At 74.0% G+C, this 92,868-nt stretch carries 71 protein-coding genes, 1 tRNA gene and 3 pseudogenes; 40 read left to right on the top strand and 35 right to left on the bottom strand.

Annotation, left to right across the window (positions count from 1 at the left end):
- A pseudogene (locus tag ABZ719_RS24005) lies at positions 1–1,464 on the top strand (hypothetical protein); the annotation flags it as partial.
- Positions 1,461–2,312, top strand: coding sequence for a hypothetical protein (locus ABZ719_RS24000; RefSeq protein WP_366727233.1), 852 nt, complete (start codon positions 1,461–1,463; stop codon positions 2,310–2,312). The pseudogene ABZ719_RS24005 and the gene ABZ719_RS24000, both read left to right, overlap by 4 nt.
- Positions 2,313–2,379: 67 nt before the next feature.
- Here the strand turns inward: ABZ719_RS24000 and ABZ719_RS23995 are convergent, their stop codons facing one another.
- Positions 2,380–2,808 carry an ATP-binding protein gene (locus ABZ719_RS23995; RefSeq protein ID WP_366727232.1) on the bottom strand — a complete coding sequence of 143 codons (429 nt, stop codon included), beginning with the start codon at positions 2,806–2,808 and terminating at the stop codon, positions 2,380–2,382.
- 240 nt (positions 2,809–3,048) lie between these two features.
- On the opposite strand from ABZ719_RS23995, the gene ABZ719_RS23990 reads away from it, so the two are divergent.
- The 3 genes from ABZ719_RS23990 to ABZ719_RS23980 all read left to right on the top strand — a co-directional run bounded on the left by ABZ719_RS23990 (position 3,049) and on the right by ABZ719_RS23980 (position 4,779).
- Positions 3,049–3,900 carry a helix-turn-helix transcriptional regulator gene (locus ABZ719_RS23990; protein WP_366727231.1) on the top strand — a complete coding sequence of 284 codons (852 nt, stop codon included), beginning with the start codon at positions 3,049–3,051 and terminating at the stop codon, positions 3,898–3,900.
- An 8-nt stretch (positions 3,901–3,908) separates the two neighbouring features.
- Complete coding sequence (locus tag ABZ719_RS23985; protein WP_366727230.1) at positions 3,909–4,112, top strand: DUF397 domain-containing protein; 204 nt, start codon at positions 3,909–3,911, stop codon at positions 4,110–4,112.
- A 151-nt stretch (positions 4,113–4,263) separates the two neighbouring features.
- Positions 4,264–4,779 (top strand): GNAT family N-acetyltransferase, encoded by a 516-nt coding sequence (locus tag ABZ719_RS23980; RefSeq protein WP_366727229.1) that lies wholly within the window; start codon positions 4,264–4,266, stop codon positions 4,777–4,779.
- 276 nt (positions 4,780–5,055) lie between these two features.
- On the opposite strand, the gene fxsT is transcribed toward ABZ719_RS23980, so the two are convergent.
- Entirely contained in the window at positions 5,056–7,332 is a 2,277-nt protein-coding gene (fxsT, locus tag ABZ719_RS23975) for an FxSxx-COOH system tetratricopeptide repeat protein (protein WP_366727228.1), read from the bottom strand.
- A gap of 193 nt (positions 7,333–7,525) precedes the next feature.
- Between fxsT and ABZ719_RS23970 the strand changes: the two genes are divergently transcribed.
- The 3 genes from ABZ719_RS23970 to ABZ719_RS23960 all read left to right on the top strand — a co-directional run bounded on the left by ABZ719_RS23970 (position 7,526) and on the right by ABZ719_RS23960 (position 11,971).
- Complete coding sequence (locus ABZ719_RS23970; protein ID WP_366727227.1) at positions 7,526–7,996, top strand: ricin-type beta-trefoil lectin domain protein; 471 nt, start codon at positions 7,526–7,528, stop codon at positions 7,994–7,996.
- Between the two features lie 123 nt (positions 7,997–8,119).
- Positions 8,120–10,375: an ATP-dependent RecD-like DNA helicase gene (locus tag ABZ719_RS23965; RefSeq protein ID WP_366727226.1), complete on the top strand. Its 2,256-nt coding sequence runs from the start codon at positions 8,120–8,122 to the stop codon at positions 10,373–10,375.
- A 306-nt stretch (positions 10,376–10,681) separates the two neighbouring features.
- A complete protein-coding gene (locus tag ABZ719_RS23960) occupies positions 10,682–11,971 on the top strand; it encodes a citrate synthase (RefSeq protein ID WP_037864438.1) in 1,290 nt (429 codons plus the stop codon).
- Positions 11,972–12,894: 923 nt separating this feature from the next.
- On the opposite strand, the gene ABZ719_RS23955 is transcribed toward ABZ719_RS23960, so the two are convergent.
- Positions 12,895–15,213 (bottom strand): heavy metal translocating P-type ATPase, encoded by a 2,319-nt coding sequence (locus ABZ719_RS23955; RefSeq protein ID WP_366727225.1) that lies wholly within the window; start codon positions 15,211–15,213, stop codon positions 12,895–12,897.
- Between the two features lie 99 nt (positions 15,214–15,312).
- Entirely contained in the window at positions 15,313–15,552 is a 240-nt protein-coding gene (locus ABZ719_RS23950; RefSeq protein WP_366727224.1) for a heavy-metal-associated domain-containing protein, read from the bottom strand.
- A gap of 169 nt (positions 15,553–15,721) precedes the next feature.
- Between ABZ719_RS23950 and ABZ719_RS23945 the strand changes: the two genes are divergently transcribed.
- Positions 15,722–16,765 carry a zinc-dependent alcohol dehydrogenase family protein gene (locus ABZ719_RS23945; protein ID WP_366727223.1) on the top strand — a complete coding sequence of 348 codons (1,044 nt, stop codon included), beginning with the start codon at positions 15,722–15,724 and terminating at the stop codon, positions 16,763–16,765.
- A 30-nt stretch (positions 16,766–16,795) separates the two neighbouring features.
- On the opposite strand, the gene ABZ719_RS23940 is transcribed toward ABZ719_RS23945, so the two are convergent.
- Positions 16,796–16,999, bottom strand: a complete 204-nt coding sequence (locus tag ABZ719_RS23940) for a MerR family DNA-binding transcriptional regulator (RefSeq protein WP_037864446.1) — start codon at positions 16,997–16,999, stop codon at positions 16,796–16,798.
- 346 nt (positions 17,000–17,345) lie between these two features.
- On the opposite strand from ABZ719_RS23940, the gene iolC reads away from it, so the two are divergent.
- The 5 genes from iolC to ABZ719_RS23915 all read left to right on the top strand — a co-directional run bounded on the left by iolC (position 17,346) and on the right by ABZ719_RS23915 (position 25,903).
- On the top strand, positions 17,346–18,296 hold the full coding sequence (gene iolC, locus ABZ719_RS23935) for a 5-dehydro-2-deoxygluconokinase (protein ID WP_366727236.1): 951 nt from the start codon (positions 17,346–17,348) through the stop codon (positions 18,294–18,296).
- Between the two features lie 625 nt (positions 18,297–18,921).
- Positions 18,922–20,424, top strand: coding sequence for a CoA-acylating methylmalonate-semialdehyde dehydrogenase (mmsA, locus tag ABZ719_RS23930; protein WP_366727222.1), 1,503 nt, complete (start codon positions 18,922–18,924; stop codon positions 20,422–20,424).
- A 386-nt stretch (positions 20,425–20,810) separates the two neighbouring features.
- Complete coding sequence (locus ABZ719_RS23925; RefSeq protein ID WP_366727221.1) at positions 20,811–22,229, top strand: APC family permease; 1,419 nt, start codon at positions 20,811–20,813, stop codon at positions 22,227–22,229.
- 156 nt (positions 22,230–22,385) lie between these two features.
- Positions 22,386–25,043 (top strand): CocE/NonD family hydrolase, encoded by a 2,658-nt coding sequence (locus tag ABZ719_RS23920; RefSeq protein ID WP_366727220.1) that lies wholly within the window; start codon positions 22,386–22,388, stop codon positions 25,041–25,043.
- Positions 25,040–25,903, top strand: a complete 864-nt coding sequence (locus tag ABZ719_RS23915; protein ID WP_366727219.1) for an ABC transporter permease — start codon at positions 25,040–25,042, stop codon at positions 25,901–25,903. Before ABZ719_RS23920 ends, ABZ719_RS23915 begins: the two co-directional genes overlap by 4 nt.
- Positions 25,904–25,978: 75 nt before the next feature.
- On the opposite strand, the gene ABZ719_RS23910 is transcribed toward ABZ719_RS23915, so the two are convergent.
- Positions 25,979–26,371 (bottom strand): rodlin, encoded by a 393-nt coding sequence (locus ABZ719_RS23910; RefSeq protein WP_366727218.1) that lies wholly within the window; start codon positions 26,369–26,371, stop codon positions 25,979–25,981.
- A gap of 239 nt (positions 26,372–26,610) precedes the next feature.
- Here ABZ719_RS23910 and ABZ719_RS23905 point away from each other — a divergent pair, with 239 nt between their 5' ends.
- From ABZ719_RS23905 to ABZ719_RS23890, 4 genes are all read left to right on the top strand, one after another.
- Entirely contained in the window at positions 26,611–27,003 is a 393-nt protein-coding gene (locus tag ABZ719_RS23905; protein WP_037864459.1) for a rodlin, read from the top strand.
- A 250-nt stretch (positions 27,004–27,253) separates the two neighbouring features.
- Positions 27,254–27,481 carry a chaplin gene (locus tag ABZ719_RS23900; RefSeq protein WP_366727217.1) on the top strand — a complete coding sequence of 76 codons (228 nt, stop codon included), beginning with the start codon at positions 27,254–27,256 and terminating at the stop codon, positions 27,479–27,481.
- 136 nt (positions 27,482–27,617) lie between these two features.
- Positions 27,618–28,208 (top strand): chaplin, encoded by a 591-nt coding sequence (locus tag ABZ719_RS23895; protein WP_366727216.1) that lies wholly within the window; start codon positions 27,618–27,620, stop codon positions 28,206–28,208.
- A gap of 224 nt (positions 28,209–28,432) precedes the next feature.
- Positions 28,433–29,788: a glycosyl hydrolase gene (locus ABZ719_RS23890; protein ID WP_366727215.1), complete on the top strand. Its 1,356-nt coding sequence runs from the start codon at positions 28,433–28,435 to the stop codon at positions 29,786–29,788.
- Between the two features lie 21 nt (positions 29,789–29,809).
- On the opposite strand, the gene ABZ719_RS23885 is transcribed toward ABZ719_RS23890, so the two are convergent.
- The 8 genes from ABZ719_RS23885 to ABZ719_RS23850 form a co-directional block, all read right to left on the bottom strand.
- The gene (locus ABZ719_RS23885; protein ID WP_366727214.1) at positions 29,810–30,937 is read right to left on the bottom strand and encodes a GNAT family N-acetyltransferase; all 1,128 of its coding nucleotides are present in this window, start codon (positions 30,935–30,937) and stop codon (positions 29,810–29,812) included.
- On the bottom strand, positions 30,934–31,587 hold the full coding sequence (locus ABZ719_RS23880) for a lipopolysaccharide biosynthesis protein (protein WP_366727213.1): 654 nt from the start codon (positions 31,585–31,587) through the stop codon (positions 30,934–30,936). Before ABZ719_RS23880 ends, ABZ719_RS23885 begins: the two co-directional genes overlap by 4 nt.
- A complete protein-coding gene (locus tag ABZ719_RS23875) occupies positions 31,584–32,759 on the bottom strand; it encodes a glycosyltransferase (RefSeq protein WP_366727212.1) in 1,176 nt (391 codons plus the stop codon). Before ABZ719_RS23875 ends, ABZ719_RS23880 begins: the two co-directional genes overlap by 4 nt.
- Position 32,760: 1 nt before the next feature.
- Positions 32,761–33,522: a polysaccharide deacetylase family protein gene (locus ABZ719_RS23870; RefSeq protein ID WP_366727211.1), complete on the bottom strand. Its 762-nt coding sequence runs from the start codon at positions 33,520–33,522 to the stop codon at positions 32,761–32,763.
- Positions 33,506–35,182 (bottom strand): lipid II flippase MurJ, encoded by a 1,677-nt coding sequence (locus tag ABZ719_RS23865; RefSeq protein WP_366727210.1) that lies wholly within the window; start codon positions 35,180–35,182, stop codon positions 33,506–33,508. Before ABZ719_RS23865 ends, ABZ719_RS23870 begins: the two co-directional genes overlap by 17 nt.
- Positions 35,179–36,498: an O-antigen ligase family protein gene (locus tag ABZ719_RS23860; protein ID WP_366727235.1), complete on the bottom strand. Its 1,320-nt coding sequence runs from the start codon at positions 36,496–36,498 to the stop codon at positions 35,179–35,181. Before ABZ719_RS23860 ends, ABZ719_RS23865 begins: the two co-directional genes overlap by 4 nt.
- Before the next feature lie 91 nt (positions 36,499–36,589).
- Positions 36,590–38,038 carry an exopolysaccharide biosynthesis polyprenyl glycosylphosphotransferase gene (locus ABZ719_RS23855; protein WP_366727209.1) on the bottom strand — a complete coding sequence of 483 codons (1,449 nt, stop codon included), beginning with the start codon at positions 38,036–38,038 and terminating at the stop codon, positions 36,590–36,592.
- Positions 38,035–39,648, bottom strand: coding sequence for a glycosyltransferase (locus tag ABZ719_RS23850; protein WP_366727208.1), 1,614 nt, complete (start codon positions 39,646–39,648; stop codon positions 38,035–38,037). Before ABZ719_RS23850 ends, ABZ719_RS23855 begins: the two co-directional genes overlap by 4 nt.
- Before the next feature lie 234 nt (positions 39,649–39,882).
- Between ABZ719_RS23850 and ABZ719_RS23845 the strand changes: the two genes are divergently transcribed.
- The 6 genes from ABZ719_RS23845 (at position 39,883) to ABZ719_RS23820 (ending at position 44,448) form a co-directional block, all read left to right on the top strand.
- Positions 39,883–40,122: a chaplin gene (locus ABZ719_RS23845; protein ID WP_037859702.1), complete on the top strand. Its 240-nt coding sequence runs from the start codon at positions 39,883–39,885 to the stop codon at positions 40,120–40,122.
- A 264-nt stretch (positions 40,123–40,386) separates the two neighbouring features.
- Positions 40,387–41,214 carry a hypothetical protein gene (locus tag ABZ719_RS23840; protein ID WP_366727207.1) on the top strand — a complete coding sequence of 276 codons (828 nt, stop codon included), beginning with the start codon at positions 40,387–40,389 and terminating at the stop codon, positions 41,212–41,214.
- 411 nt (positions 41,215–41,625) lie between these two features.
- On the top strand, positions 41,626–41,907 hold the full coding sequence (locus ABZ719_RS23835; RefSeq protein WP_366727206.1) for a hypothetical protein: 282 nt from the start codon (positions 41,626–41,628) through the stop codon (positions 41,905–41,907).
- 460 nt (positions 41,908–42,367) lie between these two features.
- Positions 42,368–42,883 (top strand): hypothetical protein, encoded by a 516-nt coding sequence (locus tag ABZ719_RS23830; RefSeq protein ID WP_366727205.1) that lies wholly within the window; start codon positions 42,368–42,370, stop codon positions 42,881–42,883.
- A 133-nt stretch (positions 42,884–43,016) separates the two neighbouring features.
- Positions 43,017–43,598, top strand: coding sequence for a tyrosinase family oxidase copper chaperone (locus tag ABZ719_RS23825; RefSeq protein ID WP_366727204.1), 582 nt, complete (start codon positions 43,017–43,019; stop codon positions 43,596–43,598).
- On the top strand, positions 43,582–44,448 hold the full coding sequence (locus tag ABZ719_RS23820; protein WP_366727203.1) for a tyrosinase family protein: 867 nt from the start codon (positions 43,582–43,584) through the stop codon (positions 44,446–44,448). Before ABZ719_RS23825 ends, ABZ719_RS23820 begins: the two co-directional genes overlap by 17 nt.
- A gap of 205 nt (positions 44,449–44,653) precedes the next feature.
- On the opposite strand, the gene ABZ719_RS23815 is transcribed toward ABZ719_RS23820, so the two are convergent.
- Positions 44,654–44,938 carry a chaplin gene (locus tag ABZ719_RS23815; protein ID WP_037859711.1) on the bottom strand — a complete coding sequence of 95 codons (285 nt, stop codon included), beginning with the start codon at positions 44,936–44,938 and terminating at the stop codon, positions 44,654–44,656.
- A gap of 311 nt (positions 44,939–45,249) precedes the next feature.
- Here ABZ719_RS23815 and ABZ719_RS23810 point away from each other — a divergent pair, with 311 nt between their 5' ends.
- The 4 genes and pseudogenes from ABZ719_RS23810 to ABZ719_RS23795 all read left to right on the top strand — a co-directional run.
- Positions 45,250–46,773, top strand: a complete 1,524-nt coding sequence (locus ABZ719_RS23810; RefSeq protein WP_366727202.1) for a helix-turn-helix transcriptional regulator — start codon at positions 45,250–45,252, stop codon at positions 46,771–46,773.
- A gap of 255 nt (positions 46,774–47,028) precedes the next feature.
- Complete coding sequence (locus ABZ719_RS23805) at positions 47,029–50,232, top strand: M28 family peptidase (RefSeq protein WP_366727201.1); 3,204 nt, start codon at positions 47,029–47,031, stop codon at positions 50,230–50,232.
- Positions 50,233–50,518: 286 nt separating this feature from the next.
- Positions 50,519–51,283 carry an IclR family transcriptional regulator C-terminal domain-containing protein gene (locus ABZ719_RS23800; RefSeq protein WP_366727200.1) on the top strand — a complete coding sequence of 255 codons (765 nt, stop codon included), beginning with the start codon at positions 50,519–50,521 and terminating at the stop codon, positions 51,281–51,283.
- 308 nt (positions 51,284–51,591) lie between these two features.
- Positions 51,592–51,933, top strand: a pseudogene (locus ABZ719_RS23795) (STAS domain-containing protein); the annotation flags it as partial.
- Between the two features lie 209 nt (positions 51,934–52,142).
- Here ABZ719_RS23795 and ABZ719_RS23790 read toward each other — a convergent pair.
- A tRNA-Arg gene (locus ABZ719_RS23790) sits at positions 52,143–52,215 on the bottom strand.
- Positions 52,216–52,539: 324 nt separating this feature from the next.
- On the opposite strand from ABZ719_RS23790, the gene ABZ719_RS23785 reads away from it, so the two are divergent.
- The 4 genes from ABZ719_RS23785 (at position 52,540) to ABZ719_RS23770 (ending at position 59,110) form a co-directional block, all read left to right on the top strand.
- Positions 52,540–54,171, top strand: coding sequence for a dynamin family protein (locus ABZ719_RS23785; RefSeq protein ID WP_366727199.1), 1,632 nt, complete (start codon positions 52,540–52,542; stop codon positions 54,169–54,171).
- 3 nt (positions 54,172–54,174) lie between these two features.
- Positions 54,175–56,511, top strand: coding sequence for a YfjP family GTPase (locus ABZ719_RS23780; protein ID WP_366727198.1), 2,337 nt, complete (start codon positions 54,175–54,177; stop codon positions 56,509–56,511).
- 344 nt (positions 56,512–56,855) lie between these two features.
- Positions 56,856–57,359, top strand: a complete 504-nt coding sequence (locus ABZ719_RS23775; protein ID WP_366727197.1) for a single-stranded DNA-binding protein — start codon at positions 56,856–56,858, stop codon at positions 57,357–57,359.
- A gap of 278 nt (positions 57,360–57,637) precedes the next feature.
- Positions 57,638–59,110: a Cys-Gln thioester bond-forming surface protein gene (locus ABZ719_RS23770; RefSeq protein WP_366727234.1), complete on the top strand. Its 1,473-nt coding sequence runs from the start codon at positions 57,638–57,640 to the stop codon at positions 59,108–59,110.
- A 115-nt stretch (positions 59,111–59,225) separates the two neighbouring features.
- Here ABZ719_RS23770 and ABZ719_RS23765 read toward each other — a convergent pair whose 3' ends face one another.
- Entirely contained in the window at positions 59,226–59,510 is a 285-nt protein-coding gene (locus tag ABZ719_RS23765; RefSeq protein ID WP_366727196.1) for a hypothetical protein, read from the bottom strand.
- 223 nt (positions 59,511–59,733) lie between these two features.
- Here ABZ719_RS23765 and ABZ719_RS23760 point away from each other — a divergent pair, with 223 nt between their 5' ends.
- The 4 genes and pseudogenes from ABZ719_RS23760 to ABZ719_RS23745 form a co-directional block, all read left to right on the top strand.
- Entirely contained in the window at positions 59,734–59,922 is a 189-nt protein-coding gene (locus ABZ719_RS23760) for a hypothetical protein (protein ID WP_366727195.1), read from the top strand.
- 202 nt (positions 59,923–60,124) lie between these two features.
- A complete protein-coding gene (locus ABZ719_RS23755; RefSeq protein ID WP_366727194.1) occupies positions 60,125–60,601 on the top strand; it encodes a DUF5959 family protein in 477 nt (158 codons plus the stop codon).
- A gap of 14 nt (positions 60,602–60,615) precedes the next feature.
- Complete coding sequence (locus ABZ719_RS23750; protein ID WP_366727193.1) at positions 60,616–60,888, top strand: hypothetical protein; 273 nt, start codon at positions 60,616–60,618, stop codon at positions 60,886–60,888.
- 83 nt (positions 60,889–60,971) lie between these two features.
- Positions 60,972–61,142, top strand: a pseudogene (locus tag ABZ719_RS23745) (UTRA domain-containing protein); the annotation flags it as partial.
- Here the strand turns inward: ABZ719_RS23745 and ABZ719_RS23740 are convergent.
- Positions 61,132–61,632, bottom strand: coding sequence for an HAD domain-containing protein (locus ABZ719_RS23740; protein WP_366727192.1), 501 nt, complete (start codon positions 61,630–61,632; stop codon positions 61,132–61,134). The pseudogene ABZ719_RS23745 and the gene ABZ719_RS23740 sit on opposite strands and share 11 nt — an antisense overlap.
- A 241-nt stretch (positions 61,633–61,873) precedes the next feature.
- Here ABZ719_RS23740 and ettA point away from each other — a divergent pair, with 241 nt between their 5' ends.
- Genes ettA through ABZ719_RS23725 form a run of 3 tightly spaced genes read left to right on the top strand, consistent with a single transcriptional unit; the run spans position 61,874 to position 64,667 of the window.
- Positions 61,874–63,538, top strand: coding sequence for an energy-dependent translational throttle protein EttA (ettA, locus tag ABZ719_RS23735; protein WP_037859740.1), 1,665 nt, complete (start codon positions 61,874–61,876; stop codon positions 63,536–63,538).
- 8 nt (positions 63,539–63,546) lie between these two features.
- Positions 63,547–63,960: a thioesterase family protein gene (locus ABZ719_RS23730; RefSeq protein ID WP_037859742.1), complete on the top strand. Its 414-nt coding sequence runs from the start codon at positions 63,547–63,549 to the stop codon at positions 63,958–63,960.
- The gene (locus ABZ719_RS23725; RefSeq protein WP_366727191.1) at positions 63,957–64,667 is read left to right on the top strand and encodes a hypothetical protein; all 711 of its coding nucleotides are present in this window, start codon (positions 63,957–63,959) and stop codon (positions 64,665–64,667) included. Before ABZ719_RS23730 ends, ABZ719_RS23725 begins: the two co-directional genes overlap by 4 nt.
- Positions 64,668–64,799: 132 nt before the next feature.
- Here the strand turns inward: ABZ719_RS23725 and ABZ719_RS23720 are convergent, their stop codons facing one another.
- From ABZ719_RS23720 to ABZ719_RS23705, 4 genes are all read right to left on the bottom strand, one after another.
- On the bottom strand, positions 64,800–65,759 hold the full coding sequence (locus ABZ719_RS23720; protein ID WP_366727190.1) for an ABC transporter ATP-binding protein: 960 nt from the start codon (positions 65,757–65,759) through the stop codon (positions 64,800–64,802).
- A gap of 301 nt (positions 65,760–66,060) precedes the next feature.
- Complete coding sequence (locus ABZ719_RS23715; protein ID WP_366727189.1) at positions 66,061–68,796, bottom strand: FtsX-like permease family protein; 2,736 nt, start codon at positions 68,794–68,796, stop codon at positions 66,061–66,063.
- Position 68,797: 1 nt separating this feature from the next.
- Complete coding sequence (locus tag ABZ719_RS23710; protein WP_366727188.1) at positions 68,798–72,082, bottom strand: ABC transporter permease; 3,285 nt, start codon at positions 72,080–72,082, stop codon at positions 68,798–68,800.
- Positions 72,083–72,712: 630 nt separating this feature from the next.
- Positions 72,713–73,117, bottom strand: a complete 405-nt coding sequence (locus ABZ719_RS23705) for a globin (protein WP_366727187.1) — start codon at positions 73,115–73,117, stop codon at positions 72,713–72,715.
- Between the two features lie 159 nt (positions 73,118–73,276).
- Here ABZ719_RS23705 and ABZ719_RS23700 point away from each other — a divergent pair, with 159 nt between their 5' ends.
- Positions 73,277–74,275 carry a methyltransferase domain-containing protein gene (locus ABZ719_RS23700; RefSeq protein ID WP_366727186.1) on the top strand — a complete coding sequence of 333 codons (999 nt, stop codon included), beginning with the start codon at positions 73,277–73,279 and terminating at the stop codon, positions 74,273–74,275.
- Between the two features lie 16 nt (positions 74,276–74,291).
- Here the strand turns inward: ABZ719_RS23700 and ABZ719_RS23695 are convergent, their stop codons facing one another.
- The 13 genes from ABZ719_RS23695 to ABZ719_RS23635 all read right to left on the bottom strand — a co-directional run bounded on the left by ABZ719_RS23695 (position 74,292) and on the right by ABZ719_RS23635 (position 92,643).
- Positions 74,292–75,878 (bottom strand): FHA domain-containing protein, encoded by a 1,587-nt coding sequence (locus ABZ719_RS23695; protein ID WP_366727185.1) that lies wholly within the window; start codon positions 75,876–75,878, stop codon positions 74,292–74,294.
- Positions 75,879–75,960: 82 nt separating this feature from the next.
- Positions 75,961–77,307 carry a VWA domain-containing protein gene (locus tag ABZ719_RS23690; protein WP_366727184.1) on the bottom strand — a complete coding sequence of 449 codons (1,347 nt, stop codon included), beginning with the start codon at positions 77,305–77,307 and terminating at the stop codon, positions 75,961–75,963.
- 269 nt (positions 77,308–77,576) lie between these two features.
- Entirely contained in the window at positions 77,577–79,073 is a 1,497-nt protein-coding gene (locus ABZ719_RS23685) for a PP2C family serine/threonine-protein phosphatase (protein WP_366727183.1), read from the bottom strand.
- A gap of 3 nt (positions 79,074–79,076) precedes the next feature.
- Positions 79,077–81,701 (bottom strand): tetratricopeptide repeat protein, encoded by a 2,625-nt coding sequence (locus ABZ719_RS23680; protein ID WP_366727182.1) that lies wholly within the window; start codon positions 81,699–81,701, stop codon positions 79,077–79,079.
- Positions 81,698–83,029, bottom strand: coding sequence for a hypothetical protein (locus ABZ719_RS23675; RefSeq protein ID WP_366727181.1), 1,332 nt, complete (start codon positions 83,027–83,029; stop codon positions 81,698–81,700). Before ABZ719_RS23675 ends, ABZ719_RS23680 begins: the two co-directional genes overlap by 4 nt.
- A 90-nt stretch (positions 83,030–83,119) precedes the next feature.
- Positions 83,120–84,139 carry a glutamate ABC transporter substrate-binding protein gene (locus ABZ719_RS23670; protein ID WP_366727180.1) on the bottom strand — a complete coding sequence of 340 codons (1,020 nt, stop codon included), beginning with the start codon at positions 84,137–84,139 and terminating at the stop codon, positions 83,120–83,122.
- Between the two features lie 35 nt (positions 84,140–84,174).
- Positions 84,175–85,626 carry a hypothetical protein gene (locus tag ABZ719_RS23665; RefSeq protein ID WP_366727179.1) on the bottom strand — a complete coding sequence of 484 codons (1,452 nt, stop codon included), beginning with the start codon at positions 85,624–85,626 and terminating at the stop codon, positions 84,175–84,177.
- Positions 85,627–85,923: 297 nt separating this feature from the next.
- Complete coding sequence (locus ABZ719_RS23660) at positions 85,924–86,895, bottom strand: BadF/BadG/BcrA/BcrD ATPase family protein (protein WP_366727178.1); 972 nt, start codon at positions 86,893–86,895, stop codon at positions 85,924–85,926.
- Positions 86,886–88,151: a 6-phospho-beta-glucosidase gene (locus ABZ719_RS23655; RefSeq protein ID WP_366727177.1), complete on the bottom strand. Its 1,266-nt coding sequence runs from the start codon at positions 88,149–88,151 to the stop codon at positions 86,886–86,888. The genes ABZ719_RS23660 and ABZ719_RS23655 overlap by 10 nt, the downstream gene beginning before the upstream one ends.
- Positions 88,152–88,156: 5 nt before the next feature.
- Positions 88,157–89,053, bottom strand: coding sequence for a carbohydrate ABC transporter permease (locus tag ABZ719_RS23650; RefSeq protein WP_366727176.1), 897 nt, complete (start codon positions 89,051–89,053; stop codon positions 88,157–88,159).
- A gap of 2 nt (positions 89,054–89,055) precedes the next feature.
- Positions 89,056–89,997, bottom strand: coding sequence for a sugar ABC transporter permease (locus ABZ719_RS23645; RefSeq protein WP_366727175.1), 942 nt, complete (start codon positions 89,995–89,997; stop codon positions 89,056–89,058).
- A gap of 7 nt (positions 89,998–90,004) precedes the next feature.
- Positions 90,005–91,342, bottom strand: coding sequence for an ABC transporter substrate-binding protein (locus tag ABZ719_RS23640; protein WP_366727174.1), 1,338 nt, complete (start codon positions 91,340–91,342; stop codon positions 90,005–90,007).
- An 80-nt stretch (positions 91,343–91,422) separates the two neighbouring features.
- Positions 91,423–92,643, bottom strand: a complete 1,221-nt coding sequence (locus ABZ719_RS23635; RefSeq protein WP_366727173.1) for an ROK family transcriptional regulator — start codon at positions 92,641–92,643, stop codon at positions 91,423–91,425.
- Positions 92,644–92,868: the final 225 nt, after the last annotated feature.

Genomic DNA, 92,868 nt, shown 5'->3' with positions numbered 1-92,868 from the left:
GCGTTGTCGGTGGCGGGGAAGGCGGGCAAGGTCATCGATCCGATGACGTATGTCGCCAAGGGTGCCGGGGCGGGTCTGTCGAAGATCGGGGACATCTCCAAGGCCCTGAAGGGCATGGGCAAGATCGACATCCCTGAACTCCCCCAGAACGCGATCACCCTGCCCAAGGGCACCGTGAAACTCCCCGACGGCAGCTTCCACCTCCCCGAGGGCGCCCCCGTTCCCGAGGGAGCGACCAGGCTGCCCAGCGGCAGCTTCAAACTCCCCGACGACGTCCCGGTCGTCCACGACGGCGCGCACCCGCTGCACACCCCCGAGGGCACCGGGCAGGTCTACGGACACCCGGACGGCCACATCGTCGACGGCCACGGCAACATCCTCATCCACGCCGACGAACTCGACCCCCCGGCCACCGGCACAGGTCCGGCAGGCTCGGACCTCCCCCACACCCCCACGCCGGCCAGGGAACCGGCCCTGCTCGGCGCAGGCACCCACACCGCCGCCGACAGCGCAGCCCACGCCGGGGAACACCTCCACCTGCACAACACCGTCGACACCGACCTCGCCGAGACGGGCCACCTCGCCGACGACACCCACACCCCGCCCACGGTCCACGCGGGTGGCGAGCACATCCCCACGGTCCACGCGGGGGGCGAGCACATCCCCACGAGCCACGCGGGTGGCGAGCATCTGCCCGGCGGCCACGCCCCGCAGCACACCCCCAGCGGCCACGCCGACGACCACCTGCCCGGCGGCAACGCCCACGAACATGGGCCGGGCCCTTCCGCAAGCCATGAGTCGCCAAGCAGCCATGGCAGCGGCCACGGCAATGGTGGCCATGCCGGTGGTGGCGCCACGGAGGGCGGCGCTTCCGGAGCGCATGAGCCGGTGGCATCAGGGGGGCACGGAGAAACAACCACCGGTGGTGGCGAGGGGGGGTCTGTTGCCGGGGTCGGTGACGGCTCTGGCACCGCGGGCCGCGAGGGTGGAACTCCCCCCGGTCAGCAACCGCCTCCTGTGAATGAGTGGCCGGCCTCTGACGATGTGAAGGGGTCCGCTCGAGGGAAAACCCTGTTGTATCCGAACTCTCGGCACGACCTCAGCGGAATACGTGGCGGTGTCCCGAAGGAGGAGAACACCGTCATCCTTCCCGAAACGAAGGCGGAGGTCCGCCATGACATTTCAGAGATCGCGGCCGGACGCGCAGAGTTCGACCCGGAGTCCCAGCGCTACACAGTGAACGGTAGGCGATATGCCGTAGAGCCGAGCGGACGAATTTTCCCCGTCGACGGCCCCGGGTTCATCCAGATGGACCGGGTGGAGTATTCTGCCTTGAAGAGCATCATGCGGGCCGATGGTGACCTGAGCAAGGTCCAGACGATGTTCAGCAAGGCGCCCCAGTTCAGGGAAAACCCGCAGGCTGTAGAAAAAGCGATAGCGCTGTATAGGAAGTATTACGCATGATGTATGCATTCCTCACCGTGGGCGATGCGGTACCGGAAAAACTGCCGAAAGTTCTGGCTGAGGCGTTCGACGTGCAGATCGGCGATATTGACGTGTCTGACATCTCGGAGCTGGAGGACAGGAACTGGGACGCTTCGGTCTCATGCGAATACGAGGTCCTCGAAGGGGACCTGCAGTGGTCGCTGACGGTCTACGCGTCGGAAACCGTGCAACATCGACCGCCGGAAGACCAGCTGTCTCTGGCGCTTGCGCGCCGACTCGGAAGCCCAGTGTTCTCGGACTGGGGCGGGGGCGTCCCGTGGATTCGGAAGGTGGCACTCCCTGACGGGGGATTCACTCTCGCGCGAGTGGTCGAATCCGACCAAGGGGAAGCAGGAGTCTCCGTTGAAGCGGCCGAGGCTCCCATTGTTGAGTTGCCGAACGTACAGGTGACTCGCTTTCCGGAGGTTGTGCGCGCTTTCGAGATCGCGACTCCGGTGACTGACGAGGTGTTGCCCCCCGGTCTGACCGGAGCGGAGCGCAAGCTCCGCGGGCTGCTGGTCAACTGGGAACGCCTGTGTGTGCGCATGGGAAGTGACTGGCCACCTAGCGGCTGGTATTCGGCTGCCATGTACAAAGAAGACCTGGAATATCGCGACACACTCGGTGCATCCTTGGGTGATCTCTCGGATGGAGGTGCCGAAATCAAGGCGGCAGTGGAAAGGATCGATTCCGTTTTCCGTGCGTTGACAATCGATGACGACGGTCGATCGATTTCCGCCCCTGGTGGCACCGGAAGTTCCAGCGAGAGTGCCCGTCCCTGGTATTGGCGGCGCCGCCCGAAGACGGCACCGTGGGTGGCGGACTGATCCCTGCTGCTGCGGGGAGACGCCCATCGCGGCAGTTCGCTTCCGGGCACTCGGCCGTTGCCTGCGTCTAGGCGGCACCTAGTTCGCACCAGACGACCTTTCCCCTGTTTCCCTCCCGGGACAGCGGCTGCCACCCCCACAGGTCGGAGCAGGCCTTCACCAGCGCCAGGCCGCGCCCTTCCTTCAGTTCGGTGACCTGCTCCAGCGGTGCCGGCGGCTTGGGCGGGGCGGGGTCGGCGTCCCACGCGCCGATCCGCAACACGCCCGCCGACCACCGCACGCGCAACGCGGCCGGCCCCTTGGTGTGCCGTACGGCGTTGGACACCAGCTCGGCGGCGAGGAGTTCGGCGGCGTCGACGAGGCGGATCAGGCCGTGCATGGTGAGGATCAGGTGCAGGGTGCGGCGGCTGATGGTGACTGCCCGCAGGTCGTTGGGGATGGAGAGGCAGTACTCCCACGGGGCCGGGGCAGGGGTCTCGGTCGGGGTCTCGGGCATGCGTCAGCTCCGATCGGTAGAGGGGTAGCAGGAGGGCGAATTGACGCGCCGTCCAAGGGGTGGCCTGCCGCAGCCGCCAGGGCATGACGGAGAGGTGCGCTTCCGACACTCAGGCGTGCGCGTCGTGTTCGTCGCGCTACCGACGGTAGGGGCCAAGTTTGGTCCGGCGCAAGCCAGTGCCGTAATCTGCCGTCCGAACGAGGCCCTGCCCCTATGCGGTTGGCCCCTGAGAGGAATGCCATGCCACGTCGACAACAGGCGACTGCACGACAGGAACGCCTGGGCGCCGAACTGCGGAAGCTGCGTGAAGCCGCAGGTCTCAGAGGGCGCGAAGCCGCTGAATTGCTGGGAACCGACGCTGCCCGGATCAGCCAGATCGAGAGTGGTCTCGCCGGGGTCAGCGAGGCGCGAGTGCGCCGGATCGCCGCGCACTACGATTGCACGGATCAGGAGTTGATCGACGCGCTGGCCGACATGGCCGGCGACCGTACGCGTGGTTGGTGGGAGGAGTACCGAGGTCTGCTGCCCAGCTCCTTCCTCGATCTCTCCGAACTGGAGTACCACGCCACGTTCCTGCGCGTGGTCGAGTTTCTGTTCGTGCCGGGCCTGTTGCAGACGGAGAACTATGCGCGCGCCGCGTTTTCCTCAAGGATCCCAGAGCTGCCACCCGAGGAGGTGGAACGGCGAGTCCAGCACCGGATGCGCCGCAAGGCGACTCTCTCAGGGCCGGCTCATACCTCGTACGAAGCGGTTGTTCACGAAGCGGCGCTGCGCATCAGGGTCGGGGACCGTGTCACATCCCGAGCCCAGTTGGCCCGGCTCCTGGAAGTCACCGAGACGGAAAACGTCACAGTGCGCGTCATCCCGTTTGACATGGATGGCTTCGGTGGAACGTGGAGCGCGATGATGTTGGCGGGCGGCGCGGTGCCGAGGCTGGACACTGTCATCCGTGACGCGCCTCATGGGACAGGGTTTGCCGATTCGGAAGCCCAACTCGGCGTCTTTCGAGAGCTGTTCCATAGAGTGGAAGGCGCGTCACTCGATTCTGACCGGTCGCGTGACTTCATCCACAGACTGATAAAGGAAGAGTGAAGCGAACGATGACTACGCCCGTCACCTGGCACAGGTCCTCCTACTCCGGCGGTGGCGACGGCAACAACTGCGTCGAAGTCGCCAGCCTCCCCACCCGCATATCCCTACGGGACTCGAAGACCCCGTCCAGAGCAACCCTCTCCTTCTCGCCCGGCGTCTTCACCGTCTTCGTCGATTCCCTGAAGACCGCTGAGAATCCGTGCCCGTGCTGATGCGCGCCCCGAGTGAGTGCGCGCCCTGCGTCTGGGACCCGGAGGACCACGCACCGCGACCGACGGGCGTGGCCCCGACCTGACCAGCCAGCTGTGATCTGCCCAAACGGCACGTCGACGGGCCGCCGAGGTGCGGTGACATACTCCGCCCATGAGCACCGAGACGACCGCGCGGTCCACCGGCTGGGCCCTGCGTCCCGCGGTGACGGCCGACATCGAGCCGATCGCTGAGTTGCGGGCCGCGGTCATGCGCGCGGACCTGGAACGCCTCGGGCGTTACGACGAACACCGGGTGCGGCAGCGGCTGCGGGACGGCTTCTCCTCGCGGTACACGTCCGTCATCACGGTCGACGGCGAACTCGCGGGCTGCGTGACGTTCCGCCCGGTGGACGGCAGGCAGTGGCTGGAGCACTTCTACCTCGCCCCGCGGCACCAGGGCCGGGGCCTCGGCTCCGTCGTGCTGGGCACGCTGCTGGAACGGGCCGACGCGGAAGGCACGGCCGTCGCACTGCACGTCCTCCAGGGCAGCCCCGCCCGCCGGCTCTACGAACGCCACGGGTTCGTCCTGGAAGCGGAGGACCCGGTCGACGTCCTCATGGTCCGCCCGCCGGCAAAGCTTCCGCACAGGGCCGCGTTCCCCGCCTCGCGTCCCGGCCGGGCCGAATAATGCAGGGTCACTGCCGGTAGCCGGTAGCCGGCCAGCAGCCAGTGGTCCGAAGCCCCCCGGGTGGCCGGCAGCCGCGCGCGACCAGGCCCCGAGGGACCTCGCAGCCGCTCTGCCGCAGCGCGGAGCCGGCAATCGTCGCCCGCGACGGCTCACGTCACCGCCCCCCCGGGCGCGCGTGACCGCCCACGCCAGCTCACGTCACCGCCCCCTCCCCGCGTGACCGTCCGCGACGGCTCACGTCACCGCCCCCCTCCGCGCGTGACCGCCCGCGCCAGCTCACGTCACCGCCCCCGGCGCCCGTGACGGACGTGAGTCCGGGACCGGTGCGGCGGCCTCTGTCTCGTGGGCCTCGGCGGCTGCGGAGAGTTCCGCGTGTTCGCGGCAACCGCTGTCCTCCTGCAAGCGGTTGGCCAGAGCGAAGGCGTCCTCCGTCTTGGGGTGGGACGTGCCCAGCCGGGTTTTCAGGATCAGCGCGCCCCGGCGTGCGAGGGCCGCCGCGGCCGGGTCGCCCAGCGCATGCACGGCCCGGGCCTTGAGCAGCAGGGCGTACCCGATGTACAGGTGGTCCGGCGCGTAACTGGCCTCGCGGATCCGTAACGCCCGGGAGATCAGCGGCACGGCCACGGCGTGGTCGTCCAGGCTGAGGTGGACACTGGCCAGGGCGATCAGGTCGAAGCTCACGTACGGGTCGTCCGGCCCGTACGCCGCCTCGTCGATCCGCAGCGCCCGCTCGGCCAGGGGCACCGCCGCCTCGTGATCTCCGAGAAGGTGATGGATCCGGGCCAGCGTGGCCAGGTCCGTCGCGATGGCGGGACTGTCCGCGGGCAGACAGGACTCGTGCAGGTCCAGCGCACGTTCCGCCGGCGGACGCGCTCGCTCCGGAGCGCCGCGGTCCCGGTGGATCTGCGCCAGCGTGATCAGGTCGAAGCCGGTCTCCGCGTCCCGCTGTCCGAGCGATTCGTCGATCGCGAGAGCCCGCTCGCACAGGGGCAGTGCCACCGAGTGGTCCCCGATCGAGAGGAGGAACGCCGACGCCAGCCTCAGCAGCGTCGCCGTCTCCGCCGCGCACTCGGCCGGCGGCTCGTCCTTGGTCACCGCGAGCGCGTGCGGGAGCAGTTCCTGCCAGCGCGACCGCGCCCGCGGGTCACCGTGGACGTCGTGCGGCACGGCCGCGAGCAGCGCCCGGCACAGTCGTACGCGTGCGTCGGCGCGCACGTCGTCCGGCATCGCGGCGCGGATGGCGGCCTGCACCAGCCGGTGCAGCACCAGGGAGGAGGCGCCGCGCCGGGCGAGCCCCAGGCCGGCCAGGGCACCGACCGTCACGTCCCACGCCACCGGGTCGGCCGCCGCCGCGATCAGCGGTTCCTCGCCGCCGAACAGGTCCAGCGGGATCGGCTCCGGGGCCAGCAGCGCACACAGCTCCAGCAGCCGCATGGCCTGCGGCCGCTGGCTCCGCAGCTTGCGCACGCTGAGCTGCCACAGGGTCGCGACCACCACCGCGGGCCGGTCGGTCAGTTCACCCAGCGCGATCATGTCCTCCAGCCGCGACGCCAGCAGAGCCAGGTACTCCGCGGGCGCGGTGTGGTGGTAGTCCATGTACCCGGCCGCCTGCTCCAGCCCCAGCGGGAGGTCCCCCAGGTGCTCGGCGATCCGGTCCGCCACCTCAGCGGTCATGCCGCACACCCGCCGGGTCAGCAGTTGCACCGCCTCCCGCCGGGAGAAGACGTCCAGGTCGAGGACGCCGGCCCTGCCCGACCAGCCGCGCAGTCTGGTCGTGACGACGAGGTGGCCGCCGCTGCCCAGATCACCCGACGGCAGCGCGTCCCTGAGCGTGCCGGGTCTCTCGCCGTTGTCGAAGATGACCAGCCAGGGCCGGTGGTCCCGCAGTTCGCCGTACACCCGGTGGACGACCTGTTCGGAGTCCACCTCCGCCAGTCCCAGCTCCCGGGCCAGCGAAGCGAACTGCGAGGGGACGAGATCGGGGTCCTCCGCGTCGACGAACGCCACGAACCGGTACTCCGACCGGTAGAGGTAGGCGTACTCGACCGCGAGCTGCGTCTTGCCGACACCGCCCAGCCCGTGCACGACCTGCATCGCGCCCTCGCCGCCCGAGGTCAGGCGGCGCCGTAACTCACGCAACGTGGCGTCGCGGCCGGTGAAGTGGGTGTTGCGCGGCGGCAGCCGGTAGGCCGCCGGACGGTGCCGCGGGCCCGGAAGGCGGGCCGCCGGCGTGCGGACCGTTCCGGCAGTGGTCTCGAACAGGTCGGTGAGCGTGGCGTGGTCGCTTCGCAGCCGCGCGAGTTCCTCCTCGCAGGAGAGGTCGATCCGGCCGGCGTGCGCGGCCCGGACGCAGGCGGTCGCGTAGGCCGCGACCCGCTCCCACGGGGGCGGCTTGCTGAACTTGCCCGCCAGCAGGTCCGACAGCGACGACCGGGTGAGGACCTTGTGCTCGTCGTGGGCCAGCAACTGCGCCTGGGCCGGTGAGCCCGCGGCCGTGCGCAACCGCTGCAACCGGTTGACGAACCAGCTTTGTGGTGAGCCAGGTCCCTTCATGTACGCGGCTTTCCCCCGCTCCGCTCTCCGGAATCGTCCGGACTCCCCAGCCCGCGGACACGGCGCGTCCAGCGGGGGAGCCCGGCGGATCCGGACTCCTCCGGGACCGCCGCTCCCCAGCGGCGCCACCCGGCACCGTGGACGGCGGCACAGACGGCACGCCAACGACCTGAACTCGACGAGGGGATCAACCATGGAACTCAAGGCAAGCCTCACCCGACTCGCCGGCGCGGGCGCGGCGCTCGCATGCGGTTCGGCGCTGCTGGTCGGCGGCGCGACCTCGGCCCAGGCGGCGGCGGTGAACTACCAGGTGATCAACGGCAACAGCAGCAACTCCTGCCTCCAGGTGAACATCTCGGGAGGCAAGGGCAACCTGGTCCTCGGCACCTGCGACCGCAGCGCGAAGCAGGTGTGGCAGATCAGCGGCGGCGTCTTCAGGAACCCGGCGTCGGGCCACTGCCTCGACGGGAACGGCGCGGACGTCTACACGTTCCCCTGCAACGGCGGCGCGTACCAGAAGTGGACGACCACCTCCGGCAGCCCGAAGTCCATCCGGCACGACCAGAGCGGCAAGTACCTGGACGCGAACGGGAAGGTGGGGGCCACGGTCGTCTTCCAGCCCACCATCAGCACGGCGTCCCGCTGGGTGATCGACCCGGTGTGACCCGTCGGCCGGCCCCGTGAGCCGGGCGGGCCGCCCTCACCGGCGGCCCGCCCCTCCCTCCGGTAGCCCCCGCCCACCCCTGCCCGTCCACCCCTGTCACCCCCCACCGGTACCGTCGGCTCCATGGCGCAACAGGCGGGAACCCACACCGGGGAGCGGCGGCTTGCCGTGGTCGAAGGGGTGCTGGAGCGGATCACGTACGCGAACGAGGAGAACGGGTACACGGTCGCGCGGGTCGACACCGGCAGGGGCGCCGGGGACCTGCTGACCGTCGTCGGGGCGCTGCTCGGTGCGCAGGTGGGGGAGTCGCTGCGGATGGAGGGGCGGTGGGGGTCCCATCCGCAGTACGGGAAGCAGTTCCACGTCGAGAACTACACGACCGTCCTGCCGGCCACGGTCCAGGGCATCCGTCGCTATCTCGGCTCCGGACTGGTCAAGGGGATCGGGCCGGTCTTCGCCGACCGGATCACGCAGCACTTCGGGGTGGACACCCTCCGGGTCATCGAGGAGGAGCCCGAGCGGCTCGTCGAGGTGCCCGGGCTCGGGCCCAAGCGGACCAGGAAGATCGCCGACGCCTGGGAGGAGCAGAAGGCGATCAAGGAGGTCATGCTCTTCCTCCAGACGGTGGAGGTGTCGACCTCCATCGCCGTGCGGATCTACAAGAAGTACGGTGACGCCTCGATCTCCGTGGTGAAGAACCAGCCGTACCGGCTCGCCGCCGACGTCTGGGGCATCGGGTTCCTGACCGCCGACAAGATCGCCCGGTCCGTCGGCATCCCGCACGACAGTCCGGAGCGGGTCAAGGCGGGGCTCCAGCACGCGCTGTCGCAGTCCGCCGACCAGGGGCACTGCTACCTGCCCGAGGAGCGGCTGATCGCCGACGCCGTGAAGCTGCTCCAGGTCGACACCGGGCTCGTCATCGAGTGCCTGGCCGCCCTCGCGGAGTCGGACGAGGAGGGCGGTGACCCCGGGGTCGTACGGGAGAGGGTGCCCGCGGCCGCGGGGGACGCGCAGGAGTCCGTCAGCGCCGTCTACCTCGTGCCCTTCCACCGGGCCGAACTCTCCCTCTCCGCCCAGGTGCTGCGGCTGCTGCGGACCGGGCAGGACCGGATGCCGGGGTTCCGGGACGTGGCCTGGGACAAGGCGCTCGGATGGCTCAAGGGGCGCACGGGGGCCGACCTCGCGCCCGAGCAGGAGGCGGCCGTCAAGCTGGCGCTGACGGAGAAGGTGGCGGTGCTGACCGGCGGCCCCGGGTGCGGCAAGTCGTTCACCGTGCGGTCGGTCGTGGAGCTGGCCCGCGCGAAGAAGGCCAAGGTGGTGCTGGCCGCGCCGACCGGCCGGGCCGCCAAGCGGCTCGCCGAGCTGACCGGCGCCGAGGCCTCCACCGTCCACCGGCTGCTGGAGCTGAAGCCCGGCGGCGACGCGGCGTACGACCGGGACCGGCCGCTGGACGCCGACCTCGTCGTCGTCGACGAGGCGTCCATGCTGGACCTGCTGCTCGCCAACAAGCTGGTCAAGGCCGTGCCGCCGGGCGCGCACCTGCTGTTCGTGGGGGACGTGGACCAGTTGCCCAGCGTGGGCGCGGGCGAGGTGCTCCGGGACCTGCTGGCCGACGGCAGCCCGGTCCCGGCGGTGCGCCTCACCCGTGTCTTCCGCCAGGCCCAGCAGTCCGGCGTGGTGACCAACGCGCACCGGATCAACTCCGGGCAGCATCCGCTCACCGACGGCATGAAGGACTTCTTCCTCTTCGTCGAGGACGACACCGAGGAGGCGGGCCGGCTCACCGTGGACGTCGCCGCGCGCCGGATCCCGGCCCGCTTCGGGCTCGACCCGCGCCGGGACGTGCAGGTGCTCGCCCCCATGCACCGGGGGCCGGCGGGCGCGGGCGCGCTGAACGGGCTCCTCCAGCAGGCCGTCACCCCGGGCCGTCCCGACCTGCCGGAGAAGCGGCTGGGCGGCCGGGTCTTCCGGGTCGGCGACAAGGTCACCCAGGTCCGCAACAACTACGAGAAGGGGGCCAACGGCGTCTTCAACGGCACCGTGGGCGTGGTCACCTCGCTCGACCCGGTCGACCAGCGCCTGACGGTGCTGACGGACGAGGACGAGGAGGTGCCCTACGACTTCGACGAGCTGGACGAACTCGCGCACGCCTACGCGGTGACCATCCACCGCTCGCAGGGCAGCGAGTATCCGGCCGTCGTCATCCCGGTGACCACCGGTGCCTGGATGATGCTCCAGCGGAACCTGCTCTACACGGCGGTGACCCGGGCCAAGAAGCTGGTCGTCCTGGTCGGTTCGCGCAAGGCGATCGGCCAGGCGGTGCGTACGGTGTCGGCGGGACGCCGGTGCACGGCGCTGGATTTCCGGCTCAAGGGCTGACGAAGGCGTAAAAAAGTTCCAGAAGAGGCCCAGAGGCCGCAAAAATGCACGAACGGGCCGCCGCGGACCCCTGGCGCCCCGGCCGTCACCCCGGCATCACAAAAAATGATCGATCAAACGAGTCGCAAAGGTCACAGAGCACTTCCCGTCGCCCGGTCGAGGGGGCAGGATGAGCAGGTTGGCGGCACTGAGTGCCGCCCATAGGCCCAATGGTCGACCCCGAGTGCACTCTCCTGAGCCAAATGGGGGATGGTAGAGACAGTCAGGGCACCTCGAAGATGAGGCACTACGTCGGTGAGGGAAGACGTGAGCGACAACTCTGTAGTACTGCGGTACGACGGCGGCGAGTACACCTACCCGGTGGTCGACAGCACCGTCGGCGACAAGGGCTTCGACATCGGGAAGCTCCGCGCCCAGACCGGTCTGGTGACTCTGGACAGCGGCTACGGCAACACGGCAGCGTACAAATCCGCCGTCACCTACCTCGACGGCGAGCAGGGCATTCTGCGGTACCGCGGCTACCCCATCGAGCAGCTGGCGGAGCGCTCCACCTTCCTGGAGGTGGCCTACCTGCTCATCAACGGTGAGCTGCCGACCGTCGACGAGCTCTCCACCTTCAAGAACGAGATCACGCGGCACACCCTGCTGCACGAGGACGTCAAGAACTTCTACAAGGGCTTCCCGCGCGACGCCCACCCGATGGCGATGCTGTCCTCGGTCGTCTCGGCGCTGTCCACCTTCTACCAGGACAGCCACAACCCGTTCGACGAGAAGCAGCGCGACCTGTCCACGGTCCGCCTGCTCGCCAAGCTCCCGACGATCGCGGCGTACGCGTACAAGAAGTCGATCGGTCACCCGTTCGTCTACCCGCGCAACGACCTCTCCTACGTCGAGAACTTCCTGCGGATGACCTTCTCGGTCCCCGCCGACGAGTACGAGCTGGACCCGGTCGTCGTCTCCGCGCTGGACAAGCTGCTGATCCTGCACGCGGACCACGAGCAGAACTGCTCGACCTCCACCGTCCGCCTGGTCGGCTCCTCGCAGGCCAACATGTTCGCGTCCATCTCGGCCGGCATCAACGCGCTGTGGGGCCCGCTGCACGGCGGCGCCAACCAGTCCGTGCTGGAGATGCTCGAAGGCATCCGCGACTCCGGCTCCGACGTCGACACCTTCATCCGCAAGGTGAAGAACAAGGAGGACGGCGTCCGCCTGATGGGCTTCGGCCACCGGGTCTACAAGAACTTCGACCCGCGCGCCAAGATCATCAAGGCCGCCGCGCACGACGTGCTCTCGGCGCTGGGCAAGTCCGACGAGCTGCTCGACATCGCCCTCAAGCTGGAGGAGCACGCGCTCTCCGACGACTACTTCGTCGAGCGCAAGCTCTACCCGAACGTCGACTTCTACACCGGTCTGATCTACCGGGCCATGGGCTTCCCGACCGAGATGTTCACGGTCCTGTTCGCGCTCGGCCGGCTGCCGGGCTGGATCGCCCAGTGGCAGGAAATGATCAAGGAGCCGGGTTCCCGCATCGGCCGCCCGCGCCAGATCTACACGGGCGTCGTCGAGCGCGACTTCGTCCCGGTCGAGGAGCGCTGAGGCACCCCGCCTCCCGGCCCCGAGCCTGGGCCCCGCATCCGCCGGTCAGCCGGCGGGTGCGGGGCCTTCGCGCGTCGGGGGGCAGGGGCGGACGGCAGGTCCGGAGGCGAGGGGGCCGGTCGTGGTGTCGGGCGGCCGCGCTCACGGACGACCGGGCAGGAGCATCAAGGGCACCCGCCGCTCACCGGCAGGTCCGGGCGGGACCGTTGGTCCCGTCGGGCGGCGGGGACGGGCAGGGGCGCGGTCCCGGCGGGGCGGCAGGTCCGGGCGCGGTCGCGGTCCCGGCGGGCGGCAGGGCCGCACACGGCTCCCCGGTCCCGGAGCCCCGGAGGTGACCGAGCCATGAAAAGGAGAAGGCGCCCTGACACCAGTCCCCCCACGGGCCGGCGACCAGGGCGCCTTCCCATGTCCCGGTAACGGATTCCCCCCACGGGATCCGGCCGGGCGTCTGTGGAGACCAGCGCCTGAACCGCTGTCTTGCCGTACTGCCGTACTGCCGCAGCGCCGTGATGCCGTACTACTGCACCACTGCCGCACCGCGGTACCGCACCACTGCGCTCTGCCGGGACAGCGCACGCCCGGGAGGGCCGCTCAAAGCTTCCCGAAGTACGTGCCCCGGCAACGCAGTTCCAGGGAAGTCCCCCAAGACATCCCCAGACGTCAGTCGGCGCCCCCCAAGACGCTTCCTGACATCGCCAAACTTAGACCTTCGAACCCCTTCGATGGTTACGTTCACGTCACTGTGACGTGCGTCTCTTGCGTATGTCCCATAGGTACGCAAGAGCCCTGATATGGCGATCGAGGCCCAAGCGTAAGGAAGATGCGCGAGCCTTGTGAAGAGCTTATGTGAGGCGCGCGCCGGACTCCAGGGGGTCCGGCACTTTGCCCCGGCCGGGCACCCGCGGTGCCCGGCCGGGGCCGGCTCAGCGGAACGTGCGCAGCCGGAGGCTGTTCGTCACGACGAACACCGAGGAGAACGCCATCGCCGCGCCCGCGATCATCGGGTTGAGCAGACCGGCCGCGGCCAGCGGCAGCGCGGCCACGTTGTACCCGAAGGCCCACACGAGGTTGCCCTTGATCGTGGCCAGCGTCCGCCGCGACAGCCGGATCGCGTCCGCGGCCACCCGCAGGTCGCCGCGCACCAGCGTCAGGTCGCCGGCCTCGATGGCGGCGTCGGTGCCGGTGCCCATCGCCAGGCCCAGGTCGGCGGTGGCGAGCGCGGCGGCGTCGTTGACCCCGTCGCCGACCATGGCCACGGTCCGCCCCTCGGCCTGCAGGCGCCGTACGGCCTCGACCTTGTCCTCCGGGAGCACCTCGGCGATCACGTCGCCGGCGTCGATGCCGACGGCCCGCGCCACCGACTCGGCGACCGGCCGGTTGTCACCGGTCAGCAGCACCGGCCGCAGCCCCAGCGCGCGCAGCTGCCGCACGGCCTGCGCACTGCTCTCCTTGACCGCGTCCGCCACGGCCACGACACCCCGTGCCACGCCGTCCCAGCCGACCACGACGGCCGTGCGCCCGCTCGCCTCGGCCTCGCGTCGCGCCCGGTCCACCTCCTCGGGCAGGTCCGGGAAGAGCCGCCCCACGGCGACCTCGTGGCCCTCCACGCGCCCGCGCACGCCCCGCCCCGGGACGTTCTCGAAGTGCTCGGCCGCCGGCAGCGGCCCCACGCGCTCCTCGGCGCCGGCCGCGACCGCCCGGGCCACGGGGTGCTCGGAGGCGTGCTCCAGGGCGCCCGCGAGCCGCAGGAGCAGCTTCTCGTCGGTGCCCTCGGCGGCGTACACCTCCTGGAGGGTCATCCGGCCGGTGGTCACCGTGCCCGTCTTGTCCAGGACGACCGTGTCGACGCGGCGGGTGGACTCCAGCACCTCGGGGCCCTTGATGAGGATGCCGAGCTGGGCGCCGCGCCCGGTGCCGACCATCAGCGCGGTCGGCGTGGCCAGGCCCAGCGCGCACGGGCAGGCGATGATCAGGACGGCGACCGCCGCGGTGAACGAGGCGGTGACGTCGCCGGTGGCCGGCAGCCAGGCCAGCAGGGTGCCGACGGCGATGAGCAGGACCACGGGCACGAAGACCGCCGAGATCCGGTCGGCCAGCCGCTGCACCTGCGCCTTGCCGTTCTGCGCGTCCTCGACCAGCTTCGCCATCCGGGCGAGCTGGGTGTCGGCGCCGACCCGGGTGGCCTCGACGACCAGCCGGCCGCCCGCGTTGACCGTGGCGCCCGTGACCGCGTCGCCCACGCCCACGTCGACCGGGACGGACTCGCCGGTCAGCATGGAGGCGTCCACCGCCGAGGCGCCCTCGACGACCGTGCCGTCGGTGGCGACCTTCTCACCGGGCCGCACGACGAACCGGTCGCCCACGGCCAGCGCGGAGACCGGCACGCGGACCTCGCGGCCCTCCCGCAGCACGGAGACGTCCTTGGCGCCCAGCTCCAGCAGCGCGCGCAGCGCGGCACCCGCCCGCCGCTTGGAGCGGGCCTCCAGGTAACGGCCGAGCAGGATGAACGCGACGACCCCGGAGGCGACCTCCAGGTAGATCGTCGAGGCGGCGTCCATCCGGGAGACGGTGAGCCGGAACTCGTCGTGCATGCCGGGCATGCCCGCGTCACCGAGGAACAGCGCCCACAGAGACCAGCCGAACGCGGCGAGCGTGCCGACCGAGACCAGCGTGTCCATGGTGGCGGCGCCGTGCCGGGCGTTGGTGAGCGCCGCGCGGTGGAAGGGCAGGGCGCCCCAGACCACGACCGGCGCGGTGAGGGTCAGCGCCAGCCACTGCCAGTTGTCGAACTGGAGGGCGGGCACCATGGAGAGCAGGACGACCGGGACGGCGAGCAGTGCGGAAACGATCAGGCGCTGGCTCAGCGAGGTCAGTTCCGGGTCGGCGGCGGGAGCGGCCTGGGCGTCCTGCGAGGCGGGCTCCGGCTCCGGCGGCGGCGGTTCCTCGGCCGTGTACCCGGTCTTCACCACGGTCGCGACGAGGTCGGACACCGCTACCCCCGGGGGGTAGGTCACCCGCGCCTTCTCGGTGGCGAAGTTGACCGTCGCGCTCACGCCCTCCATGCGGTTGAGCTTCTTCTCCACGCGGGCCGCGCAGGAGGCGCAGGTCATCCCGCCGATGAGCAGCTCGACCTCAAAGGTGCCGGCGGCTGCGGAAGTCCCGGTGGCCGCGGGGCCGCCCGGGGTGCCGGGGGGTGCCGGTGTCCCGGCGGGCGTCGCCGCGTGGGTGGTGGTGCTGGTCATGTCCGTACTCCAGAGAACGGACCGGGCCGTACAGAACCAGTATCAGCTGGTCGATACGGCCCGGTGTCGAGAGATACGTGAGTTCGGTGCGCCCGCTGGTCAGGCGCGGCCGACGAGCTCGAAGCCCGCCTCGTCCACCGCCGCGCGCACGGCCGCCTCGTCCAGCGGGGCGGCGGAGACCACGGTGACCTCGCCGGTGGAGGCGACGGCCTTGACCGAGGTGACGCCGGGCAGTCCGGAGATCTCGGTGGAGACGGAGCCCTCGCAGTGTCCACAGCTCATGCCGCTCACCTGGTAGACGGTGGTGACGGTGTCCGGGGTCTCGGTCTGGGCGGTCATGTCGCTCTCCTCGTCGTGGTGTGCGGGATGGGAGTGGCCCAGAGGGGCTCACTGCATTCGACACTATACCCCTAGGGGGTATTTATCAAAGGAGCGGCACGGTGCGCCCGGCGGCGTTTTCCGCGAGTGTTTCCCCGAGCGGTTTCCCGGACGGAGGCGAGGGCGGTCGATGCGGGCGGTGGTGTTCGAACGGTTCGGGGAGCCGGCCGAGGTGCGTGAGGTCGCCGACCCGCGCCCGGCGGAGCACGGAGTCGTGGTGCGGGTCGAGGCGACCGGCCTGTGCCGCAGCGACTGGCACGGCTGGCAGGGGCACGACCCCGGCATCGCGCTGCCGCACGTGCCGGGCCACGAACTGGCGGGAGTGGTCGAGGCGGCGGGCCCGCGGGTGGCCCGGTGGCGGCCCGGGGACCGGGTGACGGTCCCCTTCGTGTGCGCCTGCGGCGGCTGTGCCTCCTGCGCGGCGGGCGACCAGCAGGTCTGCGAACGCCAGACCCAGCCGGGGTTCACCCACTGGGGCTCCTTCGCCCGGTACGTGGCGCTCGACCACGCCGACGTGAACCTCGTGGCCGTGCCCGGGGACCTGTCGTCCGTGACCGCCGCCTCGCTCGGCTGCCGCTTCGCCACCGCCTACCGCGCGGTGGTCCGGCAGGGCCGGGCCGCCGCCGGCGAGTGGGTCGCCGTGCACGGCTGCGGCGGTGTGGGGCTGTCCGCGGTGATGATCGCGGCGGCGTGCGGCGCGCGCGTGGTCGCGGTGGACGTGTCACCGCGCGCCCTGGAGCTGGCGCGGAGCTTCGGTGCCGCCGAGGTGGTGGACGCCTCCGCCGTCCCGGACCCGGCCGCGGCGGTCCGTGAGCTGAGCGGCGGCGGCGCCCACCTCTCGCTGGACGCGCTGGGCTCACCCGCCACCTGCGCCGCCTCCGTCGACGGCCTGCGCCGCCGGGGCCGCCACGTCCAGGTCGGCCTGCTGCCGTCCGCGGACGGCACGGCCCCGGTCCCCATGGCCCGCGTGATCGCGCTGGAGCTGGAGATCCTCGGCAGCCACGGCATGGCCGCACACGCCTACCCGGAACTGCTGCGGCTCGTGGCGGCGGGGACCGTGCGCCCCGACCTGCTGGTGACCTCGGTCATCGGCCTGGCGGCCGCCCCGGACGCGCTCGCGGTGATGGGGTCGGCCCCGGGCGCCGGGGTCACGGTGATCGACCCCTGGCGCTGAGCGGGACGTCCGGCCCGCCCGGGGCGCGGGTCAGTCCGCGGCTCTGCGGCCCCGGTTGCCGGGCCGGGCGGCCGCCCAGGCGCGGACCGTGTCGGCGTACCAGTACGGCCGGCCGCCCTCCACACGGTCGGGCGGGGGCAGCAGACCGTGTTTGCGGTAGGACCGCACGGTGTCCGGCTGCACCCGGATGTGCGCCGCGATCTCCCTGTACGACCAGAGCTTCCGGTCGGTCATGACGTGCACCTCCCCGCGCGCGCCACGGAGGCGGCCGGGTGGCCGCCGGGGGAGCCGGGCGTGCGCCGGTGATCAACTGAGCCTGTGCCGCGTGAACGACGCGCGGGCGGCGGCGGAACGGGCCTGTCGGACGGATGTGACCGGCAGGAGACGGACCTGGGACATGTGTGACGAAGAAGTTGCTTTGTGACAGACCCGGGCCGCGCGGGCGGAAGCGGACCCGGCGGGCGGAAGGGATCATCAGGGCGGCGCCCCCGTTCTCCTCTCGTCCGAATGTCCGGACAAAGCATTGACAGGCCTCCGTCTCCCGCACTAGAACCGGGGGAGCCGACGCGAAGGGAAACCGATCGTGTACGACGTGATCACCATGGGGCGGATCGGGGTGGACCTCTATCCCCTCCAGACGGGCGTGCCGCTGGCCCGCGTGTCCGCCTTCGGGAAGTTCCTGGGCGGCTCGGCGACGAACGTCGCGGTCGCCGCGGCCCGCCTCGGCCGGCGTACGGCGGTGATCACCCGGACCGGCGACGACCCGTTCGGCACCTACCTCCACGAGGCGCTGCGCGGCTTCGGCGTGGACGACCGCTACGTCACGGCGGTGCCGGGACTGCCCACCCCGGTCACCTTCTGCGAGGTGTTCCCGCCGGACGACTTCCCGCTCTACTTCTACCGGCAGCCGAAGGCGCCCGACCTGGAGATCGAGGCCGGCGACCTCGACCTGGCCGCGATCGGCGCGGCGCGGGTCTTCTGGGTGACCGGCACCGGGCTGAGCGAGGAGCCCAGCCGCACGGCGACGCTCGCCGCACTCGCCCACCGGGCGAAGTCCGGCCCGACGGTCTTCGACCTCGACTGGCGGCCCGTGTTCTGGCGCGACCCGGCCGCCGCCCGCCCCTTCTACGCCGAGGCCCTGCGGTACGCCACCGTCGCGGTCGGCAACCTCGACGAGGTGGAGGTCGCCACCGGCCTGCGCGACCCGCACGCCGCGGCCCGCGCCCTGCTGGACGCCGGAGTCGGCCTGGCGGTCGTGAAACAGGGCCCCAAGGGCGTCCTCGCGCTCGCCCGCACGGGCGAGGCGGCCGAGGTGCCGCCGCTGCCGGTCGAGGTCCTCAACGGCCTCGGCGCGGGGGACGCCTTCGGCGGCTCGCTGTGCCACGGACTGCTCGCGGGCTGGGACCTGGAGCGCGTCATGCGCCACGCCAACGCCGCGGGCGCCATCGTCGCCTCCCGCCTCGAATGCTCCTCCGCGATGCCCACCGCCGCCGAGGTGGAGTCGGCCCTCGCGGCCGGCGCGGTGCGGTGAGGTCGGCGACCGGCCGCCCGCCCGGAACCGGCCGCCCGTGCGGGGCCGTGTGCCCGTCCGGAACCAGCCGCCCGTCCGGGACCGGCCGCCCGTCCGGAACGGGGCGCCCGCCCGGAACCGAACGGGCGGTGGAGACCGTACGTCCGCTCGGCTGCGCGTGCGCCGGACGCCGGACACCTGACGGTTGTACGGTGCAGTTGTCCGCCGGTCCGGCGCGAGCAGAGTTCCAAACCCCGGGCGCGAGGCGCGCGTTGGGTGCGGGCACCCGTGCGCCGCGTGCCGCCCGGCCACCGATCGCCTCCGGCGCGGGAGACCGCTTCGCCCTGGCAGGAGCGAAGTGCGAGCGACGACTCCCCGCCCGCTACGGCCCCGCGCCGGAGGTCCCCCGCCCGCCCCGGCCCGCGACGCGGGCGGCGGTCACTCCCACATGTGTCTACACGGACCGGCGAACCGCAGACACAGTGTCGGGCGCGGTCCGGGCGCGTTGCTGGTGGGATGGTCTGGTGACGGCGACCGCACCCCGGACCGGCGGCCCCGGCCCCTCCCCGGTACCGGTCCCGGCACACGAGTTCCACGAACGGCACGTCTCGACCCGACGCCGCCCTCTGCGAAGGAGTAACCCGGAATGACGAAGATCGTCAACCACTGGATCGGCGGCAAGTCCGTCGAAGGCGCCTCGGGGTCGTACGGGCCGGTCACGGACCCGGCGACCGGCGCGGTCACCACGAAGGTGGCGTTCGCGTCCGTGGAGGAGGTGGACGCGGCGGTGGCCGCCGCCAAGGACGCGTACCGCACCTGGGGCCAGTCCTCGCTGGCCCAGCGCACCACCATCCTGTTCCGCTTCCGCGCCCTGCTGGACGCGCACCGCGACGAGATCGCCGAGCTGATCACCGCCGAGCACGGCAAGGTGCACTCCGACGCGCTCGGCGAGGTCGCGCGCGGCCTGGAGATCGTCGACCTGGCCTGCGGCATCACCGTGCAGCTCAAGGGCGAGCTGTCGACGCAGGTCGCCACGCGGGTGGACGTGGCCTCGATCCGGCAGCCGCTGGGCGTGGTCGCGGGCATCACACCGTTCAACTTCCCGGCGATGGTCCCGATGTGGATGTTCCCGATCGCCATCGCCTGCGGCAACACCTTCGTGCTGAAGCCGAGCGAGAAGGACCCGTCGGCCTCCCTGAAGATCGCCGAGCTGCTGTCCGAGGCCGGGCTGCCCGACGGCGTGTTCAACGTCGTCCAGGGCGACAAGGTGGCCGTGGACCGCCTCCTGGAGCACCCGGACGTCAAGGCGGTCTCCTTCGTCGGCTCCACCCCGATCGCCCGCCACATCCACACCACGGCCGCCGCCCACGGCAAGCGCGTGCAGGCGCTGGGCGGGGCCAAGAACCACATGCTGGTCCTGCCGGACGCCGATCTGGACGCGGCGGCGGACGCGGCGGTCTCGGCGGCGTACGGCTCGGCCGGCGAGCGCTGCATGGCGATCTCGGCCGTCGTCGCGGTCGGCTCGATCGCCGACGAGCTGGTCGACAAGATCCGCGAGCGCGCCGAGAAGATCAAGATCGGTCCGGGCGATGACCCGGCCTCCGAGATGGGCCCGCTGATCACCGCCGCCCACCGCGACAAGGTCGCCTCCTACGTCAAGGGCGCCGCGGACGAGGGCTGCGAGGTGGTGCTGGACGGCACCGGCTACAGCGTGGAGGGCTTCGAGGACGGCCACTGGATCGGCCTGTCGCTGCTCGACCGGGTGCCGACGACCGCGAAGGCGTACCAGGACGAGATCTTCGGCCCGGTGCTGTGCGTGCTGCGTGTGGACACCTACGAGGAGGGCGTGTCCCTGATCAACGCCTCGCCCTTCGGCAACGGCACCGCGGTCTTCACCCGGGACGGCGGCGCCGCCCGCCGCTTCCAGCTGGAGGCCGAGGCCGGCATGGTCGGCGTGAACGTGCCGATCCCGGTGCCGGTGGGCTACCACTCCTTCGGCGGCTGGAAGGACTCGCTCTTCGGCGACCACCACATCTACGGCAACGACGGCACCCACTTCTACACCCGCGGCAAGGTCGTCACGACCCGCTGGCCCGACCCGTCCGAGGCCCCGGCCGGTGTCGACCTCGGGTTCCCGCGCAACCACTGAGCGTGACGCCAGGCCCCCTCGCGGCCGTCCGTTATCCGGACGGCCGCGATTTTTTTTGCGCCGCGCCCTGCGATTCCCGTGCGCGCGGGAGGAAACGGATGGCAGAGGCAGATCGGTTCCAGCACCTTGGAAAGCAAGGTCACAATTTGTTGAGGCTTGACGAATGCGCTGCTGCGGCCGCGCAACCTGTGAAAACGAGCCGCCACCCGCCCGGCCTCGGGTGCGGATTCCGAAGGTGAACAGCCATTGACGTGACGGTTTTCGTCGGGATTCCATGCTGGCGCCGGGAGCGGACGAGATGACGAGAACGTACGACCGAAGCCGCCGGAGGCGATAGCGCTCCCGAGCCCCCATCACCTGTTGCACGAGTCGATCGGAACCGCCGCATGACCGACACGCTCCCCCCTGCCCACACCGCCACCCCCACGGCGGCCGGCAGCCCCACCGGGACGACGGACAGCCCCCAGCAGCTCAAGCGCTCCATCGGCGTCGTCGGCGGCACCCTCCTCACCCTCTCGTGCGTCACACCCGCCTCCACGCTCTTCGTGGTCGTCCCCGACCTGTTCGGCACGCTCGGCACCGCCACCGCCCTCACCATCGCCATCGGCTCCCTGCTCTGCATCGCCGTGGCGTTCTGCTACTCCGAGCTGGGCACCCTCATCCCCAGCGCGGGCGGCGAGTACGCCATGGTCTCCACGATGGCCGGGCGGCTGGCGGGCTGGCTGGTGTTCGTGCTGTCCCTGCTGGTCGTCATGATCGTGCCGCCCGTGATCGCCATGGGCACCGCCGACTACCTGGCGCCGATCGTCCACCTCGACCCGGCGCTGACCGGCGCCGGGGTCATGCTGCTCGCCACCCTCGCCGGCCTGCTCGACCTGCGCGCCAACGCCTGGATCACCGGCATCTTCCTGGTCCTGGAGGTCATCGCGGCGGGCGTGGTCGCCGTCCTGGGCTTCGCCCACAGCCACCGGGGCGCCGGCAGCCTGGTCTCCATGCAGGTGGCCGGGGCGGGCGGCCACACCGACACCGTGACGGCCATGCTCGTGGTCTCAGGACTCGCCATCGCCCTGTTCATCACCCAGGGCTTCTCCACCGCCGTCTACCTCTCCGAGGAGCTGGAGCACCCGCGCCGCAACGTGGCCCGCACCGTGCTCGCCACCCTCGCCATCTCCACCGTGATCATCCTGGTGCCGGTCGTCGCCATCACCATGGGCGCCACCGACATCAAGGAGCTGACCGGCGGCGACCTCAGCTCGATGGTGACCGCCTGGTCCAACACCGCCGTCGGCACCTTCGTCAGCCTCTGCGTCGCCCTCGCGATCATCAACGCCGGCATCGTCATGGTCATCCAGAACTCCCGCGTGCTGTTCGCCTCCGCCCGCGACAAGGCCTGGCCCGGACCGGTCAACACCGTCTTCGCCAAGCTCGGCCGGTTCGGCTCCCCCTGGGTCGCCACGCTCGCCGTCGGCGTCCCCGGCGCGGTCCTGTGCTTCGTCAACCTGGACACCCTCTACGGCGTCACCGGCGTCTCCGTGACCGGCATGTACCTGCTCGTCGCCGTCGCCGCCCTGCTGGCCCGCCGCGGCTCCCACAAGCACACCTCCGCCTGGCGCATGCCGCTGTGGCCCGCCGTGCCCGTCCTGCTGATCGCGGTCCTCGCGTACATCCTCACCCAGCAGGAGGCCACCTACCTGCTGTGGACCGGCGGCATCATGGCCGTGGCCACCCTGTACTGGGCCTTCTACCTCCGCCCGCGCCGCGACACCCGCTGGCTGGTGTCGATCCCCGAGGACGCCCAGGGCTGACCCGCCGCCCGCCGCATCCCCCTCGGATCCCCCGCCCCCCACGGATCCGTACCACGGCCGCGGTACGCCGCGGCCGTGCCGTACTCCCCACGGAGGGGCCGAGGTTCGCTCCCGCGGTGGCATCGGCCGCCGGTGGCGGCCCGTACCGTGGACGCCATGGATCTCCGACTGCCCGGACCGCGAGGGCTGCTGCGCGGGCCCCGGCGGTGGCTCGCCGCCGGGGCCGCGCTCGTGGTGCTCGCCGGGGCCGGCACCTGGACCGCGGTCGCCTCCGCCGACGACCCGCCCGCGGTGCACCGCGCCGACCGGACCGTGAGCACGGCCGGCGGCGTGCGCCTCGACACGTCCTACTTCACCCCGGCCGGGCCCGGCCGCCACCCCGCCGTCCTGCTGGGACACGGCTTCGGCGGCAGCAAGGACGACGTACGGCAGCAGGCCGAGGACCTCGCCGCCGGCGGATACGCGGTCCTGACCTGGTCGGCGCGCGGCTTCGGCCGGTCCACCGGCAGGATCGGGCTGAACGATCCCCAGGGTGAGGTCGCCGACGTCAGCAGGCTCATCGACTGGCTGGCCCGGCAGCCGCAGGTCCGCCTCGACGGGCCCGGCGACCCGCGCGTCGGCCTCGCCGGGGCCTCCTACGGCGGCGCGGTCTCCCTGCTCGCCGCCGGCTACGACCACCGGGTGGACGCCGTCGCCCCCGAGATCACCTACTGGAACCTCGCGGACGCCCTCTTCCCCAACGGCGTCTTCAAGAAGCTCTGGGCGGGGGTCTTCTTCAACTCCGGCGGCGGCTGCGCCCGCTTCGAGCCGGCGCTGTGCCGGATGTACGAGCGGGTCGCCGAGGCGGGGAAGCCGGACGCCGAGGCGCGCCGCGTCCTTGAGGAGCGCTCCCCGTCCGCCGTCGCCGGCCGGATCAAGGTGCCCACCCTGCTGGTGCAGGGCCAGACCGACTCGCTCTTCCCGCTCGGCCAGGCCGACGCGGCGCAGAAGGCGATCCGGGCCAACGGCGCCCCCGTGGCCGTGGACTGGATCGCGGGCGGCCACGACGGAGGCGACCTGGAGAGCGGCCGGATCCAGGCGCGCGTGACCGCCTGGTTCGACCGCTACCTGAAGCAGGACGCCGCCGCCGCCACCGGCCCCGCCTTCCGCGTCACCCGCACCGGCGGGATCGACTCCACCGACGGCGCGGCCCTGCAGCGCGGCGCGAGCGCCGGCACGTACCCGGGGCTGGAGAGCGGGGCACGCGCCGTGGCCCTGACCGGGCGCGAGCAGCGGTTCCAGAACCCGCCGGGCGCCAACCCGCCCGCGGTCTCCGCGCTGCCCGGCCTCGGCGGCGCGGGCGGCGGACTCGGCCGGCTCTCCGCACTCGGCCTCGGGGTCTCCCTGGACTTCCCCGGCCAGTACGCGCGCTTCGAGTCGGCGCCGCTGGGCAGCGACCTGCGCATCACCGGATCGCCCACGGTCACCGTGCACGTCACCTCCAGCAGCGACGACGCCGTGCTCTTCGCCAAGGTGTACGACGTCGGGCCCGGCTCGTCCCGGCCCGTGCTGCCCGCCCAGCTCGTCGACCCCGTGCGCGTCGAGGGCGCGCGGCACGGCAAGGACGTCACCCTCACCCTCCCGGCCGTCGACCACGAGGTGCAGAAGGGCCACCGGCTCCGCCTGGTCCTCGCCTCCACCGACCTCGGCTACGCCTCCCCGGCCGCCCCGGCGACGTACACCGTCGCCCTGAAGAGCGACCTGTCGGTGCCCACCGCACCCGGCGTGCGGACCGCGGCGGCCCCGCTGCCCGCCTGGGTGTGGTGGCTGCCCGCCGCGGCCGCGCTGGCCGCGCTCGCGCTGCTGCTCACCGCCCGCCGCCGCAGCACCGCCCCGGCCCCCGACCCGGCGCTGGCCGGCGTCCCCCTCCAGATCACCGGCCTCGCCAAGCGCTACGCCCGCTCCGCCGACCGGTACGCGGTACGCGACCTGTCCTTCCGCGTCGAGCGGGGCCAGGTGCTCGGCCTGCTCGGACCCAACGGGGCGGGCAAGACGACCACGCTGCGCATGCTGATGGGCCTGATCCGGCCCGACGACGGCGAGATCCGCGTCTTCGGCCACGCGATCCGGCCCGGCGCGCCCGTGCTCTCCCGGGTCGGCGCCTTCGTCGAGGGCGCCGGGTTCCTGCCGCACCTGTCCGGCCGGGAGAACCTGGAACTGTACTGGCGGGCCACCGGCCGCCCGCCCGGCGACGCCCACCTGGAGGAGGCCCTGGAGATCGCCGGCCTCGGCGACGCCCTGGCCCGCGCGGTGCGCACCTACTCCCAGGGCATGCGCCAGCGCCTGGCCATCGCCCAGGCCATGCTGGGCCTGCCGGACCTGCTCATCCTGGACGAACCGACCAACGGACTGGACCCGCCGCAGATCCGCGAGATGCGCGAGGTGATGATCCGGTACGCGGCCGGCGGGCGCACCGTCATCGTCTCCAGCCACCTGCTCGCCGAGGTCGAGCAGTCCTGCACGCACCTGGTCGTCATGGACCGCGGGCGGCTGGTGCAGGCCGGCCCGGTCGGTGACATCGTCGGCTCCGGGGACACGCTGCTGGTCGGCACCGCGGCACCCGTGGACGAGCCGGTGGCCGGGAAGGTGGCCGCGCTGCCGGGCGTCGCCTCCGCGACCCGCACCGACGACGGCCTGCTGGTCCGCCTGGAGTCCGGCGCCACGGCCGAGGGCCTGGTGGCGGAGCTGGTGCGGCTGGAGGTGCCCGTCGCCTCGGTCGGCCCGCACCGCCGTCTGGAGGACGCCTTCCTCACCCTGATCGGAGGTTCCGCATGAGCACGCTCACCGAGACCGCGGAGGTCGCCCCCGGCTACCACCCCGGGCGCACCCTGCCGCTGCGGGTGGAGCTGGCCCGGCAGCTGAAGCGGCGCCGCACCCTGATCATGGGCGGCATCCTGGCCGCGCTGCCGTTCGTGCTCGTCGTGGCCTTCGCGATCGGCGGCGACCCCGGCGGCCGCAACGACCAGGTGACCCTGATGGACACCGCCACCGCCTCGGGCGCCAACTTCGCCGCGGTGAACCTGTTCGTGTCGGCCGGCTTCCTGCTGGTGATCCCGGTGGCCCTGTTCTGCGGGGACACCGTCGCCTCCGAGGCGAGCTGGTCCTCGCTGCGCTACCTGCTGGCCGCGCCCGTGCCCCGGGCCCGGCTGCTGTGGTCCAAGCTCGTCGTCGGACTCGGCCTGAGCCTGGCCGCCATGGTGCTCCTGCCCGTGGTCGCGCTCGCCGTCGGCACCGCCGCCTACGGCTGGGGACCGCTGGAGATCCCCACCGGCGGCGCGCTCGCCGCGGGCACCGCGGCCCAGCGGCTGGTGGTGATCGTGGCGTACGTCTTCGTCTCCCAGCTGGTCACCGCGGGGCTGGCGTTCTGGCTGTCCACGCGGACGGACGCGCCGCTGGGCGCCGTGGGCGGCGCGGTGGGCCTGACCATCGTCGGCAACGTCCTGGACGCGGTCACCGCGCTGGGCCACTGGCGCGACTTCCTGCCCGCGCACTGGCAGTTCGCCTGGGCCGACGCCGTGCAGCCGCGCCCCGAGTGGTCGGGGATGATCCAGGGCACGGCCGTCTCCGTCGCCTACGCGCTGGTGCTCTTCGCCCTGGCCTTCCGCTCCTTCGCCCGCAAGGACGTCGTGTCCTAGACCTGTCGCCGGACGCACACGGGAGCGGGCCGCCGAGGAACTCGGCGGCCCGCTCCCGTCGGCCGTGCCGCGGGCTCAGCGCTCGCTGTTCTGCGACAGGATCGACACGTCCTCCAGCAGGTGCGCCAGCGCGCCGTCGCGCTTGGCCTGCGTGGAGTTCTCGGTGCACTGCTGGTTCTGCCGGTCGGAGAGGATCGGGATGTCCTGGACGTTGACGACCTGGAGCACTCCGACCGGCAGCTCGCCCACGGCGATGCACGGCTTGTTGAACGACCCCTGGATGAGCGCCATCTGCGGGCTCATGTTCCCGTACGTGGTCGAGTTGCCGTAGCTCTGCCACGCACCGTTGCCGTTCAAGGCCGTCGGGCCGCTGTCGTTGCCGATCGCCAGGGCCTGCGGAGCGGCGGCGGCGGAGGCGCCGAGCGCGGAGGCGGCGATGGCCGCGGTGGCGACAAACTTCTTGATCACTGGGCGGTCCTTTCTGAGGGAACCCCGTCACCGGAGCGTTCTGGTCAACTGCCCGGGGCCACCGTGGTTTCTCCCGTTCACTCCCACGGCGGACCCCGCGAAGTGTTTGTGTGCTTTCCGGACTCCGTGATTGTCAGGCGTTTTCAAATGCTGTGCGGGCCAACCGGGTGAACCCCCGCAACCAAACACCCGCCACCGTGTTGATGAGGCCGTAGGACCTACGAGGAAAGGAACGCGCAGTGCTCAAGAAGGCAATGGTCGCCGCTGCGGCCGCCGTATCTGTCGTCGGTGGGTCGGTGGCGGCTGCTCCCGCGGCGCTTGCCATCGGGAACGACAACGGCCCGTCCATCGCGAACGGCAACGACGCGACGTCGTCGTTCGGCAACTCGGCGACCAAGGGCGACATGAGCCCGCAGCTCTCGCTGATCGAGGGCACGCTCAACAAGCCGTGCCTGGGTCTCAACGAGACCAACGTCGGCGTGCTGCAGATCGTGAACGTCCAGGACATCCCGATCCTGTCCGACCGGCAGAACCAGCAGTGCTCGGACAACTCCACCCAGGCCAAGCGGGACGGCGCCCTGTCGCACATCCTGGAGGACCTGTCGGTCCTCTCGGCCAACGGCGAAAGCTGAGCCGTTCTTGGCCGGCCCGGGTCGTCCGCTGCTCCGTCCGCGGGCGCCCGGGCTGTTTTCGCTGAATTGTTTTCGCCCGAGCAGCCGAGGGCGAGGCGTATGGTGCGCGGGGCAGTCGAGTGAATTGTCGGGCGATTTACGTTCCGCCGTTTTCCATTACGTCTATTCCTCGTTCAGTGCCGCGACCGTGAGGTCGTGCTCACTCGGTTTCTCGCCGTCATTGGGGCCTTGCCCCGAGAAGGGAACTTCCATGAAGAAGAGCGTCGCTGTCGTGACCGGCGCCATCCTGGCTCTGGGCATGGCCGCCCCCGCCTTCGCCGACGCCGGCGCCGAGGGTGCGGCCGTCGGTTCGCCGGGTGTGATCTCCGGCAACACCATCCAGATCCCGGTGCACGTCCCGATCAACGTGTGCGGCAACACCATCGACATCATCGCGCTGCTGAACCCCGCGTTCGGCAACACCTGCGTCAACCACTGACCGCACGGGCGCACCGGCCGTCCCGGCCGGGTCAGGGCCGGCCTCGGACGTCGAACTCGCGACCCAGGGCCGGCCCTCCCACATCTGAACGTTCCTCAAGCCGCCGCGAGCGGCTTCGAGCAGGAAGACCACTAGATTGCGACAGACCCTGAGCAGGGGAGTGTTCGCGGCGGCCGCCGCGACGAGCGTGCTGTCCCTGTACGGCAGTGCCGCCTTCGCCGACTCGACGGCGGACGGAGTCAGCGCGGGTTCACCCGGCCTGCTGTCCGGCAACACCGTCCAGGCGCCGGTCGAGGTGCCGGTGAACGCCTGCGGCAACACCGTCGACGCCGCGGCGGCGCTGAACCCGGCGTTCGGCAACAAGTGCGCCAACGTCTCGGAGAAGACGCCGCCGCCCCCGTCGCACAGCCCCGACTGCGAGGACCGGGGCGGCTACGGGGAGCAGCCCTCCTCGGGCGCGTACGGCGAGCAGCCCTCCCCGGGCGAGTGCACGACCCCGCCGCCGAGCTCTCCGCCGGCCTCGACGCCGCCGCCCACGCACCACACCACCCCGCCGCCCACGCACCACGCGACGCCGCCCCCGGCCGAGCACACCCCGCCGCAGATGGCCGAGACCGGCAGTGGCAACACCGGGGCGCTGCTGGCCGCCTCGGCCGCCAGTGCCGCGCTGATCGCCGGCGGCACGGTCCTCTACCGCCGCGGCCGGTCCCTGGGCGCCCACCGGTAGACGGTCCGCGGGTCCGGCGCCACACCGCCGCGGCCGAGCCGCCACGGCGGCCGGCCGCGGCGGTGGCCGTTCTTCCGGGCTCCGTCACCCGGGCGGACGCGCGGCACACCCGAAGGCCGTACCGGCGGTGGCGGTCCTGCTCCTTCCGTGCCTGACTTCATAGGGCGAGGGCGAGCTGACGGCTCGTCAGCACGGCCCGCCGGGGCGTGCGGGAAGGAGCGGGCATGGCTGCACAGCGAGGCCGGATCCGGCGGCTGACCGTCGTCGCGGCGGCGGCCGTCACCTCGGCCGCCCTGGCCTGCGGAGCCGCCACGGGGGCGGGAGACCCGCCACCGGCCCCACCGGGGGAGCCGACGGCCCCGCCGGCTCCCCCCGCCCCACCGGCCACGTCACTGAGCACACCGCCCGCTCCGGCCGCGTCACCGAGCCCGCCTGCCCTGCCACCGGGCCCGCCCGCGGTGGCCGGGAGTCCGTCCGCGGATCCCGTGATCCCGCCGCCGGCGGTGGCGCCCACGACCGTTCCGCCGGCGTCCGTGAGCCCGTCCGCCGTGCCCGCGAGTCCCGCCTTCGGGGCGTTCCTGGAGTCGGACGCGCGGGGTGTGGCGCGGATGGCGCAGCTCAGCAGCTGGCTGGGCGGTGCCGAACTGCGGGTGGGCCACACCTATCTGCCCGGCGACCGCTGGCGGGACATCGAGGGGGCGCCGGGCTTCCTCGACGTCTGGGCGCAGTGGCGGGAGCAGCGGCCCGACCGGATGCTCGTCCTCAACGTCCCGATGCAGGAACGCAACGAGGATCACCTCTCCGACGACGAGGTCCGCGGACTGCTGCGGCAGGGCGCGGCCGGGCGGTTCGACCACCACTTCAGCGCCCTGGCCCGGCGGTTGGTCGGGGCGGGCGCGCCGGACACGGTGATCGTGCTCGGCTGGGAGATGAACGGCACCACCTACACCCACCGCTGCGGTCCCGATCCGCAGGCCTGGAAGAGCTACTGGCGGCGCATCGTCACGGCGATGCGCTCCGTCGCGGGCCAGAGGTTCCGGTTCGACTTCGCGCCGAACCGGGGCCGGGACGCCGTTCCCTGGACGGAGTGCTACCCGGGGGACGACACGGTCGACATCGTCGGCATGGACTCCTACGACCAGCCGACGGGACTGACCTTCGATCAGCAGGTGGGCGAGCCGTACGGGCTCCAGGCGCACGTGGACTTCGCCAGGGCCCACGGCAAGCCCGTCTCCTACCCGGAATGGGGGCTGTTCCGCAACGGCGACAACGCCGAGTACATGCGGCGCATGCTCGCCTGGTTCGACCGGTACCGGCCGCTCTACAACACGCTGACCGACTACTGCCCGCACGGCGTCTGGCAGTGCGGGGCCAACCCCGCCGCCGCACGCGTCTACCGCGCGGTCCTCTTCGGCCGGCCTGCCCCGGCCACCCCCGCCACCACTCCGCCCCCGCCCCCGTCCCCCGCCACCCCGTTCCCGACGGCCCCCGCCCCGGTCCCGGTCCCGGCCCCGGCCCCGGTCCCGGCCCCCGCCGCGGTCCCGGCCCCGGCGCCCACAGCGCCGCCCGCTCCCGGCTAGGTGAGCCGTCCGGACGGCCGCCTACGGCGAGGGCGGGCGCCGGCGCAGCAGTTGTCCGGCCCGTCGGCGCAGGGCCGCCTCGCCGGCCGCCGCGGTCAGCAGCCCGGCGGTGCGCCGCCGGGCCAGCAGCAGCCGCTGGTTGACGACCGGGCGGGGGCGCCAGTGGTGTTTGTAGGGCTCGTCGCCGCGCAGCAGGCTCAGCGTGTCCGGCGCGCCCTCGCCGGTGTGCGCGGTGCACGCCTCCAGCAGCATCACCGCCACGTCGGCCTTGCGTTCCCGCAGCAGCGGATGGGCGCCGTAGAGGTAGCCGCCCATCAGGCGCCGGGAGAGCAGGGTCAGGTCCACGGCCACCACCTCGCCGTCGAGCCGGAACTCGGTGACCACGGCCTGCCCGTCGCGCACCATCGGGCCCGCCGCCCGCGCCAGGTGCTCACCGAAGCGCGACCGCAGGTGCTCGGGGGTGACGCCCCGGCCCTGCCACTGCACGCGGTGCAGCGCGAGCAGCCGCGCCAGCGCCGCGTCCGTCTCCTCGGGGCGTACGACGTGCCGTTCCACGCCGAGCGCGCGCAGCTTGCGCTGTTTGGCGCGTACCCGCTGCGCCCTGGCCGCGGGCAGCCGGGTGACCAGCTCGTCCAGGGGCAGGGCGGGCAGCTCCAGGCAGAGCGAGTCGGGCGCGCGGTGCCGCGGCCCGCGCCAGCGGTCGTAGACCTGTTCGACGGCGCTGCCCGGCCTGACCTCGCGGAAGTCGATCAGCGCCGTCCGCGCCGCCTCGCCGAGCGCCCCGGCGAGCGCGGCGGCCGCCGGGTGGGCGTGTCCGTCGTCGACGAGGACGTCGGCGTAGTCGGAGATCGCCCCGCCCAGCGGCACCAGCGCGGGCAGGGGCGTGCGGCGCAGCATCAGCGGGGCGGCGGCGACCAGTTCACCGCCCTCGCGCACCAGCAGCAGCCGCAGCCGCCCCGGGGTGCCGTAGGACTGCCACCAGGAGTGCAGCCAGGCGTGGCTCTGGAACGGGGTCGCCGCGCCGCACCTGGCGAACAGCCGCCCCCACTGCGGGGCGAGGGCGGCGAAGGCGCGGGCGTCGGTGACGAGTTCCGTGGTGTACGCCGCACGGGCCGGGCGCGCCGGTGGCGCGAGGCGGGTGGCGGTCACAGCCGGCCGTGCACGTCGGCGGCCGGGGCCGGCCCGGGGACCGGGGCGGCGGGCGCGGGGGCGCCGGGCTCGTCCCGCCGCGGCCGTACCAGCAGGGCGAGCCCGCCCAGCAGCCCGCCCGCGCTCGCGCCGACCAGGGCGGTCACCGCCGGTGAGGCGGACGAGGGGTCGGTGGGGCGCACCGCGCGGGCGAAGCGGACGAGCGAGACGTGGGTGCTGTCCGCGGTGTCCCCGGCGTGCCGGGTCAGCGCGTCGGAGACGGCGTCGGCGATGCCGGCGGCCAGCGCGGGCCGGGTGGAGGTGGCGGACACGGCGATCATCGGCGCGTCCGGCGAGGTCGCCGTGCGCACACTGCGGCGCAGCGTGCGCACCGGCACGCCCGCCTGCCGCTGGGCGTCGCCGAGGACGGCGAGCTGGGTGGCGACCCGCCCGTAGGCCTGGGCGAGGCCGAGCGCGGCGGCGGGGTCGGTCTTCTGCGCGGGGACGGCGACGACGTAGCTGGTGGCCGTGTAGACGGGGGGTTCCAGCAGGCCGTAGGCGCCGCCGAGCAGGCCGCCGGCGGCGGTGCCGGCCACCACCAGCGACCAGCGGGGAAGCCGCCGCAGACGGGCGGGGGAGAACCGGCGGGGCCGGGTGGGGCGGTCGGTCATGCGGAAGTCGCTCCCTGGGGTGGGACGGAGGGGGTCGGGCGGGCCGGGGCGGGCGTGGTGGCCCGGACCGCGGCGGTGTACACGTCCATGAGCCGGGCGGCGGTGCGGGCGATGCTGTAGTGGCGGGCCGCCGCCGGGGGCGTGCGCGGGTGCGGGCCACCGGCGCGTACTTCGGTGATCGCGCGGGCGTACGCCTCCGGGCCGCCCTGGACGCGCCGGGCGCCGGCGGCGGCGTGCGGGGGCAGGTCCTCCACGGCCGGGCAGGAGGCGTACAGCACGGGCAGCCCGGCCGCCAGGGCCTCCACCACGGCCAGGCCGAACGCCTCCTGCCGCGACGGAGAGGCGAGCACGTCCATCGCGGCGGTCAGCGAGGGCAGGTCGGGGCCGGGGGAGCCGTCGGGCGCGCAGGGGCGTTCGCCGGCGAACAGCACCCGGTCGGCCACCCCGGCCTCGTGGGCGGTGCGGCGCAGCACGCTCTCCTCCGGGCCGCCGCCCACCAGGAGCAGCCAGTGGTCACGGGGCAGGAGGGCCAGGGCGCGGACGACGACGTCGAACCGCTTGCCCGCCGTCAGCCGGCCGATGCCGCCGACCACGTACGCGTCCTCGGGCAGGCCCAGCCGGCGCCGGGTGCGCGCGCGCCGGTCGGCGTCGAAGCGGAAGCGGTCCAGGTCGATGCCGTTGGGGACGACCGCGATGCGCGGCGCGGGCACGCCCCAGCGCTGGAGCCGGCCGGCCACCGTGGCCGAGACGGCGACCGTGGTGGAGCCGAGCCGTTCACCGGCCAGGTACAGCGCGCGCACCCCCGCCGTCAGCGGGCGGCCCTCCATCTGCCCGTCCCCGAGGGAGTGTTCGGTGGCGACGACGGCGCGGACCCCGGCCAGGCGCGCGGCGAGCCGGCCGTACAGGCAGGCCCGGTACAGATGCGTGTGGACGAGGTCGTAGCGGCCCGCCCGGATCACCCGGACCAGGCGCGGCAGCGCGGACAGGTCGCGGTTGCCGGCCATGCCGAGGTGGACGACGCGGACGCCGTCGGCGGCCAGGCCCTCGGCGACCGCGCCGGGCCGGGTGAGCGTCACCACGTCGCAGTCGACGGGCAGGTGACGCAGCAGCAGGCGCAGCTGCTGCTCGGCGCCGCCCACGCCGAGGCCGGTGATGATGTGCAGGACCCGCATCTCACACGCCCTTCACGGGGCGGCGGCGCAGCCGGTGCAGCTCGTGTTTGAGGTGCAGCCGCCAGGCCGTGTCCCGCTGCCCGAGGTGCAGCCGGGGCAGCGCGTGCGGGCCGGTGAGCGGGCCGGGGTCGACGGCGCAGGCGTAGGAGTACCCCGCCGCCCGTACGGCCGCCCGCACCCGGTCGTCGACCGCGCCGTAGGGATAGCAGAAGCCGTCCACGGGGGCCCCGGTCAGCTCCTCCAGGAGGACGCGGCTCCTGGTGACCTCGGCGGTCAGGGCCCGGTCGTCGGCCCGGGTGAGGTCGGTGTGGGTCAGCCCGTGCGAGCCGATCTCCACGCCCTCGGCCGCCGCGTGCCGGATGCCGTCGGCGGCCAGCAGCGGCTTGCGCGGACCGCGCGGGTCCCACACGTTGTCGCCGCCGAGCCGGCCGGGCAGCACGAACAGCGTGGCGCCGCAGGCGTGCCGGTGCAGCAGGGGCAGCGCGGCGGTGACGAAGTCGGCGTACCCGTCGTCGAAGGTGAGCCCGACCAGGCCCTTGCCGCCGCCCTCGGCGCGGGCGGCCAGCAGCTCGCGCACGGACACCCCGCGCAGCCCGCGCCGCCGCAGCCACCGGAGCTGACCGGCGAGCCGCTCGGGTGTCACGGTGATGCGGTACGGATCGTCCGAGCGGTCGCCCACCGAGTGGTACATCGCCACCCAGGGGAAGGGCGCGGTGGGCTCGCCGGCGTCGGCGAGCGGGGCGGTTTCAGCGGGAGAGGCCATGCCGGAGCCTTCGTGTGACGGAGCGTACGGAGCTGAGGACGGGTTCGACGCCCTCGGCGCCGAGCGCGCGGGCGAGCAGGACGTGGACGGCGGTGACGGTCAGCGCGCCGGCCGCCAGGCCCGCGGCGGGGGAGTGGGGCAGGCTCGCCGCGAACACCCCGGCCGCGGTGGCGACGACCGCGGCGCGCAGCGGCCTGCTCGCCTCGGCCAGCACCCGCCGCACGCGCAGCGGCACCCCGCACCGGCCCGTCCCGGCCAGCAGCAGCGCGGCCGTCACGGTGATGCCGGCCGCGTTGGCGGCGGCGATGCCCGCCACGCCCCAGGGGCCGACCGCGGCGGCGCCGGTCCAGGAGGTCGTCACCAGGCCCGCGGCCATCGCGGCGAGCGGGTACCAGGCGGGCCGGCCGCCCGCGACGTAGCAGCGGACCAGGGCGCCCACCAGGGCCTGGCCGAGCAGCCCGAGGGCGTACACGCGCATCACGGCGGCCGTCGCCGCGGTGTCGTCCGCGGTGAAGGCGCCGCGCTGGAACAGCAGTCCGATGAGCTGCGGGGCGCAGGCGATCACGGTGGCCGCGCCCAGCAGCACCAGGCAGGAGACCAGCGCCAGGTCCCGCTCCACGCGGTCGCGGGCCCGCTCGGTGTCGCCGTCGGCGAGCGCCCGCGCCACCACCGGGAAGGTGACCGTGCACAGCATCAGCGACAGCGTCATCGGGATCTGCGCCACCTTCTGCGCGTAGTTCAGGTGGGAGATGGCCCCGGCGGGCAGCGGCGAGGCCAGGAACCGCTCGATGAGGACCTGCGACTGACGGCACAGCGCGAACAGCAGCACGGAGGCGACGAGCGCGAGGTCCATGGGCCGGGCCGCCGCGCCGCCGGTGCCGGCCGGCGGGCGCACCCCCGTGCGCAGTTGCTTCCACAGCGCGGGCACCTGGACGGCCACCATGAGGCAGCCGCCCGCCGCGACCCCCGCCGCCGCCGAGCGCACCCCCCAGGCGCCGCCCAGCCAGAACATCGAGGCGACGACGCCCGCGTTGTAGGCGACGTAGATCGCCGCGGGCGCCACGTAGCGGCCGTGCGCGCGCAGCACGGCGCTGCAGTAGCCCGCGAGCCCGAAGGTCAGCACGCAGGTGGCCGTCAGCCGGGTGCAGTCGGCGGCCAGGCGCGGGTCGGGCAGGCCCGGCGCCAGCACCTGGACGAGCTGCGGGGCCGCGCCGACGGCCAGCGCGCACACCGCGGCGCACGCGAAGGCCAGCCGGGGCAGCGTGCCGGTGACCAGGGAGCGCACCGGGTCGCCCGCGGCGCCCCGCGCCCGCCGGGCCAGCGCCGCGCTGAACGCCGGGACCAGCGCGAACGCCAGCCCGTCCTCGATGAGCAGCGTGGCGGCGAACTCCGGCACGGTCCAGGCCACCAGGAAGGCGTCCGTGTCGCTGCCCGCGCCGAACAGCCGCGCCAGCGCCTGGTCCCGGACCAGGCCGAGCAGCGACCCGGCCACCGACAGCACGGCCGTGACCAGGGTGGCCCTGGCCAGGAACCCGCGGGAGCCCGACGCCGGCCGCAGGGCACCGCCGGCGCCGGTGGCGGTGCGTGCCGCGGGGACGGTCGCCGTGCCGTCGCCGCCGGGGCCGCCGGAACGGGGCAGGGGAGGAGGGGTCACCGTCATCGCGTCACGACTCCCTCGGCCCGCCCGTCCACGCCGGGAACGGGGTGCCGGGCCACCGCCCACCAGGCCGCCAGCCCGAAGGACACGGCGGTCAGCACGGTCGAGGGGCCGCCGATGTCCCCGTAGACGAAGTCGGTGAGCTGCCAGACCAGCAGGCCGCAGGCGACCAGTGCGCAGTCGGGCCCGCCCGCCGCGGACGGCGCCCTGCGCCGCTCGCGCAGCAGCCGGCGCACCCCGCACACCAGGAGCGCCAGCCAGCTCCCGGCGACGGCCACCAGACCGCTCAGCCCCTGCTCGCTCAGCACCAGCAGATACATGTCGTGCGGCGACAGCAGCGGCTGCCTGCGGAACGCGGCGCCCGCGCCCTCGGTGTCGCTCGCCGCGGACAGCGCCATCGGGGCGTGCCCGTCGCGGTACTCCGGGAAGTTCTTCAAACCCACTCCCGTCAGCGGATGTTCGCGCCAGATGCCGAGCGCGGCCGTCCAGAGCGCGTAGCGGTCGCGGACCGACTGGTCCGGGGCGCCCGCGACCTGCGTGATGCTGTCGAACCGCTGCTCCAGCAGCGCCGTTCCCACGCCCAGCCCGCCCACCAGGACCACGCCCGCCGCGGCCAGCGCCAGCCCCGCCTTCAGGGCGCGCCGCACCCCGGCCAGCAGCAGCTGCGCCGCGCACGTCACGGCCGTCGCGATCCACGCCCCCCGGCTGAAGGACAGCGCCAGCGGCACCAGCAGCACCGCCGCGCACCCGGCGGCCACCGCCCGCTGCCGTGCGCCGCCGCAGCGGTCCAGCGCGAGCCCCACCGCGCACACCACGCCCAGGGCGACCGCCGTCGCCATGCCCATCACGTCCCCCGGGCCGAAGGTGCCCACGGCACGGATCTGCGCACCCTGGTAGGAGGCACCGGTCCCGGTGAGGTACTGGTGGGTGCCCACCGCGCCCTGCCACAGCCCGAGACCTGTGAACGCCCAGGCCAGCAGCCGGAAGTCGGCGCGGTCCCGGATCAGCAGCAGCACGGCCGCCGGGACGAGGACGAAGACCTGGAGGTACCGGCCGAGCCCCGCGAACGCGGCCGCCGGGGACGACGCGGCCAGGGCGGCCAGGGCGAAGCCCGTCACCGGCAGCCCCAGCACCACGGCGGCCACCGGCGTGAGCGGCCGCCGCCGCGCGCGCAGCAGCCGCACCGTGCAGTACAGCACCACGACCCCGGAGACCACGTCCGCGGGTCCCGCGCCGCCCCCCGGGGCGAGCGGCAGGGCGAGGGCCGCCAGGACCGCCGCCACGGGCAGGACCGGGCCGTGCGGCACGGCCCGGGACACCGGCCGGAGCGTCCCGCCGGACCGGCGCGGCGGCCGGGCGGGCACGGCGAGGCGGTGCGGCGGCTCGGGCAGCGCGGCGTGGGTCACGTCCTCAGCTCCCCGTCGGCCGCACCAGCGCGACCGCGGTGCGCAGCAGGATGCAGACGTCCTGCCACAGCGACCAGTTGTCGATGTAGGCGTTGTCGAAGCGGGCCCGGTCCTCGATCGAGGTGTCCCCGCGCAGCCCCTGGACCTGGGCCAGTCCGGTGATCCCGGACCGCATCCGGTGGCGCGCCGCGTAACCGGGGTGCTCCTGGCTGAACCGGGCCGCGAAGTATGGGCGTTCGGGGCGCGGACCGACCAGGCTCATGTCCCCGCGTAGCACGTTCCACAGCTGCGGCAGCTCGTCCAGCGAGGTGCGCCGCAGCATGCGGCACAGCGGCCGCATCTCCTGCTCGCCCGCCACGCTCCACCGCGTCGCCGCCTCGTGCGCGTCGGCGGGGCGGTGCGTACGGAACTTCAGCAGCGTGAAGGGTCTGCCGTCCCGGCCGATGCGCTCCTGGCGGAACAGCACACCCGGCCCGTCGGTGAGCCGCAGCAGCGCCGCGCAGCCCAGCAGCAGCGGCCCGGCCAGCAGCAGGAGGGCACCGCAGACCAGGACGTCCAGCACCCGCTTGCCCGCGCTGCCGCGCCGCGCGCCCGACATCAGCAGGCGCCGGCAGGAGAACCCGGCCAGCCGCTGCTTCGTCGCGTACGACGGAGAGTCCGCGTCGATCTCCCACACCGCGCAGCCCGACTCGGCCAGCGCCCGCAGCAGCGGCCCCTGTCCGGTCCGTACGGAGGGGTGGACGGCGAGCACCGCCCGCACCCCGTTCTGCACGACCGCACGCTCCACCTCCGCCCCGCGGGTCAGCACCGGCAGCCCGCCCGTGCGGCCGCCCGGCCGGTCGGCGACGACCCCGACCGGCCGCATCCCGCACCGCGGATGCCGCAGCAGGGCCGCGGCCACCCGCTGGGCCGTCTCGGCCGGGCCGACGACGAGGGCGGCGCGCGGCCGGCGCAGCAGGTCCGCGCGCCGCCGGGCGTGCACGGCGCCGCGCAGCAGGCAGCTCGCCGCGGCGTGCAGCGCGAACCCGGCCAGCAGGGCGCGGCCGGTCAGCGCGTGCCCCGGCCGGTACGCCGCCACGAGCGTGGCCAGGGCCAGCCAGGCCACCGCGATCCGGCCGCACACGGCGGGCAGTTCGTCCAGGACCGACGGCACGGGCTGCCCGGAGGGCTGCGCCCGCAGCAGCAGGGCCGCGGTCACGAGCAGGGCGACCAGCAGCGGGCGGTGCTCGGCCCCGGCGAACGCCGGGGCGCCCAGCAGGGCGGCGGCGCCGTCCGCGACGATCAGCGGCAGCGCGGCGGCCAGCCGCGGCGGGGGTCCCTGCCGCCGGACCGGGAAGCGGAAACCGGAGGCCCCGCGGCGCGGCCGGAGAACCGGGACGGCCGTGGATCCGTGGTCCCGTGGCGGCCGGCCGGGGGCCAGACCGGGCGAGGGGACGGTGCTTTTCGCGCTCACGGGTGGCTGGACTCCCTGTACTCGCTGGGTTCGCAGTACTCGCTGTGGTCGCCGGGCGGGCTGGGGGCGGGGTGGGTGCCGGGTCCGCCGGGTGCGCTGTGGTCGGGGTGCGTGCCGGGTTCGCTGTGCGAGCTGGGTTCGCGGCGCGTGCCGGGTTCGCCGGGTGCGCTGAGTCCGCCGTGCGAGCTGGGTTCGCTGTGCCCGCTCGGGTTGCCGTGCTCGCCCCGGTTGCCGGGGGTGGTGGGCCGGCTGGGCGGCGCGGACCCGGTGGACCCGGTGCCGGCGGAGTCAGTGGGCCTGGCGGAGCCGGTGGGCCCGTTCAGCGGGGCGGGTTCGCGGCGTGTGCGCGGGGCGGGCGCGGACCTGGCGGGAGACGCGGACAGCAGGTCGCGGTAGAGGGCCGTGACCGCCCCGGCACCGCGCCGGGCGTCGTGCGAGGCCAGGACGTGGGCGCGTCCGAGGCGGCCGAGGGAGGCGCGCAGCGGCGGGTCGAGCAGCAGTGCCAGGACCGCGCGGGCCAGGGCGGCCGGGTCCTCCGCCGGGACCAGGCACCGCGCGGCGAGTGCGGGCGGCAGGCTCTCCCGGGCGCCGTCGACGTCCGTGACCACCACGGTTCGGCCGCACGCCATCGCCTCCAGCGGGGCCAGGGCCATGCCCTCCCACCGCGAGGGCAGCACGACGAGGTCGGCCGCCCGGTACCAGGGCGCGGGGTCGGCGACGGCACCGGCGAACCGGACCGACGCCGGGGCGAGCCGCCGCAGCCGGTCGCGGGCGGGGCCGTCCCCGACGAGCACGAGCCGCGCCCCCGGCACCCGCTCCGCGACCGCGTCCCAGGCCCGCAGCAGCACGTCCTGCCCCTTCTGCCGGCACAGCCGCCCCACACAGACGACGACGGGCGCGGAGACCGGGACGCCGGAAGCCGTTACGTCGGTGGTCGTGGCGGGTGCGGTGGTCGTGGCGGTCGCGGTAGTCGCGGCGGTCGGGGTGGGGGCGGGGGTGGTGGTACTCGTGGTGCTGGTGGTGCTGGTGGTGCTGGTGGTGCTTGTGGTGGCCCTGGCGGGTGCGGGTGCGGGTGCGGGGAAACGGTGCGGGTCGATGCCGTTCGGCACGATGTGCCAGCACGCGCTGATCCCCGCGCGCACGCCGGTCGCGCGCTCCCCCTCGCTGACGCACACCACCCGCGTGGTCCACCGCGCCGCCCACCGCTCCCAGGCCCGCGCGAGCACCGCGGTGCCCCCGCCGACCGCCTCGAACGACCAGGCGTGCGGCTGGAAGACGGTCGGGATCCGGCCGCGTACGGCCAGGCGGCCGGCGAGCCCCGCCTTGGCGCTGTGCGCGTGCACCAGATCCGGCCGTACGTCGTCGATCACGCGTACGAGCTGCCGTACCTCGCGGGGGAGTGAACGCCCCGGCGCGCGCGCCGCGTTCCAGGGGCGCACGTCCGCGCCGAGCGTCCGGAGATGTCCGCCGAGGGCGCCGTCCGGACAGGCCACGGTCACGTCGAAGCCGTCCGCGAGTTGTGCCCGCACCAGGTCCGTCACGACGCGCGCGACCCCGCCGTCCACGGGCTGGGTGAGGTGCAGGACCCGCGGCCGATGAGGAAGCCGCATGACCGTCGTTGCCTCTTTCGGGTGTCCGTCGAAGGGGTGGGTCGAGAGGTCCGCAACTCTAGTGGCCAACGGGACTAATGCGACGAAACCGGGCAAGTGTGTCGGAACTGTGAAGCCTGTCCGATCCGTAGATCACTCTTTCGGCGGCACAACCCCGGCGGGAGCCGCGCGTTGACACAGCGCCGGGCGTCCCTGCCCGGGTGTTTGTGTGTCAACTGCAAGGAGTTCCTTTCCATGTCGCGTATCGCCAAGGGCCTGGTCCTTACCTCCGCCGCCGCCGCGGCTGTCGCCGGCGGTGCCGGCATCGCCGCCGCCGACAGCGGTGCGAACGGTGTCGCCGCCCACTCCCCGGGCGTCATCTCGGGCAACGTCATCCAGGTCCCGATCCACGTCCCGGTCAACGTCTGCGGCAACACCATCAACGTCATCGGTCTGCTGAACCCGGCGTTCGGCAACACCTGCGTCAACGGCTGACGCGGGCACGGCGTCCTTCCGGCGGCCGTCCTCCCCGGTCACGGGCCCCGCGCACCGCGCGCCGGGGCCCGGCGGGGAGGGCGGCCGCTGCTGTTCCCCCGAACGGGCGGGGCGTCGCGATCGCGCCCCTGGAACGCGTCCCACCAGGTCGGACGGCGCGGCGAGCTGAATACCCGTCACACGACGGGCGCATGATCGGTTGCGGAGCGCGACGGTCGCTTTCACGGTGGGCACCAGATCCGGTGCTCATCGAAAGGAACTCCCATGCGAGGTCTGTCAGCGCGGCGTGTCGCGTCCACCGCACTCTGCGCCGCCTTCCTGGTCGGGGCCGGCAGCCCGGCCGTCATGGCGGCCGACGCGGCCCGCGAGAACGGTCCTGCGCCGGCGTCCGCTTCCCCCGCCCCGGACGCCGGCGCGCTGCTCGCCCAGGTCCAGAGACTCGGTGGCCTCGGTGGCGTGCTCGCGCCGGTCCGCGATCTGGTGACCGCCGTGCTCACCCCGGACCAGAACGCCACGTCCGCCCCCGACGTCCAGAAGCTCGGTGACGCGGCGAAGGACGCCCTCGCCAAGGCGGACGCGGTACTCGCCGCCTCGGCCCCCCGGACCGCGAACGCCGGGACCGGCGCCCCCGCCGTCCCCTTCACGCTCGCACCGGCCGCTCCGGCGGCGGCCACGGGGGTGCTGCTGCCCGCCGCCGACGCCCGCGCGGCCGCACCGCGTGCCGCCGACCCGGCGAGCGACGCGCTGGCCGCCGTGCAGAAGGCGGTGGACGGCCTGGTGAAGGCGATCACCTCGGGCGATGTCGGCCAGGTGCTCCCGGCGGTCGACGGGCTCGTGAAGGACCTCACCGGCCTGGTCACCTCCGGGCTGTCCGGCAGCGGCCTGGCGTCGATGCCGAACACCTCTACGACGACCCCGACGACCCCGGCCACCTCGACGACACCGGTGGCGGCCCAGCCGTCGACCCTGCCGGCCCTCACCGACCCCGCCGCCGTCCCCGAGATCAACGTGCCGGAGATCAACGTCCCCGACATCAAGGTGCCTGACGTCACCGTCCCCGAGGTCGCGGCTGCGGCGGCGACGGGCTCGTAAGAGCCGCGAACGGAAGCGGGCCCCGGCGGGCGGCGCCCGGTGCGTGCGATCGCAAGGCCCCGGACACCGCCCGCTGACCGGAACCCGCTTTCGGCCGCAGCTCCGAGCCGCATCCGGCCACCCGCCGCGGGGCCCGTCCACAGGACCCGCGGCGAGGACCGCCCAGCCGCCGTGCCGCCCCCCCCGCAGGGCGCGGCACGGCGGCTGTCGCGTGCGGGCGGCCGGCGGCCCGCGCGGCGACGGCCGGTGTCATATGCGGAAGATCTCGTATGCGGAAGATCTTGTATGCGGAAGGTCTCGTATGAGGACTCGGCAATCTCCCGCACCGTGGTTTCCGGCCCGCCCGGGGCTCGTTAGGCAGGGCGACCCCGTCCCCTCCGGTGACGCCCCGTCGCCGCGGAAAGGAACACGATGAAGTCGCTCAAGGCCGCCGCCGTCCTCGCCGGATCCCTGGTCGCCGCCGGTGCCGCCGCGCCCGCCTTCGCCCACGACGCCGCCGACCTGACGCCCACCAGCCTCAACGGCGCCGTGAACTCGCTCACCAGGGACCCCATCGACGTCATGCCGGTCAGGCACCAGTCCGACGCGCTCGACACCGAGAAGAAGGGCTCGCTGCTCCACTCGGTGAACGGCGCCACCAAGACCCTGAACACCGCGACCCCGCTGCTCGGCGGGCTGCCGCTGCAGAGCTGAGACCGCGCCGCGCCCAGGACCGCGGGCGCCGGCACCGCTCCGCCGGCCGGCGCCCGGTCCGCCGGCTCGACACCGTCCGCCGTGTGCAGTCCGCCGTACGCCGGCGCGACGCCGTCCGCCGCCTCGACCCGTCCGTCGCCCGCCGTCCGCCGGCTCGACGTCGCCCACGCCGTCCGCCGTGCGCCGTCCGGGCCGAGCCCGCCTTGCCACTCCGGGCCGTACACCGTCCGGGCTGGACCGGGCCGGACCGGTCTTGCCACTCCGGGCCGTACACCGTCCGGACCGGCCCTGCCGCCCCGTCCGACGCCGCCTGCCCGCCGCCGCGCGGTGCTCCCCCCGTCGTTCCGTCCCACCGTCGTACTACTGCGGCATGCGGGGGAATCTTGCGCTGGTCGCGAGGCCGGGATCGTTGACCGGGGCGGACCACCCCGAACCCGACCTGAGAGGGACCGTGCCTGCCATGAAGTCGACCACCCGAGGAACCCTTGCCGCCCTCGTCGCGGGCGCGGCGGCGGCCGTCGGCGCCGCCGCGGCTCCCGCCGCCGCGGCCGGCACCGCCCCCCTCCCCGTCCCGCTGGGTGGCGCCGAGTCCGCGCTCGGCATGGAACTGCCCAGCGTGCGCGGGGAGCTGCCGCTGCCCGCCCCGGGCAGCCCGGAAGGGCCCCGCTTCACCGAGGGCAGGCTCCTGCCGGAGCGCGCGGTGCCGCGGCTCCCCGTCGAGGGCGGGCTGCCCGGCCTGGACGTCCGGGCCCCGCTGGCGCACGTCCTCGGTGACGGCTTCGACCACGTCGGTGTCAGGACGGCCCCCTCCGGCCTGCGGGCCGTCTCGCCGGGGTTGACCGTGGACGGCCCGCTGACCGGGCCCGGCGCCGGCCGAGCCGGCCTCCCGGCACTGACCCTGCCGGAGCTGGGCGTCCTCACCCCCGCGCTGCAGACCGTGCCGGGGGCCGACCTGGCGACGGGTACCGGCCTCTGACGGCGGCCCGGCCCGCCCGCCCGGTCCACCGTCCGGCCGTGTCCCCGGTTCACCGTCCGGCCGTATCGCGGTGACCGTCCGGGGGCCTCGGCGGTTACGGCTGCGGAGAACCGAACCGGACGAGGAGTGAGCCATGGGCATCGGCGACGGCAGCGAGGACAGCGGCGGGACCACGGGCGGGACCCGCACCGGCACGGGCGGTGCCCCGGGCTCCGCAGGGGATCCGGGCACGGCGGTGGACCCGGGCACGGCGCGGGACGGGGGCGGAACGCGGCGGGAGGCGACGCGGCGGCGGCTGCTCGCCTGCGCCGCCGTCGTCGCGATGGCCCCGGTGACCGCCGCCTCCCGGCCGCTGCTCCCCGGGACCGGGCCGTACGGCGGCCCCTGGAGCGGGCCGGGCGGCAGCGCCTTCGAGGAGACCTACCGGGGCCGTCGGATCCGCGGTGTGTGGACCCCGCGGCGCAGCGCCGGGGGAACCGGCCTGTGGTACGTCACCGTGGACGGCCGCCCGCTGCACCTGATGCGCCGCGCCGACGGCACCTGGCTGAGCATGGTCGACCACTACAGCTCCTACCGCACGCCCCTGGAGGCGGCCCGCGGCGCCGTCGACGAGATGGGCCCCGGGCGGCGGCTGCGCGACCTGGCCCCCGGGCCCGTCGGCGGCCCGTCCGCGGACCCGGCCACCGGGGGTGAGCACGGTGGCGTACACGCGTAAGAACGTCACCCGGCTCACCCGCACGGAGAAGCGGCGCTTCGTGGACGCGCTGCTGGAGGTCAAGCGGCGCGGCGAGTACGACGAGTTCGTGCGCACGCACGTCGCCCACTTCACCGCCGACGGCGAACGGGGGCTGCGGCCGGCCCACATGGCCCCCTCCTTCCTGCCCTGGCACCGCAAGTTCCTGCTGGAGCTGGAGCGGGCGCTGCGCCGGGTGGACTCCTCGGTGACGGTGCCCTACTGGGACTGGACGCGCCAGCGCACGATTACCTCGGCGCCCTGGACCGCGGACCTGATGGGCGGCGACGGACGGCCGTCCGACCGCCGCGTGACGACCGGACCGTTCACGTACGCGCACGGCGGCTGGACGCTCAAGGAGGGTGTCACCGACGGGCAGTTCCTCACCCGGGACCTGGGCCGCTCCCGCGACCCGATCCAACTGCCCACCAGGAGTGAGCTGGAGTGGGCGCTGAAGGACCCCGTCTACGACGTCGCGCCCTGGGACTCGACGGTCACCAGGGGGTTCCGCAACAAGCTGGAGGGGTGGGGCACCGGCCGGGGCAGCGTTTCCTGGCGCAACCACAACCGGGTGCACCGCTGGGTCGGCGGGGCGATGCTCGGCGCCGCCTCCGTCAACGACCCGGTCTTCTGGCTCCACCACGCCTTCCTCGACCTGCAGTGGTCGCGCTGGCAGAGCCGCCACCGGGGCGCCCGCTACCTGCCCGCGTCCCCGCCGGGGCCGGACGACGCGCAGTACGGCCGGATCGTCGCCCGGCACCAGAAAATGCCGCCCTGGGACGTCACCCCGCAGTCACTGGAGGACGTCAGCCGCATCTACCGGTACGCCTGAGCCCGGGCACCGGGCGGTGCTCCTGCCGCCGGGCGCGGGCGGCCGGCGCGCCCGGACCGCGGCGCACGCGCGAGCCCGGCGGCCCGGACCAGGATCCGGGCACACGGGAGAGCCCCGGCGCTCGAGGTGCCGGGGCTTCCCTGTGGAACCGGCGCGGACGGCGTGCCCTGCGGGAACGGCCTCCGGCGCGGTGACTGCCGGGTCGTCAGCCGCCGTAGTTGCCCGGCTTGTCGTCGTGCTTGCCGAGGTGACCGACGTTGGCGCAGGTGTTGCCGAACGCGGGGTTGAGGACGCCGATCACGTCGATGGTGTTTCCGCACAGGTTGACCGGGATGTTGACCGGAACCTGGATGGTGTTGCCGGACACGACGCCGGGCGAGCCGACAGCCGCGCCCTGGGCGCCGGCGTCCGCCATGGCGAGACCGGCTCCGCTGATCACCACGGCACCCGTACCGAGGGCGACGGCAGCCGCTTTCGCGATGCGAGACATCACGTTCTCCTAACTTGCTCGATGAGTGCGGCAGCAGGTCGCGCGACCGCACTCACCGTTCAACGCCCCCCTTACGCCCGGGTCACGGCGTATCTCCCGGGATCACCCTTTTTGGACATCTGGTAGAGACCAATTGGACGGCTGTTGCGCCCACCCGATTGACGGGGCGGTGGCCGCTCCCCTGTGCTGTCCGGTAGCGGGGGGCGAAGTCCGGTGTCACACGGCTCAGAGCTGCGAACAAAAGGAACAAAAGGGGTGGACTCCCCTTTCGTCCGCAGCTCTTGAGGCGCGAGCCTCGTCCGGGAGGGGCCATGTCCGTCGAAGCGGCACAGGGGTGGGGGGAGTTCGGGCGGCGGTTGCGGTCCCGGCGAAGACAGGCCGGGCTCACCCAGCTCCAGCTCGGTCTGCGGGTGGGCTACCACCACACCCTCATCAGCAAGCTGGAGAGCGGCCTCAGAGAGCCGCCCGCGGGTCTGGTGCGCCGCCTCGACGCCGTCCTGGAGACCGGGGGAGAGCTGGCCGCGATCGTCGCCGCGCCGCGCGGTGTGCCGCCCGCGCGGACCCGGCCTTCGCTGGACCGGAAGCTGTTCGGCGCCATGCCCGGGGCGGACACGGCCGGGGACCGGGAGGCGTGGGACCCGCGGCTGTGGCCCCGGGAACTGCCCGCCGAGGGACTCGCGTGCCCGCTGCACGGCACGACGGGCTGCGCGGTGCCCGAACAGGCCGGGTTACCAGCCCTCCTGGCGGGGCTGCCCGGCCTGCCGGGAGGGGCGGCCGGCGCGGTCCCGCCGGCCGCGGAGCTCCCGGCGGGCGCGGCAGCGGGTGCCCCGGTGGGCGGCGCGGACGCGGGCGCGGGCCCTGGGGGCGGCCCGGGTGCCGAGTCGGAGCTGCTGCACGCCCTGACCGCCGTGCTGGCCTGTCTGATCCGCGAGGCGTTCGGCCCGGCCACCGCGGGCGGGGTGGCGACCGTGGAGCGGCTGCTGCGGGCCGTGGTGCGCTGGGCCGAGGCGGTCGACGCCACCGGCCGGCTGCCGTACGGGCAACTGCGCCTGGCCGCCCAGTACGCGCAGGTCGCCGGGCGCCTGCGGATGCAGCGGGGGCAGAGCAGCATCGGCATGGCGTGGTTCGGCAACGGCCTGGGCTGGGCGGACGCCGTCCACGACGCCCCGGCCCGGGCGACCCTGCTCAGCGACATGTGCACTCTGGTGCGGCTCGACGACGACCCCGGCTCGACGCTCGCGTACGCGCGGGCCATCGGCGCGGTGGACGGCCGGCGGCGCTGGGTCGCCACCCTCTCGTACCTGTACCAGGCCCGCGGGTACGCCCTCGGTCACGACGCGGCCGAGTGCCGCCGGCACATCGTCCTGGCCCGCCGCGGGTTCGCCCGCCTCGGGCAGCGGGACCTGCTGGAGGCGCCCTGGATGGCCGGCGCCGAGGGGGAGATGCGGGTGGAGTCGGCGATCGGCGGCGCGCTGCGCGATCTCGCCGCGGTGACCGGGGACCGCAGGACGGCCCGGCGCGCCGTGGAGGCCACCGAGCGCTCGCGCGCCCTGCTGCCCGCGGTGATGCGGTCCACCCGGCTGCTGCTCACCCTGCGGCTCGCCGACGGCTGGGCGTGTGCCGGCGACCCGGGGGCGGCGGTGGCGCTGGCCGGTCCGGTGCTGGGCGAGGCGCTGGACTCGCGGGAGCTGATGATCGACGCCGAGCTGCGCGGCCTGCACGCCCGGCTCCTCGCGGACTGGGGCGACGTACCGGAGGTCAGGGAGTACCGCGAGCGGCTGCTGGCCGCGGCCGGGGCGCGCGGGAGGGGGGAAGCGGCGAAGGCGCGCCCGTGAGGATCTCCCGGCGCGGGCGGGCGCCGGGCTCCCGCTTGCCGGATTTTGACAGGTCCGGACCGCGCCCCGGAAACCGTTGACCCGGGCGCGGGCCGGTGTGAGGGTTCGGCCGGTCCAGACCATGTCATGTCAGTGTCACTCCACCGCGGGTCGCGCGGAGACACCGGGCGCCCCCGGGTTCAGTGGGTTGACGTGTTCATGATCTGGCTCTCGCGTACGGCCGGACAGGCCGCACACCTCTCACAAGGAGCCGCGATGCTGAGAAAGACGGCAGTGGCCGGGGTATCCCTGGCCGTGACCCTCGGGGGGCTGGTGGCGCCGGCCTCGTTGGCCGCGGCGGCGCCGGCCTCCGCGGCCCGGGCGGACGGGCCGCGGCCGGCCCCCGCCGCGAAGGCCGTGGCCGCCGCCGACCGGGCCGTGCGCAGCGGCCTGGACGCGCTGGCCAAGGGCCCGCACGAGCAGTACGACCGCCACCAGGTCACCCCCTGGGTCAAGGGGCTGTACTCGGTCGCCTACCAGCGCACCTACGAGGGCCTGCCCGTCGTGGGCGGCGACGCCGTCGTCCTCGCCGACGGCGACGGCGGGGTCCGGGCCGTCCAGTCGGCCACCACCGCCCGGATCTCGGTGTCCACCGAGCCCACGGTCACCGCGGCGCGGGCGGCCAGGACCAGCCGCGCCCGGCTCGCCCGGGTCGAGAAGGCCGCCCCGGGCCGCCTGGTGGTCCGGGTCAGGAACGACACCGCCACGCTCGCCTGGGAGACGGTGCTGACCGGACGTACGAAGGCACACGTGCCCAGCAGGCTGCACGTCTTCGTCGACGCCCGCACCGGAAAGGTCGTCGACTCCTACGACGACGTCCGCGCGGGCTCCGGCACCAGCAAGTGGAACGGCCCCAATCCGCTGACCATCGACACCTCCCGCTCGGGCAGCGGCTACGTGCTGCGCGACACCACCCGCCCCGGCCTGCAGTGCTCGGACTACAGCGGCGGCGTGTTCACCAAGTCCACCGACAACTGGGGCACCGGCAACCCCACGAGCAAGGAGACCGGCTGCGTCGACGCGATGTTCGCGGCGCAGAAGGAGTCGGACATGCTCAAGAACTGGCTGGGCCGCAACGGCCACGACGGCAACGGCGGCAGCTGGCCGGTCCGCGTCGGCCTCAACGACCTGAACGCCTACTGGGACGGCTCCACCATCTCCATCGGCCACAACAGCGCGAACGAGTGGATCGCCGGGATCGACGTCGTCGGCCACGAGTTCGGCCACGGCCTCGACACCTACACCCCCGGCGGCGACAACCACGAGAGCGGCCTGGGCGAGGCGACCGGCGACATCATGGGCGCCCTGACCGAGGCGTACGCGAACGAGCCGGCGCCGTACGACACCCCCGACTACACCGTCGGCGAGATGATCGACCTCCAGGGCCGCGGCCCGATCCGCAACATGTACGACCCGAGCCGGGTCAACAACGACCCCCGCTGCTATTCCGCCTCGATCCCCTCCACCGAGGAGCACGCCGCGGCCGGCCCGCTCAATCACTGGTTCTACCTGCTGGCCGAGGGCTCCAGCCCCGGCGGCGGCAAGCCCTCCAGCCCCACCTGCGACAACTCCACCGTCACGGGCGTCGGCATCCAGGCGGCGGGCAGGATCTTCTACGGCGGCATGCTGCTCAAGACCAGCGGCATGACCTACAAGCGCTACCGCACCGCCACGCTGACCTCGGCGAAGAACCTCGACGCGAGCTGCGGCCTGTACAACGCCACCAAGGCGGCCTGGGACGCGGTCAGCGTCCCCGCCCAGCCGGGTGATCCGACGTGCACCGGCCAGCAGTCCGACTTCTCGCTGTCCCTCGACCCGGCCGCGGGCACGGTCGACGCCGGCGCCTCCGCGCGGGCCACGGTCGGCACCACCACCGTCACCGGCAGCGCGCAGCAGATCTCGCTGACCGCCTCCGGCGCCCCGGCGGGCGTGAACGTCTCCTTCAGCCCCGCGACGGTCACCTCCGGCGACAGCGCCACGATGACGGTCTCCACCTCGGCCGCCACGTCCGCCGGGACGTACGCCGTCACCGTCACGGGCAGCGGCGGCGGCAGGACCCACACCGCCCGGTACACGCTCACCGTCGGCGGGGGCGGCACCGGCCCGGGCACCCCGCCCGACGTCGACGTCGCCAAGGTGCAGGCACACCTGGCCCAGCTGAACACCATCGCCACGCAGAACGGCGGCAACCGCCGCTCCACCACGGCCGGTTACCGCGCCTCGCTCGCCTACGTCAAGGGCAAGCTCCAGGCCGCCGGTTACACGGTCACCGAGCAGAGCTGCACCTCCGGCTGCACCCCGGGCGCGGGCAACAACCTGATCGCCGAGTGGCCGCAGGGCGACGCGAACAGCGTCTACATGTTCGGCGCCCACCTCGACAGCGTCTCCGCGGGCCCCGGCATCAACGACAACGGCTCCGGCTCCGCCACGCTCCTGGAGACGGCGCTGACGCTGGCCCAGGCGAACCCCGTCATGAAGAACCGGGTCCGGTTCGCCTGGTGGACCGACGAGGAGCAGGGCCTCAACGGCTCCGGTTTCTACGTCCGTTCCCTCTCCGGCACCGACCGCGCCCGGATCAAGGCGTACTACAACTTCGACATGGTCGCCTCGACCAACGCCGGCTACTTCGTCAACAACCTCAACTCGGCGGCCGCCGCCCCGATGAAGGCGTACTGGGACTCCCTGGGCCTGGCACCGCAGGAGAACGTCGAGGGCCAGGGCCGCTCCGACGACTACTCCTTCCAGCAGGTGGGCATCCCCACCTCCGGTTACGCCACCGGGGCCGACGCGGTGAAGTCCGCCTCCGAGGCGGCCAAGTGGGGCGGTACCGCGGGCCGCTCCTACGACTCGTGCTACCACTCGGCGTGCGACACCACGGGCAACATCAACGCCACCGCGCTGAACCGCAGCGCCGACGGGGTCGCGTACACGATCTGGAAGACCGCCGTCGGGGACACCCCCGTGCCCGGGGACGACTTCTCGATCTCCGCGAACCCGGCCGCCGGCACGGTCCGGCCCGGCTCCTCCGCCTCGGTGACCGTCTCCACGGCCACCACCGGCGGTGCCGCGCAGAACGTGCGCCTGTCGGCGTCGGGCGCCCCGTCGGGGGTGAGCGTGAGCTTCAGCCCGGCCTCGGTGACCTCCGGGCAGTCCTCCACCGCCACCGTCCAGGTCGCGGCGGACGTGGCCGGCGGCACGTACACGCTGACGATCACCGGCACCGGCACGGCCACCCACACCACCACCTACACCCTGACCGTGCCCGGCGGGGGCGGCCAGACCAGCTGGCAGGCGGGCGCCACCTACGCGCCCGGGGACGTCGTGACCTACGACGGCGTGAGCTACCGGTGCATCCAGGGTCACACCGCGTACCCGGGCTGGGAGCCGCCGAACGTCCCGGCCCTGTGGCAGCGGATCTGACGCGGGGCGGTCCGGATCCGGCGGTGGTCCGAGCCGGGTCCGGGGCCGGGGCGGTGCGGTCCGGGCCGTGATCACCGGCCCGCCGGCCGCTCCGGGCGCCGGGCGGTGACCATCTGGCCGCCGCCCGCTCGGGGCGCCGCGCCCCGGCCGGCCCCTGTTCGTTGTCAAGGGGCCGGCCGGGGCAGGCCCGGCCCCGGGTTTTCCGGTTCCCCACAAGCTCGACTTCCGCTCGCGGTCGTCCCGGCGTGCGTTTGCCGAGCGGGTCCGTCACCCGCACGGTGGAGGTATGGGAGCGCAGGAAGGCCCCACGCTCATCGCCTCCGTGCAGCGGGCGTTCCGGCTGATGGAGGCGGTCGGGGCCCATGAGGGCGGCGCGCCGGCCAAGCAGCTGGCGCGGGAGACGGGCCTGGCCCTGGCCACCACGTACCACCTGCTGCGGACGCTGCTGCACGACGGCTACGTGCGCAAACTGGAGGACGGCTCCTTCGTCCTCGGCGAGCGCCTGGACGCCCTGCACGACGTCGGCGGCGCGCAGACACGGCTCACCCGGATCCGCCCGACGCTGGGGTCCCTGCGGGACGACCTGTCGGCCGCCGCCTACCTCACGTTCTACGAGGACGGTGAGATCCGCGTGGCGGAGATCGTCGACGGGCCCCGCGCCCCGCGGGCCGAGCTGTGGGTGGGGTTCGAGGACGCGGGCCACGCCACCGCGCTGGGCAAGTGCGTCCTGCGCGAGCTGGACGACGAGGCACGCCAGGAGTACCTCTCGCGGCACCGCCTGGAGGACCTCACGCCCCGGACGATCACCCACCGCACGGAGCTGCTGCGGCGGCTGGACGCCTCCTCCGACGCGCCGGCGGTCACCGACCTGGAGGAGTACTCCCTCGGGACCGTCTGCGTCGCCGTCCCCGTGTACCGGGGCGACACGCTGGGCTCGCTCGGTGTCTCCCTGCGCGCGGACGGTGACCGGGCGCGCGCGATCGAGAGCGCGGTCGAGCGGCTGCTCGCGGCGGCGGACCGGGTGACGAGAGGCCTCTCGCTCACCATCTGAAAATCGCACTCTTGTGGCGCCGGGAGCGGGAACCGTCTACTGGATGAAGCGCCACATACGCGACATACGAGATACACACGCCATGCGCGGCATCTCTGGCATGTACTGCGTGTGGTGCGCGCGTCATGGAGGACGGCGAGAGAGGCGGAGAGCGAAGAGTGCGGACGGTCCCACAGCCCACCCAGGAGAACGGCATCCTCGATCGGCCCACCGCGGAGGACGGCGTCGCCCGGCCCGCCCCGCAGAGCGGCGGCGGCCGGCGCCCCGCGGAGGACGGCGTCCTCGGGCGCCGCGCGGAGAACGGGTGGACGGTCGTCACCGTGGCCGGCGAGGTCGACGTCTGCTCGTCGCCCGGGATCCGGGAGGCCGTCGTCCGGCTCATCGACGAGGGGCACCGGCACCTTGTCCTGGACCTGGGCCGGGTGACGTTCCTGGACTCGATGGGCCTGGGCCTGATCGTGGCGCTCACCAAGCGCCTGCGCGCGCAGGCGGGCTCTCTGGTCCTCACCTGCGACGATCCGCGCATCCTCAAGGTGTTCAAGACCGGCGGCCTGCACGCCGTCTACGCCTTCCACGCCTGCGTCGCCGATGCGACGCGCCGCGCACCCGAGGGCAGCGGCCTGGCCGGCTGGCCGCACCACCGCCCCTGAAGGCGGCCCGGCCGCGCCGCCCGGGGGTGAGTTCCGGACGTTCCGCGGCCGTGCGCAGCTCTTGGAGCTGCGCACAAAAGGGGCGCCCGGCTCGCGGCGTCCCCTTTTTCCGCGGCGCTTACGCCGGCGCTACGCCGCACTCGCTACTGTGCTGCCCGGCAGCAAGAACGCCCTCCCGGAGGGAGGGCGTGAGCACCGCACGAGCGGAGCGCCCCCGGCAGGACTCGAACCTGCGGCCAAGCGCTTAGAAGGCGCCTGCTCTATCCACTGAGCTACGGGGGCCTGGTGTGGTGGCCTCTGTCGTGGTGCCGTCCCGGTGCGGGCCGTTCCGTGACGTTGCCGGGGACAAGGATAGGGCTCCCGCGTCCTTGCCCCTGCTGCTTCGCCTCCGTGGCTCGATGTGGAGGTTCAGTGAAGCGGTCCTGATAATCGCAGGCAGGTACGAATCGTGCACCGCTTTTGATGCCTCGGGCACCGGGTGTTGTGCACTCGTTATGCCTGGACCGCGCCCTCGTCCCACTCGTCCGTTCCATCCCTTGTGTTCCGTCGGCGCGCAGACATGCTCATATGCTTCAGAATTCCCCTAAAATTGGGCATTCTTCACATGTGGTGACCTTGGACGTACGGCCTCAGCTGCTCGAAGCACTCTCCGCCCTGCGCGACCGTGTCGCCGCCGCACGCTTCCCGCTGCCCCTCCCGGGCGCCCCCCGCGCGCGGTCCAACCGCGACGAACTGCTCGCCCAGCTCGACGACTACCTGGTGCCCCGGCTCAAGGAGCCCGACGCGCCGCTGCTGGCCGTCGTCGGAGGATCCACCGGGGCGGGCAAGTCCACACTCGTCAACTCCCTTGTCGGGAGACGGGTCAGCGAGGCGGGAGTCCTGCGGCCGACGACCAGGACCCCCGTACTGGTGTGTCATCCGGAGGACCACCACTGGTTCAGCGGCATGCGCGTCCTGCCCGACCTCGCGCGTGTGTGGGTGCCCCGCCGGGACCCCGGAGCCGGTCCGGTCGCCGACGAACTGCCGGAGCCGCCGGGACCCGAGGACGAACCCGCGCGCGTGCTGCGCGTCGAGACGGTGGAGACCGTGCCCCCCGGACTCGCCCTGCTCGACGCGCCGGACATCGACTCCCTGATCGCCGAGAACCGGGCCCTGGCCGCCGAGCTGATCTGCGCCGCCGACATCTGGGTCATGGTCACCACGGCCGCCCGCTACGCGGACGCCGTCCCCTGGCACCTGCTGCGCACCGCCAAGGAGTACGACGCCACCCTCGTGACCGTGCTGGACCGGGTGCCGCACCAGGTCGTCTCCGAGGTCTCCCGGCAGTACGGGGCCCTGCTCGCCAAGGCCGGGCTCGGTGACGTCCCCCGCTTCACGGTGCCCGAACTGCCCGAGTCGGCCTGGGGCGGCGGACTGCTGCCCGCCACCGCCGTGGCACCGCTGCGCACCTGGCTCGTCCACCAGGCACAGGACCCCGCGGCCCGCCAGTACGCGATGGCCCGCACCGCCCACGGCCTGCTCGACTCGCTCAAGTCCCGGATGCCGGAGCTGGCCGGCGCCGCCGCCGCACAGCACTCGGCCGCCCTGCGGCTCATCTCCGCCGTGGACAGCGCCTACGACGGCGAGTACGCCCGCCTGCGGGGCCGGCTGCAGGCGGGCGCCGTCCTCGCCGGGGACGCCCTCAAACGCTGGCGCGCCTACCCGCTGGACTGCACCGCGGGCGAACTGCTCGACGCGCTCGTGGAGAGCCTCGGCGCCCTGCTGCTGTGCGCGGTGACCGCCGCCGACGAGCGCATCGACGACGCCTGGCGGCGCGAACCGGCCGCGGCCGCACCGGGCCTGGCCGACCATCCCCCCGCCGCGGAGAGCGCGGAGCACCGCATCGGACTGGCCGTACGGCGCTGGCGGCGGGAGCTGGAGGAGTACGCCGAGGACGAGGTGCGCGAACTGGACCGCAGCGTCGCACCGGACCCCGAGGTCGTCGCTGCGCTGGCCGCCACCGGGCTGCTGGGGGGCCGCCGGGGGCGGGCCGCGGGGGAGGGGCTCGCCGAGCGGATCGGCGCGCACGGCGCCCTGCGGCTGCGCGACCGCGCCGGGCGGCTGCTCGCCGACTACCTGGACCGGGTGATGCACGCCGAACGGGAGCGCCGGCTGGCCCCGCTCGACGCCCTGGAGGTGCATCCCGAGCCGCAGGCCGAACTCATCGCCGCGCTGTCCGTACTGCTGAAGGAGAGGTGACCGGTGACCGCCGTCACTGACCAGGACCGAACGGAACACACCGAACGCGCCGCGCGTACGGAGCGCGCGGACCACACGGAGGGCACGGTCTCCGCCGACGGACACGGGACGCGGGACGCGGGGAGCCCGGCCCCCGGGCGCTTCCAGGGCTCCCGCGACAGAGCGGAGGGCTCGGACAGGGTGGACGGCAACGTCATGAGGGACGCGGGCGAGCGGAGGGGCGGCGGGGACGACAGGGACGGAAGAGGTCTCAGAGGCACCGGGGACGGCAGGGGCGGTGCGCCGGCGCCGGGCGCCGCTCTCGTCCGGCCCGCGGAAGGACACGGGCCCCGGGAGGCCGGCCCACACGGCGTCCGGTACCCGGACGGGCGAGGGGAGCGGTACACGGACGGACGGGAGGGCGCCCACGCGCACGGGTATCCGGAGCGGCGCGAGGGCGGGGCCGCGCACGGGTACGCGGAGCGGCACGAGGGCGGGCACTCGCCCGGGCACGCGGACGTGCGGGGGGACGGGCACCCGGCGGGCCACGCGGACCGGTACGCCGACCGGTCCGCGGAGCGACCCGACCGGCACGCGCGCGTGAAGGACGACGACGCACCGGGCCGCACCGGAACCGACGGGGCCTGGGACGACGGTCTCATCGCGCGCCGCGTCACCGAGACCGGCACGAGCGCCGCCGACCTCGTCCCCGTCGAGCCGCGTCCCGCCCGGTCGCTGCCCGTGCCCCCGCTCGCCTACGACGGACCGCTGAGGTCGCGCCTGGACGCGCTGCGCGAACTCGTCGGCCTGTCCCGCACCCGCTTGGACAACCGCACCCTCGCCGAAGCGGGACGGGTCCTCGACGAGGCGGCGGCGCGCCGCCGGCTGTCCGGACACCACACCGTCGTCGCCATCGCGGGCGCCACCGGCAGCGGCAAGTCGCAGCTGTTCAACGCCCTCGCGGGCGTGCCGATCTCGGAGACCGGCGTGCGCCGGCCGACCACCGCCGCACCCATCGCGTGCAGCTGGAGCGACGGCGCGGCCGGCCTCATCGACCGGCTCGGCATCCCCGGCCGGCTGCGCAGGCGCCCCGTCCAGGGCCCCGACGCCGACCCGCAGCTGCGCGGGCTCGTCCTGGTCGACCTGCCCGACCACGACTCGGCCGCCGTGCAGCACAGGGAGCACGTGGACCGCATCCTCGGGCTGGTCGACGCGGTCATCTGGGTGGTCGATCCGGAGAAGTACGCGGACGCCGTCCTGCACGAGCGCTACCTGCGTCCCCTGGCGGGCCACGCCGAGGTCATGTTCGTCGTCCTCAACCAGATCGACCGGCTGCCCGGCGAGGCCGCCGACCAGGTCCTCGACGACCTGCGGCGGCTGCTCGACGAGGACGGCATCGCCCTCGGGGAGTACGGCGAACCGGGCGCGACCGTCCTCGCGCTCTCCGCGCTCACCGGCGACGGCATCGGCGAACTGAGGGAATCACTCGGCCAGTTCGTGGCCGAACGGGGCGCCGCGGCCCGGCGCATCGCCGCCGACGTCGACGCGGCGGCGGTCCACCTGCGGCCCGTGTACGCCACCGGGCGGCGGGCCGGGCTCAGCGAGGAGGCGCGGGAGGAGTTCGCGGCCCGCCTCGCGGACGCGGTGGGCGCCATCGCGGCGGGCGAGGCGGCCGAACGCGCCTGGCTGCGCAACGCCGGCCGGGCGTGCGGCACGCCGTGGCTGCGGCTGTGGCGCTGGTACCAGGACCGGCGCGAACCCCCCACCGGGCGCCTGCCGGTGCGCGCGCAGCCGGACGAGGAGGCCACGGCGCGCCAGCGCGTCGAACAGGCCGTGCGCACGGTGGCCGAACGGGCCGCGGCCGGCCTCCCGGCGCCGTGGGCGCAGGCGGTCCGCGAGGCCGCGGTGCGCGGCGCCCAGGGACTGCCCGAGGCACTGGACGAACTGGCGGCGCGGGCCGGGCTGCCCCCGGGCCGTCCGCCGCGGCCGGGCTGGTGGCCGGCCGCCGTCCTGGCCCAGGCGTCGATGACGATCCTCCAGGTCGTCGGCGGCCTGTGGCTGGTCGGCCAGATCGCCGGCGTCCTGTCGCCGAACCTCGGTGTGCCGGTGCTGCTGATGATCGCCGGGATCGTCGGCGGGCCGCTCGTGGAGTGGAGCTGCCGCATCGCGGCCCGCGGCCCGGCCAGACGGTACGGGCAGGAGGCGGAGCGCCGGTTGCGGGAGGCGGCCGGGGGGTGCGGGCGGGCCCGGGTACTGGATCCGGTGGCGGCGGAACTGCTCCGCTACCGGGAGGTGCGCGAGCAGTACTCCCGGGTGACCGGGGCGGGAGTGGCCGCAGGAGTGGTGCCGGGGGCGCGGTGAGGCGGGGTGCCGTGCGCGGGGAGGCCGAGGGGCGGGGCCGAGAGGGGAGGCGGGCAGGTGAGGCAGGCCGGTGAGGCCGAGGTGAGGCCGGGACGGGCGGCGGGGGCTCGTGGGCGGGGAGGCGTGAGCCGCCGCCCGGACAGGGCCTTTCACCTGTTCGGGTGAGGGAGTTGTCCACAGGCGGGCGGTGGTCCACAGGTCTCTGCGGGCCCGTCCCGGCGGCGGCAGTCTGGTGCCGCGGCGATCGCGACGGACGCGGTCGGCGCGGCAGACGCAGCCGTACGGGACGGGCCCGTACGCGTGTCCGCCCGGCCCGGACGGGCCGGGCGAGGGAGGGGAAGACGATGAACGAGACGACGGTCTGCGTGGTCGGCAACGTGGCGACGCAGCCGGTGTACCGGGAGCCGGCGTCGGGCGCGTCGGCGCGCTTCCGGCTGGCGGTCACCTCGCGCTACTGGGACCGCGAGAAGAGCGCCTGGACCGACGGGCACACCAACTTCTTCACGGTCTGGGCCAACCGCCAGCTCGCCACCAACGCGATGGCGTCGCTGAACGTGGGCGACCCCGTCCTCGTCCAGGGCCGGCTGAAGGTGCGTACGGAGACCCGCGACGGCACCAGCCGCACATCGGCCGACATCGACGCCGTGGCGATCGGGCACGACCTGGCGCGGGGGACGGCGGCGTTCCGGCGGACGACGGGCAGGCCGGAGCCCGGCACGGCCGGCGCCCCGGCACCCCATGAACCGGCGCAGCCCGAACCGTCCTGGGAGACCCCGGGGCCGGCCCCGGCCGGACCACCGGCACAGCAGGCGGCCCGGCCGGAGCGCGCACCGGCCGCGGTGACGTGACGACGCGGGGGGCGGCCGACCCCGGAGCCCCGGGACCGGCCGCCCCGCGCCTTCCCGTCGCCTCGCGCGCCGACGGCCGTCGCCGCACCCGCCCGACAAAGCAGGTCGGGACGGATTTGTCGATACCGGCTGTTCACCGGGGCGGCGGGCGGCGATAACGATTCCGATTCGGATCAGCCACCTGACGACCTGACAGCAAGTGCCGCGGTGAGGGGTCCATAGGATGCCGAAGTAGCTCTCTGGGCTTGGAGATTCTGCTGGTGGGACCGCACCCCCACATGAACGGGTCCTGCTCGAAGGGGAATTCTGTGTGTGCTTCGTACTCCGCGCGGTCCGTGCGCGGGCGGCGGGCGGCCGGCCTCGCCGCCGTGGCCCTGACGTCCGGACTCGTCGCCGCCGGTGTCCTGGCTGCCGCCGGCCCGGCCGCCGCCGACGGGAGACCGCAGAGCCAGGGCGGGGCCAGCGCCACCATGAGCGGCCTGAAGACGTACGGCGCCGCGGTCCTGCACGACGAGGGCGGTGACCACCAGATCTCCGCGGGGCTGTTCGAAATGGCCGTGGACGGCGGCGGCATGCTGCAGACGTACTGCGTCGACATCCACAACCCCACGCAGAAGGACGCCAAGTACCAGGAGACGCCCTGGAGCGGCACCTCCCTCGGCGCGAACAAGAACGCCGGGAAGATCCGCTGGATCCTGAACCACTCCTACCCCCAGGTGAACGACCTGGCGGCACTCGCCGCGAAAGCAGGGGTCAAGAACCTCACCGAGCAGGACGCGGCGACGGGCACCCAGGTGGCGATCTGGCGCTACTCCGACGGCGCGCACGTGGACGCCGTCGACGCCCGGGCCGAGAAACTCGCGGACTACCTGCACAGCAGCGCGCGCGACCTGGCCGAGCCGAAGGCCTCGCTCAGCCTCGACCCGCCCGCCGTCTCCGGCCACCCCGGGCGGCGGCTGGGCCCGGTGACCGTCCGCACGGACGCGAGCAGCGTGACGGTGGTGCCCCCGGTGGACGCCGGCGGCGTGCGGATCGTCGGCAAGGACGGCAAGCCGGTCACCACGGCCAGGAACGGCAGCAGGCTCTACTTCGACGTGCCGCGGACTTCCGCCGCCGGAGCCGACGGCGCCTCCCCGGCACCGGGCGACGCCGCGGGCTCGGCGGAGCTGACCGTCCAGGCGTCCACCACCGTGCCGGTCGGCCGCGCCTTCACCTCCGACAGCCGCAGCCAGACGCAGATCCTGGCCGGTTCCAGCGAGTCGACGGTCTCCGCGACCGCCGTCGCCACCTGGGCCGACAAGGGCGCCATACCGGCCCTGTCGGCGCAGAAGGACTGCGCCGAGGGCGCCCTGGACATCAGGGTGACGAACAAGGGCGACCAGCCGTACACCTTCGAGCTGATGGGCACCGGCCACAGCGTCCCCGCGGGCAGGACCCGTACGATCGCGGTCCCGCTGCAGGAGGACCAGGCCTACGACTTCACGCTCACCGGCCCGGACGGCCGGGGACAGCGCTTCACCGGCGTCCTCGACTGCAAGACGCAGGGCGCCGCCATCGGCACGAAGACCCAGACGCTCGGCGAACCCGTCCCGGCCCCGGCCAAGGCGGGCGCGGTCCCCGACGGCACGAACCTCGCCGAGACCGGCGGCACCGACACGACCCCCCTGATCGCCGCCATCGGCCTCAGCCTCCTGGTCCTGGGCGCCACGGCCCTGAGCATCGTCCGCAAGAAGAAGACCACCGACCACTGACGAACCCGCCAGCACCGGCCTTCCCGGCCAGGCACCTTCCCGAGCCGGCAGAGAGCCCCGGGCGGGTCAGGCCCGCACCGGGGAACGGAGCCACGGGCTCCGTGGCCGACGTGCGTCAGACCTGGGGAGGTACCGATGTCCACCAGGCGGTGAGGCGGGCAGCCATACCGTCGACGTCATAGGGGTGGCTCAGGCCGAAGTGGTCCGTCAGCTCCTGGTACAGGAAATTCCGCAGTTCCGTCCGGTCGGCTCCACGCCTCAGACGATCAAGGAGCGGAGGGATGAGGCAGTCGTACTCGTCCTGGACAGGATCCTCGTCCAGTTCAAGATCGACCACACCGATCGGGTCCCACTCGTTGAGCAGGTCCCGTAGGCCGCCCTGTACCTCCGCTGCTGTCATGGCGCAACGATGTCATGTCGGCCGAGTGACCGGATACCGGAACTTTCCCGGTGCCCCGGGCCGGGTGGGGGTGCCCGTGGGCGGTCGGGGCGAGCGGCAGCGAGGGGCGCGGCGCCGTCGGAGGCGGGGAAGGCGCGACACGTTGCGGGTCAGCCACCGGGCCGTCGGGCCGTCGGCCACGTACGGAAGCACCGGCAGGGGCGGTGCCCGGAGCGGGAGGACAGTGAGCAGGAGACGCTACGTAGCGCGGGGTGCGCCGGGTGGATACCGGATCTGGGACAACCGAGGGCGTCGATGGTGGGGGGATCTCTACGAGCTGTGTCCCGACGATCTCCTTGCCGAGTTGAACGGCCCGGCGGACCAGGCACGGATCACTGCGCTGATGAAGCGCTACAGGGCACAGAAACGATAGGTGCCGGGACCGTCCGAGGTCGCGCAGCAGTGGCCCACAACGACCAACGACGACCATCCAGACGTCCGGAACCGCTGCCCCGACTCGACTGTAAAAACCCAGCTCACCCAGACCTCCGGCAAGGCCCAGGGCAAGAAGGCAGGTCTTGAGTCACCCATGGAGACCATGAGCGCAGCAGGCATCGTCAGTGGTGCTGTCTAGAGTGCGCAGCATCAGCGCTGGACCGATCACCCAAGGGTGGAACACGAAGGAGCCTGAGCGGTTCGCACTGCTGCGGATCACCGGTAGGCACGGCGGCAGGGTCGTGGTCGAGCTGAACGACTCCTACGCCCCGGGCATCCCGGACGTGAAGGGGCAGCTCTTGGTCAACAACGACTTCGTGGCCGGTGTCCTCGACACCTATGTGGATCCAAGGGACCTGGCCGGCTGGGCACACGTACTGGAGGAGGTCGCCGCGGGGCGCGACGCCGTGTGGCGTGAGGCGGCGCGAGTTGCCGAGATCGGCATCCGCCTGGATTGGCGGGAGGACGACCAGGATGGGATCACGGTCACCATCGCAGACCAGCAGACCACAAGGCTGGCCATCTCCCTCGAAGTGGACCGCGGTTGGATTGACGAGCAGCGTGACTTGCTCAAGAGGCTCGGCACCGTCTGGGCGCACCTGATCCCGACGGACTGAGGGGCACGTTCACCATGTCTGCCCGGCTGTTGAACACCCTTGCCGCTGCCATGGCTCAGTTGATCACCGCTGTCGAGATGACGAGCGATGAAGAGGTGGATCCCGCCCTCGCCACTGCCTGGTTCGACGACCTTGCTGGCACGTTGGGCGAGCTTCCGCCGGCGGACCGCCTACGTCTCGCGGGCCTCTTCAAGGCGGCGGCAGATCAGGAGACACGCCCGGATGTACGCGCTTTGATGATGGAGTTGCCCGAGCACTTCGGCTTGGAGGAAGAGGACGGCACCTAGCCCGCAAGGACGTGCCGCAGACGTGCCAGAGCACCGAGAACGGGACTCGGTAGAAGTTCTACGCCGTGCCAGGTGACCGAAGCCGGCAGGCCACCGCCGAGGAAGCCTCCCTGCTCGGCATCCAGAAAGCCGCGCTCGTCACGCACATCCGGCGGACGTACTACAGCGGCCAAGGACGGCCCGTCGAGACAGCGGACATCATCGTGCCCGCCGCACATTGCGAGATCGTCTACGAGATCCCGATCAACCGTTAGTCGGTTCCCTCACAGCGAGCCAGTCGCCGAGCGTCGAGAAGTCGGCGTCGACGAGTCCTTGTGCCGGGTCGACGCGATGTAGCAGCGAGGGCCCAGGATGCTGGGCGTCGACCCACAAGCGATCCATGGCGCTGATTTCGTCGTCGACCCAGAGGAACGGTCGACCGTCGGCCCACTCGATCAAGGGGCGAGTCTTCCAGTGCAGGCCGCGGGGTCCCTCGTCGGCGCCGGCATCCGGCCACTCCACCACGGGCAGTTTCGGTAGTCCCAGGCGCGGAGCGACGGCCTCGTTCGCGTCCTCCAGCCACGTCGTGGCCCGGACGAGCTGACAGCCCAGGGCGAGGAGGCGCGATCCCACGCCGGGGTCCAGTCGATCAAGCAGCGGGTTCCCCTGATCGACAGACGTCGATGAACCGTGCGACGCCCCGAACGGGATGAGTGGACCGTCGACGTCGAGGAAGAGGATGGGACGGTCCGCTGCGCTGGTCACAGCGGCACGATAGCCCGGCACGGTGTTGGCGGGGACTCTGCTCTCTGAGCCGTCCCTGGACCGTGCGAGGGGGCCCGAGGCCACCCGACGGCGACCGACAGTGACAGGCTCCCCTCGGTCGCCACCGACGAAACCCCAGCTCAGAGCCCCGCCGCCCTACTGGTTTCCATCCAGGGGTGGCGGTCAGGCAAGATGGGGTGTATCTGCCCACTGCCAGATTCAAGCTGCCGGACGGTTTCTCTTGGCTGAGTTCATTTACACCATGCGCAAGGCGCGCAAGGCGCACGGCGACAAGGTGATCCTCGACGACGTCACCCTGAATTTCCTTCCGGGTGCCAAGATCGGCGTCGTCGGCCCGAACGGTGCCGGTAAGTCGACCGTGCTGAAGATCATGGCGGGGCTCGAGCAGCCCTCCAACGGTGACGCGTTCCTGTCGCCCGGTTACAGCGTCGGCATCCTGCTCCAGGAGCCCCCGCTGAACGAGGAGAAGACGGTCTTGGAGAACGTCCAGGAGGGCGTCGCCGAGGTCAAGGGCAAGCTCGACCGGTTCAACGAGATCGCCGAGCAGATGGCGACCGACTACTCGGACGCGCTGCTCGAGGAGATGGGCAAGCTCCAGGAGGAGCTGGACCACGCCAACGCCTGGGACCTCGACGCCCAGCTGGAGCAGGCCATGGACGCCCTGGGCTGCCCGCCCGGCGACTGGCCCGTGGTCAACCTCTCCGGTGGCGAGAAGCGCCGCGTGGCGCTGTGCAAGCTGCTGCTGGAGGCCCCCGACCTGCTGCTGCTCGACGAGCCCACCAACCACCTCGACGCCGAATCGGTGAACTGGCTGGAGCAGCACCTCGCCAAGTACGAGGGCACCGTCGTCGCCGTCACCCACGACCGGTACTTCCTCGACAACGTCGCCGGATGGATCTGCGAGGTCGACCGCGGCCGCCTGCACGGCTACGAGGGCAACTACTCCAAGTACCTGGAGACCAAGGCCGCCCGCCTCAAGGTCGAGGGCCAGAAGGACGCCAAGCGGCAGAAGCGGCTCAAGGAAGAGCTGGAGTGGGTGCGGTCGAACGCCAAGGGGCGGCAGGCCAAGTCCAAGGCGCGTCTGGCGCGCTACGAGGAGATGGCCGCCGAGGCGGACAAGATGCGCAAGCTGGACTTCGAGGAGATCCAGATCCCGCCGGGCCCCCGCCTGGGCAACGTGGTCGTCGAGGTGAACGACCTGCACAAGGGCTTCGGCGACAAGGTCCTCGTCGACGGCCTGTCCTTCACCCTCCCGCGCAACGGCATCGTGGGTGTCATCGGCCCGAACGGCGCCGGCAAGACCACCCTGTTCAAGATGATCCAGGGCCTGGAGACGCCGGACACCGGCGACATCAAGGTCGGCGAGACCGTCAAGATCTCCTACGTCGACCAGACCCGCGCCAACATCGACCCGAAGAAGACGCTGTGGGAGGTCGTGTCCGACGGGCTCGACTACATCAACGTCGGCCAGGTGGAGATGCCGTCGCGGGCGTACGTCTCCGCGTTCGGCTTCAAGGGCCCGGACCAGCAGAAGCCGGCCGGCGTCCTCTCCGGCGGCGAGCGCAACCGCCTCAACCTCGCGCTCACCCTCAAGCAGGGCGGCAACCTGCTGCTCCTCGACGAGCCCACCAACGACCTCGACGTCGAGACCCTCTCCAGCCTGGAGAACGCGCTGCTCGAGTTCCCCGGCTGCGCCGTCGTCGTCTCCCACGACCGGTGGTTCCTCGACCGCGTGGCGACGCACATCCTCGCCTACGAGGGTGACTCCAAGTGGTTCTGGTTCGAGGGCAACTTCGAGTCGTACGAGAAGAACAAGATCGAGCGGCTCGGCCCGGACGCCGCCCGCCCGCACCGGGCCACCTACAAGAAGCTGACCCGGGGCTGAGCCGGCAGATGCGCCACACATACCGCTGCCCCCTGCGCTGGGCGGACATGGACGCGTACGGCCACGTCAACAACGTGGTCTTCCTCCGCTACCTGGAGGAGGCCCGTATCGACTTCCTGTTCCGCCCGGACAAGCAGTTCAAGCAGGGGTCGGTGGTGGCGCGCCACGAGATCGACTACAAGCGGCAGCTCGTCCACCGGCACGAGCCGGTGGACATCGAGCTGTGGGTCACCGAGATCAGGGCCGCCTCCTTCACCCTCGGCTACGAGGTGAAGGACGGCGACCAGGTCTACGTCCGGGCCTCCACGGTGATCGTGCCGTTCGACTTCGAGGCGCAGCGGCCCCGCAGGCTCACCGAGGAGGAACGCGAGTTCCTGCGCGAGTACCGGGACACGGACGAGGAGGAGGCCGTCGCCGCATGACGGTGCTCCACCTCGCCGACGAGACGGAGGCGGCCGACCTCGCCGCCTTCCTCTCCCGGCTGCTCCACTACGACCGCGCCGCCGCCGTCCGCCTCCAGGCGGCCGGGACGGCCCTGGCGGTGTTCGGGCGGCCGGCCTCCTTCGAGGTGTTGGCGGTACGCGCGGCCGCTCTGGCCAAGCCCTACGAGGACGGGCTCGACGTCACCCTCGACGTGACCGTCTCCGCGGGGGAACTCCTGGAGTCCCTCGACGAGAAGGCGGCCACGGCCGCCGTCCCGGCCGCGGTGACCGGGCCGCCGTGGGCGGGCGTGCTGCCCCCGCGCGGCGGCTGGCGGCCGGAGCGGGGGCTTCCCCCGGCCGACTCCCTGCGCGCCCTGGTCTCCGGGGCCGTCGCCGAGTTCCGCGCCCGTACGGGAGAACTGGCGCCCGAGGCGCGTACCCGCGGTGAACTCGACCGGATCGGGCGGGACATCTGGTCCCGGACGGTCGCGGACACCGGGCTGCCCGTGCGGGCCGTGCACGCGGCGCAGTCCCTCGGTTTCCTGCGACCCGCCGCGCCCACCGGCCCCCTCGGCGGCCCGCCCGCCGCTCCGGACGGTGGCCTCGCGCTGTTCTCCTCGGGCGCCTGGCTCCGGCTGCGTACCCCCTACGGGTCGATAGCCGTACGGCGGGCCGGCCTCGGCACACTGGGCGTCAGCGTCCGCTGAGCCGGCGCCGCCCGGTCCCGGCAGCCGGCAAGTCCTGTCCTGCCCAGCCCGCCGGGCGGCCCCGCCCTGCCAGGCGGCAGCACTGCCGCCCCGCCGGTTCCGCCCCCGCCGATTCCGCTCCGCCCCGCCGGTTCAGTCCCGTTCGCTGTCGTCCGGCCACACCGCGATGTGGTCCGGTTCCAGTTCCAGGGCCACGCGGTCGCGCATCCCGAGGGCCTGGGTGTAGTCGGCCGGCAGCTGGAGGCGTCCGGCGCGGTCCAGCATGGCGTACTCGCGGCTGACCAGCCGCTCGTCGCCCGTCGCCTCGTCCACCTCGCTGCGGCGCAGCACCTCCGTGGAGGTGCGGCCGTCGCGGATGGCGACCGTGCGGCGGACCTCGGTGGCCACCGCCTGGTCGTGGGTGACGATGACGATGGTGGTGCCCAGGCGTTCGTTGGCGGTGCGGAAGGCGGCGAAGACCTGCTCGCCGGTGTGGGAGTCGAGTTCACCGGTGGGTTCGTCGGCGAGCAGCACGGCGGGGTTGTTGGCGAGGGCCACCGCGATGGCGACGCGCTGCTGCTGGCCGCCGGACATCTGGTGCGGGCGCCGGTCGCGGCACTCGCCGACCTCCAGCATCTCCAGCAGTTCCAGCGCGCGTTCGGCCTTGGCGCGGCGGCCGCGGCCGCGCGAGCCGGACAGCTGCATGGGCAGCGCCACGTTCTGCGCGGCGGTCAGATAGGGCAGCAGGTTGCGGGAGGTCTGCTGCCAGACGAAACCGACGACCTCGCGGCGGTAGCGCAGCCGGTCCTTCGCGGTCATGGCGAGCAGGTCGTGGTCCCCGACCCGGGCCGCGCCCGCCGTGGGCGTGTCCAGGCCGGCGAGGATGTTCATGAGGGTGGACTTGCCGCTGCCGGACGCGCCGACCAGCGCCATCAGCTCCCCCTGGCGGACCAGCAGGTCGAGTCCCTGAAGGGCCTGCACCTCCACGCCGTCGGTGGAGAAGATGCGCACCAGCCGGTCGCAGGTGATCAGGGCGTCGTGGCCGTAGGCCGGGCGGGTGCGGTCCTCGGTGGCGCGCCGGGCCAGGTCGGCAAGGGTGGGATTCGTCGTCATCGGAAGACTCCTGCACGGCGGCTGAGACGGCTACGGCGGATGAGACGGCTACGGCGGCTACGGCGGTCACGAGGGTCTCGTCGGTCTCGTCCACGGCGGTCGCCGGTGCCGTGCCCGCAGCTACGGCCGGGGCAGTCGCCGGTGCCGCCGCCACTGGTCCGGCCACGGCGACGGCGGTTCCCGAGGCCGCGACCGCTGTCACGGTCCGGGCCGTGGCGGTTGCCGCCGCTGCCGCCGTCGTCGCCGCGACGGCCGGGGCGGCGACCGGGACCGCCTGCGCGGCTGGGCGGCGGGTGCGGGCTCATCGCGCGTCCCCCGCCCGCAGCTCCCGTACGGAGCCCCTGCGGCCGGTCCACCACGCCTGTGCGACGGCGACGGCGACCGCCAGCACCAGGACCCCCGCCGCCGGCAGGGCCAGCGACAGCGGATCGGTGCGCAGCACGTTCCCGCCGGCCGAGGCGGCGCCGGCGGGCAGCGCGATGGTCGTCAGGTCGATCCCGGGCGACAGCAGGCGGATGGTCGCCCAGCCCGTCAGCGCGCCGCCCGCCGCGGCGAGCACCGCCTGCGGGAGGGACTCCAGGACGAGGAGGCGGCGGCCCTGGGCGCGGGTGAGGCCCATGGTGCGCAGCCGGGCGAGCATCGCGGTGCGCTCGGGCGCGGCCCGCAGCAGGGCCAGCAGCAGGGCGAGCACCGCGTAGCCGGCGCCGGCCGCCACCGCCGCCGTGTAGATGTGCTCGGCGCCGGACTGGAGGGGCGAGTCGACGTACCGGGCCCGTTCGGCGGAGCGCAGCTGCACGCCCACGGCCGTTCCCGCCGCCCGCCGCAGCGCGTCCGCGTCCAGGTGGTCGCCGGTCAGCAGCAGCGTGCTCGTGCGGGCGGCCTGGCGGCTCAGCCCGGCCCGGTCCACGACCAGGAAGCGGGTGCCGATCACGGCCGGTGTCCGGTCCCGGACGACGGCGATCCGGACGGTGACCGTGGTCCCGTCGTCCAGCCGGACCGGGAAGGGCCGGGTGCCGTAGGTCTGGGCGGCCGACGGGGAGGCCAGCGCGGGCAGCGGCGCCTTCGGGCCGCCGGCCGGCCGCCGCAGTTCCTCCGGGGAGAACGCGCCGAGTCCGGTGCGGCGGGCCAGGGCCGCGTAGTCGGCGGGGGCCACGGCCGCCAGGGTGGTCTGCGTCAGGTTGTCGCCCGCCTTGGCCTCGTAGTTGACGCCCGCCTCGGTCACCGCGCGCACGCCGGGCACCTTGCGCACCCGGTCGGCCAGCGTGGCCGGCAGCACCCCGGTGCCCTCGACGCGGCCGTCGGCGCCGACGGCGATGAGCGCGGCGTGGTCGCGGGCGTCGGCCACCCCCGCCAGGACGGAGCCGCCGAACGCGGCGGTGGTCAGCGCGGTCAGCAGGGCGAGCAGCGGCAGCACCGCGGACACGGACGTACGGCCCGCGCGGGCCAGGGAGAGGTGACCGACCGCCCCCCGCAGCCGCCCGGCCGGGCCCATCAGCCAGCGCAGCGGCAGCGGGTACAGCCGGACCAGGACGAGGGCCGCGATCACCCCGACCAGCACCGGCGCCAGCGAGACCAGCTGGTTCCCGGAGGCGTCCGAGGCGCCGGAGACCCCGCGCCGGCGCAGGGCCTCCACCGCCGCGGCGGCGATCACCAGCAGCGTCAGCTCGGCGACCGTACGGCGCCGGGAGGGGCGTACGGAGACCGTGTCCTCGCGCGGGCCGTGCAGGCGCACCACCCGGTGCGCCGCCGCCGCGCGCAACGGGAGTGCGAGGCAGGCGACGGCCGTGACGGCGACGGCCGCGAGGAGCGCCGGGAGGCGGCGGCCCTCGGGGACGGCGAGGAGCGCCGCGCCCAGTCCGAGGGCCCCGGCGGGCAGGGCGACCACCGCGGTCTCGGCCAGCAGCCGTCCGGTCAGGCCGCGCAGCGAGCCGCCGCGGGCGCGCAGCAGGGTGAGTTCGGCGCGGCGCCGGTCGGCGGCCAGGCCGCCCGCCATCATCAGGACCACCGCGGCGACGGTCGCGCTGCCGAACGCGGCGACCGCGACCAGCGGGCCGATGCCCGCGGTCAGGCGGTCGTAGGAGGTGAGGACGTCGTCGAGGTCGGTGCTCGCCTGCGCGACCGGGGCGGTGGCCGCGCGCATCTGCCCGAGACCCGGACCGGCCTCCAGGGTGGCGACCGCCGACTTCAGCCGGCCGAGGTCGTGGGCGTGCAGGGCGCCGCCGTCGGGGGCGATCTGCCAGTAGCGGACCGGTTTGCCGTTGGTGGCCAGCAGGGCCGGGGCCGCCTGCGGCGGAAGCAGCACGGCGCCGAGCCAGTAGTACAACGGGTCGCTGCTGCCGGGCACCCGCATCAGGGCGGGGGAGCGCAGCAGCGACTCGGTCGCCCAGTAGGCGCCGTCGGGGGCGCGGGGCGTGACGATGCCGGTGACGCGGACGGCGAGCGGGGCGCGGGAGACGGCGGGCAGGTGGAGGACCGAACCCGGCTCGATGTGCAGGCTGCGGGCCGTCTCGGCGGTGACCGCGGCCTCCACCTCGGCACTCTCGGCGGTGACCGGGCCGTTCGCGCGGGGCAGCCGGCCGGCGCGCAGGGAGGAGTGCGCGGCGAGTCCGTCCTGCGCGACGAGGCGGATCTGGGCGGGGATGCCGTTGGGCCGTGGGATCCACGCGTCCGGCACTTCCAGGTCGGCGGTGTTCTGCACGCCGTAGGACGACTGGTCGCGGTCGACGGTGAGCGGCCCGGGGACGGCGTCGACGAGTTTGTCGAACTGGCGGCCGAGGGCCTGCGGCAGCAGCGCCCGTTCCCGCTCGGCGGCCGGGAACTGGAGGCCGGGTTGCGGGGCGCTCACCGTCAGCGTGGTGCGTTTCGGCGTCGCCTGCTCGACGGCCCGGCCCAGGCCCGCGTCCTCGTAGTGGTCCAGGGCGCGCGGGAAGGCGGCGGCCAGGCACGCGGTCAGCGCGACCAGCAGGGCGAGGGCGGCGGCGGCGCCCGGCGCGGTGCGCAGCCGTACCCGGACCCAGGCGGGAGCGACGGTGTTCACCTCACTCACCTCCGCGGTCTCGAAGGGACACCGCCGGGTCGGCCCGGCGCAGGGTCAGCACCGCCGTGACGACGAGCGGTGCGGCGGCGACGGCGGCCAGCAGCAGCGCCACCTGGCCCACCGGCAGTTCGACCAGCACCGCCGGTACCGGTTTCGTGGCCTGCCCGGTCAGCACGATCAGCGGGATCACGGCCCGGGTCAGCACCGCGCCCAGCGCCACGCCGACCACCAGGCCCAGGGCCACCAGCACGCCCTGTTCGGCGGCGAGCATCCGGGCGAGCTGGCGGCGCGGGGCGCCCAGCGCGCGCAGCACGGCGAACTCGGCGTCCCTCTCGCGCAGCGCTCCGGCCGCGCTGACCGCGAAGCCGAGCGCGGCCAGCGCCGCCGCCACGGCCGCGGCCGCGGTGAACGCGGCGGCCGGTCCGGCGCCGAACGGGTCGTCGCGCAGTCCGTCGGCGATCTCCTCGCGCACCACCACACGCGCCGGGTCGACGTCGGGCAGGGAGCGCAGGCCGGCGGCGACGGCGCTCGCGTACCGGGGGGCGGTGCGCAGCCACCACTCGGTGGGCTCGGCGTTCTCCCCGTAGCGGGTCTGGAGCATCCGGTTGACCGCCCGCAGGTCGACGAGGAGGCCGCCGCCGTCGTGCGCCGCGTCCGGCGCGGAGCTCTGCGCCGCCCCGGCGGTGGTCGGCAGCTCCCGCACCGCGCGCACGATCCGCACCGGGAGGTTGCGGCCGGCGAACGTCACGTCCATGCGCTGGCCCGCGTGGGCCCCGGCGGCGGTCAGGAAGCGGTCGGTGGCCACGGCCGCGATCTCCTCCTGCGCGGGCTGGGTGACCTGGAGCCGTACGGTGACGGCCGAGCCCAACGACCACATGTCCTCGTGCGGCACGTAGCCGGTGCCGTAGGTGACCGCCAGCGGCCGGCCGGCGGCCACCTCGGCGGCGCCCGGGGTGTTCCTGCCGTCGGGGAGGGGGTCCGAGCCGCCGGAGGACACCGCGGTCCAGGCGGTGGGCAGCGTCAGCCTCGTCACCGTCCCGCCGCTGCCGACAGCCTCCGCGGCCCCGACGGTCAGGCGGTGCCGCGCGGCCCGGTCGACGGGCTGGGGCACGCTCAGATCGAGACCGGTGAGCGTCAGGGGCCCCGCCGCGGGGGGCAGGTCCACGTCGAGGGGGCGGGCGCGGCCGTCGGCGGGCAGCGAGGGCAGCGCCTTGCGGTACGGGACGCCGTAGCGGTCCTCCAGGGTGACCGCCAGGTCCACCCTGGCGGCCGGGTGCTCGGCCGGGGAACTGCGCACGGCCGTCGTCAGCCGCAGCCGCGCCGTGCCCGCGGGCAGCTTCAGCCCCGCCGTCGCCCCGTGCGGGGCGAGTCCCTTCAGCAGCGCACCCACCGGCCGGGACGACAGGTCGTCGCGCATCAGCACGGTGCCCGCCGCGCCGGCGGTGTCCAGGGCGAGCACGGTCCCGGTCCGGTCGGCGGACATCGGCAGCGAGGCGCGCACGGCGGGGGCCGCGGAGTCGACGTGCGGGACGGACGCGTACTGCTCGCTGCGGCCCAGGCCCCCCTCCCCGGCGTCCAGGACCCGCACCGGCGCGCCGGCGAGGAAGTCGGCCTGGTCGTCCTGCGAACGGTTCCAGGAGGCGCCCTGCCCGATCGCCAGCATGCCCAGCGCGATGGCCAGCACCAGCAGCAGCACCGGACCGGCACCGCGCGCCGGACGGCGGCTGAACTGCCAGCCCGCCAGCGCCGCGGGCAGCCCGCGGCCGCCGGCCGCCCGGCGCTCGGCGAGACGGGCCACCGGCGGCAGCAGCCGCAGCGTCAGCACGGTCCCGGCCAGCAGGGCGAGCGCGGGCGCGGTGACGAGCAGCGGGTCGATGCCGAGGGCGCCCGTGGCGCTGTCGCCGACCGCGCCGGAGGACTGCCGGTTCAGCTGCCAGTACGCCACCGCGGCCACCGCCAGCAGACCCACGTCCGCGCCGGCCCGCAGCGGCGCGGGCAGCGCGCGGGCCCGCCGGTCGGGCGCGAGGGACGACGTCAGGGCGGGCAGCGTCACCGCCAGTGCACAGCCCAGCGCCACCCCGGCCGCCACCAGCCACACCGCGGGCCCGCCCGTCACCGGGACGTCCGGGTGCAGCCCGATCCGGGCCAGGGCGCCGCGCCCGGCCAGCAGCCGGGTCAGCGGACCGGCCAGCAGGGGCGCGCACACCACGGCCGGCACGGCGAGCAGCAGCGCCTCCGTGGCGGCCAGGCCCGCCAGCCGGGCCCGGGAGCCGCCGCGGGCCCGCAGCAGCCGGGTCTCACCGGCGCGCTCGCTGCTCAGCAGCCGGGCCACCAGCAGCAGCGCGTACCCGGCCAGCAGCGCCAGCTGGAGCGCCGCGATCAGCAGCGTCGAGCGGGCGACCAGCAGGGAGCGGTCGATCCGGTCCAGGACGTCGGGCAGCGAGGTGGTGACGGTCGGCTCGCCGCCGGTCGCGCTCGTCCTCTTCAGGGCGGCCGCGCCCGAGCGGACGGCGTCGCGCAGCGCGCCGGTCCGGCCGGTGGTCAGCGTGGAGAAGTCCGCCGAGGCCTGCCACGCGGTCTGCCCCGCGCTCACCCGGCCCCCGGCGAGGACACCGGCGTCGGCGAGGAGCGGGCCGTACGTCGTGAAGTCGACCTTGCGGGCGCCGCGTCCGCCGAGGTCGTCCAGCTGCCAGTACGGCGCGTCGGCCGAGGCGGGCCGGTACAGGCCGGTGATCCGTACGCGGGCCTTGTGGTCGGCGAGCCGGTCGTCGAGGGTCAGCCGGGCGCCGGGCTTCAGTCCCAGGCGCCGCGCCGCCGCCTGCGGCAGGGCGGCCTCCAGCTCGCCGCCGGCCGTGGCACGCGGCAGGCGCCCGGAGACGAGCCGCACCTGGGCGGCGTCGAGGGCGGCGAAGTAGGTCAGGTCCGGGTCGCCGGAGCGGGCGGCGGGCGGCTGGAGCGAACGGGGGAGGGCGTAGGGGCCGGAGCGGGCCAGGGACCGCACGGTCACCGGCAGTCCGTCGAAGGCGCCGCGGGCCCGCTCGCGTACGGCCGCGTCGGCGGCGGCGCGGGACTGCGGCGGCACGTCGGCCTTGACGACCAGGGTGGCGGCGGCCGCGTTGCGCGGGTCCCGCAGCGAGTGGCGCAGCGAGGCGTCCCCGATCGCGCCGGAGTAGGCGGTGAGCGTCGCCAGCACTGCCGTGGTCAGCAGGACCGAGAGCACGGCGGCGGCCAGGAGCAGCCGGTGCGCGCGAGCCCGCGACAGGACGAATCCCGTGAATCCCCCCACCCGGCTCCCCCAGAAGTTGTCCAGACCTGCGGGTGATGCTGTCAGAGGAGAGCGGAGTCGGGTAAGCGCTTGTGGACCTAGCTTGATCGGATTGTGACCGGAATACGGCGATGACCGACCGGAATGCGGGACTCCGAGCGGTCGGTCGGTCCGGCAGCGGCGGGCGCACCGGACGGAAGGGACGAGCCGGGCGGCGTGATCGGGCCTGCCGGGCCGGCTGGTCCCGCTGCGGACGGTCCCGGGCGGACGGCCCGGCCGTGGGCCGGGTGGTCACGGGGTGGGCGGTCCGGGGGCGGACGGCTTCGGGCCGGGTGGCCATGGGCGGGGCGGTCCACGGGTCCGGCGGGGGAGCGGGGGCGGGGGCGGGGCGCGCGGGCCGTACGGCAGGTGGGGCGGGGACGGGTCGTACGGCCGGGATCTTCCCGCGAGCCGGGCGCCCCGTGAGCGGGGCGCGCCGCAGGCCCCGGCGGCAGGTGCGCGGGACGACGTCGTCCCTGCGGCAGGCGCGTGGGACCGTGCGCCGGCCTCTGCGGGAGGGGAGCGGGCCGGCTGGAGTCCTCCCGGGGAGAGGAGCGGGTCGGCCGGCCGGCGGATCGTGCGGGGAGGGGTGCCGGCCGGGGTCGTGTCCGCTCAGCCGGGGGTGTTGACCATGGAGGCCGCCGCGTACGTCAGGTAGTTCCACAGCGTCCGCTCGTGCTCCTCGGACAGGCCCAGCTCGTCCACGGCGACGCGCATGTGCCGCAGCCACGCGTCGTGCGCCGCGCGGTCCACCGTGAAGGGCGCGTGCCGCATCCGCAGGCGCGGGTGGCCGCGCCGGTCGCTGTACGTCGTCGGACCGCCCCAGTACTGCATCAGGAACAGCCGCAGCCGCTCCTCGGCGGGACCGAGGTCCTCCTCCGGGTACATCGCCCGCAGCTCGGGATCGTCCGCGACCCCCTCGTAGAAACGGTGGACGAGCCGGCGGAAGGTCTCCTCCCCACCGACCTGCTCGTAGAAGGTCTGCTCCTGAAGCGTGCCGCGCCGAATCTCATTCACCCGTTCATCGTCTCAGACGGCCGGACGGAGGACCGGGGACTTAGGACCGGGCTACGGGCCAGGAGCCGAGGACGGGGATCAGGGGCCGGGGGCTGCGAGGCGTCCGCCGGCCCGTCGCGGACGCTCGCCCCGCGGCGGATCGGGCCGCACAGTGGACCCATGGGCGCGCACGCCGTCGACACCGACGACAGGGACTGGGCCGGCCTCGCCGCCGCGGCGCGGGCCGCGCTGGTGCGGGAGATCGAGGAGAGCGGGGCCTGGGCCCGGGACCCCGTGTGGCGGGAGGCGTTCGAAGAGGTGCCGCGGCACCTCTTCGTGCCGTACTACTACGTCACCGGCCCCCGCGGCTACGAACGGCTGTGGGGCGAGAGTCCGGACGCCGCGGCGCGGGAGCGGTGGCTGCGGGGCGCCTACGCCGACGCACCGCTGGCCACGCGGCTGCGGGACGGGGAACTGGTCTCCTCCAGCAGCCAGCCCTCGCTGATGGCGCAGATGCTGGCCGAACTGCGGGTGAGCGACGGCGACCGGGTCCTGGAGATCGGCGCCGGCACCGGCTACAACGCGGCCCTGCTCGCCCACCGGCTCGGGGACGACGGCCTCGTCACCACCGTCGACCTGGAACCGGAGATCACCGAGTCGGCGCGGCGCCACCTGGCCGCCGCCGGCCACCACCCGGTCGTGGTCACCGGCGACGGGGCCCGCGGGGTCCCCGAACGCGCCCCCTTCGACCGGGTCATCGCCACCTGCGCGCTGCCCGCCGTCCCGCCCGCCTGGCTCGCCCAGTGCGTCCCCGGCGCCCGGATCCTGCTCCCGATCGCCACCGGCCTGGCCGCGCTGACCGTGCGCGACGCCACGCACGCCGAAGGGCCGTTCCTCGACACGCCCGCCTACTTCGTACCGTTGCGCGGCGGCGGGGGCGGAGCGGACGCACCGCTCCCACCGCTGGAGGGCGTGCCCGCCCGGGTGCGCGAGGAGGAGCTGTTCCGTTTCCTGCTGGCCCTGGTGCGCGGGAGCACCGGTGTCCGCGAGGCGTACGAGCTGTGGGAGCGCGCCGGCCGGCCGCCGCGGGAGCGCTACGGGATCACCGTGAGCGGCGCGCGGGCCTGGGCGTGGCTGGATCACCCGCAGGGGCCGCACACCTGGCCCCTGCCGGGCTGATCCGTACGCACACCGGTCAGCCGCGCCGCACGGTGATCGTCGTCCACGCGCCGACGTGCACCCGGTCGCCGTCCTGCAGCGGCACCGGCACGAAGGGCTGGATCGGCTCCTCGGAGCCGTTGACCGTGGTGCCGTTCGTCGAGTTCTGGTCGACGACCGCCCAGTTGCCGTCGGGCTGCTGGACGAGCACCGCGTGCTGGTGCGAGACGCCCGGGTCCTCCGGCGGCACCGACAGATCGATGTCCGGGGTGTCACCCGTGGAGTGCCGGCGGCGGCCGATGGTGATCTGGTTGCCGGTGAGCGTGCGCTGCTGCTCCGGCGAGTACGCGGGCAGGTTCAGCCCCGCGGCCTCGGGGCCCGAGCGGTGCATCATCGCCATGAAGTACTCGCGGTCCGGGCCGATCGTCGCCGTCCAGGTCGCGGGCTGCTGCGGCTGCTGCGGCTGCTGCTGGGACTGCTGCGGGAAGCCGGGGCCGGGCGGCGGGGCCTGGGCGGCGCCGGGCTGCGGGTAGCCGTAACCGCCGCCGGGACCGCCGCCCTGGCCGGGCGGGGTCTGGGTGGCGCCGGGCTGCGGGTAGCCGTAGCCCCCGCCGGGACCGCCGCCCTGGCTGCCGGGACCTGCCGGGCCGCCCTGTCCGGTGGACGACGGCGGGGAGATCACCCAGTCGTCCTCGCCGCCGCCGAAGGACGGGCCGCCGGGCTGCGGTCTGTTCGTCTCCTGCGGGAACGGGGGCGGCGCGGGCGGGCCGGGACGGTGGAAGGCCTGCGGGGCACCGCCGGGGCCACCAGGGCCGTTGGGCGCGCCGGGACCGCCGGGGCCGCCGGGGCCGGCGGGCGGGGTCGGGCCAGGGGGCGGCGGGACCGGCCGTGAGGGGTCGCCGCCGAAGCCCGAGGGGCCGCCGGGGCCCTGGGGCGCTCCGGGCGGCGGTCCGGCCGGCCGGGGAGCGCCACCGAAGCCCGACGGGCCGGGGCCGCCGGGGCCTGCCGGACGGCCCGTGGGGTCGGCGCCGAAGGGCGGACCCGGCGGGAGGGGCTCGGCCGGCCGGTTCACCTGGGAGGGCCGGGAGCCCTGGTAGCCGAAGGCGTCACCGCCACTGCCGTAGGAGGGGGCGGGCGCCTGCGGGAAGCGCGGTCCGGTACCGCCGCCGGGGCCACCGGGAGCACCGGGGCCACCCGGACCGGCGGGACCCGCACCGGGACCGCCGGCCGGGCCGGGGCCCGGCGCCGGCGGGCGCGGGGCGGCCGGGGTGTACGAGGTGGCGGTGTTCGTCAGGAAGTTCCACCGGCACTCCTCGCAGAACGGCGCACCGCCCTCACGGGGCGTGCGGCACTGCGGGCACAGTTCCGGCTGGGAGCCGGGGCCCCCGGCCTGGTACGGGAACCCGCCGGCCGCCCCAGGACCACCGGGGCCGCCGGGGCCGTTGGGGGCTCCGGGGTGGCCGGGGCCTCCCGGGCCACCCGGTCCCGGCGCGGGCGGGAAGCCGTAGCCGCCGACCGGGGGCGGCGGCGGGGGAGGTGGTGGTACGGCACCGGCCATGCGGTGACCGCAGACCTCGCACCAGTCGTCGGAACCCGACTGGTGTCCGTTCGGGCAGGTCGGCATGTCGGCGCTTCCCCCTCTCCTGTTCCGGCCGCGTCGACCGGATTTCTCCCACCCCGAGGGGCCGGGCTCGCTGTCTGGCAGATCACTTCTTTACACGAACAGTCTTTGTGGACCGGGTCTCGAGAGTCATCTCGTCGGCCTCCTCGACCTTCGCCTTCAGTCGCACAGTACCCGTCGCGGCGTCGACCACGTCCACCACCTTGGAGAGCAGCTTCGCCGTACCGGCGTTGCCCGAGGCGTTCGCGAGCTGAACCGCGCGCCCCAGTTTGGTGGTTGCTCCATCGGAATCGCCCGCTTTGCGAAGGTCGAGTCCCTCTTGGATGACCTGTGCCAGTTCGGCCTGGCCGGTGTAGTGGGCGACCTGCGGGCTGATCGCGGTGGAGGCCGCCAGGTCGTCGGTCCACACGGCCCTCACGAGCCCCTGGGCCCCGAGGTTCTGGGTGCTGCCGTCCGGTTGCGGCACCACCAGGGAGACCCGTGCCGCCAGCATCTCCTGGCCGATGTCCGCCCCGGGGACCTCGACGCAGAGGTGGTAGTCGCGGGACTCGTCGCCCCAGGAACCGGTCGGGTAGTCCCCCGCGCGCGGGCCGGCCTCGCTGCGCCGGCCGGTCAACTCCTCGACGGCCGGCGCGACTTGCTTGACGAAGCGGATGCCGGCGCCCACCGGTGTCCACACCCGCAGGGCGACGTCGGCGACCTCCTTGCCCATCGCCGTCTCCATCATCCCGGCGAAGTCGGCGGCCAGGTCCGCCGGATCGGCGACGATGTCGGCGGTGCCGAGCAGCGCGGAGGCGATCCCTGTGACTTCTTTCACTTCCCAGTCGGTACCCACACCACGGGCGTCACAGGTGAAGCGCCCGGCGCACGCGTCGAGCGTGGCGGCGAGGTCGTCGGGCGACTCGTGCTCGTTGCGGCCGTCGGTGAGCAGGATGCCGTGCCGGATGGCGACGTCCTGCGATGCGAGCAGCCGGCCGGCGAGCCGCAGCCAGGTGCCGATGGCGGTCCCGCCGCCCGCGCCGAGCCTGCGCAGTGCCGTCCTGGCCTGCTCACGGGTGATGGCGTCGGCGACGGCGAGCCGGCCGCCGCCGGGGTAGACCTCCGTGGCCACGTGCGTCCCGGCGACCACCGCGAACCGCACGCCGTCGCGCAGCGTGGCGATCGCGGCGGCCGTGGCCTGACGGGCGTGGTGCATCTTGGCCGGCGGGTAGTCCATCGAACCCGAGCAGTCGACCATGACGACCACCGCCGCGGACGGCCCCGCGCCCGGCGCGTACAGGTGCGGGGCGGTGACCGCGCTCCCGAGGGTGCCGCCGCCGGTCGCCGTCACCGTGACGATGGCGTTGACCTCCCGGCCGCCCTGGGGCAGGTACTCGTTCTGGTACACGTCCACCGAGAACCGCGGCACGCTGGACTTCGAGAAATTGGCCATGTCTTCCCAGATCCCCCTCTGGGCCCCGCGAGCGGGGCTGACGACTGTGCGGCTCTGCCGGGCCGGCCCCCCTGCCGCCCCCTCCGGCCTTCCGGCCCCCCTCCGGCCCGGTGCGGCCGTCGGGACTCCCCCGGGACCGCGGCCCTCCGGTTCACCGGCTCCCGGTCCCGCGCCCCTTCACTCCTTCGGCCCTCGGACCCCCGGACCGCCCGTGCGGAGGCACCGGACCGGGCGCGCCCCGTCGCGCGGTCCGGTCCGGCCCGTGTCCCTCAGCCCGATCCTGCCCCCTGCGGCGGTGCCGGGAACGGCACGAGCGCCACTGTTACGTTGTCGTGGCCCCCGCCGTCGAGCGCGTGACCGACCAGGACCCGGGCGCCGTGCAGCGGGCGCACGGCCGCGTCCGAGGGCAGCACCTCGGCCATCTCCTGGGCCGTCTCGGCGTAGTTCCACAGGCCGTCCGTGCAGACCACGGCCACACCGGCCCTGTCCGGCTTGAACGAGGCGGTGTGCGGCTCCAGTTCGTAGGCGTCCGCACCGAGCCAGCCGGTGATCGCGTGGGCGCGCTCGTCGGCGTACGCCTGTGCCTCGCTCATCAGGCCCGCGGCGACCATCTGCGCGGCCCACGAGTCGTCCTCGGTGAGCCGGGCGGGCGGTGCCGAGCGGTCCACCGGCACCCAGTAGACGCGGCTGTCGCCGACCCAGCCGACGATCAGCAGCCCGGCGGTGACCACCGCGCCGACGAGCGTGCAGGCGGGGGAGTTCTGCTGGGGGGCGTGCTCGCGGGCGCCCGCGGGGTCCTCGGCGAGCGCGTCGACCGCCCGCGCGGCGGCGACGATGGCGTCGTGCATGGCCTGTTGCGGGTGCGTGCCCCGCGGCAGGGCGGCCAGCAGGCTGTCGATCGCCGCCCGGGACGCGGCGAGGGAGGCCTCGTCGGGACGGGTCGCGGAGGACACGCCGTCGCAGACGATGGCCACCGACGCGGCCGAACCGTCGGGCAGGACCGCGTTGCCGACCGCGAAGGCGTCCTCGTTGCGGTGGTGGCGCCGGCCCCGGTCGCTGACCGCGGCGACCGGACCCGACTCCCGCTCCACGTGGTCGCGTTCACGGGGCTGGGCGTGCCCGCAGTTCTCGCAGTACCCGTCGCTGTCCACCCGCCCCGCCCGGCAGGCCACGCAGACGGCGGCGGACCCACCGGCCACGGTGCTCCCGCCCGGCCCGGAGACCTCACCGGGCCTGCCGGCGCCCGCCGCCGGGGAACCGGCCGCGGCAGCCACGGCGCCCCCGGCCCCCTCAGCACCGGTCACGCCCGCCGCACCGCTCACGCCGTCCGCACCGGCCAAGTCCTCACCGGCGGCGGCCGATCGCGGGTCCGGGGCCTGCAGCGGGTACTCCTCGGGCTCCGCCGCCGGACCGGGCCCCGCGCCCGGGGCCGGTGGCGCCGGCTGCGGCTGCCGGCCCTGCGCGGGCAGCGGCGCGCCGCCCGATCCGGTGCCCGCGACGTCCGCGGGGCGTTGCCCGCGTGCGGCGCCGGAACCGTCCGGCTGGGGGGCGAGCGGCCACGCGCCGCCCCCCGCGGCGCCCTCGGCCGGTGCGGAGGGGCGCGGCACGGCGCCGCCGTTCATCTGGACCGTCGGCGTGTCGTGCGCGGGCGCGGCGGCCACGGACAGGTCGTATCCGCAGGCGCCGCAGAAACGGTCACCCGACTCAAGCGGCTCCGCGCAGCTCGGGCAGTTCGACAAGGCGGCCTGCTGGGGCATCTGCGACATCAACTACACCCATGTCCGGGGGCGGTAACGGTTGGCACGTTCCACCAGGTCGATCCTCTCCTCGCCGCCGGGCGCCAGCCGGGCCAGCGTGCGGTACGTACGCTCCAGGCCGAAGCGGAGTCCCCGCTCGTCCAGGTCGCTGCCGAGCAGCACCCGCCGCGAGGACGGGTCGGTGGCCCGGCCCCCGGAGAGTACCCAGTCCAGCGCGCAGCCGAGTACCTCGGCCGACAGCAGCTCGCGCCGCGCCGGGTCCAGACCGTACGCCCGCAGCGCCTCCACCTGCCCGGCGGCGGCCGTCAGATCCTCCAGGAACGGCGTGTCGGAGGCGAGCGCCGCACGGTGGCGCAGCCGCGCCCGGACCGCCGCCACCCGGGCCGCCGTGTAGTGGATGGAGGCTTCCGGGACCGACTCCAGGGTCCGCACCGCCGCCCGGCGGTCGCCGCCGGCGAGCTGGACCCGGGCCAGCCCGAAGGCCGCGCTGACATGGCTGGGGTCGGTCGCCCAGACCAGCCGGTAGTACTCGGCCGCGTTGTCGAGCTGGCCGAGGACCTCCGCGCACAGGCCGAGCGCCAGCTTCGGCGCGATCTCGCCCGGGAAGGCGTCGTAGACCGCGTCGAAGGCGAGCGCCGCCTCCTCGTGGTCGGCGGTGACCAGGGACGCCAGGCCCCGGTACCAGACGACCCGCCAGTCGTCGGGGTGCTGTTCCTCCAGTGCGCGCAGCACGCGCAGCGCGGTCGCCGCCTCGCCGGTCTCCAGCCGGGCGCGGACCTCGCGCAGCCGGGTCTCGGTCGACCGGGCGGGCGCGGCGGCCAGGGCGTGGATCAGCTCGGCGGGCGCGGAGGCCAGCAGGCCCGCCAGGAAACCCGCGTCGGGATCGGTGGGGTCGACGTGCGGGACGGGCAGGGCGAGCGCCGCCGCCGGGGCACCGGCCGGCTTGACGGGCACCGGCGCGGCGGCAGGCGCGGCGGCGGGCGCCGCCAGGACGTGCGCGGGCGCGGGCGCCGGTCCGGGGGCGCCGACGGCGGCGAGCGCTGGGGCCGGGCCGGGGGCGGCGGCCGGGGCGAGGGCTGTGGCCGGGGCGGGGGGCGCGGCGCCGGGTGCCGGAGCGGCGGCCGGGGACCCGCGGCCGCGCCGGGCCCGCGCCCCCAGCCGGGACACGTCCCCCTCCAGCGGCGGGAACAGCTCCGTGTCCGTGACCTTGGTCTCGGGACCGAAGAGCGTGGACAGCGCCGGACGCGCCCGGCCCGTCCGCAGCGACACCACCTCCCGCAGCACACCCGTCAGCTGCTCGGCCATCTCCTGCGCGGAGGCGAACCTGCGGTCCGGGTCGGGGTCGGTGGCGCGCACCAGCAGCCGGTAGAAGGACTCGTAGCGGCGGAACACCTCGACGGTGTCCGGGTCGGGCAGGCAGTCCACGAAGACGTTCGTGTAGCCCTGGAAGTCGAAGGTGAGCACGGCGAGCGTACGGCCCACCGTGTACAGGTCGCTGGCCACCGACGGGCCGGTCTCGGCGACCTCGGGCGCCTGGTAGCCGACCGTGCCGTAGATGGCCGACTCCTCGTCGTCCACGCGGCGCACCGCACCCATGTCGATCAGCTTCAGCTCGTCCTCGGTCTGGATGGCGTTGTCGACCTTGAAGTCGCAGTACAGCAGGTTGCGGCTGTGCAGGTGGGCGAGCGCCTCCAGGGCCTCGATGCCGTACGCGCACGCCTGGTCCACCGGCAGCGGATCGCGTCTGCCGTCCGCGGTGCGGCGGGCGTTGGCGATCTCCTTGAGCGACTTGCCGCCGACGTACTCCATGACGATGTAGCCGTCGAGGGACCCGGTGCGCTGGTCCAGGTGCTCCACGAAGTTGTAGATCCGCACGATGTTGGCGTGCTCGATCTCCGCGAGGAAGCGCCGCTCGGAGATGGCCGCCGCCATCGCGTCCTGGTCGCCGGTGTCCAGCAGGCCCTTGAGGACCACCCACCGGTCGGACACGGCACGGTCCACGGCCAGGTAGATCCAGCCCAGACCGCCGTGCGCCAGGCAGCCCGCGACCTCGTACTGGCCGTGCACCACGTCCCCGGCCTTCAGCTTGGGCACGAAGGAGTACGGGTGCCCGCACTTGGTGCAGAAGCCCTCCGTACGGCCCGGCCGCCCGCCGCGGGCCCGGCCCACCGGCGCCCCGCAGTCCGCACGCGAGCAGAACCGCTTGCGCTCGGGCACCTCGGGATTCGCCAGCACCATCGACCGCGGATCGGGGCGCGGCACCTGCGGCACCTGGACGAGACCTGCCCCCAGCCGGTTGCGGCCGGAGGAGTTCGCCGCCGAACCGGAACCGCGCACCGACACCGAGCGGCTGGTGGACCGGCCCGACAGGGAACGCGAGAGCCGCCCGGACACGGAGCGGCGCGACTTCGAGGACTGCGACGACGTGCCCGCGCCGCGGCCACCGCCCACGCCCGAACTCCCGCTGCCCGCCGCCCCGCCGCCACCGGCGACCCCGGTGGGCGCCGAGGCGACCATGCCGGTCGCCGACACCACCGGGGCCAGGCCGCACGTGTCGCAGTACAGCTCGCCGCCGCCCACGTCCTCGTACGCGCCGCCGCAGGCCGGCCGCTGGCAGGCCTGCCCCGCCCGGCTCATGACTCCCCCCTGTCCCCGTCGTCGCGCGGACCGCCCTGGCGGGGCACCCGCGCCGCGCCGAGCAGTTCGGCCGCCGCCCGCTGATAGCGCAGCACCGCCTGCTCGGCCACCCGCAGGTCGCAGGGCGCGCTCCACAGCATGCGGCGGGCCGCGTCGTACCGTTCGACCAGCAGCGGGTCCTCCGCCAGGCCGCTGTGCGCCACCTTCGCCCGGTACGCGTCCAGCCGGCCGCGCAGCTCGGCGCGGACCGCCAGCGGCGCCGTCACCGCCGTCAACGACTCGCGGGCGCGCAGCAGTTCGTCCTCCGCCTTCTGCTCCAGCGCCTCCAGGAGCGGCGACAGGCGGTGCCACTGGGCCTGCCTGCGGTACTCGGCCGCCGTCGCCAACTGCTCCTGCAGCGCGGTCGGCGGGCCGCTGACCACCGGGACCTCGGTGGCGGCGATCTTCGCCAGCACCTCACCGCGCGCGGTGCGGGCCTCGGCGAGCGTGCGGTCCGCACGCGAGAGCACGTCCCGCAGCCGGATCAGCCGCTGCTCGGCGTCCTGCCGCACCCCGAGCACGGCGTCGATCTCCCGGCGCACCTCCTCCAGCGCGCGTGCCTCCCGGTCGTACACCGTGGTGTCCGGCCGGCCGCCGCCCGGCGCCGAACTGCCCTGCGCGGGCACCCAGTGGGCGAGCGGGTCGCTGATCACCTGCTCGCGCAGGCCGGTGAGGGTGCGGGTGATGCGCTCCAGGTCGTCGCCCGCCGGGTGTTCGCCGGGGCGGACGCCGACCGAGTGCGCCAGGCGGCGGGTGCGCTGCAGTTCGGCGGCGAGCAGATCGATCCGGGCGGGCAGCGCCGACCACACGGCGTCGGCGGCGACCACCGTGTCCAGGCTGCTCGCGTACAGCTCGTTCATCCGGTCCACCAGCGCGGCCAGCGAGAAGCTGTGGCTGAGCCGGCCCGGACCCGCCAGGCCCTGCGCGTCGGCCGCGGCGGCGGCCGGGCCGGGGACCGTGACGCACTCGCCGCGCAGCAGCTCGGTCAGCTCCGCCAGGTCCTCACGGCTGGACCAGCGGCGCCGGGAGCGGATCTCCCGCGCGGTGCGCAGCGCTCCCGTGTAGGCGTCGAAGTACGCCCACAGCAGCGTGATCGACGCCTCCGCCGCCGCCCAGCGCTCCTGGGTGACGCCGGTGAGCCGGGCGCCTTCGAGGAGTCTGCGGCCCGCGTGGTCCTGGAGGGCGAGGAGGGAGGTCTCGATCGCCTCGTGCTCCGCGCCGAGCCGCGCCAGCGCACGGTCCACCTCGTCCCGGTCCAGCACCGGCCCGGCGGGGTCCGCGCCGCCCATCGATCACCTCTCGCTGCTCTTCGTGGTCCGTCGGTCGTACGCCGCCCGGTGGCGTCCCCGGTCGTCGCCCGTGCGGGCGCCGGGTGCCGGTCACCGGTGGCCGGGCGTCGGCGGAGTCGCCGACTCCGAATCCTTACCCAGCGTGCGGGACAGCCAGTGGTCGTACGCCTGCTTCCAGCCCCCGTCCTTGCGGTAGTCCTCCAGTATCCGGTTGACCTGACGTACCAGATCGTCGGCGCCCCGCTTCATCGCCACGCCGTAGTACTCCTTGGTGAAGGTGGGGCCCTTCAGCTCCACCGCCGGGTCCTGCGCGGCCTGGCTGGCGGCGAGGGCGCCGTCGGTCACCACCGCGTCCACCTCGCCGAGTTGCAGCCGCACCAGGCAGTCCAGCTGGTTGGGGACCGTGGTGGAGATGTCGGTGGAGGCGGGCAGGGTGCCGTCCTCCTTGTCGGCGGCCAGGTGGTCGTAGGCCGTCGAACCGGTCGCGGAGCAGACCTTCTTCCCGGCGAGCGACTTGTCGTAGCCGGTGACCGGGGACGTGCGCGGCGCGAGGACCTGCTGCCCGGTCAGGAAGTACGGGGCGGAGAACGCCACCTTCTCCAGGCGCTTGCAGGTGATGGTCATGGTGCGGACCACCAGGTCGACCCGGCCGGAGTCGACCGCGTGCTCGCGCTCGTTGGTGGGGATGGCCCGGAACGTGATCTTCCGCGCGTCGCCGAGGAGTTCCCTGGCGATGCGGCGGGCCAGGGCGATGTCGAAGCCGTCCAGGTCGTCGGAGGCGTCGTTCGGGTTGCGGTAGCCCCAGCCGTAGCTGTTCTGGTCGACGCCGACCACGAGGGTGCCGCGCTTCCTGATCGCGGCGACGGCGGGACCGTCGGTGTCCGCGGGCGGCAGGCTGCGGTTCTGGGCGTCGCCGTCCGCGCAGTCCCCGGCCCTGGCCTGCACGCCCTGGGCGGTCCGTGCGGTGCCGGCGGCCTGCGGGGCGCGGCGGCCGTGCGCCTGGGTGCTGGGCAGCACCAGGGCGAACGCCAGCGCCAGGACGCAGACGACGGCCATCGCGCCGACCCCGCCCCAGCCCCTGAGACCCCACCGCAGTCGCCGCAGTCGCATCCGCACGCCTCCTTCCACCCCTGCCCCGCCCTCTCTCACCGGTACTCCGACAGCCGCCGCCCGATGCCCAGCAGAGCACCGGCGGCGCCGAGCAGGGCGAGCACCGCGGAGCCGGCCGGCAGGCAGCTCATCGCGTCCAGCCCGTCCTTCGCGGCGCTCTCGAACTCCTGTGTCTCGTGGGCGAGCGCCGTCGCGAGGGAGGCGTCGACGCCGTCGAAGCACTCGCCCGTCGCCTGCGCCGCCGCCCCCGTGCCGATGACCCGGTCGCGGGCGGCCCTGTAGTCCCCGGCGTCGTCCGCCTTGCGGGCCAGCGCGTGGCGCGCCTTCCACACCTTCACCGACTCGCTCGCCGCCCGCACCGGATCGCGGCCCGCCGGGTCGTCGGCGAGCGACTCCGCCCGCGCCAGGGTGCCGGCGAGGTCGCCGATCTCCTGGTCGTACTTCCAGTCGTAGGCGTCCATGACCGTGCCGTCCGGCAGGGTCCGGGTCTCCGCGCCGCGGCTGACCAGGGTGAGGTTCTCGTCGCCGCGGGCCTTGAGGGAGGCGATCCGGGCGTCGTGCAGCACGTTGAGCGACTCCACGCCGTGCCGGGAGTCGTCGAGGCCCGCGCGGGCGACGCTGTGGCCGACGACCAGCCACAGCAGGACGACGGCGGTGGCCGCCGCGGCGGCCACCAGGCCCTGGTTCAGCAGCCGGTTGGTCCGCCGGCAGTCACGGCGCTGGGCCCAGCCGAGGGCGGCCAGGGCGAGCACCCCGAGGGCGATGGCCGCCCACGGGTAGGGGGTCGCGTCACCGTAGTCCGCGCTGCGCTGCCTGTTCTCCGTGCGGTACAGCGTCTCGGCGGCCGGGAGCATCCGGTCCTGCATCGTGGTGTTGGCGGCGCGCAGGTAGGCGCCGCCGACCGGGAAGCCCTGGCGGTTGTTGGCGCGGGCCGACTCCACCAGGCCCTTGTAGCGCGGCAGCAGCTCGTTGAGGTCGCCGATGGTCTTCGCGGAGGGTGAGCCGGGAGCGGAGTTGGCGGCGGCGGTGACCAGGCCCTGGGCGGCGGTGCGGATGTCCGCCTCGTAGCGTTCGCGGGTGGCGCGCGTCTCCTGGAGACCCGCCAGATATCCGCTGCTCGCCATGGTGTCGGCGTCGGCGAGGGAGCGGTAGATCGCGGCGGCCTCGGAGCTGAGGGGCTGGCTGTGGTGCAGCACGTCCTCGGCGGCCGACTGGCGGGCGGTGCTCTGCCAGGCGGCGACGGCGCCGAACGCGACGACCAGCAGCGCCAGCAGCGCGCCGATCAGGCGCAGCCGGCCGGGCTCGGTGACGGCGGCGGCGCGCAGCCGGTCGACGCCCTCGGCGAACGCCGTACGGCGCGGCGGCGCGGGGACCGGAGCCGTCGGCGCGTGCGGCCGGACGGGAGCGGAGGGCTGCGGGGGCACGGCGGGCAGCACGGGCGCGCCGGGGCCCGGTGGCGCCGCGCTGCTGTTCGGCGAGTGTGTCACTGCTGACCCCCCGTGGTCATCCGTCGCCGCAAGTATCCCTTCCCCGGCCGGCATCCGCACCGGCCTTCACTGGATCTTGATCCGATCGCGGCGGGGTCGCCCGGCCGCGCCCACGACGAACGCCCGCACCACCCCCTGCCCATGAATACGCCGCACGGGCCGGTTCGGTTCCCTCCGCGCGGCGGCCGTGACCCGGCCCGGCCGGGGCGGGTCACGTGTGACGGGCAGGACCCCTCGCGGCGTCCCGCCCGTCACACGCGCCGCGCGTACGCGGTCCGTTCGGCGTTCTTGGCGCGCTCAGCGTTCGAAGTACGCCCGTACCCTCTCCTGCACCTGTGCCGTCGCCCCCACGTGGTCCAGGCCCAGCAGGGCCGCGCCGAGCACCGGGCGGGCCGTGACCACCTGCGGGACGGCCTTCGGGGCCCGGGCGGCGAGCCGTTCGCGCAGGGCCGCGTCGAGCTGCGGGTGACGGGCGGCCAGGACGCTGCCGCCCAGGAGCACGGGCGTCTGCTCGCCGAGGAGGTCGAGACGGGTCAGCGCGACCGCCGCCATGGCCACGACCTCCTCCGCCAGGCGTTCCACGATCGAGCGGGCGATCGGGTCGCCCCCGGCGGCCGTCGCGAACAGGACGGGCGTCAGTTCGTGACGGCGGTCCTGGTCGACGTGGTCGAGGTGCAGCGCCTCGATCAGGGCGTACATGGACTCGAGCCCGAAGTGGCCGGGCAGCGTGCGGGCCAGCGCGGTCGGCTCGCCGCGGCCGTCCTCCGCGCGCGCGGCGAACCACAGGGCCTCCTCCGCCAGGCCCCACCCGCCGCCCCAGTCACCGGAGATGCGGCCTATCGCCGGGAAGCGGGCCGTGCGGCCGTCCGGGCGCATGCCGACGCAGTTGATGCCCGCACCGCAGACCACCGCCACCCCGCGCGGCTCGGCCACGCCCGCGCGCAGGACGGCGAACGTGTCGTTGCGGACCTCCACCGTCGTGCCCCACGCGCGCGCGTGCAGGGCCGCCGCGAGCTGTTCCTCCTCCACGGGCAGGTCGGCGTTGGCCAGACAGGCCGAGACGTGCGCGACCGAGGTGACGCCGGCCTCTGCGAAGGCGCGTCCGACGGCGTCCGCGAGGACGTCCACCGCCGGCCCCACGCCCACGGCCGGCGGCCGGAACCCGCCGCCGCGGGCCGTGGCGAGGACGTTCCCGTCGGCCGCCACGACCGCGACGTCGGTCTTGCTGTTGCCCGCGTCGATGGCGAGGACGCTTGCGGTCAGGCCCACGCGAGGTGCTCCCGGTTGTGTGCGATCAGCTGGTCGGTGAGGGTCTCGGCGTAGGTGTACTGGCCGATCAGGGGGTGGGCGAGGAGCGCGCGGTAGACGCGGTCCCGGCCGCCGTGCAGCGCCGCCCGCAGGGCCAGCTCCTCGTACGCCGTCACGTTCGCCACCAGGCCCGCGTACAGCGGGTCCACGGGGGCCACGGGCAGCGGGGCGGCGCCCTTGGGGCCGACCGCCGCCTGCACCTCGATGACGGCGTCGTCCGGCAGGAACGGCAGCGTGCCCCGGTTGCGGGTGTTGACCACCTGGTACGGGCTGCCGCCGCCGCCCAGCAGCGCGGCGGCCAGGTCCACGGCCGCCTCCGAGTAGTAGGCGCCGCCGCGCTTGGCGAGCAGGGCCGGCTTCTCGTCCAGGGCCGGGTCGCCGTACATCTCCAGCAGTTCGCGCTCCATGGCGGCCACCTCGGCGGCCCGGGACGGCTTGGTGCGCAGCTCGTCGACGACCTGGTCGTGCGCGTAGTAGTAGCGCAGGTAGTAGGACGGGACGACGCCGAGGCGGTCCAGGACCTGGCGGGGCAGGCGCAGGTCGGCGGCGACGGCGTCGCCGTGCTCGGCCAGCAGCCTGGGCAGCACGTCCTCGCCCTCGGGGCCGCCCAGACGCACCCCGGTCTCCCAGGTGAGGTGGTTGAGGCCCACGTGGTCCAGGTGGACGTCGTGGGGCGCCACGTCCAGCAGCGCGGCGAACTTCCGCTGGAAGCCGATCGCCACGTTGCACAGGCCGACGGCGCGGTGCCCGGCCTCCAGCAGGGCGCGGGTGACGATGCCGACCGGGTTGGTGAAGTCGATGATCCAGGCGTCGGGGCTGGCGCGCCGTACGCGCTCGGCGATGTCCAGGACGACCGGGACCGTGCGCAGCGCCTTGGCCAGGCCGCCGGCGCCGGTCGTCTCCTGGCCGACGCAGCCGCACTCCAGCGGCCAGGTCTCGTCCTGCTGGCGGGCGGCCTGCCCGCCGACGCGCAGCTGGAGCAGGACGGCGTCGGCGCCCTCCACGCCCGCGTCCAGGTCGGAGGTGGTGACGATCCGGCCGGGGTGGTCCTGCTTGGCGAAGATGCGGCGGGCCAGGCCGCCCACCAGCTCCAGGCGGTCGGCCGCGGGGTCGACCAGGACCAGTTCCTCGACCGGCAGGGTGTCCCTGAGCCGGGCGAATCCGTCGATGAGTTCGGGGGTGTAGGTCGAACCGCCGCCGACCACGGTGAGTTTCATGTGTGTCAACCCTTTACTCCGGTGAGCGTGACGCCCTCGACGAACGCCTTCTGGGCGAAGAAGAACACGAGGATCACGGGGGCCATGACCAGCACGGTGGCGGCCATGGTGAGGTTCCAGTCGGTGTGGCGGGCGCCCTTGAAGGACTCCAGGCCGTAGGACAGGGTCCAGGCGGCCGGGTTCTCCGAGGCGTAGATCTGCGGGCCGAAGTAGTCGTTCCAGGCGTAGAAGAACTGGAAGAGGGCGACGGCCGCGATGCCCGGCCTGGCCATCGGCAGCACCACCCGCACCAGAGTGCGCAGGTCGCCGCAGCCGTCGACCTTCGCCGCGTCCAGGTACTCGTTCGGGATGGTGGTCAGGAACTGCCGCAGCAGGAAGATGGAGAACGCGTCACCGAACGCCATCGGGATGATCAGCGGCCACAGCGTGCCGGACAGGTCCAGCTGCTTCGCCCAGAAGAGGTACATCGGGATGATGATCACCTGCGGAGGCAGCATCATCATCGAGATCACCAGCATGAGCGACAGGTTGCGGCCCCGGAAGCGGAACTTGGCCAGCGCGTAGGCCACCGGGACCGAGGAGACGACGGTGAGGACGGTGCCCAGGCCGGCGTACAGGAGCGTGTTCTTCCACCAGGTGAGGAAGCCCGGGGTGTCGAAGACCTTCCGGTAGTTGCCCCACTCCCAGGTGTGCGGGACCAGGTCGCGGCTGAGTGCCTGGCTGTCGCTCATCAGCGAGGTCAGGAACACGAACACGAAGGGCAGCACGAAGAAGAGGGCGGTGGCCACGCCGAGCGCGTGGACGGCGATCCACTCCAGGAGGGCCTTGCGGCGGGCGGTGCGTCCGGCCGGGGAGACGGGGGCCTTCTTCAGGGTGGACGGGTGGTCCAGGACCTGGGTCATCGTCAGTCACCTGCCTGCATGAGACCGCCGCGGCGCCGCATCAGGAGTGCGGTGAACGCCATGGACAGGACGAACAGCACCAGCGCCACCACACAGGCCGAGCCGTAGTCGAAACGCTGGAAGCCGAGGTTGTACACGAGCTGGGGGAGGGTCAGCGTGGACTTGTCGGGGTAGCCGGGCTCGAACATCGTGCCGGCGCCCTGGATCACGCCCGAGGCGACCTTCCCGGCGATCAGCGGCTGGGTGTAGTACTGCATGGTCTGGATCACGCCGGTGACCACGGCGAACATCACGATCGGCGAGATGTTCGGCAGGGTGACGTAGCGGAAGCGCTGCCAGGGCGAGGCGCCGTCCAGCTCGGCGGCCTCGTACTGCTCGGTGGGCACGTCGAGGAGCGCGGCCATGAAGATGACCATCAGGTCGCCGATGCCCCACAGGGCGAGCAGGGTCAGGGCCGGCTTGGACCAGGTGGGGTCGTTGAACCAGCCGGGCGCGGGGATGCCGGTCTTCTCCAGCAGGGAGTCGACCGGGCCGGTGCCGGGGTTGAGCAGGAAGGCGAAGGCCATGGTCGCCGCGACCGGCGGGGCCAGGTAGGGCAGGTAGAACAGGGTGCGGAAGACGCCCGTGGCCGTCTTGATCTTGGTGATCAGCAGGCCCACGCCGAGCCCGAAGGCGACCCGCAGGGTGACCATGACGACCACCAGCCACAGGGTGTTGCGCAGGGCCGGCCAGAACAGCGGGTAGTTCTCGAAGACGTACGTCCAGTTCTTCGTGCCGCTGAACGTCGGCGCGTTGAAACCGTCGTAGTGCATGAACGAGAAATAGACGGTGGAGATCAGCGGATACGCGAAGAAGACCGTGAATCCGATCAGCCAGGGCGACATGAAGGCGAGGGTCTTCAGTGCCGCGCGGCGGCGTTTGGACGCCAGGGTGAGGGTGGTCATCGCTCTCCTACTCCGCCTGCGCGATGTCCGTGTCGATCTGGTGGGCCGCCTTCTCCAGGCCGGCCTTCAGGTCCTTCTGCTTGCCGCTCTCGTAGTCGTAGCCGAGCTGCTGGATCGTGACCAGGTACTGGCCGCCGTTGACGGAGGCGGGCGTGGTCGTCGAGTCCGGGTCGCCGGCGATGTCCAGGAACGTCTTGAACCGCGGGTCGTACTTCAGCTTCGGGGACTTCAGGGCGGCGAGCGTGGAGGGCACGTTGTGGATGCCGTTGGCGAATCCGACCACCGCGTCGGTGTCCGTGGAGATGTACTTCACGAATTCCCAGGCCGCGTTCTGCTTGTGGCTGGTGGCGGCGATACCGGTGATGGTGCCGGTGATGTACCCCTTGCCGTACTGGCTCACCTGGTCGTCCGGGACGGGCAGCGGCGCGACCCCGATCTCGAACTTGGGCTTGGCCTCCTCGGCCATGCCCAGGCGCCACTCGCCGTCGAGCTGCATGGCCACCTGGCCGGTGTGGAAGGGGTGCTTGGGGCCCCACTCGTCACCGAGGGTGGCGCGGAACTTCTCCAGCTTCTGGAATCCGCCGAGTTCGTCCACGAGCTTCTTCTGGAAGGTGTAACCCTTCTCGAAAGCGGGGTCCTCGGCGACGTTCGACCTGCCGTCCGCGTCGAAGTACTTCGGTGAGAACTGCGCGAAGAGGTGCTCGGTCGTGGACTCCCAGCCGTGGTAGGTCGGCATGAAACCGAGCTGCTGGTAGCCGTCCCCGTCCGGGACCGTCAGCTTCTTTGCGTCGGCCTCGAACTCGGACCAGGTCTTCGGCGCCCTCTTGATCCCCGCCCTGTCGAACGCGGTCTTGTTGTAGTAGAGCCCGTACGCGTCACCCAGCAGCGGCGCCGTGCAGCGCTTGCCGTCGAACTGCGTGTACTCGTTCATCGCCTTCGGGAAGGTCTTCTCCGGGTCGACGCCCGCCTTCTTGAAGAAGGGGTTGAGGTCGACCAGCGCGCCCGAGGAACAGAACTTGCCGACGTTGTTGGTGGTGAAGGAGGAGATCACGTCCGGCGCCTTGTCGCCGCCGGTGCGCAGCGCCTGGTTCATCTTGTCGTCGGTCATGTTGCCGACGACGTTGACGTGGATGTTGGGGTGCGCCTTCTCGAAGCCGTCGATCAGCGACTGGACGGCCTTCACCTCGTTCGGCGCGCTCCAGGCGTGCCAGAAGTTGATCGTCGTGTCTTTCGAGGCGTCGTCGTTCGCGCCGGAGTCCGGCTGGCCCGTGCAGGCGGTGGCGAACAGCGCGATGGAGGCGCAGGCGGCGAGCGCGAGGGCCGCTTTCCGGGACACTTCGGGCATGACTGGATCTCCCTGGGACGGGCGGTGAGGAAGGAGGGAAGGAAGGGAAGTACGGGGAACGGCGGGAGGGGGCGCGGGGGTCAGCGGGAGGTGTCGAAGACCTCGTCACGGGTGGCCGCGAGGGCGCTCTCCAGCGCGCCGCGCAGCACGGGGCGTTCTCGTACGTCGCCCACCACCAGGTGGGGCCGGGCGGCGGCCAGTTCCTCCAGCTCGGCCTGGACCAGGGCGCGCAGCACCTCGCCGCCGGCGGTGAGCGCGCTGCCGCTGAGCACCACCAGCTCGGGGTCGAGGACGGACACCAGGGAGGCCAGACCGGTGGCGAGCCGGGTCGCGTACTGGGTCAGGAGTTCCCGCTGCGGGCCGCCCGCGTGGTCGGCGGCGCGGGCGACGAGTTCGGCGGCGGCCTCGGCGTACGGGCCGGAAGGCAGGTCCTCGATGCCGAGCCGGCGGGCCAGCTTCGGCACGACCTGCGAACCGGCCAGGTCCTGGAAGCCGCCGCTGTTGGCCTTGGTGACCTGGCGGAACAGGGGCGCGCCGGGAACCGGCAGGAAGCCGACCTCGCCGGCGCCGCCGGTCCAGCCGCGGTGCAGCCGGCCGCCCAGGACCAGGGCGGCGCCGAGGCCCTCCTGGTTCCACAGCAGCACGAAGTCCTGGTGGCCGCGGGCCGCGCCCAGTCGCTGCTCGGCGATGGCGACGAGGTTGACGTCGTTCTCGTACTCCACCGGCATCGGCAGCGCGGCGGCCAGCTCGTCGAGGATCGTGGGGGAGTGCCAGCCGGGCAGGTGGGAGGCGTAGCGCAGGCGGCCGGTGTTGGGGTCGAAGGCGCCGGGGGTGCCGATGACGAGGCGGTGGACGTCGGCGCGGGCCACGCCCGCCGCCTTCACCGCGCCGTCCAGCGCGTCGGTGACCTGCTGCACGACCGGCTGGGACGGGTGCCGGCCGGGGGTCGGCAGGTGGAACTCGCCGACGGTGCGGCCGGTGACGTCGGCGACCGCGGCGCGGATGCGGTGCGGGTTGACGTCGAGCCCGGCCGCGTAGGCGGCGGCCGGGTTGACCGAGTACAGCTGCGCATTCGGCCCCGGCCGGCCCTCGCTGGTCCCGGTCGCCAGGACCAGCCCGGCGGCCTCCAGGCGCGCCAGGAGCTGCGAGGCGGTCGGCTTGGACAGTCCGGTGAGCTTGCCGATGCGGGTGCGCGACAGCGGCCCGTGCTCCAGCAGCAGGTCGAGGGCGGCCCGGTCGTTCATGGCGCGCAGGACACGCGGGGTGCCCGGTGTGCCCGGCGTGCCGGTGGTCCCTGCCATGCGTCCCGCCCCCTGCACTGGAAGATCACTGAGGATCACTGTTAGGAAAGTTTACTGTTCGAGTGCCAGGAACCTAAGCCCGGGATGAAGGGGGCGTCAAGGGTGGGCGGACGGGAGGCAACGCACTCGTTACTGACTTCGGCTTGTCAGGGTGACGCCGGTTCGTCGAGAGCCAGGCCGGTGCCCACTATGAAACCGTCGAGGGTGCCTGGCCGGTACTGGAGG

This window comes from Streptomyces sp. NPDC006743, from assembly GCF_040703815.1.
GTDB lineage: Bacteria > Actinomycetota > Actinomycetes > Streptomycetales > Streptomycetaceae > Streptomyces.
The sequence above is the reverse complement of the archived record's forward strand: the minus strand, read 5'-3'. Positions and strand labels throughout refer to the sequence as shown.

Bases quoted from the DNA above. Each gene is read 5' to 3' on its own strand.
- ABZ719_RS23850 (WP_366727208.1), bottom strand. From the start codon at position 39,648: ATGCGGCTTCCTCATCGGCCGCGGGTCCTGCACCTCACCCAGCCCGTG.
- ABZ719_RS23985 (WP_366727230.1), top strand. From the start codon at position 3,909: ATGACTACGCCCGTCACCTGGCACAGGTCCTCCTACTCCGGCGGTGGC.
- ABZ719_RS23775 (WP_366727197.1), top strand. From the start codon at position 56,856: ATGAACGAGACGACGGTCTGCGTGGTCGGCAACGTGGCGACGCAGCCG.
- ABZ719_RS23725 (WP_366727191.1), top strand. From the start codon at position 63,957: ATGACGGTGCTCCACCTCGCCGACGAGACGGAGGCGGCCGACCTCGCC.
- ABZ719_RS23990 (WP_366727231.1), top strand. From the start codon at position 3,049: ATGCCACGTCGACAACAGGCGACTGCACGACAGGAACGCCTGGGCGCC.
- ABZ719_RS23805 (WP_366727201.1), top strand. From the start codon at position 47,029: ATGCTGAGAAAGACGGCAGTGGCCGGGGTATCCCTGGCCGTGACCCTC.
- ABZ719_RS23955 (WP_366727225.1), bottom strand. From the start codon at position 15,213: ATGACCAGCACCACCACCCACGCGGCGACGCCCGCCGGGACACCGGCA.
- ABZ719_RS23730 (WP_037859742.1), top strand. From the start codon at position 63,547: ATGCGCCACACATACCGCTGCCCCCTGCGCTGGGCGGACATGGACGCG.
- ABZ719_RS23800 (WP_366727200.1), top strand. From the start codon at position 50,519: ATGGGAGCGCAGGAAGGCCCCACGCTCATCGCCTCCGTGCAGCGGGCG.
- ABZ719_RS23765 (WP_366727196.1), bottom strand. From the start codon at position 59,510: ATGACAGCAGCGGAGGTACAGGGCGGCCTACGGGACCTGCTCAACGAG.
- ABZ719_RS23685 (WP_366727183.1), bottom strand. From the start codon at position 79,073: ATGTCGCAGATGCCCCAGCAGGCCGCCTTGTCGAACTGCCCGAGCTGC.
- ABZ719_RS23920 (WP_366727220.1), top strand. From the start codon at position 22,386: ATGGATCTCCGACTGCCCGGACCGCGAGGGCTGCTGCGCGGGCCCCGG.
- ABZ719_RS23750 (WP_366727193.1), top strand. From the start codon at position 60,616: ATGTCTGCCCGGCTGTTGAACACCCTTGCCGCTGCCATGGCTCAGTTG.
- ABZ719_RS23925 (WP_366727221.1), top strand. From the start codon at position 20,811: ATGACCGACACGCTCCCCCCTGCCCACACCGCCACCCCCACGGCGGCC.
- ABZ719_RS23690 (WP_366727184.1), bottom strand. From the start codon at position 77,307: ATGGCCAATTTCTCGAAGTCCAGCGTGCCGCGGTTCTCGGTGGACGTG.
- ABZ719_RS23645 (WP_366727175.1), bottom strand. From the start codon at position 89,997: ATGACCACCCTCACCCTGGCGTCCAAACGCCGCCGCGCGGCACTGAAG.
- ABZ719_RS23675 (WP_366727181.1), bottom strand. From the start codon at position 83,029: ATGGGCGGCGCGGACCCCGCCGGGCCGGTGCTGGACCGGGACGAGGTG.
- ABZ719_RS23950 (WP_366727224.1), bottom strand. From the start codon at position 15,552: ATGACCGCCCAGACCGAGACCCCGGACACCGTCACCACCGTCTACCAG.
- ABZ719_RS23875 (WP_366727212.1), bottom strand. From the start codon at position 32,759: ATGCGGGTCCTGCACATCATCACCGGCCTCGGCGTGGGCGGCGCCGAG.
- fxsT (WP_366727228.1), bottom strand. From the start codon at position 7,332: ATGAAGGGACCTGGCTCACCACAAAGCTGGTTCGTCAACCGGTTGCAG.
- ABZ719_RS23965 (WP_366727226.1), top strand. From the start codon at position 8,120: ATGGCGCAACAGGCGGGAACCCACACCGGGGAGCGGCGGCTTGCCGTG.
- ABZ719_RS23695 (WP_366727185.1), bottom strand. From the start codon at position 75,878: ATGCCGACCTGCCCGAACGGACACCAGTCGGGTTCCGACGACTGGTGC.
- ABZ719_RS23720 (WP_366727190.1), bottom strand. From the start codon at position 65,759: ATGACGACGAATCCCACCCTTGCCGACCTGGCCCGGCGCGCCACCGAG.
- ABZ719_RS23635 (WP_366727173.1), bottom strand. From the start codon at position 92,643: ATGGCAGGGACCACCGGCACGCCGGGCACACCGGGCACCCCGCGTGTC.
- ABZ719_RS23840 (WP_366727207.1), top strand. From the start codon at position 40,387: ATGCGAGGTCTGTCAGCGCGGCGTGTCGCGTCCACCGCACTCTGCGCC.
- ABZ719_RS23680 (WP_366727182.1), bottom strand. From the start codon at position 81,701: ATGAGCCGGGCGGGGCAGGCCTGCCAGCGGCCGGCCTGCGGCGGCGCG.
- ABZ719_RS23945 (WP_366727223.1), top strand. From the start codon at position 15,722: ATGCGGGCGGTGGTGTTCGAACGGTTCGGGGAGCCGGCCGAGGTGCGT.
- ABZ719_RS23890 (WP_366727215.1), top strand. From the start codon at position 28,433: ATGGCTGCACAGCGAGGCCGGATCCGGCGGCTGACCGTCGTCGCGGCG.
- ABZ719_RS23810 (WP_366727202.1), top strand. From the start codon at position 45,250: ATGTCCGTCGAAGCGGCACAGGGGTGGGGGGAGTTCGGGCGGCGGTTG.
- ABZ719_RS23670 (WP_366727180.1), bottom strand. From the start codon at position 84,139: ATGCGACTGCGGCGACTGCGGTGGGGTCTCAGGGGCTGGGGCGGGGTC.
- ABZ719_RS23870 (WP_366727211.1), bottom strand. From the start codon at position 33,522: ATGGCCTCTCCCGCTGAAACCGCCCCGCTCGCCGACGCCGGCGAGCCC.
- ABZ719_RS23650 (WP_366727176.1), bottom strand. From the start codon at position 89,053: ATGACCCAGGTCCTGGACCACCCGTCCACCCTGAAGAAGGCCCCCGTC.
- ABZ719_RS23770 (WP_366727234.1), top strand. From the start codon at position 57,638: ATGAACGGGTCCTGCTCGAAGGGGAATTCTGTGTGTGCTTCGTACTCC.
- ABZ719_RS23915 (WP_366727219.1), top strand. From the start codon at position 25,040: ATGAGCACGCTCACCGAGACCGCGGAGGTCGCCCCCGGCTACCACCCC.
- ABZ719_RS23995 (WP_366727232.1), bottom strand. From the start codon at position 2,808: ATGCCCGAGACCCCGACCGAGACCCCTGCCCCGGCCCCGTGGGAGTAC.
- ABZ719_RS23900 (WP_366727217.1), top strand. From the start codon at position 27,254: ATGAAGAAGAGCGTCGCTGTCGTGACCGGCGCCATCCTGGCTCTGGGC.
- ABZ719_RS23845 (WP_037859702.1), top strand. From the start codon at position 39,883: ATGTCGCGTATCGCCAAGGGCCTGGTCCTTACCTCCGCCGCCGCCGCG.
- mmsA (WP_366727222.1), top strand. From the start codon at position 18,922: ATGACGAAGATCGTCAACCACTGGATCGGCGGCAAGTCCGTCGAAGGC.
- ABZ719_RS23655 (WP_366727177.1), bottom strand. From the start codon at position 88,151: ATGAAACTCACCGTGGTCGGCGGCGGTTCGACCTACACCCCCGAACTC.
- ABZ719_RS23830 (WP_366727205.1), top strand. From the start codon at position 42,368: ATGAAGTCGACCACCCGAGGAACCCTTGCCGCCCTCGTCGCGGGCGCG.
- ABZ719_RS23880 (WP_366727213.1), bottom strand. From the start codon at position 31,587: ATGACCGACCGCCCCACCCGGCCCCGCCGGTTCTCCCCCGCCCGTCTG.
- ABZ719_RS23640 (WP_366727174.1), bottom strand. From the start codon at position 91,342: ATGCCCGAAGTGTCCCGGAAAGCGGCCCTCGCGCTCGCCGCCTGCGCC.
- ABZ719_RS23865 (WP_366727210.1), bottom strand. From the start codon at position 35,182: ATGACGGTGACCCCTCCTCCCCTGCCCCGTTCCGGCGGCCCCGGCGGC.
- ABZ719_RS23815 (WP_037859711.1), bottom strand. From the start codon at position 44,938: ATGTCTCGCATCGCGAAAGCGGCTGCCGTCGCCCTCGGTACGGGTGCC.
- ABZ719_RS23825 (WP_366727204.1), top strand. From the start codon at position 43,017: ATGGGCATCGGCGACGGCAGCGAGGACAGCGGCGGGACCACGGGCGGG.
- ABZ719_RS24000 (WP_366727233.1), top strand. From the start codon at position 1,461: ATGATGTATGCATTCCTCACCGTGGGCGATGCGGTACCGGAAAAACTG.
- ABZ719_RS23980 (WP_366727229.1), top strand. From the start codon at position 4,264: ATGAGCACCGAGACGACCGCGCGGTCCACCGGCTGGGCCCTGCGTCCC.
- ABZ719_RS23970 (WP_366727227.1), top strand. From the start codon at position 7,526: ATGGAACTCAAGGCAAGCCTCACCCGACTCGCCGGCGCGGGCGCGGCG.
- ABZ719_RS23835 (WP_366727206.1), top strand. From the start codon at position 41,626: ATGAAGTCGCTCAAGGCCGCCGCCGTCCTCGCCGGATCCCTGGTCGCC.
- ABZ719_RS23940 (WP_037864446.1), bottom strand. From the start codon at position 16,999: ATGACCGACCGGAAGCTCTGGTCGTACAGGGAGATCGCGGCGCACATC.
- ABZ719_RS23700 (WP_366727186.1), top strand. From the start codon at position 73,277: ATGGGCGCGCACGCCGTCGACACCGACGACAGGGACTGGGCCGGCCTC.